Here is a 113,699-nt window from a genome sequence, read left to right on the forward strand (position 1 = left end):
TCGTCGAGCATGTGCTCACCTGTGGCACCAACACGGTTCAAATTGTCAAACCAATTGATCCGGGCGAATATCAGGAACTGCGTCTGGACCTGCCTGCCTGCACACGTATTGTGCAAGTTGTTCATGTTGAAGACGAGTACTCCTTTGAAATCGCACAGGAATATAGCCGCGTTGCAGATGCGGTTCTGCTCGATTCAGGCCGCCCTTCAGAAAATGAACTCGGCGGAACAGGCCGAACTCACAACTGGGATCTAAGCCGCCATATTGTCGAGAAACTCGATATTCCGGTATTCCTTGCCGGTGGACTAACCCCTCAGAACATCATCGAGGCAGTTGAGACTGTAAAACCCTACGGCGTAGATGTTTGCAGCGGCGTGCGTGTAAATGGTCGCCTCAACCGAACTCGACTGTCAGAATTTGCTGCGGCAATTGCCTGTACCTGAGTTCTAGGTAGATCTCCGGAAATCTTAGGTTTTTAATTAGAATTCTTGCCTTTTTCTTCGGCTCGGCTGTATACCTATGAAAAGTAATGGGCAAAACACTGAGTGATCTCTGAACACGGCGAAAGACCGGGATGTTGTGGTGCCCAGAAGATGTGGGGGCGCACGTGCAACGTTATATCTGGGTCATGGTTGTCGTCATTTGTGTCGCGTTGATCGTGCCCAAGGTGCTCGAAGAGCGCTTGCTGGGCGTCGTTGAGGTGCACGAATCTCAGAGTGTAAACGAACCTCAGAAAACCTCAAAACGCATCACCAGAATTCGCAAGTCTCCCAACGGCCACTTCATGGCGACCATCAAGATCAATGGTCACAAGACCTCAGCTCTGATTGATACGGGTGCAAGTTTGCTCGCCATACCTTACAGCATCGCACGTAAGGCTGGCATAAGGGTGCGCAACGAAGATTTCACTGTCGAAGTGCGCACTGCAAACGGCATCACATCGGGGGCATCAGCCTCTATTTCAAATCTCTATCTGGGTTCAATTCATATACGCAACGTTAAAAGCCTAATCCTTAAAGATGAAGCGCTCTCACAGGTGCTTTTAGGGATGTCTGCGTTGAACAGGCTTGGCAAAATCACGCTCGGCAACAAAGAACTCGTGATCGCGCCAAGATAACCAAAAAAATAAACCCTGCTTTCTGCTGCTCTTAGACTGGCGGTATCCTTTTGTCTTGCTTGTACTAATTCTCGTTTCATAGGAGGTTGGTATGGAATGAATGACCTGAGGGGAGGCAGGTCTGCAATGGAAAGGGAAAGCAGTGGCTATTCGTGATTTCGGTGAACTGGAAAACCGGGAAATTGTCAAAGAAGTGACACTGCATGGCGGCAACCTTACCGCAAGCATCCTCACCTATGGCGCCACAGTTCGCAGACTGCAACTGGGAGATCGCGACCTGACGCTCGGCTTTGACAATCTGCGCGACTATGAACTCCACTCCCCGCACATGGGCGCGACTGCAGGCCGCTGCGCCAACCGCATCGCAAGCGGTTGTTTCTCAATTGGCTCTGAAGAATTTCAGCTCTCTGTGAACGAAGGCGGACGACATCACCTGCACGGTGGGCACAAAGGCTTCGCCCATCGGATCTGGACCATTGAAGAAGCCAGCGAGGACAGTGTTTTGCTCTCTTTGGAATCTCCGGATGGCGAAGAGGGATATCCGGGCACTGTCCAGATCACCTGCCGCTATACCCTGACCAAAGACAACACGCTGCGCATCGAATTCTCCGGCACCACAGACAAGCCAACCCTGCTGAATCCGGCGCACCACAGCTACTTCAATCTGGGCGATCATGAGGATGTTACCAGGCATCGGATCATGATTCCTGCGCGCTCTTACCTCCCTGTTTCTGATCAGCTGATCCCGACTGGTGAAAACGTTGATGTGGCAGGAACACCCTATGATTTCCGTGAGATGCGCGAGATTGCCGACGCACAGGATTCACGCTTCGATAACAATTTTTGCCTCAGGCAGTTCCGTCTGAAAAAGCCTGAGCTATCCGCTGTGGTGTTTGAGCCTGAGACCGAGCTCAAGATGGAAGTCTGGTCAACAGAGCCCGGCATCCAGTTCTATGACGGCAGTTCCCTCAATACCCCGGTTCCGGGCTTTGGCGGCAAAATGTATGGCCCAAGAGCGGGCCTGTGTCTGGAACCTCAATGCTGGCCAGACAGTCCAAACCATGAAGAATTTGCGTGTTCCACGCTTCAACCCACTGAGCACTATCTACAAGTAACCGAGTACCGTTTCATCTGATGTGCAAAGGAGAGACAGCACATCAGTTGTTGTAAAGGACGATAACAGTGAAGACCATTTTCTCACCTGATCAGCTGTTGCATGCCCCGACCAAAGAAATCTCTGATGGGCAGTTGGTTCCTGCCAATGAGGTCCCGTCTCGTGCCGAAATTGTTCTTGCGCACCTCAAAAAAGCGCAGTTCGGTGAGGTGCTTACACCAAATGAGTTTTCTCTGGACCCAATCCTCAAAGTACATGATGCAGATTATGTTACCTTTCTGCAGGATTTCTGGAAGCTTTGGCTGGCAGAGGGGCGCACAGTAGAAGAGGTCTTCCCGTTCGTCTGGCCCGTACATGGTCTCAGACATGACATTGTGCCCGATCACATCGACGGAAAGCTTGGTTTTTACTCGTTCGATGCAGGCTCGCCCATGGGTGAACACACATGGGTCGCAGCGCGCAAAAGTGCGGAAACCGCTCTGACAGGGGCGGAGTTGATCCTGTCAGGTGATAACTCCGCCTTCGCACTCTGTCGTCCTCCGGGCCACCACGCACACCGTCGCCTTTATGGTGGCTATTGCTTCCTGAATAATGCAGCGATTGCCGCGCAATACCTGCGAGATCAAGGCGTTGCCAAGGTCACGGTCTTCGACGTGGATTATCACCATGGCAACGGTACTCAGGCAATCTTCTATGACCGCGCTGACGTACAGTTCCTCTCCATCCATGCAGACCCGAAGGTTGAGTTCCCTTATTATCTCGGCCATGCGAATGAGCGGGGCTTGAAAGAGGGCGCAGGGTACAATCACAATTATCCTCTGCCACACGGCACTGCATGGGCTCAGTGGGAGGAGGCGATGGAAGACGCCTGCCACTCCATCGAGAAGTTTGCGCCGGATGTCATCATAGTCTCTCTGGGCATGGATCCGTATGAGAATGATCCGATCTCTCAGTTCAAGCTGAAGACGGAAGATTTCACAAAAATCGGTGCCCGCATTGCCAAACTAGGTAAGCCAACCTTGTTTGTGATGGAGGGCGGATACGCTGTTGGGGATCTGGGCATCAATTGCACCAAAGCACTAAGCGGATATCTCGATACTGTGAAGGTTGGCTCCTAATCAGCTAACACGCTCAGAAACCTATGTTTTATGTAGTGACGGGGAAAGATCTTTCCCGCCACTTGTGTCTTGCCGCAATGCCCCTCTTGAAAGCGGCCCACAATATGCGTACATCCTTGCGAACTGAAATTTCTTAAAGCGTATTCCCGTAAGGTGGGGAACGGTTTACGGATAACAACACGCGAGACCACGAGGGATTAGAGCAGCACAGCCAGTCTGACGAAAGGCGGCTGCTTTAAGTGATCAAAGAATGCCAGAGCAAAATCTAAGAAAAACAAGCCTTCTGTGGTTATTTTGCAATCCGTTTGGACGCATCTCCAAAGGCGTCTACTGGCTGGCAACGGCACTGATCTTCTGTGTTTTATCCATCGCAGTGAATGTCGCCACAAGTTCGCTTGCCGATACTTATATCGAAAACGGAACATCAGATCTCACACTGGCACAGGCCTACAGTGACCTGCTGACTACAAATCCGTTGCTGTACCCCTTGCTGCTTATCGCAAACTTTATGGTGTTCATGCTGGTGATCAAGCGGTTACAGGACCGTGGTGTCACTGGTTTCGTTGCGCTGACACTCTTCTTGCCATTCCTGAACCTTCTGGTGCCAATCATTGTTGGTTTCCTAAAGAGCCAGGAAGGCCCGAACAAATACGGTCCGGCATCCAACACCCGCCCATTACAACGCAAAAAATAAGCGTTTATGTTGAGATTTTGCGTTGCTATGTGCCAGTGAATATCACGAAGTGCTGGCAACTCGTGATTGACCATCAGGCACAGCACAGCTAAATCTCGAGGCATGACTGATACGCTTTCTCCTGCGGTACAGATCTGCCGCGACCTAATCCGCTGTCCAAGTGTCACCCCAGCTGAAGGTGGTGCTCTCACCACGCTTGAAAAGCTGCTCGCTGACGCCGGTTTCAACGTCTCCCGCGTGATGTTCTCCGACGAGAACACGCCCGACATCGAGAACCTGTTTGCAACCATTGGCTCTGGCAAACCACACTTCGTGTTTGCAGGCCACACTGATGTTGTGCCAGTTGGAGATGAAGCAGCCTGGACCCACGGTCCGTTCGACGGCACCATCGCAGATGGCATGCTTCATGGCCGCGGAACCGCAGATATGAAAGGCGGCGTAGCAGCGTTTGCCGCTGCAGCAATCGACTACGTTAAAGCGCATCCAGATGGAATTCCCGGCCAAATCTCCTTCCTGATCACAGGCGATGAAGAGGGACCGGCAATCAATGGCACTGTTAAACTGCTGGAATGGGCCAAAGAGCAGGGACACGTTTTCGATGCCTGCATCGTTGGCGAACCAACCAATCCGGATGCATTGGGAGATGCGATCAAAGTTGGCCGTCGCGGATCTTTGACAGGCACAGTAAAAGTTAACGGAACCCAAGGCCACGTTGCCTATCAGCACCTTGCGGACAATCCGGTCCCGGGCATGCTCAAACTTCTGAGTGCGGTTGCTGAGGTTGAGCTGGACAAAGGCAATGAGCGATTCCAGCCATCCAATCTGGAAATCACCACGGTTGATGTCGGCAACACCGCAACCAACGTCATTCCAGCCCACGTCATGGCGAAGTTCAACATTCGCTTCAACGATCAGTGGTCTGTCAGCTCTCTGAGCCAGCACATTGAGAAACTTCTGAATGATGCGGCCCCGGACGGTCTTGACTGGAGCATTGAGTTTGCCAGAGAAGCCACCGACAGCTTCCTGACACATGATGAAGCGTTGATCCAGACCCTATCCAATTCCATCAAGATGGTCACTGGTCGCACACCAGAGCTGTCTACAGGCGGCGGAACTTCAGATGCACGCTTCATCAAGAATTACTGTGCTGTAGTCGAGTTCGGCCTTGTTGGTCAGACCATGCACAAAGTTGATGAGCACGTTGCTGTGGCTGACATCGAGCAGCTCGCAGACATTTACCTCCGCTTCCTGCAAGATTACTTTCAGGCATAAGCTAATAAGGAACAGGGTGTTGTGATGGTTCTTGGCACACAGGAAATTCGCCAGTCCTGCATTGCATCCTGGAGGATTATGAAGGGCGAGACGGAAGCGTTGCAGCAGTTTGATCTGTCTGCAGATGGCTTCTGGCGCTCCTTTCTGGTCATCTTCCTTCTGCTTCCGTTTTATCTGCTGAGCCTGATCGCAGAGCATGCGTTGATGGTTGAGCATTTCACCACGCAGGGACAAGAGAGCACTGAGATGGTTGCTGGGGGCTTCCAGCTGTATTTCGGTAAGTTCCTCTCCCTGTTTGTCGACTGGGTCACATTCCCGATCGTTGTTGGGCTTCTCGCTGGATCGTTAGGGCTGAAACGCAACTACGGGCCATACATCATCGTCCGCAACTGGAGCACGCTCATCATCCTGCTCCCGCAGACGCTGCTGTATCTGCTTTATATGGCGGGGCTCATTCCCTCAGAACTGCTGATCATGTTGACCTTCCCGATCATCGGGTGGGTGCTGTGGTACAGATTCCAGATTGCCCGTGTTGCAGGGGACTGCAGCTTCTCAATCTCGATTGGTCTGGTGGTTCTGGATCTGGTGCTTTCCATCCTGATCAGTGCGTCGCTTGACCGACTATTTGCGTAATAATACCTATTTTTCACGCACCCCTTTAAATTTTCAGTAGCGCTCATCCCAGTTTCCGCGCACACTTAACGTGGAGGAAAATTGGGAGGGACGGAATGTCAGACAATCATCTGACTGTGCCTGCGGGTGCGCAAAACTCACAGCACAAACTGGCGAAACCGATCGTGCGTCAGGTTACTCTGGAGGATATAACAAGCTCCCTGAAGCTTGGAATTCTGGACTTTGTGAAGACGCCGGTTATTGGCCTGACCTTTGGTGCCTTCTTTGTCGTCGGAGGGGTACTGGTCACGCTGCTCTCGTTCTGGGTGGACATGAGCTACATCAGCTACCCACTGGCCTGTGGCTTCTTGCTTCTGGGACCATTTGCAGCTTTGGGGCTCTATGAGGTTTCCAGACGACTGCAGACAGGCGAGACACCGCGCATGAGCGGCCTGTTTACGCTGATGTGGGAGCAACGCCGCGGCGAAATTGCCTGGATGGCCTTTGTCGTCATCTTCATCCAGTTCCTATGGATGTTTAAGGTCCACCTGTTGCTGGCCCTCTTTTTGGGAATGCAGGGCTACGGCACATTTCTGCAGTTTGCGCAGACGATCTTTGAGACCTCTGATGGTCTCCTGTTTCTGTTGGCTGGTCACCTTGTCGGAGCGTTTTTCGCCATGCTGCTGTTCGCAGTCAGTGTGGTGTCATTCCCGATGCTGCTGGATACAGAAGCGGATTTCGTGACTGCAATGATCACAAGCTTCAAGGTGGTGACGGGAAGTCCGGTGATCATGGTGGGCTGGGGATTGCTCATCACAGCGATATTGATGGCTTCAATGATCCCTATGTTTGTCGGCTTGCTGGTTACATTGCCAGTGCTCGGCCACACTACATGGCATCTTTACAAACGGGTCGTGTCATTCGAAGAAAAGTAAGGCCTTGTGTAACCGGAGGTGGACGGCCTCCGGTTTCCTAACGACTTAACGGATTGAAGAGAGACTTAATCTTCTTCATCCGCTGGGGCTTCATCAGCGCCAACGTTTTTCAAGCTGTCCTGATAGGCAAGGAACGATGCTTCATCCTCTTCTGGACTGCGATAATCGACCTGCGTAAGATACAGCCCCTCAGGCACAGCAACAGGCCCGCACGCTTGTCTGTCACAGGCTTCCAGTGCCGCTCTCAGATCGTCCTTAGTCCAGCGGCCTTCACCCACAAGACGAAGGCTACCCACCATGGAACGAACCTGATTGTGCAGGAATGAGCGGGAGCTGCATTCAAGGAAGACATGATAGCCTTGACGATAAACGCAGATGCGTTCCATCGTCTTCCACGGGCTCTTTGCCTGACAACGCGTATGGCGGAAGGTCGTGAAATCATGATGACCCAGCAGCACTTGCGCAGCGTCGTTCATGGCCTCCGCATCCAGCTCAGGCTTCACATGCCATGCCAGCCCAAGGTCGTGTGTCAGCGGCTCAAGACGGTTTGCGATCTTAAAGCGATAATGACGGCGGATTGCTGAAAACCGGGCGTCAAAGCCCAGACCTGCCTTTTCACAAGCCAGAATAGCAACAGGGTCCGGTTGCGCATGAAAGTTCAGCGCATTCTTCACGGTTTCCGCAGGCCAATCCTTTGCAAGATCCAGATGCGCCACCTGTCCGGTCGCATGCACACCAGAGTCCGTGCGTCCGGCACCACCAATGGTCACTGTCTCACCCGTGAAGGACTTGATTGCGCGCTCAATAACACCCTGGGCTGTCGGCCCGTTGTCCTGACGCTGCCAGCCAACAAAAGGGCGTCCGTCATAATCAATGGTAATTTTGTAACGCGGCATTCTTGTTCTTTGCAAAGGTTAGGCAAGCAGACTGTAAGCCAGTTTGCAGGGCGTGAGGCAGGCATGAACCTGCAGGATATCTCTGAAATTTTGCGCTGTACTATCAGATTTGAATGGGCAAGGCCAGACCCGACAGCGAGGCGTAAAGGAACCTACTCGAACTCTCGGAAAGGTGTGGCATAGGTAACTTCAACCGGCAGGTCTTCTCGTCCTGCTTGCGTAAAAGGCAATGCCATGAAGATTGGCCCGGCATATGGTCCTTGCACCTTCTTGGCCAGTTCGCTGTCAAAACCAAAGCGGGAGTAGTAATCAGGAGCCCCCAACACCAGAACCAGGTCTTCCCCCAGTCCCTGCAAGTCATCCAATGCTTCCTGAATGAGCTTTGTGCCAACGCCTTTGTTTTGAGAGGATGGATCAACGCAAACCGGTGCAAGACAGCTGATTTTCAGGCGGTGTCCTTCTCCCGTTCCCGTCACACGGGAAAATGCAAGGTGGCCGAGCAGCTTGCCGTCATCGTCTGTCGCAATCCGTTCAAGAACCAGCGCACCACAAGCACGCAGTCGCTCAACCAGGCGTCCTTCGTTGCTCTGCCCAAAGGCTTTGACGAGCAAAGACAAAATCGCAGGCTCGTCATTCTTTTCAGGCGTACGGAGACCAACTTGATCCTCTCCAATCTGGTGGAACTCAACCATGATGCCTCCGTGCTTCCTGATGTTTCTTAAGAAAAGCCTATCTGATTAAACAGGGTTAGGAAACCGTGTCTCCAGCACTAAGCTTAGAGCCACGTAAAAATTCATCAGCAGACATCGCCTTTTTGCCCGCCCGTTGAACCTGAACCAGCTTGATAGCGCCAGAACCGCACGCAATCGTCAGCGTGGTCTCATCAACAACCAGGACCTCTCCAGCAGCGCCAGAACCTTCAGCGACACTGCTGCGCAGGATTTTCACGCGCTCAGAGTTCTTGCCGCCCAAATCCATCTCACACCATGCGCCGGGGAATGGAGAAAGGCCGCGAATGTGATTGTGCACCTGCTCAGCTGGCAAAGACCAGTCAATGCGCGTCTCGCTCTTCTGGATCTTCTTGGCGTAGGTCACGCCCTCTTCAGGTTGAGGTGTAGACCCAAGGCCGCCACGAGACAGAGCAGACAGCGCACGCATCATCAAATCGCCGCCCAAAGCAGACAGACGGTCATGCAGCTCGCCTGCTGTCATGTCTTCAGTAATCGCAACGGTTTCAGACATGCACACAGGGCCAGTATCCAACCCTTCTTCCATCTGCATCACCTGAATACCGGAGGCTTTGTCACCAGCCATGATCGCCCGGTTAATCGGGGCAGCACCGCGCCAGCGTGGAAGCAAAGAGGCATGGCCATTCAGACAGCCGTGCTCAGTGCCTTCTAAAATGGCTTTTGGCAGCAACAGGCCATAGGCCACAACAACAGCCACATCAGCTTCAAACGAGCGGAACCGTTCCTGTTCCTCTTCGCTTTTCAGGGAGGTTGGCGTGAAGACAGGAATGCCAAGGCTTTCAGCAGCTTCATGCACCGGCGTCTTCTTCAGCTCCATACCGCGTCCGGCTTTGCGTGGGGGCTGCGAGTAACAAGCGACCACATCCCAACCTTGCCCGACAATCTCAAAGAGAGTTGGAACGGAGAAATCAGGAGTACCCATAAAGATGACGCGCAATGACATAGCTGACCTGCCTGGCTTTAATTCTTGTGTTCCAGACTTAATGCGTCAGCTGGTAGGGAAGGACAAGGAAAAAACAACAAAAAAAGCGGCTCTCCAAAGAAGGCCGCTTATTCCGGTTGCAGTACTGAGTTGATCAGGCTTGTTTTGCCTGCTTGATCATCTTCTTCACGATCCGGTCACGCTTCAGTCGGGACAGGTAATCGATGAACAGCACACCGTTCAGGTGGTCCAGCTCATGCTGAATGCAGGTGGCCAGCAAACCGCCAGCTTCAATTTCCTGCTTCTCGCCTTCAATGTTGAGGAAGGAAACGCGCACTTCGCTTGGCCGCTCAACATCCTCATAAACGCCAGGGATGGACAGGCAACCTTCCTGATAAGTGCTCTTCTCCTCAGATGACCATGTGATCTCTGGGTTGATGAACACCATTGGCTCTTTCTCAACGGAATCGTCTTCTTCGCTCTCGCGCTCTGCAACATCAAGAACGAACATGCGCTTTAAAACACCAATCTGACTTGCTGCAAGGCCAATGCCCGGCGCGTCATACATGGTCGCCAGCATATCGTCGGCAAGTTTTCTGATTTCGTCGTTGATGTCTTCAATCGGAGCGCACTTCTCGCGAAGGCAGTTTTCCGGGACAAATTTTATCTCGCGAATCGTCATAATTACTTTTGAAGTTGTTCTCGTTGCAAAGCTGTCTGCTCAACGTGAGGCCAGCTGATAGTGTTGTTTAGGCTTCATATCCTCTTATGAGAACTTTGCCAAGCCGTTGACCATAGGCTTTTGGCTAGCAGCATTTAATGGATACTCCCCATCAATTGAAGGATGTGGGTTGCAGTGCATCCAAGAAAGCTGAGAGGTATCGCGGTCTTGCAAAGTGTTCTATGTTTGTTTCATGGAACAGACAGTCTTCACATACGGTGCATTCACCCTCTCATATATTCAGGCAACCATAGTTACTGGAGGCCTTTTTTTCCTTTTGCTGCTCATCTGGATCATGAGCCTGCGGGCAAAACTGAACAGAGTGCGTGGTACATCGGTGCTGGAGCAAAAGCGGGCAGAGGATACCGAAGCTGCCTTGGCAAACCTAGTGCGCTCTCAGGGTGAAATGACAGGCCGCATGCAAACCATGGCGGAAGTGTTTGGCTCCCGTCAGTCAGATCTCATGCGTGTGGTGAATGATCGTCTGGATGGTCTTGGAAAAACGCTGGGTGCCTCTGTTCTGGAAACCCATCGTCAAACCCATGCCAGCCTCACGGGCCTGCAAGAACGTATGGCACTGCTCGACAAAGCGAATAAAACCATGGGTGAGCTGGCAGGGCAGGTGACTGACCTACAGATGGTTTTGAACGACAAACAAACCCGCGGCGCATTCGGTCAGGGGCGTATGGAGGCAATCATTGATGACGCCTTGCCTCCAACAAGCTTCTCGTTTCAAAGCACACTCTCCAACCGCTCCCGACCCGACTGCCTGATCCATATGCCCACAGGCGCTCCACCGCTGGTGGTGGATGCCAAATTCCCGTTGGAAGCTTTTGCCGCAATCAAGGATGCCGAAACCAAGCAAGACTTGAAAGAAGCTGCTGCTCGCTTCCGAAAGGATATCTCCAAGCATCTGGAAGACATCGCAGGCAAGTACTTGCTTCCAGGTGAGACGCAGGACACAGCGCTGATGTTCGTTCCCTCCGAGAGCCTTTTTGCGGAGATCCACGAAGGCTTCCCGGACCTGACGCAGAAAGCCCACCGCCTGCGCGTGGTCATCGTATCGCCGTCTCTGCTTGTCCTTGCTGTGCAGGTGATCCAGTCTGTGCTGCGCGATGCCCGCATGCGTGAACAGGCTCACTTCATTCAGGCTGAAGTTGGTAAGCTCCTGCTGGATGTTGGCCGTCTGACGGAGCGTGTCTCCAAACTGCAAAACCACTTTGCGCAGACCAACAAGGATCTGGACCAGATCATGATCTCAGGCGACAAAATCGGTAACCGGGCTCGCAAGATCGATGAGATGCAACTGGGCGGCAAAGCAACAGACCACGTCTCATCATCCGTCTCTCAAGCCCCACAAACAACACACCTGGCAGAAGATGAGTTGCCATCACCCTTTCAGTTTGATCGGCGATAAGCAGTTACTCGATCTGTAGTAGATGATCACGCAAGGCAGCCACGGCCGGACGCCTCCAGGCAGCTGAACTCCCAACGATGTAATAGGTGTTCCCTGTCACATGCCGTGCAGGGACTGGCTCGATCAGCGTTCCATCTGCCAGATCTTTCTCAATCAGCAATGAAGGAAGCAAGGCAAGGCCAAGCCCCTGACGTGCCGCCTCCAGAACCATGAAAAAGTGCTCAAAGGAGAGGGAGGCATCTCCGGGCAAGTAACTTGAAAGCTTATGTGCCTCCGCCCAGTATTCCCAACTGCCAAGCCGGGTGGAATGAATGAGGCGGGGCAGACCCAGAAGGTCTTTTATACTCTCCGGTTTTGCTTCTCCCAAAAGGCTTGGGTGACAAACCAAAACCATCTCTTCATCACAAATCCGGTGGCTTTCCAGAGCAGGCCAACTGCCACGCCCAACAGTAAGCGCCACATCCACACTGGATGGATCCCAGTTAACTGGATCCTTATGACCAGCTGAAAAGTCGGCTGGAATGGTAACAAGATCAACGCTGATGGCGGGATAGGCCCGCTTAAAGCCTTTGATCCGTTCCATGAACCAGAGATTGCCGAGTGAGGGCAGCGTGCCGATACGCAGCTGACCAGAGACAGAACCCTTCAGCTCATGCTCAAGATCCTCCACCAGTTTCAACGCGTTCTTAGCCTTCTGGCTCAGCAGCAACCCATCTTGAGTAAGTGCTAGCGTTTTTCCCTGACGGGAAAACAACACCAACCCCAGCTGCTCTTCTAGATTCTGAATGCGGCGGGATACAGCCCCTTGCGTGATGCCAAGCTCCCGTGCAGCGCGAGTAAAGCTCCCATGCCGTGCTGCTGCATCAAAAACAGGAAGAACGGCAAGGATCTGCGAAGTGATCGAAAGACTATGTCGGCTCATACTATGAGTTTAACTCATGTCTATGTGACTGTCATTGGTCTATCTATGAGGTTTTACGTAGTTTAAAACAACTCCAACATGAGTTTTGGGTATAGAGCCTATTCTAGGTAAGTGGCCCTCAGTGCCCCTATCAGAATACGGATTCTCGTTTGAAAGTAAGGTGAGGCTGAACATGGCGCGTCCATTCCATCTGGCATTTCCGATTGATGATCTGGAACAAACCAAAGCGTTCTACATGGGCGTGCTTGGATGTAAACAGGGCCGTGAACTTGAAGGCAAATGGGTCGATTTTGACTTGTTTGGACACCAGATGTCCGCCCACCTTCGTGAAAAATCACAATTTCCCCTTGGAGTCACTAGCGTTGTTGATGGAGATGCAGTTCCCATTCCTCATTTTGGCGTTGTTTTGCCAATGGATGAATGGAAGACGCTTGCTGATCGACTGAAAACACATGAAACTATTGAATGGTTGCTGGAACCGAAAATCAGGTTCGAAGGGCAACCGGGAGAGCAGGGAACTTTTTTCATCAAAGATCCCTCGGGCAATGCTCTCGAATTCAAGGCATTCGCCAGTGACTCTGACATTTTCGCAACCTGAGTAGATCCCCATGGAAATTTTAGAAGCAACACATACAACACAAAACCCTGCCGAATCTGACCGGATCAAAGTCGCGCTCGCACAGATCGCTCCGGTCTGGTTGAAGCGAGAAGAAACACTGAAAAAAGTGGCTGATGCAGTAGAGCTCGCAGGCAAACAGGGCTGTCAGCTTGTCACCTTCGGCGAAGCACTGGTCCCGGGCTACCCGTTCTGGATTGAACGCACCGACGGGGCACGTTTCAACGATCCAAAGCAAAAAGCGATTTACGCGGAATACCTTGAGCAAGGCGTAGTGATTGAAGACGGCCATCTCGATGGCATCTGTGCGATTGCCAAGAAATACAACATCGCTGTGTATCTCGGTGTCATGGAGCGTGCTGCAAACAGAAGTGGTCATAGTCTCTATTGTTCGCTGGTCTACATCGATCAGAACGGTGAGATCGGCTCCTCGCACCGCAAACTGCAACCAACCTTCGAGGAGCGCCTTGCCTGGGCGCCGGGGGATGGCAACGGCTTGCGTGTTCATCCGCTGGGCCGCTTCACCGTGGGTGGCCTCAATTGCTTCGAAAATTGGATGCCTCTGTCTCGCGCTGCCCTTTATGCGCAAGGAGAAGACCTTCACGTTGCCGTTTGGCCGGGTGGGCGACACAACACCGAAGACACAACCCGCTTTGTTGCCAAAGAAAGCAGAAGCTATGTGATCTCAGTCTCTGGCCTCATGCGCCCAACAGATTTCCCGGAAGACACGCTGGAACTTGCCAAGATCCTTGAGAACAGCGATGACTTTCTCGCAAACGGCGGCTCCTGCATCTCTGCGCCAGATGGGTCTTGGGTTGTTGAGCCGCAAGTCGGTAGGGAAGTTCTGATTACAGCAGAATTGGACCATGCCGTGGTGCGTGGTGAACGCCAGAACTTTGACCCAACGGGCCATTACAGCCGACCAGATGTGACACGCTTGGTCGTTGATCGGAAGCGTCAGCAACTCGCGGATTTCATCGACGCTGAATAAAATTAAGTACTCAGGAAGATTGATTGGGGCAGGGTTTTGATTAGCTTAGGTTTTGTCTCTCAAAAAATTCAGTAAAGTTGAGGGATACGACCAGCTACAGGCACCCCTGCCTCATAGTAAGATCAAGATCTGAAACAACAGAATCTCAAAGCAGGTGGTGCTGACGTGCTTCAGTGCCTGAATGATAGACTCTGTTGTTTGCAGCCCCGCCAAACCCGAGTGTGATCTTCGCATCTGCAAGCTGAGTATTGAATTATGGAAATTTTGAAAGCAACGCATTTATCTCACGACCCGTCCGCATCTGACAAAATCAAAGTCGCCCTCGCGCAGATCGCTCCAGTCTGGTTGAAGCGTGAAGCGACCTTGGACAAAGTGATTGATGCGGTAGAGCTTGCTGGCAAGCAGGGCTGCCAACTTGTTGCATTTGGAGAGACACTGGTGCCGGGCTATCCGTTTTGGATTGAACGCACAGACGGTGCACGCTTCAATGACCCAAAGCAAAAAGCCATGTACGCCAAATGCCTTGATCAAGCCGTAGTGATTGAGGATGGTCATCTGAATGCTGTCTGTGAAGCGGCGAAGAAACACAGCATTTCCGTGTATCTCGGCGTTATGGAGAGGGCAGCAAACAGAAGCGGGCATAGTCTGTATTGTACGCTGGTCTACATCGACCAAAACGGAGAGATCGGTTCTGCGCACCGTAAACTGCAGCCAAGCTATGCAGAACGTCTTGCGTGGGCACCGGGAGATGGCAACGGTTTGCGTGTCCATCCGCTGGGCCGCTTTACAGTTGGTGGCCTGAACTGCGCTGAAAACTGGATGCCCTTGTCACGCGTCGCCCTGTATGCGCAAGGAGAAGACCTGCATGTCGCCGTCTGGCCGGGCGGCCTGCGGAACACAGAGGATCCAACACGTTTTGTTGCCAAAGAAAGCAGAAGCTACGTGCTGTCAGTCTCAGGGCTGATGCGTGCTGCAGACTTTCCAAAAGATACGCCAGAACTAGCAGAAATACTCGAAAACAGTGGTGAGTTTCTCGCTGATGGTGGGTCCTGTATCGCTGCGCCTGATGGATCGTGGGTGGTCGCACCACAGGTAGGCAAAGAACTCCTGATCACAGCAGAACTGGATCACGCCTTGGTGCGGGCTGATCGCCAACTCTTTGACCCGACCGGCCATTACAGCCGACCGGATGTCACACGTCTCGTCGTCGATCGTAAGCGCCAACAGCTTGCTGAATTCGTCGACTCTGAATAAAACAAATCGCAGATTGATATATTACAACGTATTTGTGAGATGGGCCTGCTGGTTCTCAAACAAAAATACGCTCAACAACGGAGTGCCTCATGAACCTGGTCTTATCTCTCAAAAGCTTCAACGAACCTGAGTGGATCGACCGTTTGCAGGCACTTCTTCCCAATCGAAAGATTGAGGGCTGGAACGGCGGCGTCGCTGAGCCCGAAAAAGCAGAATATCTCCTTGCCTGGAAACCGGACCCTGCCGTCTTTTCTGCCCTGCCAAACCTCAAGGTGATCTTTTCACTGGGCGCAGGTGTCGATCATCTGACCTCATTGCCGGAACTCCCCAAGCTCCCGTTGGTCCGGATTGTTGACCCAGACCTCACCAGCCGCATGACAGAGTGGGTGGTCTTCCAAACGTTACTCCACCATCGCCAACATTTAACTTATGCCGCCCAGCAAGAAGCAGGTGTTTGGAATGGACACAGGCAGTGGGCGGCAAAGGACGTACGCGTTGGTATTCTGGGTCTTGGCGAGCTGGGGTTGGATTCAGCAAAGGCCCTCAAAGCGCTGGGCTTCAACGTTGCCGGGTGGTCTCGCTCGCCAAAAGACGCAGACGGCATTGAAAGCTTTGCCGGTGAAGACCAGCTTGAGACGTTCCTTAATCGTACTGACATCCTGATCAATCTGTTGCCCTCAACACCTGCCACGCACAAGCTGGTCAATGCAGAGCGATTGGCCATGTTGTCTCAATCTGGCGCATTAGGAGGGCCTGTCTACATCAACGCTGGACGTGGTGCGACACAGGATGAAGCTGCGATCGACACAGCTTTGACATCCGGCCAGCTCAAAGGTGCCAGCCTTGACGTGTTCGCAATCGAGCCTCTGGCTGACACAAGTCCTCTCTGGCAGCAGAGAAATTGCATCATCACACCGCATGTGGCAGCTGAGAGCGACCCGCAAGCTCTCTCCGAATATGTTGCTCAGCAAATCAAGGGCTTTGAACGAGGTGAAGCGCTCGAGAACCTAGTCGATTTGGAAGTCGGGTATTAAGTTCGCCTGTTTCTTGATGAAACCTTAGTTTAGAGTGCCAAATACCGGAAGAAGTTGAGTGCGCAGATCAATCTAAGGTTTAGCTGCAAGGAGTAGCATCAAACACAACTATAACAATTAAGTTGTGACCTGATGCTCTCCATAATCCGAGGTTTGTTCCAGCGAGATCTGGGCAGCGCGACTATTGAATTCAGCTTCATCTCTGGCCTCATCGCTCTGGCGATTCTTGCCATGGTGTCCGCACCAACGCTCAGCAGTGCCTCTTTTATTGCTAAGAATGCTACATCACAGCCAAACGCAGCCGAGCGTGATCTTCAATTGTGGGAACTGGTGAAGCCAAATAATTAAATTTGTAAATAAATGAATTTTAGCGAGACAAAACTACCAAGTGTTAAGGCCTTCTTTGGAATTACCCTTGCAAAACCATAGCAGGGTATTTGTGGGGGAGATCACGACATGATTGCAAATGGACTATTGATCATTTTTCCATTGCTGCTTGCAATCGCCGCATTCTTTGATCTTTTCACAATGACGATCCCGAACAAGCTCAACCTGATTATAGTCGTTGCCTTTGTCAGTTTGGCCTTCTTATTGCAATTGTCCCTAGTACAGGTTGGCATGAGCTTCGCACTCGGCTTCGGTGTGATGGTTGTCGGCTTCGGTCTGTTCGCGCTCGGTGTTATGGGCGGCGGTGATGTGAAGTTCCTCGCTGCAATCTCTCTTTGGCTCGGTCTCTCGATGAACATGCTGGACTTTATTTTGCTGACCAGCATTTATGGCGGAGCATTAACACTGGTTATCCTGGCCTTGCGTAGGGTTCCGTACTTTCCGCAGTTCATGCAGGGGCAGGAATGGCTCTTAAGATTGCATGACAGAAAAGCAGGCGTTCCATACGGGATTGCAATCGCAATTGCGGGGATTCAGGTGTACCCGAAGACCTTCTGGTTTGCTCAAATTCCAACGTTCTAAGCATTTCGCGAGCAAATCATCTTAGTAAAGTATTAATGTTTTGAACTAGTGTGCTTTCACTGGCGCTAACCTATTGCTGTTCATGCATATTCCTAATTTGACTCTATGCACATAAGTAAAAAATACAAATGTAGTGATGTTACGGAATATTAACTATGTCTTGACAATTTTTGCTCAAATTAGGGTTAACGAATGCTGCTTAGCTAAATCTCTTAGAGGGTGGGTGCCACATGAAGGCCTCCAGATTACTAGTTTTAATTATCGCTTTAAGCGCTGGTGGGTTGGCCGCCTGGCTGAACCTGTCTTCCGGTTCCCGGGAGCAGTCGCCAACCATTGTTGCTCCAGTACAAGAAATTCCATCACTGGATATTCTTGTTGCAGCGCAGGATCTCAAAGTCGGTACATCTCTTACCCAAGGCGATTTAGCTTGGGCCAAATGGCCAGAAGAATCTGTATCTGACGGCGTAATCTTGCGCGGCTCAAGCCCAAATGCAGATGAAGAATTTCTGGGACAGATTATCAAAGCAGCGATGTTCAGCGGCGAACCAATCCGTGCAGAGCGTCTCATTGATACGGACAAAGGCTTCCTGGCAGCGATCCTCCCAAAAGGAAAACGCGCCGTTGCTGTTCCGGTTGATGCAGTCTCTACCGCAGGTGGTTTCATCCTTCCAGGAGACAAGGTTGACGTACTGATCAGCATGCAAGCCAAAAAACGCGAAGACGGCTTCATCAGTGAAACGCTCCTCGAGAATATCAAGGTGCTCGCTATCGATACCACGACGGCCTCTGAAAACAGTGAGAAGGCGATGTCTCCAGACCAGACAGCTACACTGGAACTCTTGCCCCACGAAGCTGAGGCTATCGCTCGCGCAACCCAGATGGGAACTCTCTCGCTCTCATTGCGCAGTGCTGCAGATTCCAGAGACGGTTTGAAGCAACCGCCGCGCGTCAAAGGTGGTGTGAAGTTCGTAAAATATGGGATTGCCTCCCAGTCTGTTAACGGAAATTAGTAGGTAAACTATGGTTTTTCATCGACAAATTAGTCTGGCGAGAAGTTTACCGCAAAAATGCAGCCTTAGTGGTGCTCTCATACAGTTCCTTCTGATCTTTGCGTTGGTTTTAGTTGGGCCACAGATCGCATTCGCTCAAAGCAACTTCGAAGCGACTGTGGAAGTCACCTCTCAGCACCGCGGCAAAGTTCGTCAGCTGAATGTTGGTGAAGGAAGATCTATTGTCCTCAATACAAACGAGGAAGTCCGTGATGTCCTTGTCTCGAACCCAGAAATTGCAGATGCTGTTGTCCGCACCAGAACCCGCGTTTTTGTCTTCGGAAACAAGATTGGCCAGGCGTCACTGGTTCTGTTCGGCAATGGTGGTCGCCAACTGGCATCGTTTAACCTGAGCGTACAGCCTGATCCGTCAGGCCTGGTTGAACTCATCCAACGATTGCTGCCAAACTCTGCAATCAATGCAGACATCGTCAATCAAAGCGTTGTCCTCTCAGGAACAGCAATCTCCGCCCTCGAAGCACAACAGGCCTACGATATCGCACTGAAGTTTGTGGGCAACGATGACAAAAAAATCGTCAACACAATCGCAGTGGCCGAGAAAGATCAAGTACAACTCAAAGTTACAGTTGCTGAAATTGAACGCACGACGATTAAGCAGCTTGGTGTGAACCTCCAAGGCTCACTAAAAATTGGTGCTCTTGATGTCAATTTCAACACGTCGCCTGCTTATAACATCAATCCTTCTGTCGTAAATGCAGGATCCCTGGCAGGTAAGTTAGGGTTCGATGGCGGTACGCTTAATCCCACGATCAAAGCGCTCGAGCGTGAAGGGGTAATGAGAACACTGGCGGAGCCAACACTCGTAGCGGTCTCTGGCGAAAACGCTAGCTTCCTCGCTGGTGGTGAGTTCCCGATCCCGGTTGCTTACGAAGACAATAAGGTAAGCCTTGAGTTTAAACCTTTTGGTGTCGGGTTGGATTTCACGCCTGTTGTTCTTTCCGGAGGACGTATCAAACTGCGAGTTAAAACCGAAGTCAGTGAGTTGAGTTCTGAAGGGGCTGTAAGTATCGCAGGTGCTATTGCCGTTTCTGCACTTAAAGTTCGCCGAGCGGAGTCTACACTCGAGCTCCCTTCTGGAGGAACCTTGGTTATGGCAGGTCTCCTGAAGCAGAATTATGGGCAGGAGATTGACGGGATACCTGGCTTAAAGAATATCCCAATTCTCGGTACCATGTTTAAGAGCCGCGATTATATCAATCGCCAAACTGAGCTTGTAATCTTTGTAACACCTTATGTGGTGAGACCAATAGCCCGCTCACAAGTAGCGCGGCCTGACGACAATTTCGCAGCTCCAAGTGATCAATCTACAATCTTTCTAAACCAATTAAGCCGGATTTACAGGGGAACAGACGCTCCTGTGAAAGGGAATTATCACGGCAAAATTGGCTACATTTACGAGTGAGGACAAGTGAAATGAATACCCTACTGTCACCCACTTTGAAATGTGTACGCAAATTGAGAGAAGCTTCAGTAGTGCTCGGTACTGTTGCTATGCTTGGAGCATGTCAGTCACAACCATCATATGTTGAACATCAGTCGATTGCAGACTTTGATTATCGGAAAAGGCATCCGATTGTTATTACAGAAGCGCCTGAAAATTTTGATATTCCCGTAGCTGGGGAGATGCGCAATTTGAACGGGTCCATGAAAACGGCAGTTGCTGCTTTTGGTAAACAAGCTGATATCGATGGAAATGGATTTGTTGAGGTTTTGGTTCCGTCAGGTTCTGGGAATGAAGCAGCAGCAAAAGCTATTTCCCCTCAGATTCGCACTGCATTGAAAAAAGGCGGAGTAGCCGCAGATCATATTGTTATGAGGAGCTACGCGGTGTCTGACATGGGTGCATCAGCACCAGTCCGTCTTTCATTTATGCGTGTGAAAGGGATTGTGCGTGATTGCGGTAATTGGCCTGATGCGATGATAAGCAATCATCAAAACACAGACTATCACAACTTCGGGTGTGCTACTCAGGCAAACCTCGCTGCGATGGTCGATAATCCGACAGATCTGTTGCGACCACGCCCCTTGGGACCGAATGATCCCTCGAGGACCAATGAGATTTTGGCAAACAACCGATCTGGAGACCTGACTGCAGGTCAGTATGGAGCTGGTGTTGGCACAAACGTATCATCCGTGGCGCAGAACTAGTGGGATAAACTATGAGCGATTTAGCGCAGTTCGATTCAGATGCCTCATCACGGCAAGAAACGACGAGTAAGCTTTCAACTTCTGACTTTCAGTTTGTAAATATTCCGCGAATTTCTGTTCAGGCATTTTGCGTGGATTCGAGAACATCAGAGACGATCCAGAATGCGAGCTTAGATCGCCGGATGTCGAAGACGCATACGATGGTGCGACAAGGTGGTATTCCCGCAGCTGTAGAAACATTTGAAACTGCCGCTACACCTAACTTCTTGATCGTCGAATCGTTGTCTAATCCAAAAGAGATGATCGCTGAGTTAGATCGGCTGGCTGAGTATTGTGATGCTGGGACTAATGTTCTTGTTATTGGGCGCATAAATGATGTCAACTTGTACAGAACGCTCATTAGCAGGGGGGTCGGTGAGTACATTGTCGGACCAATTGATATCCCTCAATTGATAAATGCCATTGGTCAATTTTATGCAAATACTGACGCGGAACCCTTCGGTCGAACTGTGGCTGTAATCGGTGCTAAAGGTGGATGTGGTGCATCGTCAGTTGCTCATAATCTGTCTTGGTCAATTGCGAAAACACTCGATAATGATGTTGCTATTGCTGATTTGGATTTGCCATTTGGAACAGCAGGTTTAGATTTTAATCAGGATCCATTGCAAGGCGTATTGGAAGCAATTGCATCTCCTGAGCGGCTTGATGACACGCTACTGGATCGCCTTCTTGCAAAGTGTAATGACCGTCTAAGATTGTTAGCAGCGCCAGCTACGCTTGATCAAACCTACGATTTTGATACTGAGAAGTTTGATCAAGTTATTGAGGTCATGCAGAAAGGAACGCCGACTGTCGTTCTTGACTTGCCACACACGTGGAACAGCTGGGTTCGGCATATCCTTGCACATGTAGACGAAGTTTTGATTGTAGCCGAGCCTGACTTAGCAAACCTTCGAAATGCAAAAAACCTGGTCGACAGCATTGGTCAACTCCGACCAAATGACACAAAACCATACTTGGTTTTGAACAAGGTTGGCATTCCGAAACGACCTGAAATTAAGCCTGATGAGTTTAGTAGCGCTCTAGATGTGGTTTCTTTAGCGGTAATGCCGTTTGAGCCTGCATTGTTTGGGACTGCATCTAACAACGGTCAGATGATTGCAGAGTTTGATAGCAAACACGCTGTTGCGGGTTTGTTTGAAGAGATTGCGGCCAAGGTCACAGGCAAGGCTGAAACGTATACAAAAAGCAAGTCACTCATCGCATCTCTTATTAGAAAAGTCCGCAAATAGTCCTCTGGTTGATTTTGTGCTGATTTCAAAGGCGGAAGAATATGTTTGGTAGACGTGGCAACGGTGAATTTGGAAACAAAAATCCAAAGTCTGCTCCAATAAATCCTGCGATACAGAAACAGGCAACAAAGCCTGCTGTCCAGGACACACCAAGCACTGCAAAACCTAAGTCGTCTGGCGTCGAAGTTCAGCAGGAAAAGCCCAAAGAAACTGCTCCTGAAACACAACGAACTCAGGAGTACTACGCAACCAAGGCATCGATTTTCAATGCATTGGTGGAGGCAATCGATCTTTCTCAATTAGGCCGGTTGGATCAAGAAGATGCACGTGACGAGATCCGGGATGTCGTCAATGACATCATTGCCCTCAAAAACCTTGTCATGTCGATTTCTGAGCAAGAAGATTTGCTTGAAGATATTTGTAACGATGTGTTGGGCTACGGACCACTTGAGCCGCTATTAGCCCGTGATGACATTGCCGATATCATGGTGAATGGGGCGAACACCATTTATATCGAAACGGCTGGCATGGTGGAGCAAACAAACATCCAGTTTCGCGATAATCGTCAGTTGATGAACATTTGCCAGCGAATTGTGTCTCAGGTTGGTCGTCGTGTAGATGAAGCCAGCCCGATATGTGATGCGCGCCTTCCTGATGGTTCTCGTGTAAACGTGATTGCCCCACCGCTGTCATTGGACGGGCCTGCACTTACAATTCGTAAGTTTAAGAAAGACAAGCTTACGCTCGATCAGCTGGTGAATTTTGGTTCGATTTCGCGTGAAGGTGCTGAGATCCTGGAAATCATCGGCCGGGTCCAGTGTAACACGGTTATTTCTGGTGGTACGGGCTCAGGTAAAACCACACTTCTCAACTGCTTGACGCGCTATATCGATAGCACGGAGCGCATTATCACTTGCGAAGACAGTGCTGAACTCCAACTTCAGCAGCCACATGTCGTCAGATTGGAAACCAGACCTCCAAACCTGGAAGGTGAGGGTGAGATCACAATGCGTGATCTTGTAAAAAACTGTCTGCGTATGCGCCCTGAGCGGATCATTGTCGGTGAGGTGCGTGGCCCAGAAGTCTTTGACTTGCTTCAGGCGATGAACACCGGTCACGATGGCTCAATGGGTACGATTCACTCGAACTCCCCACGTGAGTGCTTGAAGCGTATTGAATCCATGATTGCTCTTGGGGGGTTCTCTCTTCCATCTAAAACAGTACGCGAGATCATTGTTGGCTCTATTGATGTAATTGTTCAGGCTGCACGTTTGAGAGATGGCTCCCGTCGTATCACCCATATCACTGAGGTTGTAGGAATGGAGGGTGATGTCATCACGACACAAGATCTCTTCACCTATGACATCACAGGAGAAGACGCGAATGGCAAAATCATAGGCCAGCATCGCTCTACCGGCATAGGACGTCCGCTCTTCTGGGAAAGAGCAAGATACTTCAACGAGGAAGAGCGGCTAGCCCGCGCGCTGGATGCTTCAGATGTTTCTGGAGGATTACATGGCTGACTTGGATAACTTTTTAGCCTCTCCGCTCGCTGATTATCTGATTACAGCCTTGATTATGGTGAGTGTCGTTGGTGTCACTTTCACACTCTTGATGCCTCTCTTCTCCAAAGACAAGCTTGGGAAACGAAAAGAGGGCCTTGTTCAGAAAAATGGAACTCAACCAAACGGACGGTCTCAGAAGGTTGATGTTACAGCTCGTAGGAAAACCGTTCAGGACCAGCTTAATGCTATGGAGGCAGCGCAAGCTGCCAAGAAAAAAAATGCAGACAAACCGATTTTTGCCGACTGGATTGGGCAAGCTGGCCTATCCTGGTCTAAGCCTAAATTCTATTTCATCTCAGTGGTGTGTGGCTGCATTGTCTTTACTTTAAGTTTTTTCTCCGGGCAGCCTCTATGGATTTCAATTGCTCTTCTTTTTGTGGGCGTGTTCGGGGTACCTCGGTTCTACGTTTCAAGGCGTCGTAAAAAACGGTTCAACCAATTCCTTGATGAGTTTCCCAATGCAGTCGATATCATCGTTCGTGGCATCAAATCAGGCATGCCTTTAGGAGATTGCATGCATATTGCTGCTTCCGAAGCGAAAGATCCTGTTGGGTTAGAATTCTCACTTATACTGGATAAGATGCAAATGGGGATACCACTGGCTGAAGCAATCCAAAACATGCCGAAAAGAGTGCCACTGCAAGAAACAAACTTCCTTGCGATTGTAATTGCTATTCAAGCACAAGCCGGTGGTAGCCTTTCAGATGCGCTCAATAACCTTTCAAAGACGTTGCGTCAGCGTAAAGAGATGAAAGGAAAAATTCGAGCCGTCAGCCAGGAAGCAAAATCATCAGCAGCAATCATCGGCTCTCTACCCTTCTTAGTGACGATCATGCTGTACTTAATCGCACCAAGTTACATTCGCTTACTCGTGGATACAGATATTGGCTTAATTCTCATCGCTGTTGGTCTAACTTGGATGACACTTGGAATCTTGGTCATGCGTAAAATGATTGATTTCAAGATATAGGAGCCCAGAGATGTCAATTGCAGATCTTGGAAACAGCAACTTATTTGTAGTCATTCTCACATTACTTGCAGTATCAGGAACAGCCTATACGCTTTTAATGCCTCTGTTTGAACGCGATGAGCTAAAAGATCGCATGAAATCAGTTGCTCTTGAGAGGGAGAAAATTCGAGCACGAGAACGTAATCGTTTAGCCAACAGTAAAGAGGTTGAACGTGCTTCTCTTCGGAGTAGCCCTAAAGAAAGCGTGCGAGAATTTGTCGATAAATATAACCTAAAAAATATTTTATCGAATGATGGAGTGGTTAGAAAACTAAAAATGGCAGGATATAGAGGGTCATCTCCTCTCTATTCCTATTTGTTTATGCAGATTATGTTGCCGATAGGTTTTTTTATTCTCGCATTTGTTTATCTTGCCGTCATTTTGAAGTTAGATGTTCCTGTCTTGGGTGTGCTTTGCATTAGTTTGTTATTCTCCGCGATCGGGTTCTATGCACCAAGTATTTTTGTTCAAAATCAAATTTCGAAACGGCAAGAAACTATTCGATTAGCGTGGCCGGATGCCATGGATTTGATGCTCATCTGTGTCGAGTCTGGTATGTCGATTGAGGCCGCTTTTAAGAAAGTAGCAGAAGAAATTGGAGCTCAATCTGCAGCACTGGCTGAAGAGCTTGTTCTGGCTAATGCAGAGCTTTCTTACTTGGATGAGCGAAAGAAAGCTTACCAAAATCTGGCAGAACGAACAGGCCTTGACGGTGTTAAGAATGTTGTTGTCGCACTCACGCAGGCCGAGAGATATGGTACGCCAATCGGCAACGCCCTTAGAGTTCTGTCAGATGAAAACCGTCGAGAACGAATGCAGGAAGCCGAACGAAAGGCAGCGGCGTTGCCACCTAAACTGACTGTACCCATGATGCTATTTTTCATGCCTGTTCTGTTTATAGTTATTATTGGTCCTGCAGTGATCCAGGTAGTGAACGCATTCTAACCCATCACGCCTTGCCCAGCATGGTCTTCAAGTACGCCACATTCTCGGCGGCTTGACGTGGGTCTATGTCGGATTGGGCGATGCGAACGGCTTCGTCAAACCGGCCTTGCAGTCCAAGTGTCAGAGCAAGGTTCTGGCGCACCTGACTGCCAGCTTTGCCGGTATCCAGTGCTGTTCGTAAAGTCGTCTCTGCGTTGCGCAGATCGCCTCCCAGCAGGTAGGACATTCCCAGGTTATTCAAAACAGTTGGCTCATTTGGCGAAAGCTTCAGCGCTTGCTGGTAGGTTGAGCGTGCTTGTTTTGTCTCACCAAGTTGATCCAGAATAGCCGCCTTGGCAGAAAGCATCTTCCAGTTTGGTTGTGCTGGGTCGAACGCATTGTCGATGACATTGAGCGCTTCCTGCAACTTGCCGTTTTCAGCGAGCACTTTGCCATAGCTTGCCGCAATTGTGTTGTTGTCAGCATTTGCGATGACACCACGTCGTAAAATTGCTTCTGCTTGTTGGCCCTGGCCATCAATTCTCAAAGCTGCTGCAAAGTTCAGGATCGTACGAGGATTTTTCTGGTCTTTGGCATAAGCACCGCCCCAATAGGCGAGGGCTTTTTGCATCTCTTGTGAGCCAGGTTTAAGCTGCTGGCTCTGCGAGATAGATGCCTGAGCGCGTGGTTTGTTGGTTGCGCAGCCAGAAAATGCAAGCCCACAAACCAGCAGCAGCGAGACAGCTGTTGCACTTCTTAAAATGCCAGAAGACACCTTAGTTGTGTGTGTGCGGTCAAATACGGCCATGGAACCCTCAACAACGAAGCAATTCAAATATTGTTTGAAAATCTAATATTATCCCTAATTTCTGGTTAATTTGGTGTAGGTGAGCCCATTGTCGGGCGGGGGAGCAGCAAGCTGAATGTCTTGCGCAGAACCAGTAACGTCGTTAGGTTGCCACAACGCTGTCCGTATAGGACAGAACACAAATTTCAAACATCTCATCAATGGAGCTCCCGGTGCACGGACCGTTAATTTCTGCCGATAAAACAGTAAATCCAATCCCGGTCGTAGCGCTCTCTGCCAGTGAGTTAGAAGCGTATCTTGATGCCGCGGGTTCCATGGTGAAATCTTGGGCGAAAGCGCAGGAGTTTACAGCTGCTTTTGGGGAGACACTGGCAGTTCCAAATGAAGCAGGCAATATTGCAACCGTGCTGTTTGGATATGGTGAAAGCCAGAGAGATGCTTTGGAAACAGGCGCTGCTCTTAATAAAAAGCTCCCAGCTGGCGCGTTTGAACTTGCAAAAGGCTTTGAAGATCCGGCTGGTATCGCTCTCGGGTTCTCACTCGCAGCCTACCGTTTTGATGCTTATAAGAAAATCCCTGCGCCAAAGTCTCAGCTCGTCATCAGCGAGCCGGGCATTTTGGAAGAGCTGGCACCAATTATCGCTGGCGCACACCTGGCAAAAGACCTCATCAATACACCCGCGAATGATATGGGGCCGGAAGAACTTGCCGCCGCAGCTTGCCAGCTATTTGAAGATCATGGCGGATCTTCAAAGGTCATCATGGGCGATGTTCTGGAGAACGAGTTCCCGCTTGTGCATGCTGTCGGCAACGGCAGTGACAGGGCACCGCGTCTGGTTGATGCGATTTGGGGCAAAGAGACTGATCCGAAAATCACGTTGGTCGGCAAAGGGGTGATCTTCGACAGTGGCGGTTTGGACGTAAAGCCAGCAGCAGGCATGATCCTTATGAAAAAGGATATGGGCGGCGCGGCAAATGTTCTCGGCTTGGCGGCAATGATCCTGAAAGCTGAGCTGCCAATGCGCCTGCGCGTGATTATTCCTGCCGTTGAAAATGCAATCTCGGGCCGCTCCTTCCGCCCTTCTGATATTTTCACAAGCCGTAAAGGCCTTTCTGTAGAGATCGGAAATACAGATGCTGAAGGACGCTTAGTCCTGGCAGATGCACTTGCGCTGGCTGATGAAGAAAGCCCAGAGCTGATTGTTGATATGGCAACGCTGACAGGTGCTGCCCGTGTCGCACTTGGACCTGATTTGCCGCCATACTATACTGATGATGAAGACTTGGCCGAAACCATCGCTGTTCACAGTGAAGCCGTGAATGATCCATTGTGGCGCCTGCCACTCTGGAAGCCATACAAAAAGTACATCACCTCCAAAACAGCTGATCTGGCAAACATCAACACAAGCGGAGCAGGCTTTGCAGGCTCAATCACTGCAGCTTTGTTCCTTCAAAGATTCGTTGAAAACGCGGGAAGCTGGGTACATCTTGATATCTACGGTTGGACACCAATTGAGAAAGATTTCAGAACCCATGGCGGAGAAGCCCAGGCAATTCGGGCACTTTTTGACATGTTGAAGACTCGATTTGCCTAAGCAAAGTGCAGATTGCGCTGTCAAAATTACTTAATACCTCAATCTGGTAAGGGTCCCGAAATGATTTGCAGGCTAGGTTTTAGCCTGCAATAGGGATTAGGACGATAAAATATGCCCGTAGAGATCCGCCCGTCGCAGGCGCTTAAGCTATGGCATGATGTAGTGTTGGAATTGGTGCGCGCAGCAGATCAGGATTTGACTGCTCGCCAAATGTCTATTCTTTTAACTGTATATCTTGAGCCTCCACCACATACCGTGCGCGGACTTGCGCAAAAACTAGGGGTAACCAAGCCTGCAATTACGCGCGCATTGGATACCCTTGGAACAAACAAGCTACTTTCCAGAAAGCGTGATGAAAATGACCGCCGCAATGTCGTTGTCACACGCACAGTTGCTGGGGCGCTGTATCTGGAACAGCTTGGCGATCTGGTCTCAGAAAAAGCTCAGGACCTTTCGCGTTGATCGAAAGGCGGAACCAAGACATTATCACTCCGCTATGCCATTTTGATTGGAGGGGCCTCATATGACTGCTCAACTTGACCGCCGTTTACATCCGGTAAGACCGGATTTGGCTTCCACTGACTATCGCGGCCAGGTGCAATCGGAGCGTTTTGTGGAGGGGACCGACTACTCTGTCAAAGCAGATAAGATTGAGCTACGTGCTCAGCCAGATGTTGCATGCGGAATCGATACTGAGCTGAATTTTGGCGAAACCTTTCGTGTATTTGAGACAACGCAAGAAGGGTGGTCTTGGGGACAGTTGCAAACAGACGGATATGTCGGCTGGCTGCCGACGAACGCGCTGGGGCCTGTTGAACAAGCAACGCACAGAGTGATTGCCCTGCGCACCTATCGCTACCCGGAAGCCGAAATGAAACGCCCAGCTCTGGGGCAGGTCTCCATGGGAGCACTGGTAAGCGTTGTGGGATATGAGACCAGGCGCGGGCTGGAGTTTGCACAGCTTGCCGATGGCTCGTTTATGGTCAAAAAACACTTGGTAGAGCAGACTGATAAAGCGGCCGACTGGGTGAGAGCAGCAGAAGCGATGGTTGGAACGCCATATCTTTGGGGTGGACGCTCTACTCTGGGGCTGGATTGCTCCGGCTTGATCCAACTTGCACTCCAGATCGGCGGTATAAATGCCCCACGTGATGCGGATATGCAGGAAGCCATGCTGGGCGAACAACTCGACCTCTCCAGTGGCCTGCCAGCTTTGCAGCGCGGCGACTTGATGTTCTGGAAGGGGCATGTGGGCGTTATGTCTGATTCTGAGACCTTGCTGCATGCCAACGGTTACACAATGACGGTCGCTTATGAAGGACTTCAGGCGGCTCTTAAACGCATTGGCGAGAACGAATTTGGCCAGCTCACCTCTGTGAAGAGGCTAAGTTGAACCGATGTTTACCCGTGCTTAACCATAAAGCGCATTATCGGAATATCTGACCCGTCAATTCGCGCAAATTAGGTTTTCGTTCACTAAAATAATCGCACAAATAACTAGTAAAATTTAACAGTTATTCGGTGGAGTTTGCCGTGTTTTGGAAGCTGCAAAAACAGGTCTCTGACCGTTCGTCAAAAATTGCCTCTGTCGCAATCTCTACTGCGATGATCGCAGGCATCTCTGCTACCTCAATCACACCCGCCTCTGCGGATGTTGAGGTGGTCGCCGATCAGGCAAAAGTCTTCCGTCTCGAGGAGCCAGCCGAAACCATCATTCTTGGAAATCCAAGCATTGCAGATGTGACAGTGCACGACCGCGTGACAATCGTGATCACAGGCAAATCCTACGGCACCACCAATCTGGTTGTCCTGAACGATGCCTCTGAGCCCGTTGTCGAAGAGCTGATCACCGTGACAGCAGAAATGGCCGGCTACGTCGCCATCCAACGCAACAGCAACCGCTTCACCTACTCCTGCAACCCCGACTGCCACGAAGTCCTGCGTCTTGGCGACAATAAGAAAAAGATCGAGGATGTCGCCAGCACCATCAGTGTTCGTAATGAGTTGGCGCAAGACGGAACCGTGGCAGGTAACGGTCAGTGATTCGGAATATACTAATGTTTTATCTGCTATCGTGTAGGCGGCAAAAACAAAAGAAAGGGTTTCAGCGCCAATGCTGGAGGTATTCTTTCCTCTCAGATTCACGTGGTGTAACGGCAATCGAATTTGCGATTATAGCTCCAGTCCTTTTTGCTGTTGTACTGGCCATATTCGAGCTTGGTCTTTCTATGTTGGTAGAGGTCATATTAGACAATGCTGTCGCCGAAGCGGCGCGGCAGATCCGAACTGGTCAGGTCTTTATTGCTGCACAAGATGGGGAATACAATCAAACTAAGTTTAAGAATGTAATCTTGGACAATGGTGCGGGTCTTTTGAAAGCTGCTGAAGACCGCATTTTCATTAATGTAGAATCTTTTGAGAATTTTAACGATATTCCAGGATCGGAACCTCTTCTGGAAGACGGTGTAATTGCTATGGACCAAAACTGGGATCCAGGGCGGGCTAGTGATGTAGTCGTAGTTCGGGTAGTTTGTGCTTGGCCCTTGATTACGTCAAAGATGATTGAATTTTTTGGTCAAACCGATGATGGGAGTCGCATTCTCGTCGCAACTGAAATTTTCAGAAATGAACCGTTTTCGTAAATATTAACTAGAGTTTGATTTGCTTCATGAGTTCATATTTAAGTTTTTTTAGAAAATTACGGTGTTTCTTATTTAGTGAAACAGGAGTTGCTGCAATCGAATTTGCGATTGTTTTGCCTCTCTTGTTGTTTCTTTTTATTGGAATGGTTGAGCTCACAACAGCACTATCCTTTGATCGTCGTGTAAGTAAGACAGGCGCTTCTATAGGTGATCTCGTCGCGCGTGCTGATAATGTTTCTAATGACATGGACGATATCGAAAGAGCAATTGAGCTTCAAATGACACCCTTTGAAGATGCTGACATCAATGTTAGAATTGGAATGGTCCAAATAAGGCAAGATAGGCCTCAAGTTGTTTGGAGTTGGGGCAATAATACAGACGAACCATGGGCTCGGGGAAGTAAGCCGACTGGCGTGTTTTTTTCGGATGCAATGCTGATTAATGGCCAGTTTTATGTTGTCTCAAGCGCTCGCCTTGAATACGACTTCTTACTAGGTAGCGTTTTGTCTGATCTTGGCCGGCTACTTTCAGGGGATAGTGAAAAGTTAGCATCCATTTCTCTCAGCGATAGCTTCATACTTCTCCCTAGAAGGGTCTCCTGTGTTGAGTATGATGACCATTGCGCAAACTGGCCACCATCATAATAACAACTACGTAAGATTTAGTGCTGTAATCTAAATATTGATGTGTCATAACTTCGCAGATCGCCAAAAACTGCTATTTTGTGATCTTTACCGATAGATTTGTTAGCTCAAATGTTGAATAAGCGCCCCAAGCTTGGCGAAGAATTTAACGCACATATCGCTGAACAGTCACAGAGCTGCGATAGTATGGCTGAGACCTCCCCTCATGAGCCCTATCGCAATACTCATGAGCTCGGACTGGCGCGGTATGTGGAAAATGAAAAGAGGCTATCAATGGCTACCAATCGGACCTATGACCAAATCCAGGTCGGAGATTCCGTCACTCGCTCCCGCATCTGTACAGCAAACGATCTTTACGTTTTTGCGCACGCGTCTGGCAACATCAATCCACTGCATCTGCCAAACGCGCAGTGGGAAGGCATTGAGAAGAAAGATGGCCCATCGGCACCGTTCATGTGGGGCGCTACTCTGATCTCAGCCGTCGTCGGCAACTACCTCCCAGGTCCTGGCTGTGTGTACCGCGATCAGACACTTTCCTTCCATAACAAGGTGAAAGTGGATCAGGTTCTCGACGTCACTGTAACCGTTCTGGAAAAACTGCCAGATAACATCATCCGCCTTGCAACAAGTGTGAAGGTTGACGATGGCACTCTGGTTGCTGAAGGTGAAGCTCGGGTAGAAGCACCAACTAAGTCAATCTCTTACGATGCAGAAGAGCTGCCAGGCCTGCTGATGAAGCGCCACCAGCACTTTGATCGTCTCGTTGCAACTGCTGCCCAGCTGCCAGCGATCCCAACTTCCGTTGTGTGTCCAGACGATGCAAACTCCCTCGGTGGTGCAGTCATGGCCGCTCAGGCTGGCCTGATCATTCCGATCCTGTGTGGTCCTGAAAAACGCATTCAGGCTGCTGCTGAAAAAATCGGTGCAGACATCTCCGGTTACGAGTTGATCGACACACCTGATGAAGGTTCTGCGGCTGCTAAAGCTGTTGCATTGGTTCATGAAGGCCGTGTGCGCTCTGTCATGAAGGGGCACCTTCATACAGATGACCTGCTGCGCCACGTTGTGAAGCGTGAAGGTGGTCTGCGCACCAAGCGTCGCCTGTCACATGCGTTCGTAATGGATGTTCCGGGGCGTGAAACACCGCTCATCGTCTCTGATGCTGCAATCAACATTGCACCAGACCTGATGTCAAAAGTTGATATCACTCAGAACGCAATCGACGTTGCCCGTGCTATCGGAATTGAGCCTCCAAAAGTCGGCATCCTGTCCGCTCTTGAAACCGTAAACCCGGCGATCCCATCCACCATCGATGCAGCTGTGCTGTCCAAGATGGCTGAGCGTGGTCAGATCAAAGGCGGTATCGTTGACGGTCCTCTGGCGATGGATAACGCGATTGACCTTGAAGCTGCTCGCACCAAAGGCATCGAATCCGTTGTTGCAGGTCGCGCAGAAGTGCTGATCGTGCCAAATCTCGAAGCTGGCAACATGGTTGTGAAAGAGCTGACCTTCCTTGCTCATGCAGAAACAGCTGGCCTTGTAACCGGTGCACGCGTGCCAATCATCCTCACCAGCCGCGCTGACAACGATCGTGCGCGTCTCGTTTCTTGTGCTCTGGCATCCATGTACGACTACTACCTACGCAACGGTGCTGCGTATATTGGTGAACAGGATCTGGCAGAAGCTGCAGAGTAATTTCGGGATAGCTGAGAAAACAATAATGACAATCGAAACAATCCTTGTACTGAACGCTGGGTCTTCCTCCATCAAATTCCAGTTGTTCAAAGGCGAAGAAAGTGTGCTTTCCGGCCAGATCGACGGTTTGGGAGCATCTGCTTGGGTTAAAGGCAAATCCGCTGAAGGCGCAACGATCATGGATCGTGCGCTCTCAGACGAAGAAGCACAGAACCACAACACGGCTCTGCAGGTTATCCTTGCTCTGCTGAAAGAGTTCGATCCGAACCTTGAAGTGGACGCTATTGGTCACCGTGTGGTTCACGGCTCTTCCAAATACTCTGCACCTGTGCTGGTCACTGAAGAAGTTGCCGCGGAACTTGAAACATTCAACCCGCTTGCGCCTCTGCATAACCCGCACAACCTTGCAGGTATTGCGGGGTCCAAAGCGGCCTTCCCGGGCAAGCCGAACGTTGCGTGTTTTGACACCGCGTTCCACCGCACGCAGGAATTCAAGAACGAAGCCTACGCGATCCCGACCAAATACTACGACGAAGGCATTCGTCGCTATGGTATGCACGGCCAGTCCTTCCACTTCATCGCGGAAGAGCTGCACAACGTGGCGCCAGAAGTGGCAGATGGTAAAGTTGTCGTCGCTCACCTCGGCAACGGCGCATCCATGTGCGCGATCGAGAATGGCAAATCTGTGACCACCACCATGGGCTTTACCCCGGTTGATGGTTTGGCAATGGGCACACGTTCCGGTCTTATCGATCCGGGTGTCATCTTCTACCTGATGGAAGAAAAAGGCATGTCCGTGAAAGAAGTCGCGAACCTGCTGAACAAGGAATCCGGCATGAAGGGGCTTTCCGGCATCTCGCAGGATATGCGTGATCTGGAAAATTCCGACAGCCCTGATGCAAAACGTGCACTCGACTACTACGACAACCGCATCAAACGCGAGCTGGGTGCTCTGGTTGCTGTCATGGGTGGTCTGGACGCAATTGTCTTCACTGGTGGTATCGGTGAGAACTCTTCCCAAACCCGCGCTGGTGTTTGTAAGGGCCTTGAATTCCTCGGCGTAGAAATCGACGAAGAAGCCAACAAGGCGCGTGCGAAAGAAGCAATCACAATCTCTAAAGCATCTTCCAAGGTTAAGGTCATGGCGATCCCAACCAACGAAGAGGCTATGATTGCCTGCCAGACCCGCGCGATTTGCGAGTCGTAATCGACCTAAAAGTGGTGTTGATCACAGCGTTAAAGCCGCACTTTTCTTAAAGGAGAAGTGCGGCTTCTCTTTTGTTTGCCTATACGTACAAGAGCAGACGGGATAGTTGCCCAAACATATTTGCATAGGTTGAATTATCAAAATAAGTTATATATTGAGGCGTGCATCTCTATTATATATAGCTTCAATAAAAACTGGCATTCCTATGATCATCGCTGCAACTACATTAGCGCTACCGGCCTCTTTACAGGCTGCTGAGCTGCGTCTGGTGGAATACCATCAAAGAAATTTAGCCTACATCATCGTGCCTCGGACAGATAAGAAACTGCCTGCACTTGTGTTGTTTCATGACTGGGCAGGATTAACTGAAGAAGCGATCTTGCAGGCTGCGAAAATCGCAGAAGAAGGCTATGCAGTGTTCCTTCCTGATCTGTTTGGCGGCAAGGCCCCTCAGTCAGAAGAAGAAGCCCAGCCACTGGTGGAAGCGATCCTTGAAACGGACCATCAGCATGAGCTTATGGCGAATGTCCATTCAGGTTTGCAGGTGCTGGAAAGCGTCGAGGAAGTCGAGCCAGTGGACGTCTCCATTTCTGGCCTTGGTATTGGTGAGCAGGTTGCCAGTTACATCTCAAAAAGTGATATGAAACCCGCACTGTCAATGCTCGCACATGCGTAAGCCAGACGTCATTTTGTAATCCCACGCATTGCATCCCGGGTGCTGAGCAAATACTACTGAGCCAACTCAATCTTTGCATCTAAAGGAGGGGCTTATGTCCTCACCGGTCACTGCTGTCGTGTTTGATATTGGTAATGTCTTGATCTCCTGGGATCCGGAGAACCTGTATAAGGATCTGATCCCAGACGCATCAGAACGCCAGTTCTTCCTCAATGAGGTTTGCCCATACGACTGGAATCTGGAGCAAGACCGAGGACGTCCTTGGGGCGATGCCATCGCCGAACGACTTGCCAAGTTTCCGCAGTATGAAGAATGGATCAAAGCCTATTACGAGCGTTGGGAAGAAATGCTGGCCGGTGCGATTGAGGCGAATGTCGCGCTCCTGAAAGAACTCAAGGATAAGGGCATCTCTCTATACGCCATCACCAACTTCTCTACTGAAAAATTTGAGGATGCGAAACGCCTGTTCCCATTCCTTACGGACAGTTTCATCGATACTGTGATCTCGGGCGATGAGAAGCTCCTGAAGCCGGATGCTGCCATCTACAACGTGCTGCTGGAAAGAAACCAGCTCGAGGCATCTAACCTCGTCTTCATTGATGACACACTGAAGAATGTTGAAGCCGCCCAGGGCGTTGGTATGAAAGCGCTCCACTTCTCCGAAGCAGACAAACTCCGCTCAGAACTAAAGCAGCTTGGCCTGCCGCTGTAAGCACTTCACACAACAGGTGAGGGGAGTTCCAAGTTAGTGTGAACTCAAAAAACTCTGCTGATCAAAGCGCCTATTGAGAGGCGAGGCAGTTCAATGCTTTGGAAGAAATCAGGATTGATGTATGGGGCGGAAACAAACAAAAGTGGACCTATGATTGCGATAACTAGCAGCCAGTACAGCAGATAGACCCACCATCTGTTATAGGACTTGACCTCAATCTCCTCCTCAAAATACGCAATGCGTGCCGCATCCACCGTGAAAAAGATGGAAAGCAGTGCTTGTAGTACAGAAAGAAGAGTTGCTTGCGTTTGAAAATCGATAAACCTCAAGGGCGGAAGGTATATCATGGTAATCGAGAGGATCAGGAAAGCCACATACAATGCCAGCCGCTTGAGGCGCCCTACATATATGTAGCCACTTGCAAAATAAAATTGTAGCAGAAGCGCAATCCACCACTTACGTTTTACCGTCATTCCATAACTTCTAATTGCTGATGTCGAGTTAACTCAATCAGTAATGGAAAGTAGGTTCAATAGAAACCCTAATCTCTCAGCTTTGCTTGTTCTAGGTGACGTTAGTGAATTTAGGTGCTGTATTGCCAAGAAACTTATCCCCCTCTTCGAAAATGCCCTTACGCTTGATCTCGTGCCCACGCATTCGGGCAGGAGTGGACCGTCCATTCCGCGGCGTGGGTGGGATTGGGCTGCTGGTACGAGGTAACGTATCGTGTCAGGAGGTCCGGTGAAGCGCCATACCCTATTGAGACCACAGTGGTAGTAGGGAGTTTGGGGTCGTTCCGGAGAGCGTCCGGTGGTGACAAGAAATTGTCGATGACAGGGAAACCTGTCAGTGACACGGGAACGTGTCATTCACGTCTGTCCGAGAGGGAGCCCGCGTGTTCATGATAAAAGGCCCGGGCGAGGCGAACAGCTGATGCCGAAGAAACATATCTAACAAGTAGCGCAGGCAAAGCCTGTTCGCCTTGCTCCACCCGTTTAACGGGATCCTCAAACACAAACACCGCCGGGATGATCCAGCGGTGATATTCGTGCTTGTCAGTCTGAGCGGGTTGAAACGCTAGACCTTATGCCCGCAGTGGCCTTCTTCAAAAGCCCAGATGCCAAGGCCTTCGCCTTCTTCAAGAATGGAGTAGGCGACGTGGATGTCGACATTTGCGGGAATATCTACGCTGAACAGCGGTGGATCAGCGTCAATGTCCTCGCATGTACAGCCAAGCTTTTCCAGCTTGGACCATTGCTTGGAGAATTCTTCCGGCTGTGTCGTCTCTTCCACCATGATCCGGTAGGTGGAATGGCCCGATGCCTTATCGACCCTGTCAAAAACAAGCTGCCCTTTTTTCCGGTTGGCAAGCAGCTCGTCACCATTGGCAACGCCGCAAGCAAAGAAGGGTGTGTTTTCAAGCTTATAGCGATTGCCACCGAGCGAGCGTACCCACACAGTTTCACTCTCAATGCCGTGCCAGTCATGTGGATCCAGCTGGAAGACAAGTTTGTGCAGATTGCTGTTCTTATTCATGGGGCCTCACAAATTCTAAGCGCAATATACTCATGCGTTCCAGCGAAGCAACAAGCATCTTGAGGTAATGTGTTCATAGCCTAACAGAGCCGGTTTTTAGGTTAAGAGGTGCGTTTAAACACGTGGAACTTGAACCGGGTAGTCAAGAAAAAAGCCGAAGCAATCGCCCCGGCTTTAATCGATCAGATCTGATCTAAAACTTAGTCGCGCAGAAGATCGTTCACAGAGGTCTTCGCACGGGTCTGTGCATCAACACGCTTCACGATAACCGCACAGCCCAGATTTGGACCTGGAGTGCCGTCTGGAAGCGGTTTGCCTGGCATGGAGCCCGGAACAACAACGGAGTACGCAGGAACTTCACCGTAGAAGATTTCACCGGTCGTGCGGTCGACGATTTTGGTCGTTGCGGAGATGAACACACCCATGGAAAGCACGGCACCTTCACGAACAACAACGCCTTCAACAACCTCAGAACGAGCACCGATGAAGCAGTTGTCTTCAATGATAACCGGACCAGCCTGAAGTGGCTCAAGAACACCGCCAATGCCAACGCCGCCGGAAAGGTGAACGTTTTTACCGATCTGAGCACAGGAACCAACAGTCACCCAGGTGTCAACCATTGTGCCTTCGTCAACGAATGCACCAAGGTTTACGAAGGAAGGCATCAAAACAGCGGATTTGCCGATAAATGCACTACGACGAACGATGGAACCTGGAACAGCGCGGAAGCCAGCTTCTTCAAAGTCGATCGCGCCCCAGCCGTCAAACTTGGAAGGAACTTTATCCCACCAGGGAGCCTCGTCCGGACCGCCTTTGATGATCTGCATTGGGTTCAGGCGGAAAGAAAGCAGAACAGCTTTCTTGGCCCACTGATTAACAACCCAGTCGCCAGAGGATTTTTCCGCAACGCGCAGCTTGCCGTGATCCATAAGGTTCAGTGCGGTGTTTACTGCATCACGCACGTCACCTGTGGTGTCAGTGCTGATGTTGTCACGGTCATCAAATGCAGCGTTGATGGTGGCCTCAAGGGCCGCAAGATCAATCTGGCTCATTGGCGGCAGACTCTCATAATTAATGGGTTTCGAATTAGAGCTACCGAGGGGTACGCAAGCCCCAACCAGAAGTCAATACTCTCAGACTTCCGGTTGTCTCATGTATCAATTTAGGTTGCTTCATGTGCCTTGAATGGCTGCTGGGATTGTTCCATTAGCCATTTGTGGAAGGAAGATACCGGACGGGTCAAAGGACGGTTCGCATTACGTACAAACCAATAGCCACTTTCCAGAGAAAGGCGCGGCCAGTCCGGAACCACCAGATGACCTGCAGCCACTTCCTGTTCCACAAAGCGGGTATCAATCGCAATTGCACCCATGCCTGCAACAGCAGCCTGAATAGCCATGTTCCGGCTTTCAAACATCGCACCAGAGGTCTGATCCGGATGAGGCAGGCCAGTGCCATTCAACCAACGCGGCCAGTCTTCACGTCTGGAGGAGGTATGCAGCAATTTCAGCTTATCAAGCAGCTTGATGTCAGGGTTCGGGTCGCCGTTACTCAACTGAGGAGCAAACGCAACAACCAGATCTTCCTGCCAGAGTTGGTGCCGCTCAACATGCGGCCAGGCCCCATCTCCCAATCGGATTGCGCAATCATAGGACTCTCGGTCAAGGTCCACGACGCGCATACTCGTCGAGATCAGCAGCTCAATATCCGGATGCTTATCCTGAAAGTCCGGCAACCGCGGAATAAGCCAGCGTGTTGCAACTGTAGAAAGGGTAGAAATGCGCAACTCAGTCCGGCTTCTGCGCCGGAAGGCTTCAACAGCGTGCTCGATTTGGTCAAACGAGTTGCCAAGATTGGAGGACAAGCGCTGCCCTTCTTCAGTCAGGGCAAGTCCGCGGCCATCACGAATAACCAGCGCGGCGCCAAGCTCGTTTTCCAATGATCGGAGCAGGTGCGTCAGGGCTGATGGTGTAACGCCAAGATCCTCTGCGGCACGAGCTGCTCGGCCGTGTTTGGCCAACAGTGAAAATGCGTGTAGCGCGCGCAGTGAAACCATGACGAATGCCCTTCCTTATGAGTTCTTGAATTAATCTCAATAAAGGGAAAAAAGGCATTCGTCTAGACGATCGTGATATTTTTTCTCTTTGCGCCTTATTATGCGCAAAAATTGCAATTTTTGGTCGAAACTGCCCCTACAGGAGTTTGAGATGCGAAACCGGGGCACCTTCGTGTTTTGATGGAATAGCTCTAATTCTTGAGTTCCCCTAGGATATTATAGAGGAAACCGTCCAGATGATCGGTCACGAAATCCACGTGAGGCTCGCTGCCGCTCGAAAGCTCCCAATCTTCGCGGAAAACCTCACGTGTTCCGTCCGGAATGACAAGAACAGTGCGCATGCCAAGAGAGTTTGGAACAACTAGATTGCGTGAAAGGTCCTCAAACATGGCTGCTTTCTGCGGAAGAATACCGTTTTTCTCCAAAAAACGCTGATAGGTCGCTTCAGCAGGTTTTGGAACTAAATCAGCCTCCATAATCCCGAAGATGTCTTCGAAGTGTTGTGTGATACCCAGACGATTGGCAACAGATTCCGCGTGTTTTCGCGTTCCGTTTGTCAGGATGTAGCACTTGCCCGGCAGTTGGTTGATCGCATCTGCAAGCTCAGGATTGGGATCCAGCACAGAGTGGTCAATGTCATGCACGTACTCAAGGAACTCATCGGGCTCAATGTGATGCTCAAGCATCAAACCACGAAGCGTGGTTCCATACTCTTTGTAATAGGAGATCTGTAACTCTCTCGCCTGCTCAGCCGGCTTTCCGGTGAGCTTTTGTACAAACTCAGACATCCGCTGATCGATTTGATCGAACAGATTTGAATGGTGAGGGTAGAGAGTATTATCCAGATCGAAAACCCAGCTTTCAACGCTGGCAAATGGGGAATTGGTCATGCTTATCCGTTCAGTTATCAGCTATGCCGATAAGTGTTGTTTGATACCAAGCAAAACAGGAAAGAATAAGGATAGCAAGAGAGGCGAGCGTCTTTCGCCTCCCTGCATCAATTATCAAGGTACGATCAGAGTACCTGCACCATGGTCGGTGAAGAGTTCCAAAAGAACGGCGTGGGCGACTTTTCCGTCAACAATAACAACGCCTTCAACACCCTGTTCAAGGGCTTCGAGACAGGTCTCAACCTTCGGGATCATGCCGCCGGAGATTGTGCCATCCTCAATAAGAGCCCGGGCTCCGGCACGGGTCAGCTGCTTGATAAGCTTGCCGTCTTTGTCCAGAACACCCGGAACGTCGGTAAGGAACAGCAGGCGTTTGGCGTTCAAAGAGCCCGCAATCGCACCAGCAAAGGTATCTGCATTGATGTTGTAAGTCGCACCATCACGACCCGGCGCAACAGGAGCAACAACAGGAATGAGATCACGTTCAAGGATCAGCTCAAGCACCTTGGCGTTGACTGCTTCAGGTTCGCCAACAAACCCAAGGTCCAGAACCTCTTCGATCTTGGAATCCGGATCACGGTGCTTGCGGTGCAATTTACGTGCAGTGACCATGTCACCGTCTTTGCCACAAAGACCAACAGCACGTCCACCTTCGCGGTTGATGTCTGCCACAATGCCTTTGTTGATGGAGCCGGCCAGCACCATCTCAACAACCTCAACGGTCGCCTGATCCGTCACACGAAGGCCGCCTTTAAACTCGCTCTTGATGTTGAGACGATCAAGCATCGAACCAATCTGAGGACCACCACCGTGAACAACAACCGGATGAACACCAGACTGGCGCAACAGAGTGATATCTCGGGCAAAGGCGCGGGAAAGGGAGTCATCTCCCATGGCATTGCCGCCGTATTTTACAACAACACGTCGGTCATCATAGCGCTGCATATAAGGAAGAGCTTGGGCAATGACGTGCGCACGATTACTGGATTCCGAGAAACTCATAGCGATTTGTACACCTGGAGAAGACAAAGGATTGATACGCAAATCACACGGACTGCGTGTGAAGTATATAGCCGCATTATGAACACGTCACAAATGTTCAGTCATCCCCACCTGCGTGGATTTACTCAAGTAATCGAGGAAATTGTCTAATGCCTCTCGCGTAAATAATCTGCAAAACCGTCTTCACCCGCTGGAGGGGAGAACAAAAAACCCTGAGCATTGGTGCAGCCGCTGCTTTCCAGCAAGTGCATCTGCTCTTCCGTTTCAACACCTTCAGCCGTCACTTCCATGTCTAGCAAGTGAGCCAGTTCAATCAGATGAGCGCAAGCGGCACTGTGAACAGCAGAGGTTGGCACTCCAGATAGAAAACTGCGGTCGATCTTGATCCGGTCAACTGGACAATCCAGCAAGTGCTTCATAGAGGCAAAGCCAGTGCCGAAGTCATCAAAGGCAACTGAGATACCCATCTCCTGCAGCTTACGCATGTTCTCCATGGCATGTGGCGCTCTGTCCAGATCAATCCGTTCTGTAACTTCAAGCTCTAAGAAATGCCCGGGGGTGCCAGTGTCCTGTAAAATCTTTTGAATGCGGGAGACGATGTATTGATCAACAAACATCCTGCCGCAAATGTTCACGGAGATCTTGAAACTAGGATCAACAAGATTACTCCATCCACTGCGTGCTTTGCAGGCCTCGCGTATAACCCAGTAACCAACGTCTTTACCAAGGCAACTGCGGCACAGGGTTGTGATGAAACGGGAAGGGGGCAACAAACCACTCTCCGGGTGCTCCCATCTGATCAGAGCCTCAGCCCCAACGAGCTTGCGATCTGTCACACGGACGATTGGCTGATAATGCAGCACGAATTCATCACGGAGGTAGGCAGAAATCAGTGAACGCTCCAGTGCGGTAGGCCCAAGCTGGCGTGCTTTGTACCACTTCTTCAAATTCAGCCCTGCCAACAGCAGCGTTGGTAGTGCATGAATGAAACGCCAAACATAGGTCAACGCATTGGTAATGGTATGCTCAGGTACAAGAGCCCAATGATGACGGAGGGACGGAGTTGCACACATACATCACCCCCTTTGACTGATTTTAGCACTGTGATTGTAATCTTGTTTGTCTTTTCCAGACATTCGACGACCTCCCCTTCGACGACGGTCTGTCTATATTCGGGGGGTAAATTGACCCAAGGTCAAGAAGAGGTTAAGGCGGGCTGGGGAAAAGGCAGCAAAACGTGAGAACAAGGGGAATTTTGGAAATTGCAGGATGGACAAGGGATGTTGGATATGTCTGCGGGGCCGCTATCCGAAAGAGGAAGGCGCAGGGAAAGATGAGCCCTGCACCTGCAATTGATTAGCCGTAACTGACCAGCTGTGCGATCTCTGCGCGCAATTCATCCAGACCGTTGCCTTTTTCTGAAGAGGTGGCAATGACTTCCGGGTGTGCAGCAGGACGTTTCGCGAGTACTTTCAGCGTCTCATCTTTCATACGCTGCAGTTGCCCTGGCTTCAGTTTATCTGCCTTGGTAAGCACGACCTGATAAGGCACAGCGGACTTGTCCAGAATCGCCATGGCATCAAGATCGTTCTTTTTGATGCCGTGACGTGAGTCGATCAAAGAGAACACACGGCGTAAGGTGCTTCGACCGCGTAGATAGTCAAAAATAAGTGATGTCCACGCATCGACCATGCCTTTTGGTGCTTCAGCGTACCCGTAGCCTGGCATATCGACAATCTTGAGGATGGAGTGCTCTGCTCCAAAGAAGTTCAGCATCTGGGTCCGGCCAGGTGTGTTGGATGTACGAGCCAACGTTTTCTTACCGGTGAGCTTGTTGATCAGGCTGGACTTACCAACGTTGGAGCGACCGGCAAACGCGATCTCGATACCATCCAGCTCAGGAAGCTGATGCATCTCTTTCACACTGGTAATAAAATCCCAAGGACGCGCAAACAGAAGGCGTCCCGCCTCCAGTTGTTCTGCTGAATATTCTTTTTCTGAGCTCATGCCCTGCCTTTTAACCTGCAATCTCGATTTGGTCGAGTGCTGTTTTCCAAAGCGCAGCCTTAATGTTTGCTACGGTGAAGCTTCACCACAAAAGGTGTTAACCCCAAACAAAAAACGCGACCCTGAGGCCGCGTTTTCGAAGTCTTATTCAAAGAGGAAAGCTTACTTGCTTTCTTCCTTAGGCTTGTGCTTGAACATGCTCTTCAAGTTATCAAAGAGCTCAAGTTTCACGCCCTGACGACGCATGATGATTCCCTGCTGTGCAACAGAAAGAGTGTTGTTCCATGCCCAGTAGATCACGAGACCAGCTGGGAAGGTTGCCAGCATGAAGGTGAACAGAACAGGCATCCAGTTGAAGATCATCTGCTGTGCAGGCTCAGCTGGTGCTGGGTTCATCTTCATCTGCAGGAACATGGTTACACCCATGATCAGAGGCCAGACACCAATCATCAGGAAGCTTGGCGGATCCCAAGGGATCAAGCCGAACAGGTTGAAGATTGTGGTTGGGTCTGGAGCAGAAAGATCCTGAATCCATCCGAAGAATGGCGCATGACGCATCTCGATGGTAACGAACAGAACCTTATAGAGCGAGAAGAAGACGGGGATCTGAATGACCATCGGCAAACACCCTGCCAATGGGTTGATCTTTTCCTTCTTGTACAGCTCCATCATGGCTTGCTGCTGTTTCTGCTTGTCGTCCTTGAACTTCTCGCGGATCTCAGTCATCTGCGGCTGCACGAGCTTCATTTTACTCATGGAGACGTAGGACTTGTTTGCCAGCGGGAAGAACAGGGCCTTCACAATAACGGTCACAAGCAGGATAGCGACACCGAAGTTGCCAACCAGAGAATAGAGCCAGTCAATTGCCCAGAACATCGGCTTGGTCAGGAAGTAGAACCAACCCCAGTCGATCATGAGATCGAAGCTTTCGATGTTGTAGGATGCCTGATAGCCTTCGATCAGCTTGGTAACTTTTGCACCTGCATAGAGCAGTGATGAGCTGGTGATTTTAGTGCCATCAGCTATCTGAACCGCGTCACCAAGATAGTCACTCTGGAAGTTCTGAGTGCGGGCGTTGTAGGAGAAGTTTGGCTGGAACTCAGTGCCCGGAGTTGGGATCAGTGTTGCAGCCCAGTACTTATCAGTAAAGCCGAGCCAACCCGTGTTAGCGCGACCTGGGCGAATGCTTCCATCCTCAATCAGGTCAGAATAGTTGATTTCCTGGAGGCCTTCTTCGCCGATAACGCCGATAAGACCTTCATGCAGTACGAAGAAGCCAGCGGTTTCTGGCTCGCCGTTACGCGCAATCAAACCATAAGGATAAAGCTGAACGTTCTGGCCAGTGCTGTTCTGCACTTCCTGGTCAACAGTGAACATGTAGTTCTCGTCGACGGAGAAAGTGCGCTTGAACACCAGCCCTTCGCCATTGTCCCAGCTCAGAACGATAGGGGAAGACGGTGTCAGGTTACCAGAAGTCTCTGCAGTCCAGACAGTTTCAGCATTCGGAAGCTTAACCTGTGCACCTGGATCCGCAACCCAACCATGCTCAGCGTAGTATGGCTCTGGGCTGCCTTTCGGCGAGAAAAGAACAACAGTTTCACTGTCCTTGGCCTGTGTCTGACGGTAGTCATTCAGGCGAAGGTCATCCAGCTTCGCGCCTTGCAAATTGACAGAGCCGGAGAGGCTAGGGGTGTCAATGGTCAGGCGAGGAGATGCAGCCAGTGCTTGTGCGCGACTGACGAATGATTGCGCCGCGGTCCCGCTATCGGTGCCAGGAGCAGCCACTTGACCGGATGCACCTTCAGGCAGTGCAACGGGTGAGCTGGAACCGGCTTGTTGTGCATCGTCTGCCAGCTGCGCCTGTTGCGCTTCCTGCTGAGCTTCTAACTGTGGTCCGGCAATAAAATATTGCCAGCCCAATAGCACAACCAGCGACATTACGATCGCTACGATCATATTGCGATTATCGTTCATCGACTGGATCACTCATTTTCAAAAGGGTGGAATAAATAGTCATCACTGGTCAGTTGGCCTCAACTTTATCATGTGGAGGTTTAGAATTTGCCAGCGAGTTCGGTTTTGATCGGATAGGGCGAGGTTTACGAGGCTTGAACGCATTTCTTACACTGCCTTTGAGGTCTTTCAGAAGATCTTCGAAAGGTTGTGAAAGTGCAGCTCTCCTGCCAACCAGAACATAGTCAGCGCCTATCTGGGCGATATCCAAATCAAGAAAGGCAACAGCGGCTCGAAGTCGGCGCTTTATTCGACTGCGCTCAACAGAGTTTCCGGTTTTCTTGGTGACCGTATAACCCATTCGAGGGTCGCCATCACTGCGGGTTTTAGCCGCTTGAAGCACAAAAGCGCGCCGAGCTGTCCTTCCGCCTTTTGCGACGGTAAGAAACTCGGAGCGCTTTTTGAGTGTTTTCATGTTTTTGCGGCGGAACTTTTGTTCAATGGATATGAAGTGAATGCCGCCGCGCAACGTCGCGATTAAGCGCTAAGACGCTTACGGCCTTTAGAACGACGACGTGCCAGTACCTGGCGGCCATTTTTAGTTGCCATACGTGCCCGGAAGCCGTGGCGACGCTTGCGAACAAGGTTGCTCGGTTGGAAAGTACGCTTCATTTTATTACCCTAGCAGAGCCGTTGGCTCCAACTTAAACGTTAATTTGGATTGTGCGTCTTCTCCCCGAAGTCACCGCGACTTTATTCAAGTTGCAGGACTTTGCGCAGGGGATCCGCACTCCTATTCGTCGGCGCTTATATTAGTGTGCGTGCTTCAAGTCAATAATTGCTGTGCCGGAATCTACGATATCCTGACTCTTTATTGCCTCACAGCCTCGTGTAGAGCCGTTACCCCTCATTCAAAACAGAGTGAAACTACGGGTAACGCACGAACCTGTGATAACACCGGAGGTCTTTCTGATTGTATGAAAATTGTAAGACATCAATTCATTAGGCGATTGAGCCTGCAAAAAACATAGTAACCTATTCAGTCTAGACTAGGCAAGAACACTGAGGTTTCGGTTCTTTTCAGGTCTGAACGTTGAAACCATCTAAGGAAAAGCACATGGGAATCACGGAACACAATGATAACAAGTCACCAGCCGAGGGAGCTTTGGGCTTCATCAAACGCTGGGGACTACTCTTTGTTATCCTTGCCGTGTCCGCCTATGGCATCTCTCAAGGCTGGCATCAGCAAATCACAATCAGCAACCTGATCAAAAATCAGCAACTGCTTTCTGGCTATCTGGCCGAATACCCAATCCTGACCCCGCTGATCTATTTCGTCGTGTACACACTTGCGGTTGCTCTGTCTTTCCCGGGTGCATCCCTGCTTACAATCGCAGGCGGTTTTTTGTTCGGTTGGTTCTTCGGTGGTTTGCTCACCGTTCTGGCAGCAACAATTGGTGCCGCACTGTTGTTCATCGCTGCAAAAACTTCGGTTGGTGCAACGCTCAAAGCAAGAGCAGGGCCGTTCCTCGATAAAATGTCAGAGGGTTTCCGTAAGAACGCGTTCAGTTACCTACTCTTTCTGCGTCTCACCCCAGTGTTTCCGTTCTGGCTCGTCAACATTGCGCCTGCGTTGTTCCATGTTCCGTTGAGCACATATCTGATCGCAACATTCGTCGGTATCATTCCAGGCACTTTCGCCTATGCCTTCGTTGGGGCTGGTCTGGATAGTGTGATCCTGGCGCAAGAGCAGGCAAATCCGGGTTGTTCGGCTGCTGGTACATGTGAAGTGGAGATTTCCGCACTCATTACGCCTGAGCTGATTTGGGCATTTGCAGCGCTAGGTTTGGTAGCGCTCATTCCGCCGATTGTTCAGCGTTTTCGCGGCAAATAAATCTCAGACCAGATCAATTTCGAAATTACGGACTTTCTCGATGACAAATAACAATAATGCAAAAACATTGACCCCGGATATCTGTGTTATTGGCGCTGGCTCGGGCGGCCTCTCAGTCGCGGCAGCTGCAGCAGCCTTTGGCGTGGATGTTGTCCTGATTGAAAAGGGTAAGATGGGTGGCGACTGTCTGAATTATGGCTGCGTCCCATCCAAAGCAATTATCGCAGCTGGTAAAGCTGCCGCTACCTTTCGGTCCTCAGAAAAGTTTGGCGTTGGTGCTCAAGAGCCTGAGATTGATTTCTCTAAGGTGAATGATCACGTTCATGATGTTATCGCCACCATAGCTCCACATGACTCTGTTGAACGCTTCGAAGGCTTGGGTGTGCACGTCATTCAGGGCGCAGGTGAGTTTACTTCCGCAGATACCGTCAAAGTCGGTGAGCAGGCCATCAAAGCACGCCGCTTTGTCATTGCCACGGGCTCCAGCGCTGCGGTCCCTCCGATCCCTGGTATTGAAAACATACCGTACCTGACCAACGAAAACCTGTTTGAACTGAAAGAACGCCCAGAGCACCTGATCATTATTGGCGCAGGGCCAATCGGCATGGAGATGGCACAGGCTCACCGTCGTTTGGGAAGCCGTGTCACAGTCATCGAAGCGCTACGTCCACTGGCGGTGACCGATCCTGCTCATGCAGCTCAAGTTATCCAGAAAATGGAGTCCGAAGGTGTTGAGATCCTTGCAAACACCAAGGTCAACAGTGTTGAACGCACTGACACTGGCGTAAAAGTCGCTATTAAAGTTGATGATGAAGCAGAAGGAACCATTGAAGGCACACATCTGCTGATCGCGGCAGGTCGTTCCCCGAACGTCTCTTCTCTTGGTTTGGAAGCCGCTGGTATTGAGTATAGCCGCAAAGGCATCAAAGCAGATGACGGGCTACGCACCACAAACCGTAAAGTATATGCGATCGGTGATGTCGCCGGTGGACCGCAGTTCACACACGCAGCAGGCGCACATGCGTCACTCGTCATTCGTTCAATCCTGTTCCGGATGCCAGTCAACCATAACAACATAACAATGCCTGCAGTGACCTACACTGAGCCTGAGATTGGGCAGGTCGGTCTTTCAGAGCAGCAGGCACGCGAACAGCTGGGCGATAAACTGAAAATCTTGACCGCAGAGTTTTCCGGAAACGACAGAGCGCTTGCTGAAGGCAAAGGTAAGGGCCAGGTTAAGCTCCTGACTAACGGAAAAGGACAGCTCGTTGGAGCATCTATTGTGGGCCCAGGCGCTGGTGAACAGATTGGTCTGCTGGCTTTGATGATCTCTCAAAAGTTGAAGGTCGGCGCTCTCTTAGGAGTGGTCCTCCCGTACCCGACACTAAATGAAGCAATTCGTAGGGCTGCACTTACGTATTATGCGGATGCCCCCAAAAATCCATGGGTCCGCAGAATTCTGGCGCTTCTGAGAAAGCTTGGATGACGCAGTTGTGATCAGCTGTGAGAGAAGTGTGTTGCTTGACACACGTCATCTGCTAAAAATGAGTAAGGCATAGCGCGTAACAACAATCTGCGCTGCACGATCATTGTGTACCAACTCATCAGGTAGGTGGATGGCTCAAAATAATGGGAGAGTGACCTCTGATACAGAGGTCACACCGAAAAAATTGAACTCGGATGGTACTCCGAAAGGCAAACACCGCAGATTATTTCGCGGGGGCATGGGACTCTCTGGCAAACTCCTGATGTTGACGATCTCGTTTGTCATGCTCAGCGAAATTCTTATTTTCGTACCTTCAATTGCAAATTATCGTAACACTTGGCTAAGTGACCGTTTGGCAGTCGGCGGTGTTGCTGCGACATTGTTGTCAGAAAGTGAGACACTGTCTCCGCAGGTCCAGCACAAACTACTGGAAGCAACTGGTGCGCAGGCCATCTCTCTTGCCTTTGGAGAACGTCGTAATTTGATCGCTATGGAGAGTTCAGAAATGAACGTCACCAAAACGATTGACATGACACAAGATTCTCCCTGGGATGCGATCGGATGCAGCCTTCAGTTTCTGACTGGAACGCGAACCGGCCAGATACGCGTCATCGGCGATATTGATATGCGCTCAGGCGGTAGAGTGGATATGGTCTTCCCAGCATCTTTGCTGCGAGACGATTTGCAGAAGTATGCTCTGAACATTCTGCAGTTATCTCTCCTCATCTCATGCCTGACAGCCGCGCTCGTTTACCTGTCCATTCGGTCATTGCTGTTGCGTCCTTTGCAGCGGCTCACTGGCTCCATGATGCGGTTTGCTGAATCCCCTGAGAACGCTCGGGAGATTATCAAGCCAAGCGGACGTACGGATGAGCTGGGTGAGGCTGAAATGCAGCTGCAGTCCATGCAGAAGTCTCTGAACCAGACATTGAACCAGCAACGCCGTATGGCAGCGTTGGGACTAGCTGTTTCCAAGATCAATCATGACATGCGGAATTTGCTGGCATCAGCACAGTTGTTCCTTGAAAGGCTGGAGTTATTGCCGGACCCGACCGTACAACGTGTTGCACCCAAGATTCTTGCGACGCTTGACCGAGCGGCCGCCTACACCAGTGCAGTGCTGTCCTACGGCAAGGCACAGGAAGCTGCTCCTGAGCTACGTGTCATCCGCCTTGCATCGGTTCTACGCGATGTGGAGGAGGTTCTTGGCCTGTCCAGATACGCTGACGGCATAGAGATGCATGTCAGCGTACCGGAGACGCAGGAGTTGGAAGCAGATCCTGAACAAATATTCCGCGTACTGCTCAACCTCTGCCGGAACTCGGTGCAGGCGATGGAAGCGTCCAAAGGCGCGTCTGGTGTTGTTTGCAGGATTGAGATCCATTCAGAGGTTAAAGACGACATGCTGTCTATCTATGTCTCTGATACGGGACCAGGTATTCCTGCAAAAGCTCAGGAGGGATTGTTCAAAGCCTTCCAGACATCCGGCAAAGTTGGCGGAACAGGATTGGGTCTGGCGATTGCAGCAGAGATCGTTGTGGCGCACGGAGGTAAGATCACATTGGAGAAAGAGGTGACGACCGGGGCTTGTTTCAAAATCCAGTTGCCATACCGGCATGGGGCACAAGCGACTGAAAAAATTACGAGACTATTCCCTGCTAACAGCAGCAAGGGCTAATCTCTAGAAAAGCTGTACTGTGCAAGTGCAGCTTTTCTCACGTTTAGGCTGCAATGCCCTACGTCTTTGTTCTGATAGTCAGAAATTGTTATCCCCAAAACGCAAAATCACTTTAAAAAACTTCTCTAAAGCGCTTGCCAAGGTCCAGTAAGGCGGCTACATAGACCCCCGTTCCGCAGGGAACGCGGCCTGCACCGGTAGCTCAGCTGGATAGAGCACCAGACTACGAATCTGGGGGTCGGGGGTTCGAATCCTCCCCGGTGCGCCATTTACTCTTCTCTAGAGAGTAGGTGGCTTAGATAGCACTAGGCCGATACATAATTCTTGTTCGCAAGAAACAGCGCACCGGTAGCTCAGCTGGATAGAGCACCAGACTACGAATCTGGGGGTCGGGGGTTCGAATCCTCCCCGGTGCGCCAATATTCTCTCCCTTAAAATTTAGCTGCTTCATCTTATGGATGAGTTGTGCTTACTAAACTCTTCGAGCATTCAATTGCTTGATGCGAGAGTTTCTTCTTCGCTCTGCCCTTGTGGAAGATTTTCCAGCAAAAACCTGATGATGTTTTCGCCCATCACAGCTGCGATCTGTTTTTCTGTGAAACCTTTTTTCAAAAGTTCCTGTGTCAGAACCGCATATTCAGATGTATCGAAGGCAGTCGTAACGGAGCCATCGAAGTCAGATCCCAGCGCCACATGGTCGATACCGGCAATTGAAACAGCATAATCAATTGAAGCTGCAACGCCCTGTGGACTGATGTCGCAAGCTGCTGCATCCCAAAAACCGATACCAATCAACCCGCCTTTTGCTGAAATCTTTCTGACTTGATCATCCGTGAGATTGCGAGGCGTCTCACAAATCCCCTTTACGCCTGTATGAGAAACGACAATCGGTCGTGTCGCTATTGCCAGTACGTCTTCAATCACCGCTGGAGAGGAGTGAGCAACGTCAACAATCATTTCCTTCTTCTCCATAAGCCGTACCACGTCCTTGCCAAAGTCCGTGAGACCTGCCTTGGATTGGCCATGGAGAGAGCCACCCAGTTTATTGTCGAAGAAGTGCTGGAGGCCCATCAACCGCAATCCGCCCTCATAAAGCCGATCCACGTTCTTGATATCACCATCCAGTGCATGCCCACCTTCTGTGCCTAAGATCCCAGCAATGATTCTAGAGCCTTGGGCTCTGGCTGTGAGGACAACTTCCAGTTCTTCTTTATTATGGACAACAGTAATTTCCTCTGGATGCTTCTGCTCCAGATCGTAAAGGCGCTGTGCTTGCAACAGCGCACGCTCAGAAAGCTTATTCAGTGCGCTAGAAGGCCAGCTTTGCAGCCAACCTAGCAAAGTGATGTTGTCAAAGGCCTCAGCTGAGTTCTTCTTGTAGTTTTGTCCACGGGGGGACTTGGTGACGCTGGTGAAGATTTGTACACCAACACTACCCTTTTTGAAGCGCGGCAGGTCTGAGTGACCGATCGACGATTCCTGCGATATGTTCCGGCCCCAAAGCAAAACATCATTGTGAAGGTCCGCAATCCGTAGCCTATCGTGTAAAGCCTGTGCATCTGCACTGATGGAATAGGAAGCGTGTTCGACAACGTGATTTTGGGATTGATCAACATACTGGGCAACGTAGCCAGACCGAATGATACCGTATCCAGCTGCCGCAACAATCACAACGGCACCTAAACCAACCTTTAAATAAGAGATACCCATAATACACGCCCAATACGTTTGTAGTCACTGACCCAGAAATATTGATTTACCTTAAGGTAAATCGCATGTTTGTCCAGATACTCTAGCCGAGAGATGCTCCCGTCCCAGTGCAGGCGTGTTGCGTATCTCCTTGTAGGCAGACAACACTTCTGGGTAATATGAGAGCTAATTTCATCGGTTCTATAAACAGTTAAAGGCGAAAGGCGTTATCATGAATGCTCAGCAACTGGTCGAGACCATTCGCTCGCGTACATCTGCATCTCTTAAGCTCATGAAAGCTCCCGGGCCGAATAGAGAAGAAATGAAGCTGATAATTGAGGCCGCTGCAGCTGCTCCTGATCACGGGCATCTACATCCATTCCGAATTTTGGAGATCCCGACAGACGCACGCAATGATCTGGGAGATCTGTTTGTAAAAGCCGTTGAAGAAGTAAAAGATGACCCAACCGAAGAAGCGCTTACCCGTGCAAGGGAAAAAGCGCATAAAGGGCCTGTACTTCTGGTTTTAATCGGATGTTTTCACGGTTCGGATGAGACCCGTATTCCCCAATATGAGCAAATGCTCTCAGCGGGAACAGCTTTGCAAAACATGGTGCTTGTAGCTCACGCAATGGGGTATGCATCCCGGATTACCAGTGGTGACAGTGCGCGTTCCTCTGCCTTCCATAAAGGACTGGGTCTCTCAGAAAACGAGGAATTCCTGTGCTTTATCTCTCTTGGTAAGGTTGACGAAGCAAGGCCTGCCAAGGGTAGACAAGAAGCTCAGGAAATTCACTCAACGTGGGTGCCGGAATAACGCGCTTACTTCGCTTTTGGGCGGAACGCCACAATCACATCTGGGTCCGTTTCAATACGCCCTGCACCGATCAGATCAAGACAGTACGGCACCGCCTGAAACACTGCATCAAGGCAGGTTTTGATGCTGGCTGGTTTACCCGGCAAGTTGATGATGAGGCTTTTGCCCCGAATGCCAGCTGTCTGACGTGAAAGAATTGCTGTCGGCACTTCTTTCAGGGACAACTGTCGCATCAACTCACCAAACCCGCGAAGCTCTTTTTCCATTACCAGTTCCATAGCTTCTGGAGTCAGATCACGAGGAGAGGGGCCTGTTCCGCCTGTTGTAAGGATCAGGTCGATACCATCTTCATCAGCCAATTGCTTCAAAGTAGTGCTGACGCTTTCGATTCCATCCGGAATGATCTTATGGATGGGCTCCCAGGGACTGGTCACAGCTTCTTCAAGGTATGCGAGAATAGCTGGGCCACTTTTGTCTTCGTAAGTTCCATCACTGGCGCGATCGGAGATGGTAACAGCTGCAATCTTCATGGATATCTCTCATAGACACGGATGATTTGCTGCGAGAGTAAGCGTGGAAATGCTTGGGTTCAAACATTAATTACCTGCTACTTTCCTTGTCCTCTTATTCTTTCAGGCCAGCAGAGAGCTGACTTCCTTTCAAGGTTTGCCATCTACTCCCCATGTGTTTCTCACTGTGTATTTTGATAGACTGACGCTTCTTTGTTTAAACGTTACTATCCCGTCATTACTGAAGTTTTTAGGATGTTATCTACGTAATCCGGGGGGAGAAGCTGCAACAGATTGAGATGCATTTTACCCGTAACAGTAATGGTCTCTTGCAAGTCCGATACTAACTTTGGGTAAGGTCATGTGCAGTTATTCTAAGACACTCTCAGCTTACAACTTTGATGCGCCGGGATGTTTCGGACATGTACTCTGCAGCTGTGCTAAATAGAACAGATATGGGTAAGTACGTAGAATAGCTTGGCGATCTGAATTTTGAAATGCACTCAAACAGCTGTTGGGCTGCAAAGCGTAAGGAATCCGCTTAATGCGTAAAGTGCAAGTTGCTGCATTAGATGAACTTGAAGATCGTAAGCCTGCTCATGCACTTGTTAGCGAGGTGGATCTCGTTGTCGTAAGGTTCGATGAGGACATCTCCGTCCTCTACGGTCGTTGCCTCCATCGCGGTGCATTGCTTTCTGATGGATATGTCAGAGGTCGCAATCTGATTTGTGGATTGCATCAGTGGGATTATCGCCTGAATTCCGGCGTCAGCGCTTATGACAACAAAGAGTGCCTGCGAAAATTCACGCATTTCGTTGAAGACGGCAACATCTATGTTGATGAAGATGAAGTGAAGGCATGGGCTAAGGACAATCCGCAACCCTATTTCCGCAAAGCCTATCTGGGTGAGTATGCAGATTTTCATGGTACGGAAGAAGAACCTCATAACAAACTGATTCAGACATACGCAAGGGCAGGTTTGAAGCAGACGGGCCATCATGGCGCAATTGAAGCGATGGGAGTGCCGACAACAGAGCTACCTCAATGGGAAGATATTCAGATACTGACAGCGCAGCTGCAAAAGCCGCCGCGGTTGGATGAAGAACCCGTTGGAACTAATATTGTTATCGGCCCCAAGGCCCAGAAGCCGTTACACCTGAAAATCCCGCTCTTTGTCTCAGACATGAGCTTTGGAGCACTATCAGAACCCGCCAAAATTGCACTTGCTCGCGGAGCAGAGAGCGTTGGCACAGGCATCTGTTCTGGTGAAGGTGGGATGCTCCCAGAAGAGCAAGCAGAAAACACACGCTACTTTTATGAATTAGCTTCTGCACGTTTTGGTTTCTCTTGGGATCAGCTGGAAAAAGTTCAGGCCTTCCATTTCAAAGGCGGGCAGGCTGCCAAAACCGGAACTGGTGGACACCTCCCAGCTGCGAAAGTGACTGAGAAAATCGCAGCGGTGAGGGGACTACCTCCGGGAGAGGGCGCTATCTCGCCTGCAAGATTTCCTGAGTGGATGAAACCAGCAGATTTCCGCAAGTTTGCAGATGAAGTGCGCGACAAGACTGGCGGGATCCCAATTGGGTTCAAGCTGTCTGCGCAGCATATCGAGAAAGATATCGATGCCGCCCTGGAAGTTGGCGTTGATTACATTATCCTCGATGGGCGTGGCGGTGGCACTGGTGCTTCTCCGCTCGTGTTTAGAGATAATATCTCTGTTCCAACCATTCCGGCGTTGGCGAGAGCGCGTCGTCACCTGGATCGTAGTGGTCAACGAGATGTAACGCTTGTCATCACCGGCGGTCTTCGCAAACCGGAAGATTTCGTGAAAGCAATGGCCTTGGGTGCCGATGCCATAGCCCTGGCGAATGCGCCAATGCAGGCTATCGGCTGTATCGCCATGAGGGCATGCCACACCAACAACTGCCCAGTCGGTATTGCCACCCAGAAAGACCATCTGGTCGCGCGTCTGGAAGTTGAAAAGTCTGCAAAGCGTTTGGAGAAGTTTTTCACGGCCTCTGTTGAACTGATGAAGGTGATGGCCCGGGCTTGCGGGCATGCGCATATCTCCGATTTTTCTATCGACGATATTACAAGTTGGAAGAAGGAAATGTCGGAGCTTGCAGGTATCAACTGGGCAGGGCACGGCCCCAATGACTAATTCTCCCTGCCATCAAAGGCAGCACAAAATCAGTAGGGTGCAGAAATGATTGTTGCTGAAGGTATTATTCTGATTGCACAAATTTACTGCGTGATTGGTCTTGTCGTCGCACTGGCCTTTATCAGTTTTGGCCTTGGGCGCGTGGAACTTGCCGCACGTGGAGCTTTTCTTTTCCGCCTGCAAATCATCCCGGGGCTGATCCTGCTTTGGCCGATCGTCATTGTACGTTGGATTGCGCTGGAACGCTCCGGTGAAAAGATCTTGCTCGATAAAGAAGAAAAAGAACTCCACGAAGAGCAGGAGGCCAAGAAGTAATGCAACGTGCCTATAGAAAAGCCCACCGCACCATTTGGCTCATTCTGGCCATTCTGATTCCTCTCGTTTTGGGCCTAGCGCTTTTGATGCGTCCAACAGGAACGCACGAACAGCCGCCTGTTCCCCTTGATGACACAGCAAAGTCGGCTCTGGAGGCAAACCAGTGAGTGTTAAATATGTACCGGTAATCTGGAACCGTACAAAATTTGTCTATGATGCCGTCGTCTTGGCAACTGTTGGCGCATATCTGGGTATCTACATCTACATTGCGCCGATGTTCCAGACAGTCACAAGACCGATTGATTGGGATATCTACAAAGCTCAGGCATTTGGTACCTGTGTCTTCTTCCTACTCACATTTATTCTATGTATCGGGCCACTAGCTCGGCTGGACAAGCGCTTCCTGCCGCTTCTTTATAACCGCCGTCACTTGGGCGTGATCACTTGCGTGCTGGCCTACTTCCATGTCGACAACATTCTTGGCTGGTACAATGCGTTCTCGCCAATTAATCGTTACGTCTCAGTCTTCATTGTAAATACCAGCTTCGACCGTTTTTTGGGGTTCCCTTTTGAAATCCTCGGCGTCTTTGCCCTTCTGATCCTGACCATTCTCGCAGTTACAAGTCATGATTTCTGGCTGCATTTCCTAAAGCCTACGCTTTGGAAGACACTTCATATGGGGATCTATCTGGCTTATGCGCTGGTTGTTGCCCATGTTGCACTCGGTGCATTGCAGAGTGCTGCCGGTCCTTTCATGACCACTGCAGTCGGTGCGTCTGTCGCGCTTGTCGCCACCTTACACTTGCTTGCTGCAAGAAAAGAGCACCTCTTTGATACGCAACAGAATACGATGGATGACAGCGGCACGTGGATGGATGTAGGTGATCCAAAAGATGTTCCTGATAAGCGGGCAAGAATTATCTCCATTACCGATGATGAGCGCGTAGCGATCTTCAGAAATGGCAAGAAGCTCTCTGCGATCTCAAATGTTTGCGCCCACCAGAACGGACCTTTGGGAGAAGGTAAGATTGTCTATGGCTGTGTGACCTGCCCGTGGCATGGTTATCAGTACCGTCTGGAAGATGGAAAATCTCCACCTCCATTTACAGAGAAAATTTCCACTTATCGGCTCAAATTGGAAAACGGTCGTTTGTGGCTGAACGTAGAGGCTCTGCCACCGGGAACGTATGTTGAACCTATTGTTTCTCCGATAATGGCGGAGGGAAGCTAATGGCCAAGAAGAAACCAGATCCCTTCTTTATCGGTTGGGCGAAAAAGCCACCAAAGAGCCTGCAAGGCTTCTTGTTCCTAATCTCTGCAATTCTTGTTGGCGCAGCAGCAGGCGTGGCGTTTGGTATTGGCTCGTCTGTTCCTGATCCGGGTGACGCGCGCTTTGCTTGGGGCGCTGGGTATCAAACGTTTACAGGCTATGTAGATGCAAAACCTTACCCACTACTCCGGCTTCCTGCTGGAGAAGGTGGGCGTGACAAGCCGCATGCCATGCTGATTTCTGGTATTGGCAAACGCGGCATGCAGCAACTTGCTGGCCCTTTGGACGGACAACCTGTTGATGCTGGTGGCATTCTGCTGAAGCGTGGCGATCTCGATATGTTGCAGGTTGGAGGCAAGGTCTCTCTTCGCGCTGCAGAAAATCCGGTCCAAAATTTTACACCAGCACCAGCAGAGCATTTGGGCAAATGGCGGCTAACCGGTGAGATTTGTGATGGTAAATGCTACAATGGCGCAATGCGTCCGGGTGTTGGATTAGCCCACAAAGCATGCGCAAATCTCTGCATCATTGGCGGTATCCCTCCCGTTTTTGTGACTTCTCCCCCCCTTATGGGAAGTGAATTCTTCGTGTTGGCTGACGAAAATGGTGAGCCTTTGACTACTGAGGTTGAAGATTGGGTTGCTTTACTGATTTCACTGGAAGGTGAGGTCGAGCGCCGGGATGACCTGATGATCTTCAAGGTGAATCTGGACAGCGCTAAACAACTCTAGCTTGTCGGAGACAGCACTTACGGCGGCGAAGCAGTTTGCCGTCCAAAAACAGCGTACCCAAAGGTTGAAGTGGCGAAACAATTCATTGACTGCTAAAAACACCACGTTTGCAGTGCAACACAAATTGTATTGCGTCCTCCTTCCTAGGCGCTCTTATTTGCCGCATGTTCCCAAGCGTGCGCACAAAGCAGCGCCGCCGCTAAGCACAATCTGGTGATCCAATGATACAATTTTATGCCTACCCAGAATCCGTATTCTGCGCGAAAGTTCGAATTGCTTTGGATATGAAAGATCTGGATTACGCCGAGCTACCGCCCCCAGATGGATATGGATCAGCTGCTTATAAGAAGATCGTTCCAGCGGGTTCAATTCCCGGCCTGAGGGATGGTGAAGCTGCTCTGTCAGATTCAAACGCGATCCTTGAGTATCTTGAGGAAACCGCACCGTCTCCAGCGCTAATGCCAGAACACCCTATCGAGCGCGCTAAAGTCAGGGCACTGATGGGTCTGCACGACACGCGGATTGAACCATCTGTTCGCGCATTTTATGCCCCAATCAAAGCTGGAAAGCCGCCGAGGGATGAAGTCTACAAGCAGTTGATCAATGATATGAGTGCTGCGTTCGCACGTTTGGAAGACATGATTGAGGCTGAGCCGTATGCGATTGGTCATCATGTTACTTTGGTTGATGTAGCCTTTGCCACAACGTTTTCTCAGGCTCAGCAACTTGCTGGTATGTTTGGTGGAGAGCTAATGCTGAAGCCTAAATGCCAACATTGGTGGCAAGCTATGCAATCTCTCTCTCATGCAGCGACGTCAATCGATATAAACCGCAAAGCGATGCAGGATTGGGTTGCGAAGTTTATTCAGGTAGACGCATAAGCGCGCAGTGAGCTCAAAAGATAAAGGCGCCCCAATTTGAGGCGCCTTTCTTATTCTGCATGAACAGTTTTTACTGCGCCAAGCCCCATTTCTGAGCTGTCGCAGCAAGGAAACCATTCATTTTTTTAATCTTGATCCAGTTGTTGATGTAGTTGATCCAAACCTGATCAGTCTGCGGCATCAACATAGCGATCGGGGTCGGGTTTCTGCTTTCAGAAACTGGCACGTTGGTGATCTGCTTGAACTTCGCTTTCAGCGTAGCACCTTCAATGTTGGAGGTGATGAAAACATCAGCGCGGCCTGACAGCACTTCCTGATAGCCACGAGCAGGTGCCTCAACAACTTTGATAGTTGCATTCGGGAACCATTCCTTGCTCAGCTTCTCAAAAGTAGTGCCAAGCGTGGTTGCGACCGTCACGTCTTTCTGGTTGATGCTGTCCCAGCTGTTGAACTCACCAACTTTGCTGCTGGTCGTATACGGCAGGATCTCAACGGAAATATAGCTTTCGGAGTAACCAGCTACTTTCATGCGGCTTGGGGAGATTGAAGCAGAGCCAGTCAGGTTATACTTGCCTGCAACGATACCATTCACCAAGGTTTTCCAATCGGTTGGAATAAAGGTGAGCTTCACACCAAGGTCGGTTGCAAGCTCGTTCATGATGTCGATGTCATAACCTTTATAACCATTGCTGGCAGGGTCACGAACAGACATTGGGTTCCAGTCTCCGGTTGTACCAACCCTCAGTTCACCGGAATCCAAAATTTCGTTAAGCGCGGATTGCGCAAATGCAGAGCCGGAGAACAACGTGCCGGCAGCGAAAATTACAGTAAGAAATGAACGTAGCATCTTCATGAGAGTTCCTTGAAACGCAGTTGGAATCTGGCCCAATGCAAACCTAGCCATTTTAGCGATAACTACAATGCTGTTTTTGAGAGAAAACCGACTTCAATTAATTGTGTGCGGTAAGTCTCTATAAGATTTGTATAAGAGCGCACGACACTCTAGGTTTTGTGTCCGGCAATCTATCTGTGTTGAGGCAGATACATGAGCTGCTTACGTGTTTTGCTTCCGTTGGCAGCCTTCTTAAATTTGGAAGGTGGATACCTTGAAATTCCGAAATGCAGCAGTGCTCGTCGCATTGGCATTCGTTTTGGCGGGCTGCACTGGTGACCAGTGGGGCTGGTATGTAGTCTCACCAAACACTGAGACAGGAAGAGTTAATCTCGGTTTCATGATCGCCGGGCTGCAAGAAACAGTCAGTGTCTCGCTCACAGCAATCGCAATCTCCATGTTCGTTGGCCTTCTTGTCGCTCTGCCGGGGCTTTCAGACAATAAGTACGGAATTGCGTTTAACAGAACTTACGTTGAAGTGGTGCGCTCAGTGCCGAGTCTAGTGCTGATTTTTTGGGTTTATTACGGCTTGCCTGTTGTCGCGAATATCTCAATCAACGTGTTCTGGGCAGGTGTACTGGCTCTTGCCTTATCAGACAGCGCGTTTCAGGCTGAAATTTTCAGAGCAGGCATACAGTCAGTCGACAAAGGACAGATCGAAGCGGGGCGCTCTCTTGGGCTGAGTTATTTCCAGCGGCTTCGCTTTATCATTCTTCCGCTTGCTATCCGCCGCATGCTGCCACCGCTTGGAAACCAACTGGTCTATATGCTGAAAATGTCGAGTTTGGTGTCCGTGATTGGCCTGCAAGACCTGACAAGGCGGGCAAATGAGCTGGTCGTCACAGAATATCGACCACTCGAAATCTACAGCGTCCTTGTGCTGGAGTATCTAGTTTTGATCCTGATTGTCTCGCAAGGTGTTCGTTGGCTGGAGCGTCGTTTTAAGGCGGAGCATGCCTAGAGAACAGGCTGTTACCTAGCTTTTCTCTGGTGACCAGTTGGCTAGCAAAGCCTTTAGCTCCGGCTCATCTACAGCATGAACAGCGTCGCTTACGGAGAACCATTTCCGTGTGCGCTCGTCCTTTTCTGGCCAGTCCTCAAGCATCTCAGTCACTTCCAGCGGATAAACCTTCACGCGGCAAGGGATCGGCTCTTTGGTGACCCGAAGCTTAGGGTAATGGTAGATGCCCGCAGCTTGATCCGTCAGCTCACCTTTAATGCCAGCTTCTTCGAAGGCTTCTTGCTCTGCGGCTTCTCCACCACTGAGATCCTTCATTGGCCAGCCTTTAGGGAGAATCCAACGCTTGGTTTCGCGGGACGTAATCAGGAGAATTTGTAGCTTACCTTTTTTATTCTTTTTGAAAGGCAGTGCAGCAAACTGGCGTTTTGGTTCTGGCCAGACTTGTGCCTCTGTCTTTCTAAGGGCACTCTTCATGGGTTTCTTCCTTAACAGTGATCCGGCCTAGTTTCATTTTTGTTTGATCCAGATCTTCAGCCGTGAGCAGAGCTTTCCTTTGTTTGTGGTAGGAAGTTAGATCTGCCCCTGACTATCTAGTGTACTGCTTATATTTTTTCAGCGCTATTGCAAGATATCGCTGTGATTGCAGCCCGATTGAGCGAGATTTATTTCCTTTTCTACATATTTAGAATATTTGTTCTGAAATTTCCAGATAATACTTTTTACCTAGACTTCATGGCGAGACTGTTGCTAAAAATACTTTAAACTTGAAATATTAAAAAATGGAATCGCAGCTCGGTATTGCTTTGATGCCAAAAAGAGTGTGATCATAAAAACGATAATAGGGGGCTGATAGTGGAACTGGATGCAGTAAGCATTGAGCAAAGAGATGGAGCTGACCCGCTCGCTCATTTGCGCCAGCTTTTCTCAATTCCTGATGGGATTATCTATCTGGACGGAAACTCATTGGGGGCTCTACCTAAGAATGTGTCTGCGGTTTTAGCCAATGCAGTCGAAGAGCAGTGGGGCAAAAGTCTCATTAAAGGGTGGAATTGCCACGGCTGGATTGATCTGCCAAGCAAAGTCGGAAACCGGATTGCCAAACTCGTTGGAGCTGATGACGGAACCTTGATCTGCACCGACAGCACCTCTCTGAATGTCTTTAAAGTCCTGGCGACTGCCATCAAGATGCGGCCGGACCGTAAAGTTATTCTTTCCGATACAGGAAACTTCCCGACTGACCTCTACATGGCGCAAGGTCTGAAAGAACTGACCGGTGGTGACATCGAGTTGCGTCTGGTTGCTCCGGAAGACGTTGAAGCCGCCCTCGATGATACTGTTGCAGTCATGATGCTCACAGAAGTGGATTACCGCACAGGTCGCAAGCACGACATGAAAGCATTGACTGAGAAAGCGCATTCTGTTGGTGCCTTGGCGATGTGGGATCTGTGCCACTCTGCAGGTGCTTTTCCAGTCCATCTGAAGGAAGCAAAAGCTGACTTTGCCGTTGGTTGCTCCTACAAGTATCTGAATGGCGGCCCCGGTGCTCCGGCATTTGTTTATGTAGCACCACAACATCAGAACCATTCTGGCAACCCACTAACGGGCTGGATGGGACACGATGCGCCGTTTGCTTTCGATCTGGGGTATACGCCATCTGCTAAGACAGACCAGATGCGCGTTGGTACGCCTCAGGTTCTTGCCATGACGGCTTTGGATGCATCTTTGGATGTGTTTGATGAGACTTCTTTGGAAGCGCTGCAGGCTAAATCCATTGAGTTGAGTGAGTTATTTATCACCGAAGTCAAACGTCGCTGCCCTAATCTGGCGCTTGCGTCACCAACGGACCCACTTAAGCGCGGTTCTCAAGTCTCGTTCCGTCACGAGCAAGGCTATGCAGTCATGCAAGCACTCATTGATCGTGGAGTGATTGGAGACTTCCGCGCGCCAAATATCATCCGTTTCGGGTTTGCTCCTCTGTACCTCTCTTTTGCTGAGGTCCTTAAAGCTGCTGAGATTCTTGAAGCAATTATTGCCGGAGATCTCTGGGACAAGCCGGAATACCACCAGAAGAGCAAGGTTACATAAGCATGGTTGAGAGTATTGATCGCAAATTAGAGCACCACGGGGCAGAACTCTCTTTCAAAGAAAACATGTCTTATGGCGATTATCTTCGTCTTTCCGATGTGCTTGGTGCGCAAGCGCCTTTAACTGAAGCTCATGATGAATTGCTGTTTATCATTCAACATCAAACAGCCGAACTTTGGATGAAGCTGGCGATCCGTGAGATGTCGGAGGCTTGTACTGCTTTGGCAGAGGATGAGTTTGCCGAGGTCTCAAAGCTGATGGCCCGCGTCAACAAGATCTTCGCGCAGCTCAACAGCGCGTGGGACATTCTGCGCACCATGACGCCAAGCGATTACACCACGTTTCGTGATAGCCTTGGCAAGTCATCTGGATTCCAAAGCTACCAATACCGTGCCATCGAATTTGTGGTTGGTAATAAAAATCCGGCCCTGATGAAACCACATGAGCATATGCCAGAAGTATCAGCATGGCTTCGTCAGATTTATGAGGCACCGGGCATCTATGATCAGATGGTGCGTGCTTTGGCGCGTGCAGGCTTCGAAATCTCCGATGCAGTACTCAACCGGGACGTCACTAAGCCATATACAACTGATGCGTCAGTTCAGAAGGCTTGGGAAATAATATATCGCAATCCACGTGATAATTGGCATTTCTACGACCTCGCGGAGAAGCTAATCGACTTTGAGGACTTTTTTCGTCGGTGGCGATTCAATCACCTTACAACCGTAGAGCGTATTATTGGAAGCAAAATGGGCACTGGAGGCACATCAGGGGCACCGTACCTGAAAAAAATGTTGGATACTGTGCTGTTTCCAGAACTTTGGCAGGTGCGCAGTGATCTGTAAGATTGCTGCGAAAATTACTCAATTTATGAAATTATTTTGTTCTAAAATCTCTACAAACTGCGCATATAAGTGGAATTATCTATATGTTTCAGGCAATATATGCGCAGTTGAAGCTGTTTCCTCGCAACTTATGGGAAGGTTGTTGGGAGATGGAATCTGGAAAGTTTCACTCAACTTGTCCAGATAGAACCATGATAATCGAGTGATTAGGCTGCAAATGGCGCGGACTTCTGCCTTGAAATAACATGCTACTAAGGGCATTAGGTAGGTGCTTGACAACAATAAAACGCCAGTCCTTTGCAGTCTGGGGGGATAATAATGCTGGAAATCGAACAGCTGTCGAAGCAATTCGGCGGGTTTAGAGCCGTCAATAATTGCTCATTTTCGGTTCAAAAGGGCACAATCACAGGTTTAGTCGGTCCAAATGGAGCTGGTAAAACCACAACGTTTAATCTGATTGCCGGTGCCCTTCAGCCAACTGCTGGAAAAATCAAATTTTTGGGAGAAGATGTAACGCGCCTCAGCTCTGATCAGCTGTTTCATAAAGGCTTGGTACGTACATTTCAGATCCCGCATGAGTTTCATCGTCTGTCAGCTCTCGAAAACCTCATGTTGGTTCCGCCCGCTCAAAAGGGTGAGAGCTTATTCCAGAACTGGCTCAGCTTTGGCAGCGTGAAAAAGCAAGAAGAAGAAGTACGCCAGAAAGCTTTAGAGACACTGGAGTTTCTGGAACTGTCTCATGTTGTAAATGAGCGTGCAGGTAATCTGTCCGGTGGACAGAAAAAGCTTCTCGAGCTTGGCCGTACAATGATGACCGATGCAAAGCTTGTTCTGTTGGACGAGCCTGCCGCAGGTGTCAACAGAACATTGCTACGCCGCCTTGAAGACAAAATCCAAATCCTGAACCAGGAACGTGGCTACACATTCGTTCTGATTGAGCACGATATGGAGATGATCGAGAAGCTCTGCGATCCGGTCATCTGTATGGCGGAAGGCTCGGTTCTGATTGAAGGTGATTTCCAGACCGTTCGTTCTGATGCGCGGGTGCTTGAAGCCTACCTCGGTGAAACGGTTGGGGAGGCTGCATTCTAATGACGTCTCAAGCAATTGCAGAGCAACCAATGTCAAAGAACTCCGTGCAACAAGAATACTCCGGCAAACCAATCCTCACCATGACAGGTGTTCGTGGCGGATATGGCGATGCAGACATCCTGCAGGGTGTCGACATGCAAGTGACCGAGCAGGAAATTGTTGTAATTGTTGGCCCGAATGGAGCTGGCAAATCGACTGCGATGAAGGCGATCTTTGGCCTTCTGAAGGTTCGCGGAGGTTCTATTGTCGTCAATGGAACAGATATCGCGGGCTGGAAGCCAAACCGTATTGTACAGCACGGTGTTTGTTACGTCCCTCAGGTCAACAACATCTTCCGTGAGATGACCATTCACGAAAACCTCGAAATGGGGGCCTTCCTACGGAAAGGTGACATTTCTGAAAGCTTGGAAAGGGTCTACACCCTGTTCCCTGATCTCAAAGAACGCCGCAATGCGTTGGCTGGAAACCTGTCAGGCGGTCAGCGTCAGATGGTGGCAATGGGCCGTGCATTAATGCTCAACCCGTCATTGCTCTTGCTGGATGAGCCGACCGCTGGTCTCTCTCCAAAATACATGGAGCAGATTTTTGAGATCACCCGCAACCTGCGTGATGCAGGTCTTTCGATCTTGCTCGTAGAGCAGCACGCCAAGCAAGCATTGGCATTTGCTGACAAAGGCTACGTTCTTGCAGCTGGTAGCAACCGGCATGAAGGAACGGGGCAGGAGCTGCTCGCAGATCGTGAAGTCGCTGAAATGTTCCTCGGCGGGTAATAAGGGAAAATCCAATGCCATTCATGGAATTCGTCAATTTTTACCTCATGCCGGGGATCGTACTGGGCTCAATTTACGCTCTGGGCGCAGTTGGTATCACGCTGGTATTCGGTATTTTGAGATTTGCGCACCTTGCGCATGGTGACCTCGCAACGCTTGGCGCATTTGCGGCCCTCGGCGTGGTGACCATCTTCGGAGTAAGCCCTTGGGTTGCTCTTCCCGTTGCTATGGTTGTGTGCGCGTTTATGGCGATCGGCATCGATAAACTATTCTACGACTACCTCTCAGAGCGTCCAAAGATCATCGTGGTGATGTCCTCACTGGGTATCGCTCTCATGTTGCGTGCCGTTGTTCAGGTGGTCTGGGGTGTTGATACAGAAACCTATACCCGTGGTATCGTCAGACCAGATGATTACTGGGGCATCCGCATCCGTGATCGCGAGATCTACACCATCATTGCAATGTTTGTGATCGTTGGCGTGTTGTGGGCGTTCTTGCAGAAAACCAAGTGGGGCAAGGCCATGCGTGCCATGTCCGACAACCCGGATCTTGCGCTGCTTTCTGGCGTTGATAACCGTAAGATCACAATGTTGACTTGGGGCATCGTCGGCGTTCTGTGTGCTGCTTCTGGTTTCTTCCTTGGCATCAACACAGAACTGAAACCGCTCATGGGCTGGACGATGCTTCTGCCAATGTTCGCAGCTGCAATTCTTGGCGGTGTAGGGCGTGTGGAAGGTGCAGTCATTGGCGGCTTGATTGTTGGCATAGCTGAAGAAACATCTGTTCTGTTTATCCCAGGAGAGTACAAGGCCGCCATGGCGTTTGCGATCCTCCTGCTCATCCTTCTTGTGCGGCCAACTGGCTTGCTCAAGGGTAAAGTTCTGTAGGGGGGAGAAGAAACATGGAACTCATCGGTCTGCTTAACTATGCGGTGTTCATGGCGATCTTTATCGGCATTTACTCCCTTCTGGCTCTCGGTCTTAATATTCAATGGGGCTTTTCCGGTCTCTTTAACGCTGGTATTGCGGGCTTCTTCGCTGTTGGAGCTTATTCATCTGCGCTGCTCACGGCACCAGAATCCGCTGTCCATCTGGGTGGCTACCAGCTACCCGTTGTTGTGGGTTGGATCGGTGCGATGGTCGCTGCTGGCGCAATTGCATGGCCAATCGGCAAAGTCTGCTTACGCTTCCGCTCTGATTATCTGGCAATCGCGACAATCGGCGTGGCGGAAATCATACGTCTGGTCGTGAAGTCAGAAGGTTGGATGACAGGTGGCGCACGCGGCGTGAATAAGATCCCGCGTCCATTTGGTGATCTGTCCTATCTGTATTCCCAGCTGGCTTATCTTGCTCTGGTCTTTGCCATCGTGCTCGTCGTGTACTGGGCTATCGAGCGTCAGATTTCGGCTCCTTGGGGCCGTATGATGCGCGGTATCCGTGACAATGAAGATGCGGCAACGGCAATGGGTAAGGACATCAAGGCGCGTCGTCTGGAAGCATTCATCTTCGGTGCCGCTGTGATGGGGCTTGGTGGTGCGCTGTTTGCTCACTTTAACCGTTCCATAACCCCTGAAGCCATCGACCCGATGATCGCCACATTCCTGATCTGGATTATGTTGATCCTCGGTGGCTCAGGTAACAACCGCGGTGCACTTCTCGGCGTTGCTGTTGTCTGGATCATCTGGTCTGCGTCAGAGTTTGTAACGGATCAGCTGCCAACAGAATACGCCATCAAAGCTAAGTACATGCGCGTGTTTATCATTGGCTTGCTTCTGCAATTGGTCCTCCGGTTCAGACCGGAAGGGATCTTGCCGGAACCTCAGGGAACCGCTGGCAGTCCGGAAGTCAAAACCTTTCAAAAACAAGAAAGTGCAGCGAAATAACGCCAGCACTCGTGGAAATCAATTTTAACGCCCTGGTCAATCCGGATAGTATTTGAAACAGGGCTCTTTGGAGGTGAACTGATGCTTAAGAAAATCGCATTGGCAGCAGGCTTGTTCAGCGCTACTGCACTTGCATCCAACGCTGTTCAGGCTGATGTAAAAGTCGGTCTTCTGGGTGGTATTTCTGGTCCAATCGCGGCTATGGCTCCACCAATGCTGGACTCTGCAAAACTGGCTATCCAGCAGGTGAACGAGCAGGGCGGTATTCTGGGTGGCCAGAAGCTTGAAGCTGTTGTGGGCGACAGTGCGTGTAACCCGCAGAACGGCGTGGATTCCGCAACCAAGCTGGTAAACATTGAACAGGTTGCGGGTCTTATCGGCCCACACTGCTCTGGTTCAGTTCTGGCTGTTGCGAACTCTGTGACTGTTCCTGCTGGTATCACGCTGATCACACCATCAGGGACTTCCCCTGAAATCACAGGTCTGGAAGATAAAGGTCAGGTATTCCGTACAGTACCTTCCGATGACTTCCAGGGCCGCTCACTCGCGCGTACGCTGTTGAACCTCGGCACTAAGAAAGTTGCTGTTGCCTACCTCAATAACGATTATGGCAGCGGCCTTGCAAATGCTTTCAAAGTTGAATTTGAAGCAAACGGCGGTGAGATTGCTGGATATTCAGCACACGAAGAAGGTAAGGCATCTTACCGTTCCAACCTTGCTGAGCTGTCCCGTGGTGGCGCAGATACGCTTGTAATCTTCGATTACGGTGACGGCACTGGCCTGACCATCCTGCGTCAGGCGCTGGAAAACGGTTTCTTCACCAACTTCGTTGGCGGCGATGGCATGAAGTCAGATGCAATCATCCGTGAACTCGGCGCTGAAAATCTGACCACATTCATTGCTTCTTCTCCAGTAGGCGAGAAGTCCAACAGCCTTGAGCTCTTCAACGAAGCGTACAAAGCGGTTGGCGGTAACCCGGATGCAATCTTCGTATCCAACTCCTACGATGCTGCATTCCTGATGGCTCTGGCTCTGGAAAAAGCTGGTGGTGACGCTGCTAAGGTTTCCGAGGCAATGGCTGCTGTGTCCGACGGACAGGGCGAAGCTGTTCTTCCTGGTGAATGGAAGAAGGCAGTTGAGCTGATCGCAGCTGGCAAAGACATCGACTACAAGGGCGCATCTGGCGACCTGAACTTTGACAATGCTGGCGACGTCCCTGGTTCTTACGGCCTGTTCAAGGTCGAAGGCGATGCATTCGCGCTGCAGCAGGCTTTGAACTAAGGCTCAGAACAGTCAAATAAGGAAAAAGCCGGCCTCATCTCAGGCCGGCTTTTTTCATGGCAAACTTCTCACTTAGTAAGAATCAATTTGCCAAGTTTCGTGATCGACAATCGGTAGTTATCTTCGCGATGGGAGATTGTGATCTCGCGCTCATCGCCAAAGAGTGCCTTGCTATCAACAGTGCGCTCATGTGGCTGACTTTGTGAGCTTTCCTGAGCTTTTTCCATATCAGTCATTCGCCTCAGCCTTTCCCCAATTTTGGCTAGCGTGGATGGTCGCGATACCCTCAAGAGCTAGGGGGACTCTATCGCGTTTATTTCTTGACTTTCATATTCATGTTTTATTACAAGTGCAATGCCTACTCAATAATTGCTGGAGATCGCGTCCTCCCGCAAACCGTCCTGGAGTAGGATTTGTATCGATGCGCAAGCCAGCTGTTACTCTCTCCCTCAACAGCCAGCCAGCCCACGATATCCTTGATATCTGCGACTGATTTGCATTTGCAACTAAGTTTTAATTTTTGGGTTGGGGTCCTATGAATAAGTTGGTTAAGCTGTTTTCACTTGCTCTTGCTGCCTTGTGGATAACGCAAATAACTGCAGCTGAAGCAGCAAACACGACAAGAGAACCAGTGATCGCTCTCCAGTTGAATAAAGCTGAGACCACTCAGAACGGGTGTCGTGTAAGCCTTCTTGTTCGCAATCACCTTAAAGATGAGATCAATCAACTGGCGTTGGACTTGGTAGTCTTTGATAGTACAGGCGGAATTGCTGATTTCCTGAGCATGAAGACAGGTCGTCTTCCTTCCGGAAAGACGAGAGTTCAGCAGTATGACCTCCCATCCAGCAGTTGTGCAGACATCTCGTCATTGCTCATCAATGATGTCAGCCAGTGCGAGGGAGCTGAAAATGTATCTCCGGCTAGCTGCTTAGACTCATTGAATGTATCCTCTCGCGCTGCGATAGAACTAACACTCTGAACCGCTGCAGAACTGAATTAGAAAAACAACGAGATTTCCAGAATGAATGCCATGATTGAAAACCTGGGCCTGACCGCAGCAATGACACCTTTTATGGATCTGCTTGCAAAAGGTGGTGTGGTTGTTGGGTTGCTGCTGATTGTCAGCGTACTTGCTCTAACAATTGTCATTGCAAAACTCTGGCAGTTCTGGATTGCAGGCGTTGGTCGTCATCGCAAAGCTGAGCAGGCCGTGGCCTTCTGGCGTGTTGGGAAGCGTGATCAGGCCTACAGGATCGTGGTAACAGATCGCTCTCCGGTCTCCGACGTTCTGGCACATGCCATGCGTGGCCTTATGAAACCGCAGGTGCCTGAAAAAAGAGTCCGGGAAGATGTAGAGCGCGTTTGCTTCACGCATCTTGCGGATCTTCGCAGTTATCTGCGGGCATTGGATATGATTGCCCAGATCGCTCCTCTACTCGGCCTGTTCGGAACAGTGCTTGGGATGATCGGGGCGTTTCAGGCTATGGCCGACGCTGGGTCGCAGGTCGATCCATCTACTCTGGCAGGTGGGATCTGGGTTGCACTGCTGACAACTGCCGTTGGTCTGGCCGTTGCAATCCCAGCTTCCGTGATGCTGTCATTGTTCGAAGGCCGCATCGAACGAGAGCAGGGCGCAATGGAAAAGATCGTCACTGAACTCTTCACCGGGGCAGTCACGTCCATCGCTACCCAATCTGAAGAAGCGGAACAGGTTGGAACACAGCCACGTTTTGAGGTTGTTCACGATGCGCCTTAGTGAGGCTCCAAAAAGAAGCCGTGCGCCTGGTCTCACATCTCTGATTGATGTGATCTTCCTTTTGTTGATGTTCTTCATGCTCGCTTCCACGTTCTCGATCTACCAAAAGTTGGATGTGACATCGGGCGCTGAGGGCGCAGGTCAAATGGAACAGTCCCCAATCCTTCTGCAAGTTTTTGCCGAAGGACAGCTGTCGGTGAACGGTGATCGGGTGAAGGTTGAGGCGTTGATCGCGGCGCTCGACGACGCAGGTATCGAAAAAGTACGACCTGTGGCGATCATCCCTGCCAAGGATTCCACTGTGCAGGATGTCGTAAGCGCGCTTGAGATGCTTAAAACAGCAGGTTGGTCAGCGACGATCGTTGGCAATTGAATTCAGAATATTGCGAAATAAGAAGTTTAAAGAATGCGTCTGAAGACAAAACCACAAAAGAGGACATTTGAGAACACGATCCCATTGATCAATATCGTGTTCCTGATGCTCATCTTCTTCCTCTTTGCAGGTTCAATTGATAGAGACGATGCAAAAAACGTGAGCCCCGCAGAAACGCAGGAGCAATCCAGTCGTGAGCTTATTGCCGGAGCGCTGATTATCGCTCCTGATGGATTGATAACCCAAAACGAACAGCCAGTTCTTGTTGAGGATCTGATACCGCTGGACGGCAATAAAGACCCTCTGATGGTTGTTGCTGACAAGGCACTGTCTGGTCAGACACTCGCCAGAACCCTTGCCGCGCTGAAAAAACAAGGTTTCTCTGATATTACATTGGTCACTGTAAGGGCTGCCCAATGAAGAAGAGCATTCGCAGGAAAATCGGTGGTTCAGCCCTCACGACCGCCTTACTCGTGTCTGTCAGCGTTCACGCAGCTGGGTTTGCTTGGTTTTATACACGGGCTCCTGAAGTTCAGGTTGCCTCAACACGGTCAACGTCACTTTCTGTCGTCGGGTCGATTGAGGATCTTATTGCAGGTTCTAAGGAAGTTGTTGAACCGATTGAGCCGGACCAGCCAGATGAAGTTGAGCCTCGTGAGATTGAAACTCCGATAGAGCAAGTCAAAGAGATTGAGTCTGTTGAGCCCATTGAGCTGGTTAAAGCAGAGATCACACCAATCAAACCGATTGCAACGCAGGCTGTGAAACCATTACCAGAACCTGTTGCTGAAGGTGTTACCATCAAGGCTGAGATTGAGCCGCTGAAACTTGAGCTTCAGCCCGAACAAATCAAACCTGCTGAGGTGCAGGAGATTAAGCCCGTTGAAGTTGCAAAAGTTCTGCCTGTTAAACAGCAAGAACCAGTAGAGCCGACTAATGACGTTGATCTTGTAAAGCTGAAAGAGCCACAAGAAGCAGTTAAACCGGAAGAAGCCAAATCAGCTCAACCAGAAAAACTGGAATTGGTACAACAGGAAACACTTGAAGAGTCGAAGCCGGTAGAAAAGAAGACAGCTGAACCCGTTGACGAAAAGAAAGAGCTTGAGGCAAAGCCTGTTGAAACTGAAGTTGCCGCAGTAACGGTTCCCGTCCCGCGAGCAGCGCCGCCACGTCCCAAGCTGCCGCAGAAAACTGCCAAGAAGGCTCCACCAAAAGCCAAGAAAGAACCTGCCAAGAAAGCGGGTAACTCGGATGTTAATTCTGCTCGTGGCTCCAAGGTCGCCCGTAAAGGCTCCAACACCTCAAAGAATGGCAACAACATCGCTGGCTCCGGCGACAGTGCAGGCAATGCTGCAACGAGCAATTACTGGGGCAAGGTGCAAAAGAAGATCCAGCGTGCGGCAGATAGACGATACCCGAGACGTGAGAAGAATCGGAAGAAGTCAGGCATCGTCCGTGTGAGTTTTGTCGTGCACAGAGATGGGGCTGTAACGGGAATTAGGCTATCCCGGTCGAGTGGGAATAAGCGGTTTGATCAGGCCGCGTTGAAAGCCCTAAAGGCCGCTGCGCCATTCCCTGCATTTCCATCCTCGATGAGGAATAATACGGTCAGTAGAACAGCGCCGATAGTCTTCAAAGTACGATAACAAAAAAAGGCAGCGAATATTCGCTGCCTGATCATCTCGTCGCTCTTGGTGCGCTTACTCAGCAGCAGCCATATTCTTTGGCAGAAGTGGGTCTTCAATCTGCAACAGGTGGCGAATGCTCGCGCGGTTGTCAGCAAGATCCGCAATCGTGCACTTGTCGAGCACACCGAGGAATGCTTCCAGCGCTTCATGCAGAACAGAATTGAAGCCGCAGTGGTTGACGAGCGGGCAGTCCTGACGGCCACTGTCAAAGCACTCAGCAAGAAGGAATGACTCTTCAGTTGCACGTACCACCTGTCCTACACTGATTTGCTCAGCTGGACGTGGCAATACGATACCACCGTTACGCCCTCGGATGGTTTTCATCAGATCAGCGTCAACGAGCACCTTCATGATCTTGAAAAGGTGAGTTTCCGACATGGAAAACGAAGCCGCGATCTCAGCAACTTTGCTTGGCTTGCCAGGATTTGCCGCACAATACATCAGGGCACGTACAGCATAGTTGGTTTGTTGAGTGAGTCTCATAATATTAGCTATGCGTCTTCCGGTGTCTGTCGTCAATAAAAATATGCATCTCTAACTCAACAATAAACCATTCCCAGTTTAGAGTCATTAAAAACTTTGTCGGTGCTGGAAACAAACCCGAGACCGTTCTTTTGCCAGTGCACGTGCAAAATATATCTAAATCCAGCTGATCCTACAATAATCACAGAGCAAATATCTGGCGTGAGAAACTCGTCATTTATTCAGCAAGCTAATGGTGATACAGCTCAAATATGAGAGTGAACACGACGGACGCAATTGAGTTCCAATGAAGATTTCAAAACAAAGCCTTGAGGAGCAAGCCGCAGACTTTCTGAGGCAGCAGATTTTGGCGGGTCATTATGTCTCAGGCGACAAGCTGACGGAAAGTACGCTTGCAAAAGGTCTGGAGCTTTCACGCACAACCGTGCGCATGGCGTTGAACACACTCTCGAGCGAAGGACTTGTCTCGCAAAAGCCTTATGCAGGGTGGAGCGTGACGACACTGACGGACCACGATATCTGGGAAATCTATCACCTTCGTGTCGCGCTGGAGAGTCAGGCTGCTCAAATGGCAGCTGAAACGATCACGCCGGAAAAGGCTGTTCGGCTGCGTAAAGAGCTGGAGGTCTTCAAGGAGATCTGCCAGCAAGACGGCGTCTCACTTACAGAAGTTACGTTCTATGACTTTGAGCTTCACAAGCTGATCATTGAACTGAGTGAGAGTGCACGCTTGGCGCACATGTACAAGAGCGTGATCAATCAGCTTTCAATCTATATTCGTATCACGCACTTTGACTTTGATATTGAAGACAGTGCGAACACCCATGTCGGTTTAGTGGAAGCCATTTGCTCTGGCGAGGCGGAAAAGGCCCGCAAGCTCGCTATTGAGAACATCAGTACCTTCACTGAAATGGGCCATAAGCTGAAACATGAACATGTTAAGCTGGCGACCGACGACTGATAGTGCTTGAAGATTTGAGATAGTCATAAAAAAGGGCGGCCCGGAGGTCGCCCTTTTGCTTTGCCTGAGGAGGAAGCTTATTCCGCAGGAACAGCACCAGCTGCTTCGCGGGACTGCCGGAGAATATCTTCGCCACTTGTTAAAGCGAAGTCCTCACGCATCCACTTGATGAATCCGTAAACCATATAGCTGATGATAAACATCAGTGGGATAGAGGTTACGATGGCACATGTTTTGATGGTGTTCAGTGGGGCGTCAATGAACATCATCGCAAGTGGAACTGCAGCCAGCATCACACACCAGAACAGGCGCAGCATTGGAGATGGCTCTTCGTTCTCTTTCAGACCCTTTGTAGAAGCCGCTGCCATGGTGAAGGCTGCAGAGTCCAGAGTGGTTGCCAGGAAGAGAACGGAGACCAGCGCAAACAGAACGATGAAGATCGCGCTGAGTGGCAGGGTGTTCATGACCTGAACAATCGCCTGATTTCCTTCGCCGGAAGCTACAAGACCAGCAACATCAACAAGACCGGTTACGTTTGCTGACTGAGACAGACCACCAAGGATACCGAAGAAGAAGAAGCAACCAGCACTACCGCTCAGCAGCATGTTCGTGATGACGCCGCGGATACTACGACCCTTGGAGATTTTGGTCACGAAGATGGATACGAACGGAGTGTAGGTGATCCAGTAGAGCCAGTAAAAGATTGTCCAACCTTCTGGGAAGCCGCCATTGTCAACCGGATCAGTGTAAAGGCTCATGCGGATGAAATCCTGGATCATGATGCCAAGACCATTCACCGTAGACTTCGCAATGAACATTGTTGGGCCAACCAGGAACACAGCAATACAGAAGCCGATTGCCAGATATGTGTTCATTGAGCTGATACGCGCCATACCCTTCTGAATGCCCACATATGAACTCAGAGAGAAGAATGCGGAGATAATCAGTATCAGTACCAGATTCACATTGAAGGTTGGTTCAATACCGATCAGAGAAGACAGGATCTCAGAAACCATCGGCACAGACACACCAAGTGTGATGGAAAGTGCACCGAAGATGGTGAAGATGAAGATCACGTCAATCACACGGCTGATCAAGCGCCAAAGCGGAGTTATCGGCTTGTCACCGCGGATAGCAGTACACACAGCTGAGAGGCTGAGACCAGGGTTCTTGCGAACGTGGAAGTGGTAAGCAACTGGCAGAGAGACAATGCAGTAAGCTGCCCAGGCGCTGAAGCCCCAGTGGAACAGGTTGTAAGCAGTGCCCAGCTCGTAAGCCGCAGTCGTACCAGTCTGAACTCCTAGAGGAGGGGCGTTGAAGTAATATGCCCACTCAGTAAAGGCCCAGTATACTGTTGCAGAACCCAGACCTGCACAGATCATCATGGAAACCCATGCGAATGTGCTGTACTCAGGGCTGCCTTCACCCAGACGGATATTGCCGTATTTGCTTATACCAAGCGCAGCCAGAAAGATAACTGATCCAAACACAAGCAGCAGCACAGGCGTGCCGAAGATCGCATTGAATGTACCGAACAGGTAGTTGGCTATCTCGTTGCCCTTTTCAGGGAAGATTGTCAGGCCAGCAACAATGGCGATGACAAACCCCAGACTTATTGAAAGCAGTAAGGTGTCTAATCTTTTCCCAGTGTTAGACATTTGTTATTCCTCCATCTTCAAGCGTAAGCAGGTTGTGCATTCACTTGATATTTTTTGATTAGGTCTTCGTTCAGCTCGATCCCAAGGCCTGGGCGATCAGGAACAACAAGCTGCCCCTCAGCGAAGACCACTGGCTCTTTAGCCAGCCCGTTACCCGCAACAAGCGGACTATTGCTCTGGGAGTATTCCATCAGGTTTCCTTGCTCGCAGGAGGCAAGGAAATGCACAGATGCAGCAAGCAGAATGTCTGTGCTGAACCCATGAGGAATGAGTTGGACACCGCGCATCTGCGCCATGTCATAAATCTTGCGCATCTCGGTGATGCCACCACAACGCGTAATGTCTGGTTGAATGATGTCTGGCTCACAACGCTCCAGCATGTCGTGGAACTCGCGACATGTGGTCAGAGCTTCACCGCCAGCAATCTTCTGAGAAGCCTGAGCTCCAAGTTTCACATAGCCACGTTCATCGTCAGCCATGACGGGCTCTTCAATCCAGTGCAGATTGAAAGGTTCCAGACGCTTACACATATGCAAAGCATGAGAGGCAGTGCGCCATTTGGTGGCAAGATCGATCTGCAGCTGTATGTCTGGACCGATTGCTTCACGCACAACGCGTACAATCTCATAATCAGTGTCTGGATCATCACCCAGAATGCCACCGCCAAATTTCAGGCTGGTGAAGCCCTTTGCGACCAGATCCTGTGCGATCTTGCGGTTGTCTTCTGGGTTATCTGCTGGGATGAAAGTGCCGTAAGCCGGAATTCGGTCACGATACTTCGCTCCTAGCAGAATATGCAGTGGCACACCATAGTGCTTGGCGGAGATGTCCCACAGTGCAATATCGATAGCGCTCATGGCATGAATGCCAGCACCGCGACGACCAACATAGTTGCTGGACCAATACATCTTGTTCCATAAGCGGCTGATCTCAAGTGGATTTTCGCCGATCAGCAGGGACTTCAGACCCGTGCAATACAAGTTGGACTGCGGTGCTTCAATGAGTGCTGCAATCACGGTTGGCGAGCTGTCTGACTCCCCAAGCCCCACCAGACCAGTGTCGGTGTGGATGCGTACGATCAGTGCATCTTCGCCCCACTCGCAATTTTGTGCGAGCAGCGGGACACGAAGATGGATGACCTCAACATCAGTGATCTTCATTTTATTCTCCCTGATGCGCCGGTCCTCAAAGAAGGCCTGCGCGTTGTTTTAATTATTCTGCGGGGATGGAAAGCAAACGCTCGACGCGCTGATCTTTCTGAATGAGTGAGCAGTAAGCGTAGCCAAAGTCTTCGATGGCGGTTTTCTCGCCATTGATCACGCCTTCGAGTGTTTTCAGGATTTGTTCGGAGACATTCTCAAGGCTGTCTTCACCGCGCATGATGCCGGTTGCATCAATGTCGATGTCTTCATTGATCAGCTGACTGTTGCCACTGACGCGGATGACTGGAACAATCGGATTATTGAAACCAGCCCCACCAGTGGTCCAAAGGATCACCTGACAGCCGAGTGCTGCAAAATGCATCGCTGAGCCACCACAAAGCATTGTCGTTTCAGACAAGTACATGCCTGGAGCCTCTGGCTTTTCCAACTTAGTCGCATTGATGCGCAAGATATCCTGAATTGGCCTGGAGCCTGTTTTTGCAAGAGCGCCGAGTGACTTTTCTTCGATGGTTGTCAGGCCGCCAATGCTGTTACCAACACTCATGGTTTCAACCTGAGTGCCCTCAACGTGCCAACGCTTTTCTTCATCACTGATCAGCTGGTCGATCTTCTCAGAGACTTTTGAGGTGATAGCTCGTTCTTTGAGAATATGCTCACAGCCAAGCAATTCCAGAAGCTCACCGGCTACAACAGAGGCTCCCATATCAATCAGCTTATCCGCGGCAAGACCAACACTTGGGTTAGAAGCAATGCCAGAGCTGGTGTCTGAGCCACCACATTTGATACCCACCAGTAGCTTGCTGATTGGAGCATCAACCATCGGTGTTGCATCGGCATGCTCAACGATCTTGGCAATACGCTTCAACCCTTCGCGAATGGTCGAAACTGTTCCGCTTTCTTTAATGCAGGTGAGGGTCTCTACAGGACGCCCGGTTGCACGGATTGGCCCAGCCACAAGGTCAGGCGTAATGCTGCCACAACCCATATTGATCACCAGCGCCCCGGCGATGTTCGGGTTAGTCGCTGCGTTGATCATGGTGCCAATCATCTCTTCGTTGCCACCATACATGCAGGTATTGTAATTGGTGACGACAACAGTACCGGGCGTCTTCTCAGAGATCGCACGTGCGATGCCTTCTGCGCACTCATCGGCAGCGATAACCATGATGAGATTGCGGATGCCGACAGATCCATCTGCTCGCTGATAGCCTCTGAACGTCTGCATCAGTCCACCTCAATTTCCATTTGGGTGATGATTTCGTTGATCATCACCTCTGGAATATCCAGATTTAAGCTTCGAATGTTTTGAACGTGAGCAAGCTGGCCCTGAGGAACAGGTTTGATTGCTTTGCCGACTGCGACGCCGCCTTTAATCAGCTGGTCCTCTGGTTTCATGGGGCGCAGTGCGACTTTGTTGCCGAAGGGAATAGCTTGCAGAAGCTCCAGCTCTCCCAAGCTTTCGTTCTGTTCGGAGATCACCAGAACTGTCTCGCCCTTGCTGGCATTTTCCAGCAGGGTTGCAACATTGTCTGCAGCATTAAGGCGAAGTGCCTTGATCATAGTGTACTCCGTCGATTGTCCTACAATCGACTATTGCATAAAATACACATCAAGTCTTGAGAAAAATCAATATTGTCTGACAATCGAGGCAGTGGGGGAATTAATTATTAAAATTCAGCGACTTGGCTTTGAAAAATTTCGGGTGCTGGGGGCTGATGAATGTTCTCAGCTAGGAAGAACTAAGTAAAATCCAGCAGAAATACGGGCTTTTTTACAAAAAAAACACGGCGCAAAACCAAAAGCTTCACGCCGTGCCACCAAATGAGTCTCCCTGTTCTACCCAGGAAGGGATCAGCTATTTCCCCTAAAGTGGAGAAACGTCGACATAGACCTGATAGTCATAAATCAGAGTGTCATTGAGCTTCAAAACAGCTGAGAAAGGGATCTGGAGTGTGCTTTTGTCATGACGCGTATAATGCACCGCGCCTGTGCAAATGACTGTATCACCAATACTCCAGGCGTCTTTGAGTGTGTGTGACATAGCTGCGATGGATTGGAAAAAGGCTGTATTTGCATCGACAACCTGCTGGTAACCTGAAATCTCATCAAAATTCCCAAGTTGGAACCGTACGTCTTGTGCCAGAAAAGATCCGACAGCCTCAGCGCTCAAAGAGTCGACGGCTTGATAAAGCTTATTGGCAAAGTCGCGTGCATCTACGTGTGTCTTAGTGAGGGATGTCATTTTCTTTCCTATCGTTCTTTTAGGTTGGGAGAGTGGTTGCTGCATCTGAAAGGACAGTATTCAGGGAGCTCGAAGTTTCGTGAGTTGAATGTGTCCGTTTGTCAGTGCTAGCCCAAAGAACAGAACGGCAATAGCAGCGAAGATGGCCATGCTGATGGGTTCTGAAAACACCAGTGCAGCAACCAAAATACCTGAAACTGTGGCAAAATATCCGACTTGGCTGAAGCCAACACTGTCCGTTCTGTCTTGAATAAAGAACGTGAGAGCATAGCTCGCTGCACTAAGAAATCCGATGCCAAGGATGATCCACCAGATGTCCTGGATTGGCTCGACAAGCGCTGGCAGACTATCGCCAAGAAGAAGCAAAGGCAGCAGCAACAGCACTTGAGAGAACATGGTCCCGGTTGCAGTCCCAACTGAGGAGGCGTCTTTGGGATAGGCTTTGTTGCGGTAGATGTTTGCAATTGCCAGCGACATAGGCATGCCTGTCCCAATCAAAATCCAGATAGGATCAAACTGACTGACTTGAGCACTACTGAGTGTCACAAAACTAATCCCGGCAAGCCCAACCAAAATCCCGACAAGCCGCTGTGTTGCAATCAGCTTTCCGTCGACGATTGATGAGAGCACCGCCGTAATCAAAGGCGATAGAGTTACAAGAACAGTCAAAAGCCAGGCTGGAATATGCTGCAGGACTAGGTATGCAACCAGCGAAGGCACTGTGATCCCAAGGAAGCCATTGATGATGTAATACTTGATATGACGGCGTTTCAGCGAGAAGCTCTCATGCTTCAGATGAAGCAAGAGGTAGAGGAACAAACCCGCCAATAGTAACTGCGCAAATGTTGCGCTCAGTGCTGTGACCCCAGCTTTTGTCACAAGCTTGGCAAGTGCGTAATTAACGCCAACAATTGCCCCGATCAGGATGATGTAACCTGTTGGATTATTGTGCTTTCCAGTTTCCGTATAAGTTGCTTGACGATCCATTAGGCAACTCCTTTCTGGAAGACACCGGTTTGGTCACGACCGTGCGGTTTCAGAAGGTCCGGCTGCGGGCCAATTGAAACGATCCCTATGGGATTGAGATGACGGTGGCTGCGGAAATAATGCTCCCGCATACGTTGGAAATTCACTGTTTCTGCGATGCCAGGATGCTGGTAGAGCTCACGGAGATAAGAGCTGAGATTAGGATAATCTGTAATGCGTCGCAGATCGGTTTTAAAATGTGTCACGTAAACAGCATCAAACCGAATGAGACTAGCAAAAAACTTCCAGTCAACTTCGGTGATTTGAGCACCTGTCAGATAACGCCGAACACTTAGCTGAACCTCCAAAAGGTCAAGAGCTTCAAAGAGTTTAGAGACTGCAGCGTCATAGGCACTTTGAGAAGTAGCAAAGCCAGCGCGATAGACTCCAGAGCTCACGTTTTCCTGAATGAAGTCAGCACGTTCATCAATCTCACTCCGCAGTGCTGCCGGATAATAATTGGTGCTTGAGGAGGCCAGATCAGCAAAAGATGTGTTCAGCATCCGCATGATGTCCGCTGAATTATTGCTGATGATCTTGTTTGTCTTCTTGTCGACCAGGAGAGGGACCGTAAGCGCGCCGGTGTACTGGGGAAAGGTGCGTAAATAGACTTCAAAAATAAATGCGTCTCTTGGAACACCTGCTGCATCATCAAACAAGGTTTGGTCAATCTGCCATCCCTTATCCCCCATGACCGGATGCATCTCGCTGACAGAAATGATCCCCTGCAACCCCATTAATGATCGCATCACCATCACACGATGGCACCACGGACACGCATGTGATGTATAAAGATGGTAGCGATCTTCTTCCGCAGGAAACTCAGCAGCCACATTCGGTTCTATCCAGTTACGAATATCGCTGCTGATAGGGCGATAGGTTCCGTCACTACTTTTGGGTTTTTCATGCAGTTGCCCATTGATCAGCATCATAGCCATCGGACTGTCCTCTTCTTCTGAAGAGAACTTAATTGGTTTCCGATTTTATGATAATCATCTAATATGGAAACTTATTGGTGAGTAAAAGAGAACAACAAAGATAGGCAAATGGAACATATAGGTGCACTACCCGTTTTCGTAACGGTGGTTGAGCAAAAGGGATTTGCCGCTGCTGCTCGGCAACTCGGTGTCTCTAAGTCAGCTATCAGCAAGCGTATATCCTTGCTGGAGGAGCATCTTGGAGCTCGCCTTCTCCACCGCACTACTCGCAACATCAGCCTTACGGAAGCAGGAGAACTTTATTACACTCGTGCCGTAGACGCTTTGACTGCAGCGCAAGAAGCAGAAAGCGCTGTCGCACAGCTACAGGGCAAACCAAAGGGGCGACTAAAGATAAACGTTCCCATGACATTTGGCCGACTTCACATAGCTCCTCTGATCTCTAAGTTCCTCAAGAATAATCCAGAAATCAGCATTGATATGATCATGGAAGATCGCTTGGTTGATTTAGTTGATGGCGGATTTGATCTGGCAATCAGAGGAGGGCGCCTTCAGGACTCGTCCTTGATCGCTCGAAAAATAGCACCTTGCCGCAACGTGCTGGCAGCCTCTCCGGGGTATCTGGATGAGTTTGGAATGCCAGAAAACCCGGAAGATTTGCATCACCATAACTGCCTGCATTACGCATACTTTAGTGACCAGCAAGAATGGACATTAGAGGGTGCAGACGGGCCCATCAAAATCGAAGCCTCTGGAAATTTCCAGGTTAACAATGGCGACGCCCTCACAGTTGCTGTTTTAGGCGGTTGCGGAATCGGTCGACTGACCACCTTTGCAGCAGGTGATTATCTGAGATCAGGAGAATTACGCCAAGTCTTGCCGGAATACATCCTACCAACCCAAAACATGTACGCCGTCTACCCCGCCCGCCAATACCTCCCCACTAAAACCCGCAGCTTCATCGACTTCATCTCATCAGAAATCGGTGGCGATGAACCTTACTGGGATGACGGGCTCTACTCCTCCAACCTCTCAACATCAAACACCAGATAGAGCAGGTTTTTGCACCAGTGCATGACGGTTTTGCGTTCTTGTTCGTCTGCTGTGAGGGCGACGATGTTGAGGCAGGAGACGCTGATGAGGTTTTGGAGATAGGCGAGGCGGTGCGGGTTGTTTGGGAGTTGGCGGCCAAACTTTTCCTGGATACGGATGAAGCGTGCCAGAATTTGGTCCATGTGCGCTTCTTCTAGCTCTGACAGTTCTTTGGAGGAATTCATGGAGCGGCGAAGCTGCCAATGGCCTGCAGTGTTTGCTTGTGCATTGATTGCCATTTGCTCGAACATATCATCGATATAGTCCCGGATTGGCTCACTGCCATCATAGCGTGCATCCAGGTCATCCAGTCCGGTCAAAGCGTTTTCCAGCCAACGGCGAAACAGCTCATAAAGAATGGATTGCTTGTTGGGAAAGAAGTTGTAGAGCGACCCTACACTGACGCCAGCACGGCGGGCAATCTCATTGGTGTTGATCTTATCAACCTGACCTTCGCTCAGCATATCCAGTGTTGTCTGCAGGATAAGTTCGATTTTTTCTCGTGAGCGTTGTTGTTTGGCTTTCTTTCGCAAAGCGAGTGATTGCGCGTTCATGGATGGCATGGGCTGGCTGTCCTTTGTAAAGCTCGCTTTCCCGTGTTCTGCACAACAAGATTTCCGGTGGCAAGCCCTTAAGAAACAAATTAGCAGATATACTCACTGAATAACTTGACTTATAAAGTCATATTATTTATTGGAGTCAAAATCGAGTGATTGCTCAACTTTTTGGTCATTAGATCGGAAGTTGCTGTTAATTCTAAAAGTATTGAAAAATCAAATGATTGAGCTCCAACCAAATTAAACGTCAAGCCAGAAGCCAGACACCTTTGGAGCGATTATCAGTGGAATAGGTGTTTAAAACATGGGCATCCACTACAAGTCTGCGCTTCTGTCTGGCCCCTCTATTAGCTTGCTGCTGTTTGCTGGAATCGTGAATGCGCAAGAGGCGGGTCCTCCCAATCAAGATCTGGATGAAGTTGTTGTATACGGCTCTTCCGTTGCCGAAGACGCGTTGGCGCCGACCCTAGGTTATGTCCCAACTGAGACAGCGAGTGCTGGCCGTATTGGTTTGCCGATCGAGGAAACACCACGTTCTGTTTCGGTGGTTTCCTCTCAGCAGATGGAAGATCAGGGCGCCGAATCTATTGTAGATGCGATTTCCTACAGCGCTGGTGTTGTGCCTGCGATCTACGGATTTGATCTTCGTTACGATAACTATGCAATTCGTGGTTTTGAAAGCGCTGTTGGTGGGCTTAATTACCGCGATGGGTTGCCGTTGCGAATTTTTGCCTGGGGTGGCTGGAACATTGAGCCGTTTGGTGTCGAGCGCGTTGAAGTGTTGCGTGGCCCGTCCTCCGATTTGTTTGGTGCGAACCAGCCAGGCGGCCTGGTCAACACTGTCACCAAGCGCCCGCAAGAAGATTTTTCTGCGATTTTGCAAGCAACCTATGGAAACAATAACCGTAAACAACTTGCTGCAGACGTAACAGGTTCCCTCTCAGAAGGTTCTCCAATCAGCTATCGGTTGGTTGGAGTTGGCCGTTTGTCAGATACTCAAGTAGATCATGTGAATGATGACCGGTTCTATTTTGCTCCATCTATAACTGCGAAGCTTGGCGATCAAACCAAGCTTACATTGCTTGCTCAATACCAGAAAGATTTTCAGGGTGAGAGCTGGCAGATACTACCGCAACATGGAACTCTGCTCTCAAATAGTCAGGGTAGTTTCGACTACGACACATTTGCCGGTGATCCGGATCGCAAGGGGCTGAACCGTGACCAGCATTATGTTGGTTATGAGTTCGAGCATGCTTTTGCTGATAATTTGAAGGTTCTTCAAAAAGCACGTTTGGCCTACAACAAGATCAGTTATGACGGAGCCTATAATGGTGGGGCTTTGAATCTTGATGGTACGCCGGGCGTAGACACCGTTGTGTTAATTGCTAATGAGGTGGAAGAAGAAGGTTGGCAGGGTTCCGTCGATACATCGGTTCTCTATGATGCCAACTTTGGCGCGGTGGACACTCAATTCCTCTTTGGTCTTGATTTTTACAAGGGCAATTCTGATGCGGATTTAGGAAGCGGGTACACAGGCGAGAAAAATCTCTTTACTGGCAAGAAGACAAATCTTTTGCCTAGCCTTTTACCTCCTTCAAGCGCCTATCTTGTTGGTCATTACACCGGATACCAGAACCAGTCGGTTACACAAACAGGCCTCTACGCTGCCGCCAACTCAAAAATCTATGATAACTTCCGGCTCGATGTGAACTTGCGTCATGACTGGCTCGAAATGGACACCCAGAGCCTTCAAGCTCAGCCTGGGGCTGTTCGAACTCATGAAAAGACTTATGACAGAGCATTTACTGGGCGTGTTGGTCTATCATACGTGAGTGATTTTGGCCTCACTCCTTATGCAAGCTACGGAACGTCGTTTGATGCGCCGCCGTCTGGGGTTGATAACGTAACCAAGACGGTGTTTGAGCCTGAAACAGCGAGGCAAGTTGAAGTAGGTTTGAAATACTCGCCAAGCGATTTCAATGGCTTGTTCACATTAGCTGCATTCCAAATTACAAAAGACAATGCTGTGATCGCTGATCCAGAATACTTGCTTGGTAATACTCAAGTGGGCGAAGTTGTGGTCAAGGGATTGGAAGCAGAAGCGTCTGTTGAACTGTTCGATGGCTTCTCCGCTTTGGCGAGTTACTCCTACTTGAATTCTGAGATTACCAAATCTGATAAGTCAAATTTGGTTGGAAATCAGCTTGAACGTATTCCTGAGCACTCCGGTTCATTTTGGTTGAAGTATGATTTCAATGAAAGCAGTAGGCTTGATGGTCTCAGTATTGCAGCAGGAATGCGCTACTTAGGTGAGCGTTACGGTGATGTAAGAAATTCGATTGAGTTGGATCCTGTGAGCTTGTTTGATGCGTCCGTAAATTATCAATACAAGAATTTCAAAGTATCTTTGACAGGCAAAAACCTGGCGGACAAATCTTACATTAGCCACTGCGGTAAGGCTGTACTTTCCAGTTTCCCGTTGCCTGCAGGTATAGATGTGGACTCCCACAATTGCACATATGGCAAGGGACGTGAGCTGCGGTTGCAGTTGATGAGTACTTTCTAGAGCTTCTCAATCAGTAAATACGGTGATGCCACGGGCTTTTCAGTCCGTGGCTGGTTTTGTGAGAGTGACATGCAAACCATCCACGCAGGCATCAAAAAAATGAAGCTGCTGTTGTACTACACTGTGCTGTGTCTTGCCGTGCCTTTGCTGTGCCTTCAGCAGACGACAGCAGCTGAATTTCCAGCAGTGTTTGAACATCAGTACGGGACAACGACGGTCACTGCAGAGCCTAAGCGGATCGTTTCTGTCAGCTTCATTGGGCATGACTTCCTTCTGGCGTTGGGAGTGAGGCCGGTAGCGCTTCGGCGTTGGTATGGTAGCTACTCGAGTGGTGTCTGGCCTTGGGCGCAACCTGCTCTGGGGGATGCCAAGCCGACAGTCATGTGGGGTGAGATTAATGTGGAGCAGATCGCTGCTCTGAAACCTGATCTGATCCTGGGTTTGTGGTCTGGAATGACCCGTTCTCAGTACAAGATACTTTCGCAGATTGCGCCGGTTCTCGTGCCTGAAGAGCACTTCGGGGATTACGGTACGCCGTGGCAGCAGATGACGCGCACGATCGCGAAAGCTGTTGGACAACCTGAAAAAGGTGAGCAGGTGGTGCTGGATCTGGAAGCGCGCTTTGCGGCCATTAAGAAACGCAATCCGGCTTGGCTCGGCAAGTCTGCTGTGGTTGTGTGGCCGGGAGATATCGGGGCCTATCCCTCCTCAGACCTGCGAGGCCGTTTCCTGAGGGATCTTGGGTTTGTTGCCTCCGAAAAAGTAGAAGCGCTTGTTCGCAGTGATCTTTTTTATGTTCGTGTCTCGCCAGAGGATTTGGATCCGATTGATACGGATGTGCTGATCTGGCTCGACTTTGGCTCAGGTGCCTCCCAAATCAACGCTTTGCGGCTCCGACCAACAATGCGCGTCTACAATGAAGGCCGTGAGGTGGTGGCGACGCCTATGATCGCTGCTGCCCTCTCACATTCCTCACCGCTCAGTCTGAGCTTTGCTTTAGATCAGCTGGAACCACTGATCGCAGCGGCGATTGATGGCAACCCGGCAACACCTGTTGCAACTTCGGTTGAAGCAGGCATCACCCGTGCACAGCAAATGGAGGGGCAGTGATGTTTGCTGAATCCGCTCAACGAGTTGGGACTGGTGATAGTCTTGCTAACTCCGGTCAGTCTCGTGGTGGCTGGTCACTTGCGTTTGTAGCCATTTTGATTGCTTTGTCTGTGGTGTCGCTTGGTGCAGGTGTGCGGGCAGTTCCACTCTCGGCAATCAGTGATGCTTTGCTGGCAACTGATCTGAATAATCCGGATCATATTGTGATTTTGGAAATGCGTGTGCCGCGGCTCATCGGTGCGCTGTTGATTGGTGCATCTCTGGCAATGGCTGGTGCCATCATGCAGACCGTAACCCGCAACCCGCTGGCTGATCCGGGACTGTTCGGTGTGAATGCCGGTGCCTCCATGGCCGTTGTGCTTTCCATTTGGGGACTTGGCATTTCAGCTGCCGGAATGTTCATCTGGCCTGCAATGGCTGGTGCATTTGTGGTGAGCATTGCGGTGTACGGGCTTGCCAATCTGGGGCAGGGCGGTGCCAGCCCTTTGCGTATGGCTTTGGCTGGAGCTGCTGTCAGCTCGTTCCTTTTGGCATTGGTGCGCGGTGTATTGCTGGTCAGCCAGCAAACGCTGGAGACCTATCGCTTCTGGGTCGTTGGGTCACTGCAAGGTGTGAAGCCGGAAATCCTACTCCAACTCTGGCCGTTCTTTGCAGTTGGTTTTCTGGCCTGTCTTATTCTTGGGCGTTGGCTCAACGCTTTATCGCTTGGTGAGGATTTAGCGAAGTCCCTTGGCACCAAAATGGGCCTCGTCAAAGGACTGAGTTTGTTTGCCGTGGTCTGCCTTTCGGGCGGGTCCGTCGCATTGGCTGGGCCAGTCGCGTTTGTAGGGCTTATTGTGCCGCATGTTGCACGACGTTTTAGTGGAGCGGACAGCGCTTGGTTGCTGCTGTTCTCAGCTCTGCTGGGCGCGCTATTTGTGCTTTCGGGAGATATCCTTGGCCGAATAGTGCTCGAAGGCCGCGAGTTGCAAATTGGGGTCACAGTGGCCTTGGTCGGTGGCCCGTTCTTCATCTACCTCATCAGAAAAACAAGGATGATGTCTCCATGAAATTGCTCAGTCATCATCTCGTCATTCCGCTACCCGGTGGTGCATTGCTCATGCGCAAGCGCAGCGCTGTGGTTGGTATAGTCTTGCTAACACTCAGCCTTATTTCGGTGATTGCTGCGCTTTGGCTTGGAGCCTATCCCATCGCGGCAAGCCGCATCCTTCCGCTGTTTTTCAGCGGGGAGGGCGGTGTAGACCAGCTCATCCTGCTGGATGTGCGGATGCCGCGTATTCTCGTTGGGGTGTTTGTGGGCGGTCTTATGGGCATGTCCGGTGCAATCTTTCAGGCACTTATGCGCAACCCGTTGGCATCACCAGATGTGCTCGGGTTCAATGCAGGTGCTGCGTTTGGCGCATTACTGACGATCTTCCTGTTTGGATCGGCCGCCTACGTGTTCTGGGGTGCTGTGGCTGGTGGTGTGCTGACGGCGCTTCTTGTTGTTGCACTGTCCTGGCACCGCGGCTTGGATCTGTTCCGGTTGATCATGGTTGGCATTGGTATTGGGTTCACCTTGCTGGCATGCGCTGACTTCCTCATGTCGCAGCTTGATATTCAGCGCGCATCTGACATGGCCAAGTGGCTTGTTGGCAGCCTTGGGCAAGTGCAGCGCGAAGATATTGCTCCTGTTGCTGTTGCATTTGTGGCTTTGGGCTCACTGGGTATTGTGTTGCAGTACTTTTTGGACAGGCTCGCCTTTGATGAGGATCTGGCAACCGGGCTTGGTCTTAAAGTGAATGGCCTTCGACTGCTCATGGTTGCTGTTGCTGTGGTCATGACCGCGACAGCTGTCGCGGTTGCTGGCCCAATTCCCTTTGTGGCGTTCGTCTCCGGCCCCATAGCACGTCAGCTTTCCCGGACTCCATCATCAGCGCTCATCCTTGCTGCTGGGATTGGCATTCTCGTCACTTTGTTATCTGACACCGCAGCACGCACATTGGTTGCAGCCTTCCAAATGCCAACCGGTGTTTTTACAGCTCTGATCGGTGCTCCCTATCTCATTTGGTTGCTTGCCCGGCAGGCGAAACGGAACCTCATCTAATGCTTGATCCTAAAGAACACACACCGTTAGAGGCCAGGGGTCTTGGGCTTTCGTTTGGATCTCATAGTGTCCTGAAAGACTTTAACCTGACTATTCCAAAGGGGCAGATCTCTGTCGTAATCGGCCCCAATGCCTGCGGAAAATCAACGCTTCTACGATCATTAGCCCGGCTGGAAAGGCCGAGTGCTGGCACTGTATTGCTGGATGGCAAATCCATCCATAAGCAGCCCACCCGCGAGGTTGCCAAGCGTCTTGGCATATTGCCCCAGATGCCTGTCGCGCCTGAAGGTATCACCGTCGGTGATCTGGTAAGCCGAGGCCGCACGCCTCACCAGTCTGTTTGGCGCCAATGGTCCCGGCAGGACGAAGTGGCCATTCAAAATGCGATGGATATGACAAAAGTGACTGAGCTGCGAGACAAGCCTTTCAGCTCGTTGTCAGGTGGGCAGCGTCAACGTGTGTGGATTGCGATGGCTCTGGCACAGGAGACCGATCTGCTGTTGCTGGATGAACCAACAACCTTTCTTGATCTCGCCCACCAGATTGAACTGCTTGAGCTGTTGAAGCGATGCAATGGAGAACAGCAGATGACAATCGTTGCTGTGTTGCACGATATCAACCTCGCAGCGCGCTATGCCCACCATCTCATCGTGATGAAGGGTGGGCAGATTGAAGCGCAGGGCAATGCAGCCGAGGTCATCACACAAGACATCATGAAATCAACCTTCGGTCTGGAATGCTACGTGATGCCCGATCCGGTGAAGGGAACCCCGCTGGTTGTTCCAGCTTGATGCCAACAATATTTCGATAAAACAAGACGAGCACTTTGATGACAACCACTGCAACAGAACTTCATAGGATCGAAAGCCTCATTCCCGGTATCGAGTTTGCCAAAGCCATTGAGCTTTTTGCTGCCGAAGCAAAGCTCCATAATCTGACGCTGGAAGAAATTACCAGTTCCCATTACTGCGTGAATTCTCCTGTCGGAATGGTTGAGTTTCTGAAGGCAGATACAGAGGCGAAGCTGGTGATTTCAGCACCATCTCAAGAGGCACTGCATCTGGTCAAAGAGAGTGTCGAGCATCTTATTGGCCACATTGACATAAACATTCCACCTCAGATGGTCTGGAGCGGGGATTTTACAGCAGGCGTTCACCCGCCCAACTTTCTCGAAGTTCAGGTTGTCAGAACAGCGGCTTTCAGCTCCAATTTCATACGGGTAACCGTTGCAGCGAAGGGAATTGAGCGCTTCTTTGAAGGTGGGTTGCACTTCCGTCTGTTGTTCTCGAAAAATCTGGGTTTTGAAGCCAGATGGCCCTATTGGGATGACAAAGGCCGCACGGTCTGGCCTGAGGGTGATTATGAATTGATGCGCCCTGTCTACACTGTTCGCCAGTTCGATAAGTCAGCACAGACTATCGACTTTGATGTTTTCCTGCATGAAGGCGGGCCGACAGCGGAGTGGGCAGCTCGCGTTAACGAAGGGGACAAGGTTGGTCTGCTTGGCCCTGGTGGCGGGTGGATTCCGGAGGCCAAGTATCTGTTGTTGGCTGGCGATGAAACAGCCATTCCAGCTATCTCACGCATTCTCGAAAGTTCTCCTGCAGGTACGAAAGGTGCGGTGATCATCAGTGTTTCAAAAAAAGGTATGGAAGCACCAATCCCGTTGCCTGAGACCATGAGCCTTAAGTGGGTTTATCGGGATACTCATGGTCATGACGGACTATTTTATGCTGCAAAACGAGTAGAAATTCCTGAGGTTCAGGAGGCATTCCTCTGGTTTGCTGCGGAAAAGAAAACTGCCAAGAAAGCGCGCAAGTATTTCCGTAATGAAGTTGGTTTCAAAGCCGATAATTGCTACATCGCGGGGTTTTGGGAGGAGCAGTAAGCTTCTCCTAAAACCCAAAGAGCTTTGCGCCTTGGTAAAACAGGAATGAGACCAGCCAGGCATAGCTTAGAGACAAGATCAGCGAGAAACTGGTGAACTGCCAAGACTTTCCTTCTGAATGCACTGTCGCAATGGTTGTTAGACAAGGCGTGTAAAGCAGGCAGAACAAGCAGAAACTATAGGCTTCCAGCGGTGTTACACTCATCGAAATGGCTTGAGAAACACCGCTGGCAGATAATGCGTAGATTGTAGACAAAGATCCGATGACGATCTCTTTGGCGATGAAACCGAAGATCAGTGCCAGAGTGAGATATGGATTGATGCCGATTGGCTCCATGATCGGCTGAAGTAAGACACCTAGCTGACCACCATAGGTGCTCAATCCTTCCGCGCCAACTGGTAGGTTCGTCAATAACCAAACCAGAATGCAGCCGATGATAATGAACCGTGAAGCTCTTCTGATGAACTCACGCACCTCACCCCAACCTCTGAGTAAAACCTGTTTGACTGTCGGAATTCGATAGGGGGGTATCTCCAACAAGAAGGGTTCCTGGCTCTTGAACTGCTTGGAAAAACTGAAGATGGCAGCCGTTGAAAAAGCAGCGAGGAAGCTGATCACATAAAAGGAGAATAACACTAGTGCACCTTTGGAACTGGGAAAGGTGGCGCTGATGATAAACACGAACACAGCTAGGCGCGCAGAGCAGAGCGAAAATGGAATAACCAGCATTGCCAGCAGACGCAACGAGCGGGTGCGCATGACCCGCGTGCCCATTAATGCAGGTACATTGCAGCCAAATCCCATCATTTGCATCACAAAAGCGCGGCCATCCAGCCCAACGCGGCGCATCAGAGCATCCATCAAAAAGGCAGCACGCGCCAGATACCCGCTATCTTCAACAGCGGCCATGCAAAAGAAGAAGAGCACAAGAAGCGGCACAAATGATGCGACCGTCGACAGACCAAGCCATATGCCATTGATCAGGAAGCTATTGAGCCAGACAGGCGCCCAGGCCAAACTCGGCTCCAGCAGTATCGTTTGTACCCAGTCAGCACCTCGGCTCACAAGATCCTGAGAGGGAAGGCCGATCTCCCAAATCACGGAGAAGATAACCAGCATGCTGAGGAAGAACATAGGCAAGCCCAGCAGCGGATGCAAAAACAGCTGATCCAGCTTTTCTGTCAGTGTTTTCGGCCAGATTTTGGGAAGAGTCACGCAACCTTTCAAAGCATCATCGAGCGTTTCCTCAGTCATCAGTGTTTTGAACAGCGAGTCATAGTCCGCCAGAACCGGCTTGCTGGCAAAGTCAGAGCTTAAACTGTCCGAGATTTGTTTCATGGCATCGTCAAAGCCGGTGCCGTATTTGGCGCTGATCAAAGCCACAGGCATCTTGAGAGAATTCTGCAACTGCTCAAGATCAAACGTGATACCGAGCTTATGAGCTTCATCGCACATGTTGAGCATGACAACAGAAGGCAGTCCCAGCGCCTTCACCTGCAAAGGCATCAGGATCTGTCGTTCAATCTGCGCTGCATTGATAACGATGATAACCAGATCAATCGGAAATTTTGTCAAAAACCGGTTCACGACGGCTTCGTCTTCAGATCCACCTTCCAGATTATAAATACCCGGCAGATCAACATATTCCACGTTTCGCCCTACTAAAGGCACACGCGCACGCATTACATTAACGGTGATGCCTGGCCAGTTGCCAACGGAGGCGCGGGCATTGGTGATGCGATTAAACAGCATGGATTTGCCAGTGTTTGGCTGACCGATAAGTGCAATACGTGGGGTACTCTGGGCACCTGTCTCAGGCCGAGGGTTCATCGCCTTTGATCTCCTCCACAACAACGCAACGTGCTTCAGAACGTCGGATCGCAACCTGTGTTACCTGATTGACACGAAGCAACATGGGGCCACCCAACCAAGCCAGCCGCATAACGCTGACTTCCTTTCCAATGTTGATCCCCAGCGCGTTCAGGCGAACGACCAGAGCGCGTCCATCAGATGTTTCCTCGCTCTCGATTTCTCGCACAATGGCTCTTTCGCCTTTGAGAAGGTGATCGAGACTGCGTGTTTTCGGTGCATTGCTCATAATCTGTTCTTGGAGCGTTGGGGTGAAGTTGAGGTTTAAACTCATAAATACGCAAGCTCCTCTCAGCAAACTGGTTAGAAGCGTGTTGCCGCTGGCTTGAAAACTTAGCTAAAGCAGAAATTATTGTAGTTTCCCCGTAAGATCTAATTGCGAATAACTTGCAAGTAGTGATTGAAAATATGAATGTAATTCTCTAGTTAAAAATCATTAGTTGGTTAGCCAGAACGACTCGTTCGAGCCAGGCCGTTGAGTGCTAGGTAGAAAATGGCTAACGACAGCAGTGCCCATATTGCAGGGCAGGCGCGCGCAACTTCACACAACGAGCAAGGTGATCGTACAGCCCGTTCAGTCATTATCGTGCTGGCAGGGCTTTATGTGGCTCAGGCTATTCCGGTTTATCTTGTCGCTGCGGCCATGCCGGCGATCTTCCGCGCACAAGGCATCAGTCTTGTCAGCATTGGCTCTATGGCACTTTTGATGCTGCCCTGGGTTGTCAAGTTTCTCTGGGCGCCAATTGTTGACCGTTATTCCTTCGCTGCCTTTGGAAGACGCCGAAGCTGGATCATCCCGATGCAGCTTATCTCCGTGGGCATCATCACTTACCTTTCAACACTCAATGTCGCCGAGCAACTGCACATCCTGTTTCCATTACTGATGGTTCTGGCGCTGTCCTCCTCTACACAGGACATTGCAACAGATGGCTTTGCCGTTGAACACCTCGCCCCGAAAGACCAACCTCTTGGCAATGCAGTCCAGGGAGGCAGTGTTGCCGCAGGCGTGCTGATCGGTGGTTCTCTGTCTCTGTTCCTGCATGATCTGTGGGGGTGGAGCTTTGCTCTTAAAACAGCTGCTGGCCTGTCATTTCTCACTTTGCTGCCACTGCTCTTCTTCAAGGAAAACCCACGGAAAGACAAAGGTGTCGATGGAGAAAGCAAGCCACGGCCATCGATCATTGGATTTGTAAAGCGCAACAACACGTTGATGCTGTTGTTTTTTGCACTGCTGTTCCGCCTGCCTGAGGGGCTCGTCAAAGGCGTTGAGCAAGCGTTTCTGGTGGACTTCGGCTTTTCTCTTTCTCAGATCGGATTGGTTAGCGGAGGTGCAGCCGCTTGCGTTGGCTTGGGCGGTTCAGCGATTGCTGTGGTGCTGATCAAACGAGCCGGCCTGATGCAGTTCCTCTGGCTTATTGGCACTTTGAGGACTTTGTGTTTCCTCGGCTATGCATCTGTAGCTTTGCTGGACTATCGCGGTGTCGCAGTGCTCGTTGGCCTTTCAGCCGCCAACACCTTCATCCGCTACATGGAAATCGTCGGTCTTTACAGCGCATTCATGCGCGTCAGTTCGCTCAAGCAAGCTGGTACCGACTTCACCATTCTCAGCTGCGCAAATCTATTCGTCTACATGCTGGGTAGCGTAGCTGCTGGCTTTATCGCGCAGCATTCCGGCTACGGCATCCTCTTCTCGCTCGCAACTGTCTGCTCAGTCGCAGGCATTCTGGCAAGCATGCACTTCTTCAAAAAAGCATCCATCGGCAAGGGGCAACAAACTGCCGAAGATGCAGATCTTTCAACAACATCACCGATAAAAACTTAGGGGGCAATATGAAACGCGTCGCTATGGGGAACAAAGGTTCCTTCGCGCGAGTGCTACTGTGCACTGTCGCGCCTTTCGCAATGTTTCAAACAACATCCACCGCAACCGCACAGGATGCCATCGAAGACGACACCGACCTAACCGTCGTCGTAACCGCCAGCCGCACCGAGGAATCCATCTCCTCCATCCCAGGCACGGTGCAGGTGATCTCTGGTGAGGAACTACAGCAAGCCGTCGCTGCCAATGGGGATATCACGACTGCGTTGGGGCGTTACATTCCGGGCTTGAATCTCAGCAATGATACACTAAGCGGATTAGGGGAAACTTTCCGCGGGCGCTCGTTGCAAGTACTGGTAAATGGCAGCCCGCGCACATCTTCGCTGCGTAAAGTGAATCGCGTTCTAAGCCTCATTGATGCAGATAGTATTGAACGCATTGAAATTATTAACGGTGCAAGTGCTGTTTATGGTGACGGTGGTACAGGCGGTATCATCAATGTCATCACTAAGAGTGCCGATAAAGAGGGCTTCAGTGGGTCTTTCTCCACGACCATCTCTGCAAGTGAGCGCAATATTAAGGATAGTGCGCACGTGCTCACGAGTGCTGAGGCTGGATACCGGAAAGATGGCAAGAGCATTCAACTGAATGGCCAGTTCAAAAACACGGGTGATTTGTTTGCCGGAAACGGCACGCGCGTACCAGAAGACCCGGCAACTGGGCAGGGTGGTGGCTCTGGTATCGAGCAATACAATATCTCTGGTCGTGTTGGTTTTGAAGCTGAGCGATTTGATGTCTCGATTTACGCCAATCTGCTCAAAATGGAGCAAGATATCGAGTTCTATTCCGATTTCACATCGGACCCGGTTTCTCAAAACACCAGCGATCCCTACAAAGGGCTGAGCCCGATGGAAGACGCCAAGAACCTGACCGCGACATTAAATGTCTACGATCTGGGGCTTTTCGGTGATGCCAATGTAGAACTTTTTTACAACGATACTGAAAGACGTTCGGCTTTGGTTCCATTAAGTGACGCTAATCCGTTCACTTATTCTCCAGATCCGGACCGTTCTCAAAACTCAGTATTCATGAAGCAGGTTGGAGTTCGCACAACATTTGATCGCGATCTCAGTAACTTCTACGAAGGGTTGGAGTTCAGCTACGGGGGCGACTTTACCTACGAAGATGTGACCCAGAAGCTACCTGATGGCCGTGATATCATTGGACCAATGGAGCAAAACTCCTTTGCAGTCTTTGGACAGCTCAAAGTCCCTCTCGGAGAGATGTTCGAACTGCGCGGTGGTCTTCGTTATCAACGCTATGATTTGAGCGTGGGTGATTACACACGACCTGCTGGCACTTATTACTATCAAGGTCGGCATATCCCTGTTGCAGAAGCAAGTGTCAAAGGTGGGGATGCAGTTTATGATGCTACGGTCTTTAATCTCGGCGGTGTGATGCATCTTAATGATAATCTGGATTTGTTTGCAGGTTTTTCTCAAGGGTTCTCTGTACCAGATGTCGGAGGTTTCACTCGTCGGTCTCTGGACAACACAAACCCGGGTCGTACAGAATTCGACTTTTCTGATTTGAAGCCAGAGGCAGCCATCGTCAACAACTATGAAGTGGGTACGCGCTTCAATGATGGCAAATATTCCCTTGCTGCTTCTGTTTATCTCTCAACAACGGATAAAGGTCTCACATTCAACCCATCTGCAAGCGCTCTAAGGCAGAGAAAAGAACGCATTTGGGGAGCTGAGCTCAATGCAAAAGCCGCTGTAAATGCAAATTGGAGCCTTGGAACTATTCTCGCCTACAAAGAAGGTGTTTATGATTATGATGAGGATGGCGACCTTGACGACGCGTTGCCGAATAATCGCATCGGTTCCCCATTCCAGGCGACCCTTTATACAGACTACCGCTTTGAGAATGGCTTGAGTTTTCATGGTGAAGCAATCTACGGCTCGGGGCGAGATGTTGATGACGGGAACCCGCAGTCAGAAGATCTAAAGCTGAAGCAGACATTCACTGTCAATGCAGGCGCCAAATACGCTGCAGATTTTGGGACTGTAAAGTTTGGTGTAGAAAATGTGTTTGATACCAAGCAGATCAATGTAACGGCAAGCTCTGGCCGCAACCGCAACGTCCTAGCCGAAGGCCGCCGTGTCTTCTTGCAGTACACCAAGACGTTTTAAGTTATGCAAATGTTAGGCAGGGCTCTGCCTTGCTTGCAGGTCCATCTGATAAATACAAAAAACAGCGCAGGGACTAGAGGTCCTGCGCTGTTTTTGCTTTAGCGAGTAGAGTGAGGGTTACTCGCCGGGTTCGAGTACGTCTTCGTGGTCAACGACTTTCCCTTTCACCTTCATCCAGACTGCTGAGGCAATCAGCAGGGCTGCGAGGATGCCGCCGATGGTGGAGACTGTCATTGGCAGGCCGAATCCAAGTTTGGTGGAGTTCAGCAGGAAGGTCACAACAACGGTAGTCATGAAGGTTGCCGGAATGGTGCAGATCCAATGCAGCTTGTTATGGCGCAGCAGATAGGCAGCAGCAGTCCACAACATCAGTGCGGCAGTTGCTTGATTGGCAACGCCGAAGTAACGCCAGATCACTCCGAAATCCACCTGAGTCAGGAGTGCACCGCCAACGAACAGTGGGATTGCCAGCAACAAACGCTTTGGCATCTGGTTCTGTGGCATGTTGAAGAACTCAGCCAGGATCAGACGTGCTGAACGGAAAGCGGTGTCACCAGAGGTGATCGGCAGGACGATAACACCGAGTACTGCGAGGAAGCCACCAAACGTGCCCAGAAGACCGTTGGATGCTTCGTAAACAAGGTTCGCAGGATTGCCGCCCATGCCTTCAGAAAGGCCTTCAACGCCGCCGAAGAAGGACAGAGCAATCGCACACCAGATAATCGCGATCACGCCTTCACCAATCATCGCACCATAAAAGACGAAGCGACCATTTTGTTCATTCTCCATGCAGCGCGCCATCAGTGGAGACTGAGTGGCATGGAAGCCGGAGATCGCACCACAAGCGATAGTGATGAATAGAGCAGGCCAAAGTGGCATGTCATTCGGGTTCAGGTTCTGGAAGAAGTCACCAGCTTCAACGCCCGGCAACATGGAATGTTCGCTGGACAGCAGCAAAGCGACGGTCAAACCCACAGACATAAACACCAGCAGAGCCCCGAAGAACGGGTAGAAGCGTCCGATGATCTTGTCGACAGGAACGATGGTTGCGATCAGGTAGTATGCGAAGATGCAAACCAGGAAGATTGTAACATCAACACCGGTCAGGCGGCCGAGCAGGCTTGCTGGAGCAGACACAAACACCACGCCCACCAGCAGAAGCAATACAATTGCAAAGATGTTCATGAAGTGCTTTGCGCCGCTGCCGAGGTACTTGCCAGCAAGGTTCGGGACGGATTGCCCTTTGTTGCGAACGGACAGCATGCCGGAGAAATAATCATGCACTGCACCTGCAAAGATGCAGCCAAAAACGATCCAGAGCATTGCTGCCGGACCATACAGGGCGCCAAGGATCGGGCCAAAGATTGGTCCAACGCCTGCAATGTTCAACAATTGAACCAGATAGACTTTTTTGGTGGACATCGGCACATAATCGACACCGTCAGTATGTGCGTGGGCAGGTGTCTGGCGTGCGGGCTTAATCCCGAAAACCTTCTCGACAAACATGCCATAGATAAAATAGCCGCCGAACAGCAGGCCAATACTCAAGAGAAACCAGGACATCTTTCTTCCTCCACAAATCTCTGGGAGCGATTAAACTGGTTTCAAGGGCAAGTTGCTGAGGTTTCAGCTAAGCGGCAGTTGAGGCGGGGTGAGCGGCAATTAAAACAAATAAGCGGTTAATTGAGACGCGACAGTTTCACGTAAATTTGAAGCGATCCAACGGCTAAGTGTATATACGCACTCATGAATATCCAAAATGCTGCTTCAGGCTTTTTAGATATCGACGTGAAACTGGGATCTTGGTTCCGCTGTGCGTCACCACTTCCGCTCCCGTTTCCTGCAACACAATCTCCGAAATCGCATCTGGTGAGACAAGGTACTGGCGGTGACAGCGGGCCAATGCGGTTCTTTGTTCCAGCACTTTAAGGGTAAGGTGTGTGTGCACATAAGACTCTGCTGTCGCCACATGGATTCCAGACAGGTCGCTAAATACATATTCAACGGCAGTCACCGGAACAACCTTCAGCTTGTTTCCAAGATAGCAGGGGAGGTGTTGAAGTTCCTGAGGAGTGATTTCTTCCATCAGTTGCGGACGCAGATCAGACCGGACACGGCCAAGCGTCTTGGCGAGCCGGTCTTCTTCAACTGGTTTGAGCAGATAATCAAAAGCATGATGCTCAAATGCTTTGATGGCATACTCGTCGTAGGCGGTAGAGAACACGATACGCGGCATGGTTTCCGGGTCCAGCATGCCAATCATTTCCATGCCAGAGATCCGTGGCATCTGAATGTCGAGAAACACCAGTTGTGGCTTGTGTTTGTTTATAAACCCAAGAGCATCAATAGCATTACTGCATTCGCCGAGTACCTCAATGCCATCGGCCCCAGCGAGCAAGTCTTTCAGCTCCTCACGAGCGTATGGTTCATCATCGACAATCAGACAACTAATCATTGAGCTGCTTCCAACATAGGAGCGGGGAGTAGGATTGAAACACGGGTGAAGGCGTCTTCTTTCCATTCAATATGCAGGCCATATTCCTCACCCCATTGTTTTTTCAAGCGTTTGTCGACCAATGAAACACCAAGTCCTTCGCGATTTTGCGGTGGCACATATAGCCCGGCATCATCTTCCACCCGCAGTTCCACCTGCTCATTGCTCAGGGCCCCGCTAATTCGAACACATCCACCGTCAATGCTTTGCGAAATACCATGCTTGATGGCGTTTTCAATGAGTGGCTGTAACGTAAACGCCGGAATTTTCAGAGACAGCAGTTCAACTGGGACATCCAACTCAACATCCAGTTTGTCCGGGAAACGAGCTTTCTCAATCGCCAGATACGCATCCACGTGGTCCAGTTCTTCACCAAGTGTGACAAGGCCTGAGGTGCGCTTCAGGTTAATGCGCAAAAACTTGGAAAGTTGCAGCAGCAATTCCCGTGCTTTCTCCGCATCCCGCTTTGTGATGATTGCGATTGTATTGAGCGTATTGAACAAGAAGTGCGGGTTCACCTGCGCTTGCAGCAACTTCAACTCAGCCCGTGTTAAAAGGCTCTGCTTTTCTTCCAGCTCACCATAAAGGATCTGGTTGGAAAGAAGCTTTGCAATGCCCTCACCAAGTGTTCGGTTGATATTCAGGAACAGCTTGTTCTTCTGCTCGTAAAGCTTGATTGTACCAATTACTTCGGAGTCGCTGTGTAGCGGAATAACAAGGCAGGACCCCAACTTGCAGGCAGATGACAGAGAACAGCCATAGGGCTCTTCAACACCATCTGCATACATAACCTTGTTTTGCTCAATGGCATCAAGAGTCAGCTGAGAGGAGATCTCTGTTCCCGGTTTGTGATGATCCGATCCCATACCAATAAATGCGAGCAGTTTGGTGCGGTCCGTAATTGCAACAGCCCCTACATTCGTCTCGTCTTTCACAATCTGGGCAACTTTGCCGCCAGAGACTTCATTCAGCCCCTTGGCCAAAACCCCAACACAGCGCTCGGCAATCTTTAATGCCTGACTGGAAAAAGCTGATGACAGTTTATCAAACATCGTCTTCTGATCGCGAACAATGCTCATAAAAAACGCTGCGCCAAGTGAATTGACGAACAGCATTGGAGGCGCAATTTGCTGCACCAACGCAAGAGCCTGATCAAATGGCCGGGCAACAATCAGGATAATGAGCATCTGTACAACTTCCGCCACAAAGGTGAGGCCAAACACAAACATCGGGCGAAACAGCAACGCACGCTTGTTATGCGTGCGTAAATAAAACGCAGTCATCCCGGCCAGTAGGCCTTCTGAGGTGGTTGAGATCGCACAGGCCAGATCAGTGAACCCACCAAAACCGTAGCGGTGCAAACCACCCGTCAATCCAATCAGAAAACCTGTGACCGGACCACCCAAAAGACCACCCAAGACCGCACCCATGGCACGCGTATTGGCAATAGCCCCATCGACTTGCTCACCAAACGTCGTAGCAATCACACAAAAGCCAGAGAACACCAGATAGATAAGTACCTTGTGCGGTAGGCGAGGGGCGTCTTCCGTAAAGATCTTAAACAGCGGCGTTTTGCTGACCATATAAACGATCACCAAATACACACACATTTGCTGCAGCAGATGAAGAATGAGGGCCATTTGTTGGCTTTACTATTGTTTCTTGAATAAGCCCCAAAAGTGTACCGCCTCACAACAGATTTTCAATCCACCAAGCAGAACACAAACACCCAATTATACTATCCCTAAGATTTTGATATATTTGAGTTATTAAACCTAACCAGCGAAACGCGCGCAATTGTCGCAAGACGCAAACCAGCACTAAAAGTCCGGATGAAGGCAAGGCTATCTGAATAGTTGCTTTGTCAGGATCTCATGCTTGGAGATCAATCTAAGTGTGGCGGTATAAAATAGTTTGTAATGATGACGGAGTGTCCGTCGTCAAAGATAGTTGGACAAAATTGGCTTTCGAGTAATGGAGTGTCTGGCCCTTTTGCGTGTTAATGTTATGCGGCTTGAGCGTGGTAGCGTAAGCGGCGATTTGCTGAGTTTTGCGTTTAATCATCTGCCAATTTTGTAGGATCTGCTTATCTCTCCCTAGGTAAGTATCGGCCGGTGTCACATTGCCAAGGCTCTCGTGGTAGCTATGGTGATTTTAGTGTTCGACAAAGTTCCTGATTTGCGCTTCCAAGTCCTCTGACATGGGTAGTTTTCTAGCAAAATGCGGTTCTTCATGGTCTGGTGCCAACGTTCAATCTTACCTTGGGTTGGTGGATGATACGGCGCTCCCCACACATGCTTCATACTCTTCCTTTCCAGCCAATCGGCCAGATCCGACGAGACGTTAGAGCTGCCATTGTCAGAAAGCAGTCGTGGACGATGCATGACCTTTGGCTGCTCGCAACCTGAAGCATCGAGTGCGAGCTGAAGGGTGTCGGTGACATCCTCGGACTTCATTGTGGTGCATAGCTTCCAGGAGATGATGTAGCGGGAGTAATCGTCAAGAACGGTTGAAAGGTAAAACCAACCCCAGCCGATAATCTTGAAGTAGGTGAAATCGGTTTGCCACTGCTGGTTCGGTGCTGTAGTCTTGTCCTTGAACTCATCGGCGGCCTTGATGACCACATAAGGCTGGGGAGGTGATCAGGTCCTGCGCCTTCAGCAGTTGGTAAACGGAAGCTTCTGAAATAAAATTGTCTTTCGTATCTGTAAAACGAACTGCAAGCTCGTGCGGTGACAGATCTGGCTCGTCTAGCGCCAATTTTTGCTCTCATCGGGAATACGGTTCCATACTTTGGATGGCTTTGATACCCGCTCCTCCAGCGCTTCAACGCCGCCTTCCAGGTAGCGATCATATCAAGTATAGAAGGTCGAACGCGGGATACCCAGAAGCGCCAGCGTGCGCTTGATTGGTTGATGAGATCCTTCAACCAGCCGGATAATCTCTAGCTTCTCTTGGGTGGGATACCTCATTCGTCGTCTCCCCCATCCTCGAGCATGTTTTTTTTAATAAGGTGCAGTTCCAGAGCCTGCTCGGCAACCTCTTCTTTGAGGCGCGTGCCTCATTACGCAACTGCTTTACTTCACCAGTGTTCGCCTGACGGACAGTATCAACAGCAAGCCGCTTCTTGCCAGCTTCCAGAAACTCTTTCGACCAGCTGTAATACAGTCCCTATGAGATGCCTTCCTATCGGCATAACTCAGCAATACTGTCATCACCGCGCAATCCTGCGAGCACAATACGGATCTTGTTTTCGGTGGAATAGCGCTTGCGGGTTTTACGGCGAATGTCTTTGACCGCCTTCTCAGCTGCAGCGCTGGGGTTCTTGTATTTTGCTCCATTGTTCACTCCTAATCTAGTGAACATGGGTCAAAACACTCTCCTACTCAAACTCACCCATCTGTTCATATGGCTTCGGCGGGGAACAGTTGGACTTAGTTTAGTTTTGTGCAAAGCCTTTTGCCACTCTGAGCAAGATAGCCCTGTTATCGGTGTTGAGGATCAAAAAGATCTCAGCAGCCTCGTCCACCTCAGGCAGCACTGTTTTGCTGGTGGTGATGTAACTGGGACAAACTCCTAAGGCTTCATAAAATGCAATGAAATTGAGACCATCGCCTATTTAGCTTGGTTATGAGGAGGCCTCCCGCGGCTCTGTTTGTGGGCGTAATTCTGCTATGTAATCGTTCCATAAACTGAATGCATCAGCGCGTGCATGGCGGTACGAGTTGGCTGAAAGGCGGTGGCGTTTCGGTCGGAAAATAGCTGCAACCTGATGTGCGCGAATAGAAATCTCTGTTCTTGCTGCGTAGGCTTAAAGTGGCCCATGATCTTTTCCCGTTGTCGCGTACGATGATACGAAGCCTCTGCACGGTTGTTCAAGCCATTGTGCGCCCGGTTGCTCAAGACCTAGTGCGATCTCTTGTCTGGCTGCCCCGTAGGAGCCAAGCTTGTCCTTCATCAGAACGTGCGGCATGCTCCAACGCCTGAAAACTTATAAAAGAAGGGTTTGGCTAACTTTTTGTCACTACACGCTTGCGAAAGGATATCAAGAGTATCGCCATTCCCGTCTACAGCCCGCCACAGCCAATAGGTAACGCCGTTGACCTTGATGACACCTTCATCAAGGTGCAACTAACATTGGCTGCTCGGTCCTTCTGGATTTTTCCGGCAAAGACGTGCCCAAACTTGTGTACTCAGTTCCAAATAGTCTCATAGCTAAGCACTATTCCCTGCGCTGCTAAAAGATCTTCAACATTACGCAGGCTTATGGCGAACGGATGATAGGCCCAAACCGCTTAGCCAATGATACAGCGTGAGAAACAATAGTCTTTGAGACGAGGAAAAGCGTCAAGATAAAGCATAGTGATGAACTACCCGAAGCAGCTAAAAGCAAGAAGGTGGGAGTGCTTGGCATCAATCTAGAGGGTAGGCTTCTGCAATCGGCAAGCGCCATCTAACGGCTTACACATTTAAGCGTTCTCCAGGCCTCACTTTACCGCAACGAAGCTGACAAAATCCACCTACACGGCGTCCGCTTAACGTTGTGAAGCTTCAGAGCCTGCGCCAGGTTAAGCGTCTTTGTTGGGTTTGGAACTTACAAACTATGGCCGCCATCAACAGGCTCCAGCAGTTCGATCATGTTTCCAAATGGGTCATGGACCTTCTTGCGGTAGTGGCCGAAGAGGATGGTGTCATCCGTTACCGTGACAGACGCTGCCCGTAGGTTCTTCGCCAAAGCTGCCAGATCATCGACAACAAGTCCTGGGTGGCCAACTGTTACTGGCGCAAATGGTTCACTGCCGAGCAAATGCAAATTGACAGAACCTGATGAGAACCAACATCCGGCATGGCTACTCGCTTCTTGAGGGCGTTCTATTTCTTTAAACCCTAGTAAGGTGCCATAAAACCGCCTAGCATCTTCAACGCCATCAGGTGGGATCGGCAGCGCGAGATGCTGCATGAGCAGTACCGTCATATTCAGATCCTTTGCGTCTGCATCCACAACGACCTTCTTATCAAACTACAATATGAGTTAGCTTTCTAAATTGGCGATAATTTAAACAAGTGTAAGCTGAAAAGCCAAGTGCGCACGAAGAGCTTGCTTGGCTCATCAACTTATGCGGTTAGGGCTTTGTCGCACGGCCAACCGCAAAGATTAACCCAGACATCTATGGAATGTCTGGGATACGTCGTCGTTCGTTTACCGGTTTGCGACTTGGCAAGCGGTAACCATCAAGACCAACAGTCATGTTTGCCGTCTAAACACGCCGGACAGATGACCGCATATGATTATTGCTCAAATCAGATCAATATGCCTCGCAAGGCAGAAGTCACTCACATGGAACACTCGCTCAGCCTCTCACTGCCGGTAACTAAGGTGCCCTTATAACCTCGCATGCGTTCACTCATAACATCAGGGGCTCTCAACTCGAACACTCGATAAAGCTTTGACAAGTGCCAGGATCTCATCGGCAAAGTTGTCCGATTGAACTGGACGGTTATGGAAAACAGTTCGGTTGAGAAGTATTGCTGGTACGAGCTCTGCTAGTAGATCCAATTGAGGATGATCAGAACCCAATAGCCTGGCAAAAAGCTGGCGAAGTGGTTTATCGTCATATCGATCACGAATAGCGTCAGCAATACCCTTATCTTCCCTCAATGCTGAGATGACTCCGGGAAGTAAATCTGGTTTTGAAGCATAAAACTCAGTTTTCTCCCGAATAACAGATGCCAAATCTGCTGCGGCGTCATCACTGGAGGGAAGTGGAGGGTCAGGAAAAGCGCGAATAGCGTCAGTTACTAAGGCTTCTTTTGTTTCCCACCTTCGGTATATCGTACCGAGCCCACTTCCGGCTTTTTCTGCAACATCCTGAACTCGAAGTTTATCGAACCCATGTTCGATAATTAACTCAGCCGTTGCAGCAAGAATAGCGTCGGTCCTGTTACGATCCCGCTTACGACCGCGGGTAAGCTCAGCTCGCTGGCCTGATCTCTTATTCATGAAGACTTCCTAATTACTGCAAAGGTTGATTTCCATGTCAAACTTCTATATCGCTTATTCGGTAATTAACAATTCCGGAATTATATGTTTCCGAATGGGAGTGGCCATGAGTTCTAAAAATGCTTCAATTATCAAGCAAGCGAGTATGGTGCTCAACACTTTCACACCACAACGAAGGAAACCAAATCCCGTCTATGCAATCCCTGAAGAAGATAAGCACATATCAGGTAAGATAATTGTGTTTACGGGTGGAACTGATGGTATGAGGCGAGCCGCTGTTAGTACACTGCATAAGCTCGGGGCAAACCTGATTATCTTAGGTCGCAACGAAGAAAAAGGGATGGCAGTTGCACGCGAGCTAAATGCCATTGATGGGGGGGGGCGCAGTTTCTATCCTGTGATCTGGCATCAATGGAGAGCATTCGCTGTTGTGCTGAACGTATCATTGCCACTCACAAGCGCATAGACGTCCTAGTCAATTGCGCAGGTGCTCAAGTCCCAAAACGCACCATCACAGCAGATGGGTTGGAGAAGATGTGGGCGATTAATTATATTGGCCCCTTTTTGCTTACGAACCTTTTGCTAGAGCGTCTCAAAACCTCTGCGCCGTCAAGAATTGTGAATGTTTCCTCCGAAACGGAAGCACTAGGCCATATTAATTTTGAAGATCTCCAAACCAAACACGGCTTTGATGCGCTAAAACCCTATGCTCAGGCAAAGCTCGCGCTCAATGCGTTTACAGTTGAGCTGGCTGAGCAATTAGAAAGCTCAGGAGTCACTGTAAACGCGCTTAATCCCGGCTTCATTCGTTCCAATTTGCTGCGGGATCTAAAAGGCATTCCAGGTATTTTTCGGCTCATCATGCGCATTTTTGCCTCTCCACCGGAAGTAGGAGCTGATCGCATAGTAAGGCTCGCTATTTCGTCGCGATACAGCAGTGTAACTGGCACCTATACCGATGAAGACAAGATTTCTGAGCCCAATCCAGAAGCGAAAGACACAAGTATCAGAACAAAGCTTATGCAGATAAGTGATGCTTCAACGGCTAGATGGAGAGCATCTTTATCAGAAGCCTGCAAATGATCCGCAATCTCTGCAGTAAGTAGATGTAGATGTTAATTTTGTTATAATCTAGCAATATCCGCCGAGATTTCTGCACTAAATTAGTAAAATTATAGTATAAGTAAAAATGAAGCATTTGTGAAAGATGTGCATATGAATATTGATAGTATGTGAATAGTGTATATCATAATTCGATAATTTAAATTATCGGAAAAGATTCGCATGCCTACCAGATATAACTCCAATAAATCTATATTAGTGGAAAAGGGAGATGCTCCTGCCCACTTTGATACTCCGTACACTCTTACCCCGAAGGATACTTTCTATGGGTCTTTGAAAAGAGGCGGAGATTCAGATTTTGTTGCGATTGTCCTTGAGGCGGGGGTTGAGTACACGATCTCCATGGACAGTGAGGGATCCAATGGGCCATCGGACACAAGTTTGGTCCTGTTCGATCCCAACTCCAGGCCCGTCGCGTCGGATACTGAAAATGGGAATGGTAGTAAATCCGAAGTCACTTTCACACCTGAGGAACGCGGCACCTATTATGTTTTGGCTACCATTGGTACAGAGGGAAATTCTTTTGGAGACTATCAGCTTAGTATAACCGAGGAAGCTGGCTCTACTGAAGTGCCGGTAGATCCAGACGCTTTTTCAAATGACCAGATTGCACATCAGTTGACTGATGCATATTGGGGATATCGCCGGGCATTTGATGTGGAACCTGGAGAGGCGATCTCAGTCAATATTTCGGGTTTGACAGATACCGGCCAATACCTGGCAAAGAACGCTCTTGACGCATGGTCAATGATGACTGGCATCAATTTCGAATTTACAGATACCTATGCAAAGATAAACTTCGACGACAATTATGGCGGAGCTTATGCAAGCTCCAACACCTTTTATGGTGAAATTGAGCGATCATTCGTCAATGTTAGCGCGGACTGGGTTGATCGATATGGAGCGAACTTAAACTCGTACTCCTATCAGACATATATTCACGAAATCGGACATGCGCTGGGGCTGGGGCATGCCGGCCATTATAACGGAGATGCTACATTCGGCGTAGACAATCATTATTCCAATGATTCCTGGCAAGCGACAGTCATGTCATATTTTAGTCAGCAGGGAAACACGAACATCGATGCCAGTTATGCGTATGTGGTCACGCCTATGATCGCCGATATTCTTGCTATGCAAGATCTTTATGGAACGGCAGGTAACTTGCGTACTGACGACACCATCTACGGCGAAAACTCCAATGCTGGAGGATATTACGATGATATCGCTGGCATGGTTCCTATGACCTTCACCATTCTGGATGATGGTGGCAACGATAGCATCAACTTCAGCTCTGTGATTAGTGATCAGCGGATTTCTCTCGTCGAGGAAACCTATTCAGATGTTCAGGGCTTGAAGGGCAATCTTGCCATTATGCGTGGAACCGTGATTGAAAATGCATATACCGGTTCTGGGGATGACGAACTGATTGGCAACGACGCTCACAACAAGCTTTTTGCAAATGAAGGTCACGATTTGCTGGGTGGCGGGCGTGGCAATGACTGGCTTTATGGCGGCAGCGAGATAGATCAGCTCAAAGGTGGCAGAGGCAAGGACAGGCTTTACGGCGAAGATGGTCGCGATACTCTGGATGGAGGAGTGGGCAACGATAGGCTCTACGGTGGGAAAGGCGATGATAACCTGCTTGGAGGCAATGGAAACGATCGTTTAGATGGCGGCATAGGCAATCTTTTCGAGTGGGCTAGATGTCATCAAGTTTATTAAGAATAGCGTCACCAGTCTTGAAGAACTCACTATTTTGGCTTCAGAGGATGGGGCGCTCATTTCCTACCAAGGTGGTTCCATCGTGTTGTCCGATATCGGTGCTGATCTAATCAGTGCTGATGACTTTATGTTCGTGTAAATAAAGTGTGCTCCAAGCGCTTGTTCTTCTTACAATTCTCTTGGAGCACAGTTCAAAGTCCTGCTGCATTGCGTCAGTCATTAAACTTGCGCGGGATCGTAGCATCTTTGCTGCAGTCAAAATTAGCTCACAAGATATAGGATTGTGTTTTGAGGCATGGTGCTGGATGCCCCTCTATGATGACCATAAGGCTCTGAGACTTCACCGAACTCATTTGTAGCCATGATTGAAATGTCGCATGCAATTTTTGACAGTCCACCCACTATTCATGCAAGATTTTGGTCGCCTTCATCGAACGCTCTCAAACAAGCAGACTCGCGAACAAGTAATTTTCTGTTTAAATGCAAGCAGTTTGGAGGTGCCTTAAGCTCTTAGAAACTGTCTTATTCACCAAAGTCCCCATTACACGCGGCTTGTGTCAGTATAGATACCGATAATTGGCTGTGACTTATAACAGCAATTCTTACTTGATTACGTTAGTCATCACATTCCCTTATGTAGTTAGTGAAGTGATCCATCTGTAACCAACTAAAAACAGAACGCACCTTAAAATGCGATTGGCGGCAACAGGAACGGAATGGCAGATTGCAAATCTTAAAGGTTTAGGATTTGCTTGTATTCAATGTGTCGTATTTCTGGCAATTCTAATCGGTAGCTTCTTCATTTTTGCGCTTTTTACTACGAGCTACTGTAACGCCCAAACGGACCGGACCGCCCCACTTATCCGTATTGAAGGCGCTATAGGGCCGGCCACTGCTGACTATGTGACACGTGGCCTCCAATCCGCCCAGGAAGATGGAGCCACGCTTGTCATTCTCACCTTGAACACCCCTGGCGGTCTAGACACTGCAATGCGCACCATCGTCAATGCCATTTTGGCATCGTCGGTTCCAGTTGTTGGGTATGTTGCACCGAGCGGTGCCCGTGCGGCCAGTGCCGGAACCTATATTCTGTACGCTTGCCATATTGCTGCCATGGCACCGGGAACCAATCTTGGTGCAGCAACACCGGTTCAGGTAGGTAGTGGTTTTCCCGGATCAGAAGGCTCTGACAACGACGAGGACGAAGAGACAAGTGCGGCCCCGTCCTCCTCCGACAAAGCTATCAGTGATGCGAAGGCTTATATCAAGAGCCTTGCCCAGTTGAGGAACCGAAACTCAGAGTGGGCGGAAAAGGCGGTCAGCGAAGCTGCCAGCCTAACGGCGGTCGATGCTCTTGAGGAAGGGGTCATCGACTTTATTGCCGATAGTCAAACCGATCTTCTTCAGCAATTAAATGAGAGGTCCGTGGAGTTGCCAGAAGGGCAGATTACGCTCAAAACTGATAATTTGACGATTATTCCGGTGGAACCAGATTGGCGGACCGAGTTTCTTTCTGTCATCACCAATCCGAGTGTTGCCTATATCCTGTTTCTTATCGGCATCTATGGCATCGTTCTGGAATTTTACAGCCCAGGTATTTTCATCGCAGGGATTACCGGTGTGATCTGCCTGCTTTTGGCGCTCTACGCCTTTCAGCTGCTGCCAGTCAACTATGCCGGACTGGCTTTAATTCTTGTCGGGCTCGGCCTTATGATCGCTGAAGTATTTGCGCCCGGCTTTGGCGTGCTCGGACTGGGTGGTGCCGTCGCCTTTGTGCTGGGTTCAATCATGCTGATCGACAGTGACACTCCAGAACTGGAGGTATCTCCTATGCTGATTGGGTCGATCGCAGCTGTTAGTGCAGGCGTTTTTCTCGTCATTCTTTATCTTCTTATGCGCTCCAAGGGCCGTGCCGTCGTAACAGGGCGGGAAGAAATGCTCAGCAGTAAAGCCGTGGTTTTGGACTGGAATGGAAGAGAAGGGCACGTCAGAGTTCATGGTGAAGTATGGCAAGCAACAAGTACAACGCCTTTAAGGCCGGGCCACACCGTCGAAGTATCGGCTATTGAGGGGTTAACCCTCACCGTCTCTCCCCTTAAAAGTGAGGACCAGTCATGAACGAACTGTTTAACTATTCCTGGACTTTGACTGTACTGATTCCACTCTTGATTGTTTTCTCGTCATTGAAGATTTTGCGGGAGTATGAGCGAGGTGTGATCTTCCTGCTAGGGCGTTTTTGGAAAGTAAAGGGTCCAGGTTTGATCATCGTTCTTCCGGGTATAATGCAGATGGTTCGGGTGGATCTGCGCACACGCGTCTTAGACGTGCCTGAGCAGGACGTAATTTCACGCGACAATGTTTCCGTCAAAGTCAATGCCGTCGTGTATTTTCGCGCCGTGAACGCTGAACGGGCGATTATACAGGTTGAGGATTTCCTTCAGGCGACCACTCAACTGGCTCAGACAACGCTGCGCTCGGTTGCTGGTCAGCATGAGCTTGACGAAATGCTTGCATCGAGAGATCGGTTAAACGCTGATATTCAGCGTATTCTGGATGAACAGACGGAAACCTGGGGTATTAAGGTGTCAAATGTGGAGTTGAAGCACATTGACCTTGATGACCGCATGATCCGGGCAATCGCAAAGCAGGCGGAAGCTGAGCGGCTACGCCGCGCCAAGGTCATCGACGCGCAGGGCGAACAGCAAGCGGCGGAAAAGTTTCTAGAAGCCGCCGGAATTCTCTCTCAAAACGATCAAGCTATGCAGCTGCGTTATCTGACAACCCTGCAGACAATCGCGAGCGATAGAAGTAATACGATTGTCTTTCCAATGCCAATGGAACTGATAGGCCGACTTCCCCTGAAGGGTTCTGCCGACGAGCAAAAATAAGTTAGTGTTTCTGAGTTATGCTGACAAGAATGTCTCTCTCAAGGGCTCAACTACAGTTGGTGGAAGGAGTTTCTAAAGCTGCGCTATTGCGTTCAGGTTCGACCCCAGAAGTAACTTTGGGATCTCTGATGGGCAAGGTGATGGCCTGGAATATGGAGACTACAGGCACCCCGATAGTCAAGGGTGGAGCAGGTCAGGTGGCAGAAACATTTGAAAAAATATTACAGAGTGCAATTGGGGAAGTGCGAGGATAATCCTCACGATAAGTGATTAAGTTTAAAAGTAGAGATAGTATTGCGCCGTATCGAGGACTGGATCTTGAAGAAGTCTCGTTTCATAGATTGCGTAACACTTTACATAAGTTTTACTCAACCTCAGTTAGAAGTGCCCGAATAACCGCTTTGTGGCCTCTTGTGACCAATAAAGCTTGATTTTCTAGAGAGCTTTTCGCACATGTAGTAAAGTGCATGATATGCGACATTACAGACTTTATTTTACCCTCATATCTAAACAAACTGCCCCGCCGCATGGCCGGAAGACCAGGCCCATTGGAAGTTGAAGCCGCCGAGGTGGCCGGTGACGTCGACGACTTCGCCGATGAAGAAGAGGCCGGGGACGGAGCTGGTTTCCATTGTTTTGGAGGAGAGGGTCTTTGTGCTTACGCCGCCTAAGGTGACCTCAGCAGTGCGGTAGCCTTCGGTGCCGACGGGCTTGAGGGTCCACTCGTTGATTGCCAGAGCGGCCTTGCGCAGCACCTTGTCGGAGGTGTCGGCCAACCGTCCGCTCAGCTTATGCTCCTCAGCAATGTGTGTGGCCAGCTTTTTAGGCAGCAAACTTGCCACCGCAGTCTTAATGTCCTGCTTTGGCTGGCTTTGCTTGGCGGACTTCAGGGCCTCAAGAACATCTGTGTCTGGAAGCAAGTTGACGCGAATGTCTTTACCTTCTTCCCAGTAAGAGGAGATCTGCAGAATGGATGGCCCGGAAAGACCACGATGGGTGAAGAGCAATCCTTCACGAAAACTGGTCTTTTTGAAAGACACAACAGCATCCACTGAAACGCCTGCCAGATGTTTGGTCCGTTCCCGCATCGCATCATCAAAGACGAACGGTACGAGAGCAGCGCGAGGGGAGACGAGCGGCAGATCAAACTGCTTGGCAATCTCATAGCCAAAGCCGGTAGCTCCCATCTTGGGAATGGAAGGTCCGCCACAGGCCACAACCACAGACTGCGCTCTCACTGTGTCTCTGGAAGTGCCAACGGTGAAGCGATCATCAGGCTTGGTAAGAGAAGTGACACTGGTGCCCAGCTGAATGCGAACGCCAGATTGCTGGCAGAGCTGGAGCAGCATGTCGATGATCTGCTGAGCACTGTCATCGCAAAACAGTTGGCCCAGTGTTTTTTCGTGCCAACTGATGCGGTGCTTGTCCACCAGCGCGATAAAATCATGCTGGGTGAAACGCTTCAAAGCAGAAACAGCAAAACGCGGGTTCTCAGAAAGATAGTTCGCGGGAGAGGCGTGCAGGTTTGTGAAGTTGCACCGCCCACCGCCGGAGATGCGGATTTTGTCCGCTGGGCGCTTGGCATGGTCAATCACCAGCACAGAGCGTCCGCGCTTTCCAGCCTCAATGGCACACATCAGGCCGGCGGCGCCTGCACCTATTATAAGAACGTCAATGTTTTGCATGGCGCTCTTATATGGGCTTTCCAGCCAAGGTCAACTCGGGATCAAACAAAAGAGGAGGGCCAGAGCCCTCCTCATGCATTTCAGCAATGTTTAACGCTTAAGCCGCAACAACATCTCTCAGGAAGTTGGAAATGGTCTGGCGCAGCTCCGTTGCCTGTTTGGAAACAGAAGAAGAAGCCTCAAGCACGTCATTGGCAGAGTGGTTGGTTTCCTGAACCGAGCTCGTGACAACGCTCATGCTGTCCGCCACATCCTGAGTGCCCTGTGCAGCCTGCTGAATGTTCTGGCTGATGGATGATGTCGCCGCATTCTGCTGAGCAATCGCAGTGGCAATGGAGCTGGTGTACTCATTCACCTGATGCATTGTACCAGCAATCTGCTCAATAGCGGTCACAGCTTCCTTCGTAGAACCCTGAATACCGGAGATCTGAGAGGAAATCTCTTCTGTCGCCTTGGAGGTCTGGGTTGCCAGCTCCTTCACCTCGGATGCAACAACCGCAAAGCCCTTACCCATTTCGCCAGCACGCGCTGCTTCAATGGTTGCGTTCAGAGCCAGCAGGTTGGTCTGCTCGGCGATGTCACGAATGAGATTGACCACTTCGCCAATCTTCTGAGCCGCAACATCCAGATCCGCCACATGATCGTTGGTGGCAGTTGCAACACTGGTTGCATCATCAACAGTCTGCTTGGTCTGGGAGATCTGGCGCCCGATCTCTTCGATGGATGCAGAGAGCTCTTCAGCAGCAGAAGCCACGGTCTGCACGTTTTGCGAAGCTTGCTCAGAGGAACCAGCAGCGCTGTTGGCACGGTCAGATGTGGTTGTCGCTATGTGCGTCAGAGAGTCAGCGGTTTGCTGCATCTTACCGGTGTTGTCATCAACCCGGTCAAGAACGCTGGAAACCTGGTCATTAAACACACTGATCAGCTGATCCACGTGCATCTGGCGGTCACGCTCCTGTTCATGCTCTTTCTCAGAAAGGCTCTGCAGTCGCTTTTGCTCAGCAACCGTATCGCGGAAAGACATAACAGCGTTCGCCACCTGGCCAACTTCATCAACGCCAGTCGCACCAGCGAACGTCACAGTGGTGTCGCCTTCAGCCAGTTTGCGAGCATCGCTAAGTAGGGCTGTTACCGGAATAGATACACTGCGAATGATCGTGTAAGCCGCGCCAATACCCAGCACCGTCACAATGCCGGAGATGATGAGGGCCAGCATAAACTCCCACTGTGCATTCGCAGTCAGTTTTTGCGCATGCATCACCAGTTCGTCCGCAAGGTAGTCTTCAAAATCCTTCAGCGAGTCGATACGTTCGGTCGCCAGGTCAAACCACTCAGTACCGGAGATGGAGGAGATATCGCCACCAAACGCAGCGGCATACCCCAGCTTACGGGCAGCATCAACCTGGCTCATGATAGGCCGGTTGAAGATCTTCTCCAGAAACTTCACCTGAGGCCCGGTCATCAATGATTGCGCAGTTTTGAAGTGCGTATCCTGACTGGCGCCAAGACGAACGAAGCGATGGTAGATAGTCGGGTTAAATTCCTGAGCACTAAAGCCGTTTGCGCCAATTGCGCGCTCAATGCCTGCGTTCTCTTTTCCAAGCAGCACTTCTTCATACATGCTCAGCTTGCGAACAAGGCTTGCATCGCGGCTCACAGCAATTGTGCTTGGCAAAAACTTGAAGGCCTCGTTGATGGTGCCACTGTAGTAAGCAACAGTTTCGCCAACGGTTGTGTTCAGGCTTTTGACGTTATTGCGGATCCGGGCAATGTTTGCCAGACGGCTGTTCACCATGTCCACCTGAGCCGCAAGGCCCTTGTCAATGGAAGCAAGGTGGATGTTGTCCAGCGCAGTCTTGTAGATACGGATTTTGCTGTCGGTCAGCTTGTGCTGGTCAGCAAGGCCCTCAGCAAAGGCTTTGCCCTTTGCGCCAAGATATCCGGCGGAGCGGCCACGTTCTTTTTGCAGTTCGTGAACAACAGCACTCAATACAGGAACAAACTCTGCAACCTGACCAATAGAGGATGCTTCCACCTTTTTGTTATAGGCGGTGGTGGTTTGTGAGCCAGCAAAATAGAGCATGGGCACAAACGCAAGCATGAATATCGCGATGATACGATACTTTAAAAGAATACGACGCATGAGAGCACCTGAAAGGGGAACTCGAGTTCCAAATTTGAGCGGGGCACTGCTGCCCGTTACACTGTTTCGTTATTACACGCACAAATTGAGTCAGTAATTCTTTATAGAGCGTTTATTCTATAGCTTGGATTTGTACTAACTACCTA

At 50.2% G+C, this 113,699-nt stretch carries 110 protein-coding genes, 2 tRNA genes and 3 pseudogenes (1 of these 115 only partly in view); 72 read left to right on the plus strand and 43 right to left on the minus strand.

Annotation, left to right across the window (positions count from 1 at the left end):
- The 8 genes from PsAD46_RS05325 to PsAD46_RS05360 form a co-directional block, all read left to right on the plus strand.
- Window positions 1-443: the 3' portion of a phosphoribosylanthranilate isomerase gene (locus tag PsAD46_RS05325; protein WP_063286760.1), read on the plus strand. Its footprint begins 220 nt before the window's first position; 443 of the gene's 663 nt are visible here — the last part of the coding sequence; the start codon falls outside the window, past its left edge; it ends in the stop codon at window positions 441-443.
- A 164-nt stretch (window positions 444-607) separates the two neighbouring features.
- A complete protein-coding gene (locus tag PsAD46_RS05330; RefSeq protein ID WP_208981677.1) occupies window positions 608-1,117 on the plus strand; it encodes a TIGR02281 family clan AA aspartic protease in 510 nt (169 codons plus the stop codon).
- A 142-nt stretch (window positions 1,118-1,259) separates the two neighbouring features.
- Entirely contained in the window at window positions 1,260-2,252 is a 993-nt protein-coding gene (locus tag PsAD46_RS05335) for an aldose epimerase family protein (RefSeq protein WP_063306323.1), read from the plus strand.
- Window positions 2,253-2,299: 47 nt separating this feature from the next.
- Window positions 2,300-3,349, plus strand: coding sequence for a histone deacetylase family protein (locus tag PsAD46_RS05340; RefSeq protein ID WP_063306324.1), 1,050 nt, complete (start codon window positions 2,300-2,302; stop codon window positions 3,347-3,349).
- A gap of 250 nt (window positions 3,350-3,599) precedes the next feature.
- Window positions 3,600-4,043: a DUF805 domain-containing protein gene (locus tag PsAD46_RS05345; RefSeq protein WP_057464176.1), complete on the plus strand. Its 444-nt coding sequence runs from the start codon at window positions 3,600-3,602 to the stop codon at window positions 4,041-4,043.
- Between the two features lie 102 nt (window positions 4,044-4,145).
- Complete coding sequence (gene dapE / locus PsAD46_RS05350) at window positions 4,146-5,315, plus strand: succinyl-diaminopimelate desuccinylase (RefSeq protein WP_063306325.1); 1,170 nt, start codon at window positions 4,146-4,148, stop codon at window positions 5,313-5,315.
- A 24-nt stretch (window positions 5,316-5,339) separates the two neighbouring features.
- A complete protein-coding gene (locus tag PsAD46_RS05355; RefSeq protein WP_057464174.1) occupies window positions 5,340-5,948 on the plus strand; it encodes a hypothetical protein in 609 nt (202 codons plus the stop codon).
- Window positions 5,949-6,043: 95 nt separating this feature from the next.
- Entirely contained in the window at window positions 6,044-6,862 is an 819-nt protein-coding gene (locus PsAD46_RS05360; protein WP_063306326.1) for a DUF2189 domain-containing protein, read from the plus strand.
- Between the two features lie 65 nt (window positions 6,863-6,927).
- Here PsAD46_RS05360 and truA read toward each other — a convergent pair whose 3' ends face one another.
- From truA to def, 4 genes are all read right to left on the minus strand, one after another.
- Window positions 6,928-7,758 carry a tRNA pseudouridine(38-40) synthase TruA gene (gene truA, locus PsAD46_RS05365; RefSeq protein ID WP_063306327.1) on the minus strand — a complete coding sequence of 277 codons (831 nt, stop codon included), beginning with the start codon at window positions 7,756-7,758 and terminating at the stop codon, window positions 6,928-6,930.
- Window positions 7,759-7,910: 152 nt separating this feature from the next.
- Window positions 7,911-8,450 (minus strand): N-acetyltransferase, encoded by a 540-nt coding sequence (locus tag PsAD46_RS05370; RefSeq protein WP_057464171.1) that lies wholly within the window; start codon window positions 8,448-8,450, stop codon window positions 7,911-7,913.
- 55 nt (window positions 8,451-8,505) lie between these two features.
- Complete coding sequence (gene fmt / locus PsAD46_RS05375; RefSeq protein ID WP_208981696.1) at window positions 8,506-9,444, minus strand: methionyl-tRNA formyltransferase; 939 nt, start codon at window positions 9,442-9,444, stop codon at window positions 8,506-8,508.
- Between the two features lie 139 nt (window positions 9,445-9,583).
- The gene (def, locus tag PsAD46_RS05380) at window positions 9,584-10,111 is read right to left on the minus strand and encodes a peptide deformylase (RefSeq protein ID WP_063291349.1); all 528 of its coding nucleotides are present in this window, start codon (window positions 10,109-10,111) and stop codon (window positions 9,584-9,586) included.
- Between the two features lie 232 nt (window positions 10,112-10,343).
- Here def and rmuC point away from each other — a divergent pair, with 232 nt between their 5' ends.
- Window positions 10,344-11,567 carry a DNA recombination protein RmuC gene (gene rmuC / locus PsAD46_RS05385; RefSeq protein WP_208981678.1) on the plus strand — a complete coding sequence of 408 codons (1,224 nt, stop codon included), beginning with the start codon at window positions 10,344-10,346 and terminating at the stop codon, window positions 11,565-11,567.
- 4 nt (window positions 11,568-11,571) lie between these two features.
- Here rmuC and PsAD46_RS05390 read toward each other — a convergent pair whose 3' ends face one another.
- Window positions 11,572-12,489 (minus strand): LysR substrate-binding domain-containing protein, encoded by a 918-nt coding sequence (locus tag PsAD46_RS05390; RefSeq protein ID WP_063306330.1) that lies wholly within the window; start codon window positions 12,487-12,489, stop codon window positions 11,572-11,574.
- A 172-nt stretch (window positions 12,490-12,661) separates the two neighbouring features.
- On the opposite strand from PsAD46_RS05390, the gene PsAD46_RS05395 reads away from it, so the two are divergent.
- The 13 genes from PsAD46_RS05395 to PsAD46_RS05455 all read left to right on the plus strand — a co-directional run bounded on the left by PsAD46_RS05395 (window position 12,662) and on the right by PsAD46_RS05455 (window position 25,383).
- Window positions 12,662-13,087, plus strand: a complete 426-nt coding sequence (locus PsAD46_RS05395; RefSeq protein WP_063306331.1) for a VOC family protein — start codon at window positions 12,662-12,664, stop codon at window positions 13,085-13,087.
- Between the two features lie 10 nt (window positions 13,088-13,097).
- Window positions 13,098-14,096 (plus strand): carbon-nitrogen hydrolase family protein, encoded by a 999-nt coding sequence (locus tag PsAD46_RS05400; RefSeq protein ID WP_063306332.1) that lies wholly within the window; start codon window positions 13,098-13,100, stop codon window positions 14,094-14,096.
- A gap of 255 nt (window positions 14,097-14,351) precedes the next feature.
- The gene (locus PsAD46_RS05405; protein ID WP_063306333.1) at window positions 14,352-15,350 is read left to right on the plus strand and encodes a carbon-nitrogen hydrolase family protein; all 999 of its coding nucleotides are present in this window, start codon (window positions 14,352-14,354) and stop codon (window positions 15,348-15,350) included.
- Between the two features lie 89 nt (window positions 15,351-15,439).
- Window positions 15,440-16,384 (plus strand): glyoxylate/hydroxypyruvate reductase A, encoded by a 945-nt coding sequence (locus PsAD46_RS05410; protein ID WP_063306334.1) that lies wholly within the window; start codon window positions 15,440-15,442, stop codon window positions 16,382-16,384.
- Between the two features lie 132 nt (window positions 16,385-16,516).
- Window positions 16,517-16,732: a hypothetical protein gene (locus PsAD46_RS05415; protein WP_063306335.1), complete on the plus strand. Its 216-nt coding sequence runs from the start codon at window positions 16,517-16,519 to the stop codon at window positions 16,730-16,732.
- Between the two features lie 108 nt (window positions 16,733-16,840).
- A complete protein-coding gene (locus tag PsAD46_RS05420; RefSeq protein WP_063306336.1) occupies window positions 16,841-17,353 on the plus strand; it encodes a prepilin peptidase in 513 nt (170 codons plus the stop codon).
- 230 nt (window positions 17,354-17,583) lie between these two features.
- Window positions 17,584-18,363 carry a Flp pilus assembly protein CpaB gene (gene cpaB / locus PsAD46_RS05425; protein ID WP_063291356.1) on the plus strand — a complete coding sequence of 260 codons (780 nt, stop codon included), beginning with the start codon at window positions 17,584-17,586 and terminating at the stop codon, window positions 18,361-18,363.
- Window positions 18,364-18,466: 103 nt separating this feature from the next.
- Window positions 18,467-19,825: a type II and III secretion system protein family protein gene (locus PsAD46_RS05430; RefSeq protein ID WP_208981679.1), complete on the plus strand. Its 1,359-nt coding sequence runs from the start codon at window positions 18,467-18,469 to the stop codon at window positions 19,823-19,825.
- A gap of 11 nt (window positions 19,826-19,836) precedes the next feature.
- Entirely contained in the window at window positions 19,837-20,571 is a 735-nt protein-coding gene (locus PsAD46_RS05435) for a CpaD family pilus assembly protein (protein WP_084404346.1), read from the plus strand.
- 11 nt (window positions 20,572-20,582) lie between these two features.
- A complete protein-coding gene (locus PsAD46_RS05440) occupies window positions 20,583-21,863 on the plus strand; it encodes a CtpF protein (RefSeq protein ID WP_063291358.1) in 1,281 nt (426 codons plus the stop codon).
- A gap of 41 nt (window positions 21,864-21,904) precedes the next feature.
- On the plus strand, window positions 21,905-23,386 hold the full coding sequence (locus tag PsAD46_RS05445) for a CpaF family protein (protein ID WP_063291359.1): 1,482 nt from the start codon (window positions 21,905-21,907) through the stop codon (window positions 23,384-23,386).
- Window positions 23,379-24,398, plus strand: coding sequence for a type II secretion system F family protein (locus PsAD46_RS05450; RefSeq protein ID WP_063291360.1), 1,020 nt, complete (start codon window positions 23,379-23,381; stop codon window positions 24,396-24,398). The genes PsAD46_RS05445 and PsAD46_RS05450 overlap by 8 nt, the downstream gene beginning before the upstream one ends.
- 10 nt (window positions 24,399-24,408) lie before the next feature.
- Window positions 24,409-25,383 carry a type II secretion system F family protein gene (locus PsAD46_RS05455; RefSeq protein WP_063291361.1) on the plus strand — a complete coding sequence of 325 codons (975 nt, stop codon included), beginning with the start codon at window positions 24,409-24,411 and terminating at the stop codon, window positions 25,381-25,383.
- 4 nt (window positions 25,384-25,387) lie between these two features.
- On the opposite strand, the gene PsAD46_RS05460 is transcribed toward PsAD46_RS05455, so the two are convergent.
- A complete protein-coding gene (locus PsAD46_RS05460; protein ID WP_063291362.1) occupies window positions 25,388-26,170 on the minus strand; it encodes a tetratricopeptide repeat protein in 783 nt (260 codons plus the stop codon).
- 212 nt (window positions 26,171-26,382) lie between these two features.
- On the opposite strand from PsAD46_RS05460, the gene PsAD46_RS05465 reads away from it, so the two are divergent.
- The 10 genes from PsAD46_RS05465 to PsAD46_RS05510 all read left to right on the plus strand — a co-directional run bounded on the left by PsAD46_RS05465 (window position 26,383) and on the right by PsAD46_RS05510 (window position 35,341).
- Window positions 26,383-27,765: a leucyl aminopeptidase family protein gene (locus PsAD46_RS05465; RefSeq protein WP_063306394.1), complete on the plus strand. Its 1,383-nt coding sequence runs from the start codon at window positions 26,383-26,385 to the stop codon at window positions 27,763-27,765.
- Window positions 27,766-27,876: 111 nt separating this feature from the next.
- Window positions 27,877-28,227: a MarR family transcriptional regulator gene (locus tag PsAD46_RS05470; RefSeq protein ID WP_063286786.1), complete on the plus strand. Its 351-nt coding sequence runs from the start codon at window positions 27,877-27,879 to the stop codon at window positions 28,225-28,227.
- Window positions 28,228-28,288: 61 nt separating this feature from the next.
- Window positions 28,289-29,158 (plus strand): NlpC/P60 family protein, encoded by an 870-nt coding sequence (locus PsAD46_RS05475; RefSeq protein WP_063291363.1) that lies wholly within the window; start codon window positions 28,289-28,291, stop codon window positions 29,156-29,158.
- Window positions 29,159-29,298: 140 nt separating this feature from the next.
- A complete protein-coding gene (locus tag PsAD46_RS05480; protein ID WP_208981681.1) occupies window positions 29,299-29,808 on the plus strand; it encodes a pilus assembly protein N-terminal domain-containing protein in 510 nt (169 codons plus the stop codon).
- Window positions 29,809-29,822: 14 nt separating this feature from the next.
- Complete coding sequence (locus PsAD46_RS05485) at window positions 29,823-30,407, plus strand: TadE/TadG family type IV pilus assembly protein (RefSeq protein WP_153040694.1); 585 nt, start codon at window positions 29,823-29,825, stop codon at window positions 30,405-30,407.
- Window positions 30,408-30,433: 26 nt separating this feature from the next.
- The gene (locus PsAD46_RS05490; protein ID WP_153040695.1) at window positions 30,434-31,051 is read left to right on the plus strand and encodes a TadE/TadG family type IV pilus assembly protein; all 618 of its coding nucleotides are present in this window, start codon (window positions 30,434-30,436) and stop codon (window positions 31,049-31,051) included.
- Window positions 31,052-31,324: 273 nt separating this feature from the next.
- Window positions 31,325-32,746 carry a bifunctional enoyl-CoA hydratase/phosphate acetyltransferase gene (locus PsAD46_RS05495; RefSeq protein ID WP_063306337.1) on the plus strand — a complete coding sequence of 474 codons (1,422 nt, stop codon included), beginning with the start codon at window positions 31,325-31,327 and terminating at the stop codon, window positions 32,744-32,746.
- 25 nt (window positions 32,747-32,771) lie between these two features.
- Window positions 32,772-33,953 (plus strand): acetate kinase, encoded by a 1,182-nt coding sequence (locus PsAD46_RS05500; protein ID WP_063306338.1) that lies wholly within the window; start codon window positions 32,772-32,774, stop codon window positions 33,951-33,953.
- A gap of 205 nt (window positions 33,954-34,158) precedes the next feature.
- Window positions 34,159-34,629, plus strand: a complete 471-nt coding sequence (locus tag PsAD46_RS05505) for a dienelactone hydrolase family protein (protein WP_063306339.1) — start codon at window positions 34,159-34,161, stop codon at window positions 34,627-34,629.
- A 94-nt stretch (window positions 34,630-34,723) separates the two neighbouring features.
- A complete protein-coding gene (locus PsAD46_RS05510; protein ID WP_063306340.1) occupies window positions 34,724-35,341 on the plus strand; it encodes an HAD family phosphatase in 618 nt (205 codons plus the stop codon).
- A 44-nt stretch (window positions 35,342-35,385) separates the two neighbouring features.
- On the opposite strand, the gene PsAD46_RS05515 is transcribed toward PsAD46_RS05510, so the two are convergent.
- The 11 genes from PsAD46_RS05515 to rpmH form a co-directional block, all read right to left on the minus strand.
- Window positions 35,386-35,814, minus strand: a complete 429-nt coding sequence (locus tag PsAD46_RS05515; RefSeq protein WP_063306341.1) for a hypothetical protein — start codon at window positions 35,812-35,814, stop codon at window positions 35,386-35,388.
- Window positions 35,815-36,418: 604 nt separating this feature from the next.
- Window positions 36,419-36,877, minus strand: coding sequence for a DUF4265 domain-containing protein (locus PsAD46_RS05520; protein WP_063306342.1), 459 nt, complete (start codon window positions 36,875-36,877; stop codon window positions 36,419-36,421).
- A gap of 200 nt (window positions 36,878-37,077) precedes the next feature.
- On the minus strand, window positions 37,078-37,929 hold the full coding sequence (gene dapD, locus PsAD46_RS05525; protein WP_057462871.1) for a 2,3,4,5-tetrahydropyridine-2,6-dicarboxylate N-succinyltransferase: 852 nt from the start codon (window positions 37,927-37,929) through the stop codon (window positions 37,078-37,080).
- A 110-nt stretch (window positions 37,930-38,039) separates the two neighbouring features.
- A complete protein-coding gene (locus PsAD46_RS05530; RefSeq protein WP_063286795.1) occupies window positions 38,040-38,933 on the minus strand; it encodes a LysR substrate-binding domain-containing protein in 894 nt (297 codons plus the stop codon).
- Between the two features lie 191 nt (window positions 38,934-39,124).
- Window positions 39,125-39,823 (minus strand): pyrimidine 5'-nucleotidase, encoded by a 699-nt coding sequence (locus tag PsAD46_RS05535; protein WP_057462870.1) that lies wholly within the window; start codon window positions 39,821-39,823, stop codon window positions 39,125-39,127.
- A 114-nt stretch (window positions 39,824-39,937) separates the two neighbouring features.
- Window positions 39,938-40,825: an acetylglutamate kinase gene (argB, locus tag PsAD46_RS05540; protein ID WP_057462869.1), complete on the minus strand. Its 888-nt coding sequence runs from the start codon at window positions 40,823-40,825 to the stop codon at window positions 39,938-39,940.
- A 146-nt stretch (window positions 40,826-40,971) separates the two neighbouring features.
- Window positions 40,972-41,898 (minus strand): EAL domain-containing protein, encoded by a 927-nt coding sequence (locus tag PsAD46_RS05545; RefSeq protein WP_057462868.1) that lies wholly within the window; start codon window positions 41,896-41,898, stop codon window positions 40,972-40,974.
- A 283-nt stretch (window positions 41,899-42,181) separates the two neighbouring features.
- A complete protein-coding gene (gene yihA, locus PsAD46_RS05550) occupies window positions 42,182-42,832 on the minus strand; it encodes a ribosome biogenesis GTP-binding protein YihA/YsxC (protein ID WP_057462867.1) in 651 nt (216 codons plus the stop codon).
- 162 nt (window positions 42,833-42,994) lie between these two features.
- Entirely contained in the window at window positions 42,995-44,806 is a 1,812-nt protein-coding gene (gene yidC, locus PsAD46_RS05555) for a membrane protein insertase YidC (RefSeq protein WP_063291372.1), read from the minus strand.
- 49 nt (window positions 44,807-44,855) lie between these two features.
- On the minus strand, window positions 44,856-45,260 hold the full coding sequence (gene rnpA, locus PsAD46_RS05560; protein ID WP_208981682.1) for a ribonuclease P protein component: 405 nt from the start codon (window positions 45,258-45,260) through the stop codon (window positions 44,856-44,858).
- 62 nt (window positions 45,261-45,322) lie between these two features.
- The gene (rpmH, locus tag PsAD46_RS27580) at window positions 45,323-45,457 is read right to left on the minus strand and encodes a 50S ribosomal protein L34 (protein WP_082596783.1); all 135 of its coding nucleotides are present in this window, start codon (window positions 45,455-45,457) and stop codon (window positions 45,323-45,325) included.
- Between the two features lie 445 nt (window positions 45,458-45,902).
- Here rpmH and PsAD46_RS05565 point away from each other — a divergent pair, with 445 nt between their 5' ends.
- The 5 genes from PsAD46_RS05565 to PsAD46_RS05585 all read left to right on the plus strand — a co-directional run bounded on the left by PsAD46_RS05565 (window position 45,903) and on the right by PsAD46_RS05585 (window position 50,262).
- Complete coding sequence (locus PsAD46_RS05565) at window positions 45,903-46,679, plus strand: VTT domain-containing protein (RefSeq protein WP_057462864.1); 777 nt, start codon at window positions 45,903-45,905, stop codon at window positions 46,677-46,679.
- Window positions 46,680-46,719: 40 nt separating this feature from the next.
- Window positions 46,720-48,165 (plus strand): FAD-dependent oxidoreductase, encoded by a 1,446-nt coding sequence (locus tag PsAD46_RS05570; protein WP_063286800.1) that lies wholly within the window; start codon window positions 46,720-46,722, stop codon window positions 48,163-48,165.
- Between the two features lie 262 nt (window positions 48,166-48,427).
- Window positions 48,428-49,843, plus strand: a complete 1,416-nt coding sequence (locus tag PsAD46_RS05575) for a HAMP domain-containing sensor histidine kinase (protein ID WP_208981683.1) — start codon at window positions 48,428-48,430, stop codon at window positions 49,841-49,843.
- Between the two features lie 191 nt (window positions 49,844-50,034).
- Window positions 50,035-50,111: transfer RNA gene (locus tag PsAD46_RS05580), tRNA-Arg, on the plus strand.
- A 74-nt stretch (window positions 50,112-50,185) separates the two neighbouring features.
- Window positions 50,186-50,262, plus strand: a tRNA-Arg gene (locus tag PsAD46_RS05585).
- A gap of 70 nt (window positions 50,263-50,332) precedes the next feature.
- Here PsAD46_RS05585 and PsAD46_RS05590 read toward each other — a convergent pair.
- On the minus strand, window positions 50,333-51,553 hold the full coding sequence (locus PsAD46_RS05590) for a dipeptidase (RefSeq protein WP_063306343.1): 1,221 nt from the start codon (window positions 51,551-51,553) through the stop codon (window positions 50,333-50,335).
- Window positions 51,554-51,764: 211 nt separating this feature from the next.
- On the opposite strand from PsAD46_RS05590, the gene PsAD46_RS05595 reads away from it, so the two are divergent.
- A complete protein-coding gene (locus tag PsAD46_RS05595) occupies window positions 51,765-52,349 on the plus strand; it encodes a nitroreductase (protein ID WP_063291375.1) in 585 nt (194 codons plus the stop codon).
- 5 nt (window positions 52,350-52,354) lie between these two features.
- Here the strand turns inward: PsAD46_RS05595 and mog are convergent, their stop codons facing one another.
- Complete coding sequence (gene mog / locus PsAD46_RS05600; RefSeq protein ID WP_057462860.1) at window positions 52,355-52,879, minus strand: molybdopterin adenylyltransferase; 525 nt, start codon at window positions 52,877-52,879, stop codon at window positions 52,355-52,357.
- 523 nt (window positions 52,880-53,402) lie between these two features.
- Between mog and PsAD46_RS05605 the strand changes: the two genes are divergently transcribed.
- From PsAD46_RS05605 to PsAD46_RS05625, 6 genes are all read left to right on the plus strand, one after another.
- Entirely contained in the window at window positions 53,403-55,019 is a 1,617-nt protein-coding gene (locus PsAD46_RS05605) for a glutamate synthase-related protein (RefSeq protein WP_063291376.1), read from the plus strand.
- A gap of 45 nt (window positions 55,020-55,064) precedes the next feature.
- Window positions 55,065-55,334, plus strand: a complete 270-nt coding sequence (locus PsAD46_RS05610) for a hypothetical protein (RefSeq protein WP_057462859.1) — start codon at window positions 55,065-55,067, stop codon at window positions 55,332-55,334.
- Entirely contained in the window at window positions 55,334-55,501 is a 168-nt protein-coding gene (locus PsAD46_RS28070) for a hypothetical protein (protein WP_159096913.1), read from the plus strand. The genes PsAD46_RS05610 and PsAD46_RS28070 overlap by 1 nt, the downstream gene beginning before the upstream one ends.
- On the plus strand, window positions 55,498-56,565 hold the full coding sequence (locus PsAD46_RS05615) for a Rieske 2Fe-2S domain-containing protein (RefSeq protein ID WP_063291377.1): 1,068 nt from the start codon (window positions 55,498-55,500) through the stop codon (window positions 56,563-56,565). Before PsAD46_RS28070 ends, PsAD46_RS05615 begins: the two co-directional genes overlap by 4 nt.
- Window positions 56,565-57,335 (plus strand): hypothetical protein, encoded by a 771-nt coding sequence (locus tag PsAD46_RS05620; protein WP_063291378.1) that lies wholly within the window; start codon window positions 56,565-56,567, stop codon window positions 57,333-57,335. The genes PsAD46_RS05615 and PsAD46_RS05620 overlap by 1 nt, the downstream gene beginning before the upstream one ends.
- Window positions 57,336-57,556: 221 nt before the next feature.
- Complete coding sequence (locus PsAD46_RS05625) at window positions 57,557-58,216, plus strand: glutathione S-transferase family protein (protein ID WP_063291379.1); 660 nt, start codon at window positions 57,557-57,559, stop codon at window positions 58,214-58,216.
- A 70-nt stretch (window positions 58,217-58,286) separates the two neighbouring features.
- Here PsAD46_RS05625 and PsAD46_RS05630 read toward each other — a convergent pair whose 3' ends face one another.
- Window positions 58,287-59,069, minus strand: a complete 783-nt coding sequence (locus tag PsAD46_RS05630; RefSeq protein WP_208981684.1) for a transporter substrate-binding domain-containing protein — start codon at window positions 59,067-59,069, stop codon at window positions 58,287-58,289.
- A 244-nt stretch (window positions 59,070-59,313) separates the two neighbouring features.
- Between PsAD46_RS05630 and PsAD46_RS05635 the strand changes: the two genes are divergently transcribed.
- Entirely contained in the window at window positions 59,314-60,069 is a 756-nt protein-coding gene (locus PsAD46_RS05635) for an amino acid ABC transporter permease (RefSeq protein ID WP_206599611.1), read from the plus strand.
- A gap of 15 nt (window positions 60,070-60,084) precedes the next feature.
- Here PsAD46_RS05635 and PsAD46_RS05640 read toward each other — a convergent pair whose 3' ends face one another.
- Window positions 60,085-60,543, minus strand: coding sequence for an NUDIX hydrolase (locus tag PsAD46_RS05640; RefSeq protein ID WP_063291381.1), 459 nt, complete (start codon window positions 60,541-60,543; stop codon window positions 60,085-60,087).
- 378 nt (window positions 60,544-60,921) lie between these two features.
- On the opposite strand from PsAD46_RS05640, the gene kynU reads away from it, so the two are divergent.
- The 7 genes from kynU to PsAD46_RS05675 all read left to right on the plus strand — a co-directional run bounded on the left by kynU (window position 60,922) and on the right by PsAD46_RS05675 (window position 68,024).
- A complete protein-coding gene (gene kynU / locus PsAD46_RS05645; protein WP_063291382.1) occupies window positions 60,922-62,154 on the plus strand; it encodes a kynureninase in 1,233 nt (410 codons plus the stop codon).
- A gap of 2 nt (window positions 62,155-62,156) precedes the next feature.
- Complete coding sequence (gene kynA, locus PsAD46_RS05650; RefSeq protein ID WP_063291383.1) at window positions 62,157-62,999, plus strand: tryptophan 2,3-dioxygenase; 843 nt, start codon at window positions 62,157-62,159, stop codon at window positions 62,997-62,999.
- 318 nt (window positions 63,000-63,317) lie between these two features.
- Entirely contained in the window at window positions 63,318-64,091 is a 774-nt protein-coding gene (locus PsAD46_RS05655) for an ABC transporter ATP-binding protein (protein ID WP_063306344.1), read from the plus strand.
- Window positions 64,091-64,861 carry an ABC transporter ATP-binding protein gene (locus tag PsAD46_RS05660; protein ID WP_244273175.1) on the plus strand — a complete coding sequence of 257 codons (771 nt, stop codon included), beginning with the start codon at window positions 64,091-64,093 and terminating at the stop codon, window positions 64,859-64,861. The genes PsAD46_RS05655 and PsAD46_RS05660 overlap by 1 nt, the downstream gene beginning before the upstream one ends.
- A gap of 14 nt (window positions 64,862-64,875) precedes the next feature.
- Window positions 64,876-65,748, plus strand: a complete 873-nt coding sequence (locus tag PsAD46_RS05665) for a branched-chain amino acid ABC transporter permease (RefSeq protein ID WP_057462850.1) — start codon at window positions 64,876-64,878, stop codon at window positions 65,746-65,748.
- A 14-nt stretch (window positions 65,749-65,762) separates the two neighbouring features.
- Entirely contained in the window at window positions 65,763-66,743 is a 981-nt protein-coding gene (locus PsAD46_RS05670; protein ID WP_057462849.1) for a branched-chain amino acid ABC transporter permease, read from the plus strand.
- 81 nt (window positions 66,744-66,824) lie between these two features.
- The gene (locus PsAD46_RS05675; protein WP_063286811.1) at window positions 66,825-68,024 is read left to right on the plus strand and encodes an ABC transporter substrate-binding protein; all 1,200 of its coding nucleotides are present in this window, start codon (window positions 66,825-66,827) and stop codon (window positions 68,022-68,024) included.
- A 68-nt stretch (window positions 68,025-68,092) separates the two neighbouring features.
- Here PsAD46_RS05675 and PsAD46_RS27585 read toward each other — a convergent pair whose 3' ends face one another.
- Window positions 68,093-68,260, minus strand: coding sequence for a hemin uptake protein HemP (locus PsAD46_RS27585; RefSeq protein WP_082596781.1), 168 nt, complete (start codon window positions 68,258-68,260; stop codon window positions 68,093-68,095).
- A gap of 299 nt (window positions 68,261-68,559) precedes the next feature.
- On the opposite strand from PsAD46_RS27585, the gene PsAD46_RS05680 reads away from it, so the two are divergent.
- From PsAD46_RS05680 to PsAD46_RS05700, 5 genes are read left to right on the plus strand one after another with little or no spacing between them, the layout of a single operon-like run.
- Window positions 68,560-69,003, plus strand: coding sequence for a hypothetical protein (locus PsAD46_RS05680; RefSeq protein ID WP_063286812.1), 444 nt, complete (start codon window positions 68,560-68,562; stop codon window positions 69,001-69,003).
- Window positions 69,004-69,054: 51 nt separating this feature from the next.
- Window positions 69,055-69,780 carry a MotA/TolQ/ExbB proton channel family protein gene (locus PsAD46_RS05685; protein WP_244273176.1) on the plus strand — a complete coding sequence of 242 codons (726 nt, stop codon included), beginning with the start codon at window positions 69,055-69,057 and terminating at the stop codon, window positions 69,778-69,780.
- On the plus strand, window positions 69,770-70,153 hold the full coding sequence (locus PsAD46_RS05690; RefSeq protein WP_063291385.1) for a biopolymer transporter ExbD: 384 nt from the start codon (window positions 69,770-69,772) through the stop codon (window positions 70,151-70,153). Before PsAD46_RS05685 ends, PsAD46_RS05690 begins: the two co-directional genes overlap by 11 nt.
- Before the next feature lie 33 nt (window positions 70,154-70,186).
- A complete protein-coding gene (locus PsAD46_RS05695; RefSeq protein WP_063286815.1) occupies window positions 70,187-70,573 on the plus strand; it encodes a biopolymer transporter ExbD in 387 nt (128 codons plus the stop codon).
- The gene (locus PsAD46_RS05700; RefSeq protein WP_063306346.1) at window positions 70,570-71,799 is read left to right on the plus strand and encodes a TonB family protein; all 1,230 of its coding nucleotides are present in this window, start codon (window positions 70,570-70,572) and stop codon (window positions 71,797-71,799) included. Before PsAD46_RS05695 ends, PsAD46_RS05700 begins: the two co-directional genes overlap by 4 nt.
- A gap of 54 nt (window positions 71,800-71,853) precedes the next feature.
- On the opposite strand, the gene rirA is transcribed toward PsAD46_RS05700, so the two are convergent.
- Window positions 71,854-72,324, minus strand: a complete 471-nt coding sequence (gene rirA / locus PsAD46_RS05705; RefSeq protein ID WP_082596779.1) for an iron-responsive transcriptional regulator RirA — start codon at window positions 72,322-72,324, stop codon at window positions 71,854-71,856.
- 286 nt (window positions 72,325-72,610) lie between these two features.
- Here rirA and PsAD46_RS05710 point away from each other — a divergent pair, with 286 nt between their 5' ends.
- Window positions 72,611-73,285, plus strand: coding sequence for a GntR family transcriptional regulator (locus PsAD46_RS05710; protein WP_057462842.1), 675 nt, complete (start codon window positions 72,611-72,613; stop codon window positions 73,283-73,285).
- Between the two features lie 77 nt (window positions 73,286-73,362).
- On the opposite strand, the gene PsAD46_RS05715 is transcribed toward PsAD46_RS05710, so the two are convergent.
- The 7 genes from PsAD46_RS05715 to PsAD46_RS05745 all read right to left on the minus strand — a co-directional run bounded on the left by PsAD46_RS05715 (window position 73,363) and on the right by PsAD46_RS05745 (window position 80,312).
- On the minus strand, window positions 73,363-74,943 hold the full coding sequence (locus tag PsAD46_RS05715; protein WP_057462841.1) for a BCCT family transporter: 1,581 nt from the start codon (window positions 74,941-74,943) through the stop codon (window positions 73,363-73,365).
- Between the two features lie 17 nt (window positions 74,944-74,960).
- A complete protein-coding gene (locus tag PsAD46_RS05720) occupies window positions 74,961-76,103 on the minus strand; it encodes a mandelate racemase/muconate lactonizing enzyme family protein (RefSeq protein WP_057462840.1) in 1,143 nt (380 codons plus the stop codon).
- Window positions 76,104-76,155: 52 nt separating this feature from the next.
- Window positions 76,156-77,331, minus strand: a complete 1,176-nt coding sequence (locus PsAD46_RS05725; RefSeq protein ID WP_063306347.1) for a UxaA family hydrolase — start codon at window positions 77,329-77,331, stop codon at window positions 76,156-76,158.
- A complete protein-coding gene (locus tag PsAD46_RS05730) occupies window positions 77,331-77,666 on the minus strand; it encodes an SAF domain-containing protein (protein WP_063286819.1) in 336 nt (111 codons plus the stop codon). The genes PsAD46_RS05725 and PsAD46_RS05730 overlap by 1 nt, the downstream gene beginning before the upstream one ends.
- A 304-nt stretch (window positions 77,667-77,970) precedes the next feature.
- Window positions 77,971-78,348 carry a nuclear transport factor 2 family protein gene (locus tag PsAD46_RS05735; RefSeq protein ID WP_063291388.1) on the minus strand — a complete coding sequence of 126 codons (378 nt, stop codon included), beginning with the start codon at window positions 78,346-78,348 and terminating at the stop codon, window positions 77,971-77,973.
- 60 nt (window positions 78,349-78,408) lie between these two features.
- The gene (locus PsAD46_RS05740; protein WP_063291389.1) at window positions 78,409-79,335 is read right to left on the minus strand and encodes a DMT family transporter; all 927 of its coding nucleotides are present in this window, start codon (window positions 79,333-79,335) and stop codon (window positions 78,409-78,411) included.
- The gene (locus PsAD46_RS05745) at window positions 79,335-80,312 is read right to left on the minus strand and encodes a glutathione S-transferase C-terminal domain-containing protein (RefSeq protein WP_208981685.1); all 978 of its coding nucleotides are present in this window, start codon (window positions 80,310-80,312) and stop codon (window positions 79,335-79,337) included. The genes PsAD46_RS05740 and PsAD46_RS05745 overlap by 1 nt, the downstream gene beginning before the upstream one ends.
- Window positions 80,313-80,420: 108 nt before the next feature.
- Here PsAD46_RS05745 and PsAD46_RS05750 point away from each other — a divergent pair, with 108 nt between their 5' ends.
- Window positions 80,421-81,365, plus strand: coding sequence for a LysR family transcriptional regulator (locus PsAD46_RS05750; protein ID WP_063291390.1), 945 nt, complete (start codon window positions 80,421-80,423; stop codon window positions 81,363-81,365).
- Here the strand turns inward: PsAD46_RS05750 and PsAD46_RS05755 are convergent.
- Window positions 81,329-81,967 (minus strand): TetR/AcrR family transcriptional regulator, encoded by a 639-nt coding sequence (locus PsAD46_RS05755; RefSeq protein ID WP_063291391.1) that lies wholly within the window; start codon window positions 81,965-81,967, stop codon window positions 81,329-81,331. The two genes, PsAD46_RS05750 and PsAD46_RS05755, sit on opposite strands and share 37 nt — an antisense overlap.
- A 298-nt stretch (window positions 81,968-82,265) precedes the next feature.
- Here PsAD46_RS05755 and PsAD46_RS05760 point away from each other — a divergent pair, with 298 nt between their 5' ends.
- The 6 genes from PsAD46_RS05760 (at window position 82,266) to PsAD46_RS05785 (ending at window position 89,611) form a co-directional block, all read left to right on the plus strand.
- Window positions 82,266-84,527, plus strand: coding sequence for a TonB-dependent siderophore receptor (locus tag PsAD46_RS05760; RefSeq protein WP_063306348.1), 2,262 nt, complete (start codon window positions 82,266-82,268; stop codon window positions 84,525-84,527).
- 69 nt (window positions 84,528-84,596) lie between these two features.
- A complete protein-coding gene (locus PsAD46_RS05765; RefSeq protein ID WP_063291393.1) occupies window positions 84,597-85,637 on the plus strand; it encodes an iron-siderophore ABC transporter substrate-binding protein in 1,041 nt (346 codons plus the stop codon).
- A complete protein-coding gene (locus PsAD46_RS05770) occupies window positions 85,637-86,686 on the plus strand; it encodes an iron ABC transporter permease (RefSeq protein WP_063291394.1) in 1,050 nt (349 codons plus the stop codon). The genes PsAD46_RS05765 and PsAD46_RS05770 overlap by 1 nt, the downstream gene beginning before the upstream one ends.
- Window positions 86,683-87,723, plus strand: a complete 1,041-nt coding sequence (locus PsAD46_RS05775) for an iron chelate uptake ABC transporter family permease subunit (protein ID WP_063291395.1) — start codon at window positions 86,683-86,685, stop codon at window positions 87,721-87,723. Before PsAD46_RS05770 ends, PsAD46_RS05775 begins: the two co-directional genes overlap by 4 nt.
- Window positions 87,723-88,514, plus strand: coding sequence for an ABC transporter ATP-binding protein (locus PsAD46_RS05780; RefSeq protein ID WP_063291396.1), 792 nt, complete (start codon window positions 87,723-87,725; stop codon window positions 88,512-88,514). The genes PsAD46_RS05775 and PsAD46_RS05780 overlap by 1 nt, the downstream gene beginning before the upstream one ends.
- Before the next feature lie 38 nt (window positions 88,515-88,552).
- Window positions 88,553-89,611 (plus strand): siderophore-interacting protein, encoded by a 1,059-nt coding sequence (locus PsAD46_RS05785; protein WP_063306349.1) that lies wholly within the window; start codon window positions 88,553-88,555, stop codon window positions 89,609-89,611.
- Window positions 89,612-89,618: 7 nt separating this feature from the next.
- Here PsAD46_RS05785 and feoB read toward each other — a convergent pair whose 3' ends face one another.
- Together feoB and PsAD46_RS05795 are read right to left on the minus strand one after the other, a co-directional pair.
- Complete coding sequence (gene feoB / locus PsAD46_RS05790) at window positions 89,619-91,442, minus strand: ferrous iron transport protein B (RefSeq protein WP_063306350.1); 1,824 nt, start codon at window positions 91,440-91,442, stop codon at window positions 89,619-89,621.
- Entirely contained in the window at window positions 91,426-91,755 is a 330-nt protein-coding gene (locus tag PsAD46_RS05795; RefSeq protein WP_063306351.1) for a FeoA family protein, read from the minus strand. The genes feoB and PsAD46_RS05795 overlap by 17 nt, the downstream gene beginning before the upstream one ends.
- A gap of 219 nt (window positions 91,756-91,974) precedes the next feature.
- Between PsAD46_RS05795 and PsAD46_RS05800 the strand changes: the two genes are divergently transcribed.
- Window positions 91,975-93,303: an MFS transporter gene (locus PsAD46_RS05800; RefSeq protein WP_063306352.1), complete on the plus strand. Its 1,329-nt coding sequence runs from the start codon at window positions 91,975-91,977 to the stop codon at window positions 93,301-93,303.
- 8 nt (window positions 93,304-93,311) lie between these two features.
- Window positions 93,312-95,495 carry a TonB-dependent receptor gene (locus tag PsAD46_RS05805; RefSeq protein ID WP_208981686.1) on the plus strand — a complete coding sequence of 728 codons (2,184 nt, stop codon included), beginning with the start codon at window positions 93,312-93,314 and terminating at the stop codon, window positions 95,493-95,495.
- Between the two features lie 117 nt (window positions 95,496-95,612).
- Here PsAD46_RS05805 and PsAD46_RS05810 read toward each other — a convergent pair whose 3' ends face one another.
- The 7 genes and pseudogenes from PsAD46_RS05810 to PsAD46_RS05840 all read right to left on the minus strand — a co-directional run bounded on the left by PsAD46_RS05810 (window position 95,613) and on the right by PsAD46_RS05840 (window position 103,990).
- On the minus strand, window positions 95,613-97,058 hold the full coding sequence (locus PsAD46_RS05810) for a carbon starvation protein A (protein WP_063291400.1): 1,446 nt from the start codon (window positions 97,056-97,058) through the stop codon (window positions 95,613-95,615).
- Between the two features lie 181 nt (window positions 97,059-97,239).
- Window positions 97,240-97,950 (minus strand): two-component system response regulator BtsR, encoded by a 711-nt coding sequence (gene btsR / locus PsAD46_RS05815; protein ID WP_063306353.1) that lies wholly within the window; start codon window positions 97,948-97,950, stop codon window positions 97,240-97,242.
- Entirely contained in the window at window positions 97,947-99,629 is a 1,683-nt protein-coding gene (locus tag PsAD46_RS05820; protein WP_063306354.1) for a sensor histidine kinase, read from the minus strand. Before PsAD46_RS05820 ends, btsR begins: the two co-directional genes overlap by 4 nt.
- A gap of 365 nt (window positions 99,630-99,994) precedes the next feature.
- Window positions 99,995-101,355: pseudogene (locus tag PsAD46_RS05825) on the minus strand (IS3 family transposase).
- A 262-nt stretch (window positions 101,356-101,617) separates the two neighbouring features.
- A pseudogene (locus PsAD46_RS27590) lies at window positions 101,618-102,350 on the minus strand (IS6 family transposase).
- A gap of 233 nt (window positions 102,351-102,583) precedes the next feature.
- Window positions 102,584-102,964 (minus strand): VOC family protein, encoded by a 381-nt coding sequence (locus tag PsAD46_RS05835; RefSeq protein ID WP_153040697.1) that lies wholly within the window; start codon window positions 102,962-102,964, stop codon window positions 102,584-102,586.
- A 438-nt stretch (window positions 102,965-103,402) separates the two neighbouring features.
- Entirely contained in the window at window positions 103,403-103,990 is a 588-nt protein-coding gene (locus PsAD46_RS05840) for a TetR/AcrR family transcriptional regulator (RefSeq protein ID WP_057465627.1), read from the minus strand.
- 106 nt (window positions 103,991-104,096) lie between these two features.
- Between PsAD46_RS05840 and PsAD46_RS05845 the strand changes: the two genes are divergently transcribed.
- The 3 genes from PsAD46_RS05845 (at window position 104,097) to PsAD46_RS05855 (ending at window position 106,837) form a co-directional block, all read left to right on the plus strand.
- Complete coding sequence (locus tag PsAD46_RS05845) at window positions 104,097-104,456, plus strand: SDR family NAD(P)-dependent oxidoreductase (protein WP_153040698.1); 360 nt, start codon at window positions 104,097-104,099, stop codon at window positions 104,454-104,456.
- Window positions 104,402-105,073, plus strand: coding sequence for an SDR family NAD(P)-dependent oxidoreductase (locus PsAD46_RS05850; protein ID WP_084404347.1), 672 nt, complete (start codon window positions 104,402-104,404; stop codon window positions 105,071-105,073). Before PsAD46_RS05845 ends, PsAD46_RS05850 begins: the two co-directional genes overlap by 55 nt.
- Before the next feature lie 201 nt (window positions 105,074-105,274).
- A complete protein-coding gene (locus PsAD46_RS05855; protein WP_084404348.1) occupies window positions 105,275-106,837 on the plus strand; it encodes a M10 family metallopeptidase C-terminal domain-containing protein in 1,563 nt (520 codons plus the stop codon).
- A 190-nt stretch (window positions 106,838-107,027) separates the two neighbouring features.
- On the opposite strand, the pseudogene PsAD46_RS27865 reads toward PsAD46_RS05855, so the two are convergent.
- Window positions 107,028-107,251 (minus strand): annotated as a pseudogene (locus tag PsAD46_RS27865) (lyase family protein); the annotation flags it as partial.
- 276 nt (window positions 107,252-107,527) lie between these two features.
- Between PsAD46_RS27865 and PsAD46_RS05860 the strand changes: the two are divergent.
- Together PsAD46_RS05860 and PsAD46_RS05865 are read left to right on the plus strand one after the other, a co-directional pair.
- Window positions 107,528-108,955 carry a nodulation protein NfeD gene (locus tag PsAD46_RS05860; RefSeq protein ID WP_084404349.1) on the plus strand — a complete coding sequence of 476 codons (1,428 nt, stop codon included), beginning with the start codon at window positions 107,528-107,530 and terminating at the stop codon, window positions 108,953-108,955.
- Window positions 108,952-109,725, plus strand: coding sequence for a slipin family protein (locus tag PsAD46_RS05865; protein ID WP_063306356.1), 774 nt, complete (start codon window positions 108,952-108,954; stop codon window positions 109,723-109,725). Before PsAD46_RS05860 ends, PsAD46_RS05865 begins: the two co-directional genes overlap by 4 nt.
- Before the next feature lie 506 nt (window positions 109,726-110,231).
- On the opposite strand, the gene PsAD46_RS05875 is transcribed toward PsAD46_RS05865, so the two are convergent.
- Both PsAD46_RS05875 and PsAD46_RS05880 read right to left on the minus strand, forming a co-directional pair.
- Window positions 110,232-111,410: an NAD(P)/FAD-dependent oxidoreductase gene (locus tag PsAD46_RS05875; RefSeq protein ID WP_063304184.1), complete on the minus strand. Its 1,179-nt coding sequence runs from the start codon at window positions 111,408-111,410 to the stop codon at window positions 110,232-110,234.
- 97 nt (window positions 111,411-111,507) lie between these two features.
- Window positions 111,508-113,553 carry a methyl-accepting chemotaxis protein gene (locus tag PsAD46_RS05880; RefSeq protein WP_063291410.1) on the minus strand — a complete coding sequence of 682 codons (2,046 nt, stop codon included), beginning with the start codon at window positions 113,551-113,553 and terminating at the stop codon, window positions 111,508-111,510.
- Window positions 113,554-113,699 lie beyond the last annotated feature (146 nt).

It is taken from the genome of Pseudovibrio sp. Ad46 (assembly GCF_001623065.1).
GTDB lineage: Bacteria > Pseudomonadota > Alphaproteobacteria > Rhizobiales > Stappiaceae > Pseudovibrio.

What these genes read in the sequence shown, in the direction of transcription:
- PsAD46_RS05345 (WP_057464176.1), top strand. Translation starts at nt 3,600, where the DNA reads ATGCCAGAGCAAAATCTAAGAAAAACAAGCCTTCTGTGGTTATTTTGC.
- dapE (WP_063306325.1), top strand. Translation starts at nt 4,146, where the DNA reads ATGACTGATACGCTTTCTCCTGCGGTACAGATCTGCCGCGACCTAATC.
- PsAD46_RS05355 (WP_057464174.1), top strand. Translation starts at nt 5,340, where the DNA reads ATGGTTCTTGGCACACAGGAAATTCGCCAGTCCTGCATTGCATCCTGG.
- PsAD46_RS05360 (WP_063306326.1), top strand. Translation starts at nt 6,044, where the DNA reads ATGTCAGACAATCATCTGACTGTGCCTGCGGGTGCGCAAAACTCACAG.
- truA (WP_063306327.1), bottom strand. Translation starts at nt 7,758, where the DNA reads ATGCCGCGTTACAAAATTACCATTGATTATGACGGACGCCCTTTTGTT.
- PsAD46_RS05370 (WP_057464171.1), bottom strand. Translation starts at nt 8,450, where the DNA reads ATGGTTGAGTTCCACCAGATTGGAGAGGATCAAGTTGGTCTCCGTACG.
- def (WP_063291349.1), bottom strand. Translation starts at nt 10,111, where the DNA reads ATGACGATTCGCGAGATAAAATTTGTCCCGGAAAACTGCCTTCGCGAG.
- rmuC (WP_208981678.1), top strand. Translation starts at nt 10,344, where the DNA reads ATGGAACAGACAGTCTTCACATACGGTGCATTCACCCTCTCATATATT.
- PsAD46_RS05390 (WP_063306330.1), bottom strand. Translation starts at nt 12,489, where the DNA reads ATGAGCCGACATAGTCTTTCGATCACTTCGCAGATCCTTGCCGTTCTT.
- PsAD46_RS05395 (WP_063306331.1), top strand. Translation starts at nt 12,662, where the DNA reads ATGGCGCGTCCATTCCATCTGGCATTTCCGATTGATGATCTGGAACAA.
- PsAD46_RS05400 (WP_063306332.1), top strand. Translation starts at nt 13,098, where the DNA reads ATGGAAATTTTAGAAGCAACACATACAACACAAAACCCTGCCGAATCT.
- PsAD46_RS05405 (WP_063306333.1), top strand. Translation starts at nt 14,352, where the DNA reads ATGGAAATTTTGAAAGCAACGCATTTATCTCACGACCCGTCCGCATCT.
- PsAD46_RS05410 (WP_063306334.1), top strand. Translation starts at nt 15,440, where the DNA reads ATGAACCTGGTCTTATCTCTCAAAAGCTTCAACGAACCTGAGTGGATC.
- PsAD46_RS05415 (WP_063306335.1), top strand. Translation starts at nt 16,517, where the DNA reads ATGCTCTCCATAATCCGAGGTTTGTTCCAGCGAGATCTGGGCAGCGCG.
- PsAD46_RS05420 (WP_063306336.1), top strand. Translation starts at nt 16,841, where the DNA reads ATGATTGCAAATGGACTATTGATCATTTTTCCATTGCTGCTTGCAATC.
- cpaB (WP_063291356.1), top strand. Translation starts at nt 17,584, where the DNA reads ATGAAGGCCTCCAGATTACTAGTTTTAATTATCGCTTTAAGCGCTGGT.
- PsAD46_RS05435 (WP_084404346.1), top strand. Translation starts at nt 19,837, where the DNA reads ATGAATACCCTACTGTCACCCACTTTGAAATGTGTACGCAAATTGAGA.
- PsAD46_RS05440 (WP_063291358.1), top strand. Translation starts at nt 20,583, where the DNA reads ATGAGCGATTTAGCGCAGTTCGATTCAGATGCCTCATCACGGCAAGAA.
- PsAD46_RS05445 (WP_063291359.1), top strand. Translation starts at nt 21,905, where the DNA reads ATGTTTGGTAGACGTGGCAACGGTGAATTTGGAAACAAAAATCCAAAG.
- PsAD46_RS05450 (WP_063291360.1), top strand. Translation starts at nt 23,379, where the DNA reads ATGGCTGACTTGGATAACTTTTTAGCCTCTCCGCTCGCTGATTATCTG.
- PsAD46_RS05455 (WP_063291361.1), top strand. Translation starts at nt 24,409, where the DNA reads ATGTCAATTGCAGATCTTGGAAACAGCAACTTATTTGTAGTCATTCTC.
- PsAD46_RS05460 (WP_063291362.1), bottom strand. Translation starts at nt 26,170, where the DNA reads ATGGCCGTATTTGACCGCACACACACAACTAAGGTGTCTTCTGGCATT.
- PsAD46_RS05470 (WP_063286786.1), top strand. Translation starts at nt 27,877, where the DNA reads ATGCCCGTAGAGATCCGCCCGTCGCAGGCGCTTAAGCTATGGCATGAT.
- PsAD46_RS05475 (WP_063291363.1), top strand. Translation starts at nt 28,289, where the DNA reads ATGACTGCTCAACTTGACCGCCGTTTACATCCGGTAAGACCGGATTTG.
- PsAD46_RS05485 (WP_153040694.1), top strand. Translation starts at nt 29,823, where the DNA reads ATGTTTTATCTGCTATCGTGTAGGCGGCAAAAACAAAAGAAAGGGTTT.
- PsAD46_RS05490 (WP_153040695.1), top strand. Translation starts at nt 30,434, where the DNA reads ATGAGTTCATATTTAAGTTTTTTTAGAAAATTACGGTGTTTCTTATTT.
- PsAD46_RS05495 (WP_063306337.1), top strand. Translation starts at nt 31,325, where the DNA reads ATGGCTACCAATCGGACCTATGACCAAATCCAGGTCGGAGATTCCGTC.
- PsAD46_RS05500 (WP_063306338.1), top strand. Translation starts at nt 32,772, where the DNA reads ATGACAATCGAAACAATCCTTGTACTGAACGCTGGGTCTTCCTCCATC.
- PsAD46_RS05505 (WP_063306339.1), top strand. Translation starts at nt 34,159, where the DNA reads ATGATCATCGCTGCAACTACATTAGCGCTACCGGCCTCTTTACAGGCT.
- PsAD46_RS05510 (WP_063306340.1), top strand. Translation starts at nt 34,724, where the DNA reads ATGTCCTCACCGGTCACTGCTGTCGTGTTTGATATTGGTAATGTCTTG.
- PsAD46_RS05515 (WP_063306341.1), bottom strand. Translation starts at nt 35,814, where the DNA reads ATGACGGTAAAACGTAAGTGGTGGATTGCGCTTCTGCTACAATTTTAT.
- PsAD46_RS05520 (WP_063306342.1), bottom strand. Translation starts at nt 36,877, where the DNA reads ATGAATAAGAACAGCAATCTGCACAAACTTGTCTTCCAGCTGGATCCA.
- dapD (WP_057462871.1), bottom strand. Translation starts at nt 37,929, where the DNA reads ATGAGCCAGATTGATCTTGCGGCCCTTGAGGCCACCATCAACGCTGCA.
- PsAD46_RS05530 (WP_063286795.1), bottom strand. Translation starts at nt 38,933, where the DNA reads ATGGTTTCACTGCGCGCGCTACACGCATTTTCACTGTTGGCCAAACAC.
- PsAD46_RS05535 (WP_057462870.1), bottom strand. Translation starts at nt 39,823, where the DNA reads ATGACCAATTCCCCATTTGCCAGCGTTGAAAGCTGGGTTTTCGATCTG.
- argB (WP_057462869.1), bottom strand. Translation starts at nt 40,825, where the DNA reads ATGAGTTTCTCGGAATCCAGTAATCGTGCGCACGTCATTGCCCAAGCT.
- PsAD46_RS05545 (WP_057462868.1), bottom strand. Translation starts at nt 41,898, where the DNA reads ATGTGTGCAACTCCGTCCCTCCGTCATCATTGGGCTCTTGTACCTGAG.
- yihA (WP_057462867.1), bottom strand. Translation starts at nt 42,832, where the DNA reads ATGAGCTCAGAAAAAGAATATTCAGCAGAACAACTGGAGGCGGGACGC.
- yidC (WP_063291372.1), bottom strand. Translation starts at nt 44,806, where the DNA reads ATGAACGATAATCGCAATATGATCGTAGCGATCGTAATGTCGCTGGTT.
- rnpA (WP_208981682.1), bottom strand. Translation starts at nt 45,260, where the DNA reads ATGAAAACACTCAAAAAGCGCTCCGAGTTTCTTACCGTCGCAAAAGGC.
- rpmH (WP_082596783.1), bottom strand. Translation starts at nt 45,457, where the DNA reads ATGAAGCGTACTTTCCAACCGAGCAACCTTGTTCGCAAGCGTCGCCAC.
- PsAD46_RS05565 (WP_057462864.1), top strand. Translation starts at nt 45,903, where the DNA reads ATGGGAATCACGGAACACAATGATAACAAGTCACCAGCCGAGGGAGCT.
- PsAD46_RS05570 (WP_063286800.1), top strand. Translation starts at nt 46,720, where the DNA reads ATGACAAATAACAATAATGCAAAAACATTGACCCCGGATATCTGTGTT.
- PsAD46_RS05575 (WP_208981683.1), top strand. Translation starts at nt 48,428, where the DNA reads ATGTTGACGATCTCGTTTGTCATGCTCAGCGAAATTCTTATTTTCGTA.
- PsAD46_RS05590 (WP_063306343.1), bottom strand. Translation starts at nt 51,553, where the DNA reads ATGGGTATCTCTTATTTAAAGGTTGGTTTAGGTGCCGTTGTGATTGTT.
- PsAD46_RS05595 (WP_063291375.1), top strand. Translation starts at nt 51,765, where the DNA reads ATGAATGCTCAGCAACTGGTCGAGACCATTCGCTCGCGTACATCTGCA.
- mog (WP_057462860.1), bottom strand. Translation starts at nt 52,879, where the DNA reads ATGAAGATTGCAGCTGTTACCATCTCCGATCGCGCCAGTGATGGAACT.
- PsAD46_RS05605 (WP_063291376.1), top strand. Translation starts at nt 53,403, where the DNA reads ATGCGTAAAGTGCAAGTTGCTGCATTAGATGAACTTGAAGATCGTAAG.
- PsAD46_RS05610 (WP_057462859.1), top strand. Translation starts at nt 55,065, where the DNA reads ATGATTGTTGCTGAAGGTATTATTCTGATTGCACAAATTTACTGCGTG.
- PsAD46_RS28070 (WP_159096913.1), top strand. Translation starts at nt 55,334, where the DNA reads ATGCAACGTGCCTATAGAAAAGCCCACCGCACCATTTGGCTCATTCTG.
- PsAD46_RS05620 (WP_063291378.1), top strand. Translation starts at nt 56,565, where the DNA reads ATGGCCAAGAAGAAACCAGATCCCTTCTTTATCGGTTGGGCGAAAAAG.
- PsAD46_RS05625 (WP_063291379.1), top strand. Translation starts at nt 57,557, where the DNA reads ATGATACAATTTTATGCCTACCCAGAATCCGTATTCTGCGCGAAAGTT.
- PsAD46_RS05630 (WP_208981684.1), bottom strand. Translation starts at nt 59,069, where the DNA reads ATGAAGATGCTACGTTCATTTCTTACTGTAATTTTCGCTGCCGGCACG.
- PsAD46_RS05640 (WP_063291381.1), bottom strand. Translation starts at nt 60,543, where the DNA reads ATGAAGAGTGCCCTTAGAAAGACAGAGGCACAAGTCTGGCCAGAACCA.
- kynA (WP_063291383.1), top strand. Translation starts at nt 62,157, where the DNA reads ATGGTTGAGAGTATTGATCGCAAATTAGAGCACCACGGGGCAGAACTC.
- PsAD46_RS05655 (WP_063306344.1), top strand. Translation starts at nt 63,318, where the DNA reads ATGCTGGAAATCGAACAGCTGTCGAAGCAATTCGGCGGGTTTAGAGCC.
- PsAD46_RS05660 (WP_244273175.1), top strand. Translation starts at nt 64,091, where the DNA reads ATGACGTCTCAAGCAATTGCAGAGCAACCAATGTCAAAGAACTCCGTG.
- PsAD46_RS05665 (WP_057462850.1), top strand. Translation starts at nt 64,876, where the DNA reads ATGCCATTCATGGAATTCGTCAATTTTTACCTCATGCCGGGGATCGTA.
- PsAD46_RS05670 (WP_057462849.1), top strand. Translation starts at nt 65,763, where the DNA reads ATGGAACTCATCGGTCTGCTTAACTATGCGGTGTTCATGGCGATCTTT.
- PsAD46_RS05675 (WP_063286811.1), top strand. Translation starts at nt 66,825, where the DNA reads ATGCTTAAGAAAATCGCATTGGCAGCAGGCTTGTTCAGCGCTACTGCA.
- PsAD46_RS27585 (WP_082596781.1), bottom strand. Translation starts at nt 68,260, where the DNA reads ATGACTGATATGGAAAAAGCTCAGGAAAGCTCACAAAGTCAGCCACAT.
- PsAD46_RS05680 (WP_063286812.1), top strand. Translation starts at nt 68,560, where the DNA reads ATGAATAAGTTGGTTAAGCTGTTTTCACTTGCTCTTGCTGCCTTGTGG.
- PsAD46_RS05685 (WP_244273176.1), top strand. Translation starts at nt 69,055, where the DNA reads ATGATTGAAAACCTGGGCCTGACCGCAGCAATGACACCTTTTATGGAT.
- PsAD46_RS05690 (WP_063291385.1), top strand. Translation starts at nt 69,770, where the DNA reads ATGCGCCTTAGTGAGGCTCCAAAAAGAAGCCGTGCGCCTGGTCTCACA.
- PsAD46_RS05695 (WP_063286815.1), top strand. Translation starts at nt 70,187, where the DNA reads ATGCGTCTGAAGACAAAACCACAAAAGAGGACATTTGAGAACACGATC.
- PsAD46_RS05700 (WP_063306346.1), top strand. Translation starts at nt 70,570, where the DNA reads ATGAAGAAGAGCATTCGCAGGAAAATCGGTGGTTCAGCCCTCACGACC.
- rirA (WP_082596779.1), bottom strand. Translation starts at nt 72,324, where the DNA reads ATGAGACTCACTCAACAAACCAACTATGCTGTACGTGCCCTGATGTAT.
- PsAD46_RS05710 (WP_057462842.1), top strand. Translation starts at nt 72,611, where the DNA reads ATGAAGATTTCAAAACAAAGCCTTGAGGAGCAAGCCGCAGACTTTCTG.
- PsAD46_RS05715 (WP_057462841.1), bottom strand. Translation starts at nt 74,943, where the DNA reads ATGTCTAACACTGGGAAAAGATTAGACACCTTACTGCTTTCAATAAGT.
- PsAD46_RS05720 (WP_057462840.1), bottom strand. Translation starts at nt 76,103, where the DNA reads ATGAAGATCACTGATGTTGAGGTCATCCATCTTCGTGTCCCGCTGCTC.
- PsAD46_RS05725 (WP_063306347.1), bottom strand. Translation starts at nt 77,331, where the DNA reads ATGCAGACGTTCAGAGGCTATCAGCGAGCAGATGGATCTGTCGGCATC.
- PsAD46_RS05730 (WP_063286819.1), bottom strand. Translation starts at nt 77,666, where the DNA reads ATGATCAAGGCACTTCGCCTTAATGCTGCAGACAATGTTGCAACCCTG.
- PsAD46_RS05735 (WP_063291388.1), bottom strand. Translation starts at nt 78,348, where the DNA reads ATGACATCCCTCACTAAGACACACGTAGATGCACGCGACTTTGCCAAT.
- PsAD46_RS05740 (WP_063291389.1), bottom strand. Translation starts at nt 79,335, where the DNA reads ATGGATCGTCAAGCAACTTATACGGAAACTGGAAAGCACAATAATCCA.
- PsAD46_RS05745 (WP_208981685.1), bottom strand. Translation starts at nt 80,312, where the DNA reads ATGGCTATGATGCTGATCAATGGGCAACTGCATGAAAAACCCAAAAGT.
- PsAD46_RS05750 (WP_063291390.1), top strand. Translation starts at nt 80,421, where the DNA reads ATGGAACATATAGGTGCACTACCCGTTTTCGTAACGGTGGTTGAGCAA.
- PsAD46_RS05755 (WP_063291391.1), bottom strand. Translation starts at nt 81,967, where the DNA reads ATGCCATCCATGAACGCGCAATCACTCGCTTTGCGAAAGAAAGCCAAA.
- PsAD46_RS05760 (WP_063306348.1), top strand. Translation starts at nt 82,266, where the DNA reads ATGGGCATCCACTACAAGTCTGCGCTTCTGTCTGGCCCCTCTATTAGC.
- PsAD46_RS05765 (WP_063291393.1), top strand. Translation starts at nt 84,597, where the DNA reads ATGCAAACCATCCACGCAGGCATCAAAAAAATGAAGCTGCTGTTGTAC.
- PsAD46_RS05770 (WP_063291394.1), top strand. Translation starts at nt 85,637, where the DNA reads ATGTTTGCTGAATCCGCTCAACGAGTTGGGACTGGTGATAGTCTTGCT.
- PsAD46_RS05775 (WP_063291395.1), top strand. Translation starts at nt 86,683, where the DNA reads ATGAAATTGCTCAGTCATCATCTCGTCATTCCGCTACCCGGTGGTGCA.
- PsAD46_RS05780 (WP_063291396.1), top strand. Translation starts at nt 87,723, where the DNA reads ATGCTTGATCCTAAAGAACACACACCGTTAGAGGCCAGGGGTCTTGGG.
- PsAD46_RS05785 (WP_063306349.1), top strand. Translation starts at nt 88,553, where the DNA reads ATGACAACCACTGCAACAGAACTTCATAGGATCGAAAGCCTCATTCCC.
- feoB (WP_063306350.1), bottom strand. Translation starts at nt 91,442, where the DNA reads ATGAACCCTCGGCCTGAGACAGGTGCCCAGAGTACCCCACGTATTGCA.
- PsAD46_RS05795 (WP_063306351.1), bottom strand. Translation starts at nt 91,755, where the DNA reads ATGAGTTTAAACCTCAACTTCACCCCAACGCTCCAAGAACAGATTATG.
- PsAD46_RS05800 (WP_063306352.1), top strand. Translation starts at nt 91,975, where the DNA reads ATGGCTAACGACAGCAGTGCCCATATTGCAGGGCAGGCGCGCGCAACT.
- PsAD46_RS05805 (WP_208981686.1), top strand. Translation starts at nt 93,312, where the DNA reads ATGAAACGCGTCGCTATGGGGAACAAAGGTTCCTTCGCGCGAGTGCTA.
- PsAD46_RS05810 (WP_063291400.1), bottom strand. Translation starts at nt 97,058, where the DNA reads ATGTCCTGGTTTCTCTTGAGTATTGGCCTGCTGTTCGGCGGCTATTTT.
- btsR (WP_063306353.1), bottom strand. Translation starts at nt 97,950, where the DNA reads ATGATTAGTTGTCTGATTGTCGATGATGAACCATACGCTCGTGAGGAG.
- PsAD46_RS05820 (WP_063306354.1), bottom strand. Translation starts at nt 99,629, where the DNA reads ATGGCCCTCATTCTTCATCTGCTGCAGCAAATGTGTGTGTATTTGGTG.
- PsAD46_RS05835 (WP_153040697.1), bottom strand. Translation starts at nt 102,964, where the DNA reads ATGACGGTACTGCTCATGCAGCATCTCGCGCTGCCGATCCCACCTGAT.
- PsAD46_RS05840 (WP_057465627.1), bottom strand. Translation starts at nt 103,990, where the DNA reads ATGAATAAGAGATCAGGCCAGCGAGCTGAGCTTACCCGCGGTCGTAAG.
- PsAD46_RS05845 (WP_153040698.1), top strand. Translation starts at nt 104,097, where the DNA reads ATGAGTTCTAAAAATGCTTCAATTATCAAGCAAGCGAGTATGGTGCTC.
- PsAD46_RS05850 (WP_084404347.1), top strand. Translation starts at nt 104,402, where the DNA reads ATGGAGAGCATTCGCTGTTGTGCTGAACGTATCATTGCCACTCACAAG.
- PsAD46_RS05855 (WP_084404348.1), top strand. Translation starts at nt 105,275, where the DNA reads ATGCCTACCAGATATAACTCCAATAAATCTATATTAGTGGAAAAGGGA.
- PsAD46_RS05860 (WP_084404349.1), top strand. Translation starts at nt 107,528, where the DNA reads ATGCGATTGGCGGCAACAGGAACGGAATGGCAGATTGCAAATCTTAAA.
- PsAD46_RS05865 (WP_063306356.1), top strand. Translation starts at nt 108,952, where the DNA reads ATGAACGAACTGTTTAACTATTCCTGGACTTTGACTGTACTGATTCCA.
- PsAD46_RS05875 (WP_063304184.1), bottom strand. Translation starts at nt 111,410, where the DNA reads ATGCAAAACATTGACGTTCTTATAATAGGTGCAGGCGCCGCCGGCCTG.
- PsAD46_RS05880 (WP_063291410.1), bottom strand. Translation starts at nt 113,553, where the DNA reads ATGCGTCGTATTCTTTTAAAGTATCGTATCATCGCGATATTCATGCTT.